This window comes from Halalkalibacter suaedae (assembly GCF_017939705.1).
Classification (GTDB): domain Bacteria; phylum Bacillota; class Bacilli; order Bacillales; family Bacillaceae_D; genus Halalkalibacter; species Halalkalibacter suaedae.
In genome coordinates this window covers 56,084-171,426 of the sequence record NZ_JAGKSQ010000006.1, presented here as the reverse complement: position 1 = coordinate 171,426, position 115,343 = coordinate 56,084, and the positions used below count along the sequence as shown (strand labels likewise).

Below are 115,343 nucleotides of genomic sequence, written 5' to 3'. Positions count from 1 at the left end.
ATGGTTTGTTCTATGAAGATATCAATAATGCAGCAGACGGTGGTATTTATGCAGAGCTTGTTCAGAACCGTTCGTTCGAATCATTCACATTCGATACGTACTCACATACATCAGGTGAGTGTGGTTGCTCGACAGGGAGAAACCATGAACCACTGCATGCTTGGTACGGAGATGTTGATCAAGTAACAGTCAAGAGTACCGGAGGATTGGACGAGTATTTTGGAATAACAGATAAAGAGGTTAATTCTCATTATATTACTGTTACATCAGGGAGCACGATTATAAACAAAGGCTTTACGGATTCTAACAGTGGATGTGCGATGTTTATTAAAGAAGGCGATCAATATGATTTCACGATCTGGGCGAAAGCTGAATCTGCAGGGAGTATTACATTGCAACTACAAGATGAGAATGGTGAACCGATCAGTGATCAAGTCACAGTTCAAGTAGAGGAAGGCAACACATGGAAAAAATACGGTGTTGATTCTAAGATTGAATTAACTGGTACGAAATCGGTACTTGGTCAGCTTGCGTTAACCTTTGATGGTGAGCTATCAATTGATATGGTTTCCTTAATGCCTCGTGATGTCTGGGGTGCTTCAGAAGAAGAGCAATCAGAAACTGCACATGTCAATTATAAAGGGAATCCAAACTACCGCTTGAGAAAAGATTTGGTGAATGCATTGGTTGATTTACATCCGACTTTCCTGCGCTTCCCTGGGGGATGTATTTCAGAAGGTTCATATATTTGGGAGAACGTCTATGAATGGAAAGACTCTGTAGGTGCGATCGAGCTCCGTAAAGAAAACTTTAATGTATGGGGATATATGATGACAATGGGGTTAGGTTATATGGAATATTTTCAACTAGCCGAGGACTTAAATGCCACTCCACTCCCAGTTATGGCTTGCGGGGTACTCTGCCAAGCTCGATCTGATTATGTCAATCCAGCAGGTGGAGAGCTTAGAGAACGTTTCGTTAAGAGCTTTACAGATTTAATTGATTTTGCAATCAGCACGGATTTTGAGACGAATGAGTGGGCTATTTTACGAAAAGCGATGGGACATGAAGCTCCATTTGATCTTCGTTATTTAGGTGTTGGTAACGAAAATTGGGGCACAGAGTTTTTTGCGAACTTTGAGTACTTTAAGGCAGCCATCGATGAATACATGGAAAATCAGTATCCTGGTTATGAATTGCATATTCTCTCAACGGTCGGTGCCCAAGCAGATGATGATGCGTATCAGGAGGGGTGGAAATTCTTAAGTGGTAATCTCACAGGATCAGCCACTGTTCATTTCACAGACGGTAAGACTGTCACCGAAGAAACGGTCACTTGGTATGAGAAGCAACCGAACTATATGGATACAATTGCTGATGAGCATTATTACCGCTCAAACGAGTATTTGTTGAATAATGCTGACAGGTATAACTATTATTACAGAGCATATCAAGAGGACGGTAGCCAAAATGAGGCAGAGACGTCGAAGGTATTTGTTGGTGAGTTTGCTTCAACCGATAAGAATACACTCGCTGGTTCTATTGCTGAAGCTGCGATCATGACAAGCTATGAGAAGAATTCGGATGTTGTCAGATTAGCCGCATATGCACCGTTATTTAATAAAGTATTGACTGATGGAACGTACCGCTGGACACCTGATTTAATTTGGTTTGACGATGAAACGGTCTGGTTCACGCCAAATTACTATGTACAGCATTTATTTGCTAAATACCTTGGCACGAAATTGTTAGGAACTTCCTTCTCGACCTATCGCAACGGACAGCTAACAGAGCTCGCACCAGTGGGTGGAATTGAAATAGCTACGGGTAATGCAGAGATTCATGTGAAGCATGTAAAGGTCACTGATAATATCGATGGCACTGTACTATTAGAACAGGACTTCACGAAGGAACTAGATTCGAGATGGAATCTGATCCCTGGTGCAAAGGGCTATACAATTGACTCGGAAAAGGGTCTTGTGTTGCAAGCGCAAAATGGTGGATTGAATGGGATCTATCTCAATGAAAGCTGGTCTAACTATAAGGTTGAGGTAAATGCAACAAAAGGCGAGGGCAGCGATGGTTTTTATGTCGGTGTAGGCCTAACGGATATTTCACCTGAGAAAAAGGATGTGCTTGAATACGCTGTTGGATATAACGGAAATGCCACTGGTGTGAAAGTTTACAAGCAAGGCATTCAAGGATATACACTAGGTGATTATTCATCAAGTACGGCAGCTGGTAATCTACGCTCGAGCTGCTATGAAGAGCTAGCAAACCACACTCCGTATACGATTTCGGTGAATTACGGTGGAGGTACAGGAGATCGACTGATTTGCTCGTACACAGATGGTACGTTCACAAGTAAGGTGTTAGATTACAAGTTAGAAGCGTATAATCATGACTTGTTCCACTCGGTTACGAAGGATGAGCAGCATGTCTATGCTAAACTTGTTAATGCCGATCCTTTTGAGAAAACAACACAAATTTCATTAAAGGATCTGAATATAGCCGATAAGGCAAAATGGGTGACTGTAACCGGGGATGCCTCCCTTGTTCACACGCCAAATGTTAACAAGAAAGACGCTGAACAGATTGTCCCATCCGAAACGGAAATCAAGCTAGCCGGCAATTCTGCAACCATCACATTACCAGCAAACTCAGTGAATATTCTCGTTTTAGATAGAAAGTAAATGGGGGAAATAGAGCCGCAACATTTTTTCACGGCACTTACGCTGAGTCAAAACGAGGCTGGGACAAAAGTGATTTAACTAATAGAAATTCCGAAAACAATGGTGGTTGGCGGACGTAAACCGCTCCTGAAATATACTTCGCTTTCCGCGGGAAGCCGGTGAGCCTCCTCGTGCTTTGCACTGTGGGGTCTCACCTTTGGCTTTAGGTCCCGCAGGAGTCTACGTATATTTCATCCGCTTCGTGATTGCATTATTCGGTATTTCAGTTAGGCACTTTAGTTATGTCCCAACCTCGTTTCTACGTTATTCCGTCTGTTTTTTTGTTGGTGCCACTGGAGGATGCGTGTTTATCCAGTGGCAGTTGGCTTTTTAGGTTCATGGCACCCAAAAAAGCATCGTCGTATTAAATTTTTTTCCAACTATTTCAGGTTGGTCCAACGCAAACCATGCTTTTGTTTCAGATCTGCAAAGACACGTGCAATCGTTTCTTTACGTTTTGCGTAAATCTCTTTGATAAAAAGTAGACATCTGTCTCTGGTTTGAGGAGAAGCAAATTTCCTTTTTTCACTAGAAAAAGCGGACGGGATGGGAGGGCCGACTCCAGCAGGAGGAAAGGGCAGGTTGAAATCCACCGGCAAAGCCGGTTAGTTCCACGCCCGCCGGCGGGTGCGTGTCCCCCATCCCGGTAGCGGAGCCGAAGCATTTTTTCATGGTACTTAAGCTGAGACATGTTTGTAAAAGCAAACATGTCTCTTTTTTGTGTGTCCAAGAACCAAAGCAGAGCATATAGTGAATCGAGTGATGTTACATATTTTGTAAATGGAAGGTATACTAAACTCATATAATACTATTTAGTAAAACAACATAGATGATAAACGAAGATTCAGGGATACCGTACAAATCAATTTTGGGGTGAGTGAGATGAGCGAAGAACAAGATATTATTACTGTCAAAAATTTGCGGAAGGCCTATGGTCAAGTTGAGGCTGTTAAAGGGATATCCTTTGCTGTAAAAAAAGGAGAGCTTTTTGCATTTCTTGGTACAAACGGTGCTGGTAAGTCTACAACGATTGACATTCTATGTACATTAATCAAAAAGACGTCGGGTGATGTAGTGATTGATGGGTTCAAGCTCGGAGAAGGAAAAGAGAATGATCAAATCCGCAAGAAAATTGGAGTCGTCTTTCAAGATAGCATTCTAGATGAGCGTTTGACAGTGTATGAGAACATCATGAACAGAGGGCAATATTATCGATTAGGTAAGACAACACTTCAAGAAAACTATAACTTTGTCTCAGAGTATTTAAAATTGGACGATATTAAAAATAAGAAATACGATGCTCTGTCTGGTGGTCAGAGAAGAAGAGCGGATATTGCTCGAGCACTTATCCATAAACCAACAATTCTTTTTTTAGATGAACCAACAACAGGTCTTGACCCGCAAACTAGGGTATTTGTTTGGAGTGCAATTAAGAGATTGCAAGAAGAAACGAATATGACGATCTTTCTAACGACGCATTATATGGAGGAGGCTGCGGTAGCTAACCAAGTGGTTGTCATCAAGGAAGGACAGTTGATAGCCTCAGGTACACCTAATCAACTTAAGGAACGTTATGCTTTTGATAGCTTACACTTAGTATTTAGTGAGACCTTTGATCCAGAGGAGTGGTTTGAGAAGGAAGAGCTATCCTTCACACTAAAAAACTCAATGTATTCCCTTCGTTTACATTCAACTCTTGATGCAATTGAAACCTTGAAAAAGCTAGAGGGGCAAATAGAATCTTTTGAAGTCATCAAAGGGAGTATGGATGATGTGTTCATTAATATTAATGAAGAAGGGAAGAAGATAACATCATGAACCCTTTATTTAGTTTGATTAGCCGAAATACGAGAATTTTTTTCCGTGATCGTACCTTAGTGCTACTATCTCTATTGTCTGTTTTTATCGTTATTTTATTATACGGTATATTTCTACAGCAAACACAGCTTGATGCTATTGAACAATTCATGGGCGTGACTGAGGGTGCCAAAGTAATGGTCAATGAATGGATGGTTGCAGGGTTACTAACGATTACTGGAATGACGACGACATTAGGTGCATTTGGTATTATGGTTAAAGACAAAGAGAGTCACAAAACAAATGATTTTTTAACGGCTCCATTATCGCGGGCAACGATACAATTAAGTTATGTTTTGAATTCATTTATTATTGGTCTGTTATTCTCGTTACTTGCATTTATAGCTTGCGAAGCTTTTCTTGTCTTAACAGGCAGTGAAATACTAAGCGGTACTGAGCTTCTTGAAGTGATAGGAATTATGATTCTTTCAGTTGCTCTAGCCAGTTCGATTAATCTTTTTTTAGTCCTTTTTATTAACACTCAAACTGCCTTTTCAACGCTTAGCACGATTATTGGAACAGTCATTGGCTTTTTGTGTGGGGTGTATGTGCCACTTGGTGCGGTCCCTGCTTTTGTGCAATATATCATTATGTATTTCCCTATTAGCCATATTGCTGTACTGTTAAGACAGACATTTATGGCAGATTCTCTTGAAGCTGTATTTGAAGGGGTTCCAGCAGAGCATATTCAAGAATATCAATTAAATTACGGGGTTATCTTTGAGTTGAATGGCAACTTAATTAGTACAACATTTAGTCTGTGGATGATTGTGATAACGACTCTTGCTTTTACACTCATATCTATTTTCATCTTTAAAAGGCAAAACATTTAATAGCGGGGCTAACAATTTCATCGGTGCTAGATCTATTAGCACTATTTATAGAGGAGAAACACATGAACCGAATATCAGCTAATCACATGATCCACACCTATTTAGGTATAACAATAAACTTCTCCATCGTATATAAAAAGTCAAAAGCAATAGGGATCTCGATTGATGGTTACGGGAATATTGAAGTTAGTGTTCCTAAAGGGACATCTGACGAACAGATTATTCGTATAATCGAACAGAACTGGGTGATGCTTCAGCAAAAATTAAATGAAATGAAGGATCGGATGTCAGGGCCAAAGGAGAAGATGTATCAACCTGGTGAGGGCTTTCTTTACTTAGGAATGGAGTATCCGATCAACATTTCTCAGGATCCTAGCGTTGAAAAAGACCGTGTATTATTTGAAGAGGATATCTTACATATATATGTTAGAGAACTAGATGATACGAAGGTACAACAGGCGTTAAAACGATTTTATTATAGGCAGTGTAAGACGTTGGTTGAGAAGAGAGTCAGGTTCTATCAAGATTATTTCAAAATGAAGCCGCGTTCCATTACGATATCAGATAGCAAAACGACGTGGGGAACCTGTGATTCAAAGATGCAGCTAACATTTAATTGGAGGCTGGCTATGGCTCCTTTGCATGTTATTGATTATGTCGTCGTTCATGAAATGTGTCATATGGTTCATCTTAATCATGATCGTTCATTTTGGCGGCTTGTTGGTAAGATAATGCCTAATTATAAGGAAATGGAACAATGGTTAGCATCGTCTAGTTGGAAAATGACAGTTTAGGTGGATTTTTGGAACGATTAGTTAGAGTATAATAACTATGACCTAGTGCGATGCTTCGGCTCCGCTACCGGGATGGGGGGCGCGCTTTCCGCAGGAGGGCGTTGAACTAACCGGCTGTGCCGGTGGATTTCAACCTGCCCTTTCCATCCTGCAGGAGTCGGCCCTCCCATCCCGTCCGCTTTGTTAGAGGGAAGAGGAGATTTTACTTTCTTTTCGTATAGACCTCTTTATTTCAGCGGTGTGTCAAAAGTGCTGGGTTCTTATTAAATCTTTAGAATGAAATCAAATATTCGTGATCATTTTAGGCTTAAAACCCCAAAGTATATTGAATAAGCTAATTTGGAATACAGTGTTGTTTACGCTGTATTTTTTTGTTGTTATTTGTATTTAAGTTTAGTAAGCGGTATACTTAATTAACTTAGTAGTAAGATACTTATTTGTTAACTAAATAGATTGAGGTGGGGAATGATGAATCAAACGGTATTACTTACTGGAGCAAGTAGTGGTATTGGTTATGAGCTTGCGAAGATTTTTGCTGAAAATCGGTATGATCTGATTCTTGTCGCGAGAAGTCAGGAAAAGCTGGAACAGATAAAAGTAGAGCTCAGTAAGCCGGGAATTGAGATAATCACGATCGTTAAGGATCTTTCCATATCAGAGACGCCCTTTGAGGTATATGAGGAATTAAAAGAGCGTGGAACAAAGGTTGATATATTAATTAATAATGCCGGGTATGGGATGTCTGGCCAGTTTGTAGATTTAGCACTTGATGATCAGCTTAATATGATGCAGTTAAATATGATTTCTCTAACAACGCTTACCCATCTTTTTGTTCAGGATATGGTGAAGAACAAATTTGGTCGGATTATGAATGTCGGCTCAGTTGCCTCATTCTTCTCTGTACCGAATATGAGTGTTTATGGAGCAAGTAAGGCATTTGTTCTTTCTTTTTCAGAGTCCCTAAATACTGAATTAAAGCATAAAGGAGATATTAAAGTAACGGCTCTTTGCCCAGGACCGACAAAGACCAATTTTGCTGAGGTTGCAAAAGTGAAGTCTGTCGAGCAATTTAATCGTTCTGGTATGACAGCAAAAGACGTCGCTTTAAGCGGATATAAAGCAATGCTTAAAGGGGAGCCGGTCGTTGTCCCTGGATTTACATTTAAGGTGGCCGCACGCTCGATGCAATTACTGCCAAGAAAATGGTTACAATCCCTGATTGGAAGAGTCAATCACTAAGGGGGAGATGTAATGGTTTCATCAAAGGATGAAGAAATGTTCGAGCTATATGAGGCGTTTATCCTCGCTGCAAGAAATTGGTCAAATGAGTGGAATGTTCATAACGAAATTAGTCTCTCTCCGACCCATGTCCTTATTCTTGAGTTATTAGAGCTAGATAAGGTGAAACGGCCATCAAAGTTAGCAGCAGAGCTTCATATCACAACTGGTGGTGTTACTGCATTAACGAACAAACTTGTGAGGGATGGCTTTATCAAAAGAAGTCATCTGGAGGATGACCGTAGAGCGATTGCCTTAGAAATAACGGATGAGGGAAGGGCATTACTAGAGGATGCTAGAAAACAAAAAATGATGATCATGAAGAAGATGTTTGGAATGCTTTCTAGCACGGAGCTAAACCAGCTCAAAGCAGCGTTCAATAAGATGAATCATGGTGCTTCTAAGGAGGGTGAATAATGACTAGGAAAACAGCCTTACTTATAGGAGCGACAGGTTTAATAGGTAATGAGCTATTAAAGATCCTGCTTAAAAATGACGCCTATCAAAAGATCACTGTAATTGTTCGAAATCCTTTAGGGATGACAGATCCGAAGCTAGAAGAAATAGTAACTGATTTTGATGAGCTTGATGAAGCACTAATCAATTTTCACGTAGATGATGTGTTTAGCTGTCTCGGAACGACAATCAAAAAGGCAAAATCCCAAGAAGTCATGTACAAAATAGATGTAACGTATCCACTCAAGATTGCACAGCTCACTAGAAAAGTCGGAGCAAGACAATTTCTTTTTGTCAGTTCTCCATATGCAAACGCTAAATCAAGAACCTTTTACACGAGAATAAAAGGGGAATTAGAAGATGAAGTCATGAAAATTGATTTTAACTCGATTACGATTTTTCGTCCGTCTCTTTTACTTGGAAAGCGTCAAGAATTTCGCTTAGGTGAACATACAGCGGGAGTCTTATTTACAGCCCTTTCATTCCTGTTCGTCGGTCCACTAAAAAAATTCAGCGGCATTCAAGGGAAAACAGTTGCAAAAGCAATGGATAAGGCGGCACAGATGAATCAAGAAGGTGTTACTATTTATGAGCTAGATCAGATTGAAGAGCTTGGTTCCTAAAGGTACTACGAGATCTAGATTAAGTAATAGACAGGAAGAGCCTTTCCATTCGGAAAGGCTCTTCCTGTTTTTTTACTATTTTTTGACTATATAACTTGAACTAGGAGTTGACTCTAATGAAAAAAAGGATAAACTAGTGATAATGATTATCATTTAATGAATGAGAAAGGATAGTAGCAAGTATATGAATGAAAGGTGCGAATAGGTACATATTAGCGAAGCTTTGAAAAAGGCTCTCTATTGGATATGGAGGATAAGAATGAATCAAATTATAATTGATACAGAGAATAGTAAACTACTTTTAGAACAATTTAAATTAGCAGGAACATCTCAGTTCAATATGGTCTCGAAGAAAGATATCGAATATAGAGTTTTCATCTCTGTACCTACTATAGAACCCCCTTCAGAAGGATTTCCAGTGATCTATTTATTAGATGGTAATGCGGTTTTTGGTACGGTGGTTGAAGCGATTCGAATTCAATCAAGAAAACCAGAGAAAACAGGGATTAGTCCGGCGATAATCGTAGGGATCGGTTATCCGGTAGATGAGCCATTTTTTGAACAACGCTTCTTTGACTATACGCTAGGTCCAGCTGAAATTGATATTCTATTAAAAAATGAGCAGACATCCATCCCTGCTCACGGAGGGGCTAAGCAATTTTTGGATTTTATTGAACAGGAATTAAAGCCTATCATTAAGCAGAACTACCCGATCAATTTAAATAAACAAACTCTATTCGGACATTCGCTTGGAGGCCTTTTTGTTTTATATACAATGTTTTCAAGAAGTAGTTCATTTCAAACGTATATTTCTGGAAGTCCTTCACTACATTGGAATAAAACCTTGCTCTTAGAGGTTGAAAAATCTTTTGTGATTAGTGTTCAGCAACAAAAGATAGATCAAGAATTATTAATTGGGGTTGGAGAATTAGAAAGATGGAAAAATCAAGAAATGGGAGTGTATTCAAAAGAGTTGGTAAATAGACTTAATGAATTTCAAAATGATGGACTACATGTTAAGTATTTGACGTTCCCGGGAGAGGGTCATGTTTCTGTTTTGCTACCACTTATTAATGAATTGTTACGATTCTCGTTAAAAGTATAAGGAATCAAAAGACGGCTACCAAGTTTGAAGGAGGTTGTCTTTTTACTTTGTATAATAGTATTGGTTGGAAAGTTTGGTTGGAAAATAAGTTCAATCCCTTGACCGAATCTTTAATTTAAAGGATATTCTACAATATAAAGGAAAAAGCTAGAAACAAAAAGCCAAAAGCTGAAGGAGATATTATGACAGCCGAAAAACAAGCAATGGACGCAGGTTGGAATTTAGATAATAGCTACTCTCGTTTACCAGGTACATTTTTTAAGGACCATCAGCCATCTCCTGTCACGTTACCAAAATTAGTCATTTTAAACGAAGGATTGGCATCATCGTTAGGATTGAATAGTGAGAAGTTACGTGATGAGCAAAGTATCGCGATTTTCGCTGGTAATCAGATCCCGGATGGTGTACGGCCGCTTGCTCAAGCTTATGCAGGGCATCAATTTGGGCATTTTAATATGCTTGGAGACGGTAGAGCGATTCTTTTAGGTGAACAGATTACACCACAAGATGAGCGTTTTGATATCCAGCTCAAGGGTTCTGGTAGAACACCTTATTCTCGTGGCGGTGACGGTAGAGCGACACTTGGCCCAATGCTTAGAGAATATATTATTAGTGAAGCGATGCGTGGACTGGGGATACCGACGACTCTTAGTCTGGCAGTTGTTACGACAGGGGAAGAGGTTATCCGTGAAACTGATTTGCCTGGTGCTGTTCTTGTACGGGTTGCTAGTAGTCATATTCGAGTCGGTACTTTTCAGTATGCAGCTGAGTGGGGAACAGTAGAAGATCTTAAAGCCTTAGCTGACTATACAATAAAAAGACATTTTCCTGAAATAGAGGGTGAACAGCATTGCTATCTATCGCTTTTACAAGAAGTGATTAAGCGTCAGGCAGAACTGATTGCGAAATGGCTGCAAGTTGGCTTCATCCATGGCGTGATGAATACAGATAATATGGCGATTAGTGGAGAAACCATTGACTATGGACCGTGTGCGTTCATGAATGAATATGACCCAGCAACGGTATTTAGTTCAATTGATAGACAGGGACGTTATGCCTATGGCAATCAACGGTTTATCGGCGGTTGGAATCTGGCCCGTTTTGCAGAATCACTATTACGACTATTGCATGAAGATCAGGATGAGGCAGTGAAACTTGCACAGGAGGAGATTTCAAATTACACACCGTTATTTCATAGCTATTGGTTAACAGGGATGAGAGCAAAATTAGGACTATTTAATGAAGAGGACGAAGATGAAGCATTAATTGAAGATCTGCTTAGCATTATGCATAATCAAAAGGCTGACTATACGAACACCTTTCGAGATTTGACAATCGATCAAGGAGAGAACCAGCCTCTATTCAAAACCGCTGAGGGGAAGCAATGGTATGAAAGATGGCAGCAGAGAGTAAGTGGACAGCATGAGCCGAAAGATGCCTCAATTCGGCTAATGAAGGAAAGTAATCCCGCCATTATACCAAGAAATCATCGAGTCGAAGAGGCCCTACAAGCAGCTGTCGATAATAACGACTATAGTGTAATGGAACGACTGCTTGAAGCTCTGGCAAACCCTTACGAATATTCCACTCTTCAGGAGGAGTATTCCACATTACCACCACAATCAACACGCCCATATCAAACGTTCTGCGGAACATAATATAGCACAAATAATAAAAGCCTTTGAGAAACTTCTCAAAGGCTTTTCCTCCATAAATCTACAAATCATTAAATAAATTCACAGAATTATATATAAAATGTAATATAATGGTATTAGTTCTATGTGTTTACTAATAAGTAATACTATAATAATTTAGTCCATTTGATGTAGGGAGAAGATGTCTTATGTTTTCGTATAGTGCGAGAATAGTACTGCTCTTGTGTATTGCATTTGTAGTCTTTCAACCAGATGCTGCTGGGAAGGATGCAAGGATCGTAATAGATGAATCGATTAATACACTTAATTTAGATCAAAAAATCGAAATATTTGAAGATACAGAGAGTAAGTGGACGATTGAAGACATCCAATCATCAGAAATGGATAAACATTTTAAACAGTATCAAACTGGGGTCCCTAGTTTCGGCTATGCAGGCTCTGTTTACTGGGCTAAGCTTCAGCTTGACAATCAATCACTCGAACATGATTGGCTGCTAGAAATTAGAAACTCTACCCTAGATCATATCACACTCTATTCAGAAGCTGGTGATGAGTTTAAAGCTCAAAAAACAGGAGACCTTTTGCCATTTTCCGAGCGTGACATGAACCATCGGAACTATGTTTTTGAAATTGAGTTGCAAACGAATGAAGCAAAAACGATGTATCTTCGTTTTGAAACAGAAGGAGCTATGCAATTTCCACTTACGCTCTATAATCACAAAACTTTTCTAGAGAAAACATTGTATGAATATGGTGTATTAGGTCTGTTTATCGGAATAGCCGTTGTCATGGCTTTTTATAATTTGTTTTTGTATTTTTCGTTACGAAATAAGAGCTATTTGTTCTATGTCTTATTCATTTTGGTTAATTTAATTACTCATTTGGCCTTTACTGGATTGGCCTATCAGTTTATATGGCCAGAAAGTGTTTGGTGGAATAATCGGTCGATTGTCTTTTTCATGTGTCTAACAAATATTGTTGCAGTTCTATTTGCAAAATCCTTTCTGGATGCGAATACATACATTCCTAGAATAAACATACTTTTCAACTATCTGATGCTATTTAATCTAGCGACAATGGTTCTACTCTTCTTCTCGTATCCAGCAGCTTTGAACATAAGTGTTGCGAGTATTGCTTGTATGAGCATTGTCATTATGATAGGAGCCTTTATCTCTCTTAGAAGAGGATTCAGACCTGCACGGTTTTTCTTACTTTCTTGGTATGTATTCTTAACTGGAGTCATCATCTCTATTTTGGCTGATGCGGGTATGATCCCACTTAATTTCTTTACAAAATATGCATGGCAAATGTCAACGGCATTTGAGCTCATCTTAATATCCTTTGCTCTTGCAGACAAAATTAATATGTTGCGATTAGAAAAGGAGCAGGCGGAGCAGGAGGCAATCAAAAGTCAAAAGGAAAAGCTAGAAAGCTTGAAACAAAATGATAAATTAAAGGATGAATTTTTGGCAATAACCTCGCATGAGCTACGTACCCCCTTAAATGGAATTATTGGTCTTGCCGACTCGTTGTACGATGGTGCGGGTGGGGAAATTAATAATACCGTTAAAGACAATCTTAAGATGATTAAAATTAGCGGGATCCGACTTGCTCATTTAATTGACGACATACTAGATTTTTCTAAGCTCAAGCATAATGACATTCAATTACATCTGAAGAAGGTCCGTCTGAAGGAAGTGTCAGATGTAGTTGTCACAATATGTGAGACATTACTAAAACAAAAAGACATCAAATTAATAAATAGAATTAGTCCGGATTTAACTGTCTTAGCAGATGAAAATCGTCTCCAACAAATTCTTTTTAATTTAATTGGAAATGGAATTAAATACACAGAGAAAGGTGAGGTGGTTATTTCTGCTCGAGAGATTAAAGATAAGGTGATTATTGAGGTAAAGGATACTGGTATAGGGATCCCAGAAGAGGAGCATCAATCGATCTTCTTACCATTTAACCGAGGAAATCAATTTAGTGCTAGCACAAGTAGGGGGAGCGGAATTGGACTAAATATAACGAAGCGCTTGATTGAACTCCAGCAAGGGGAAATTACACTGCAATCCACTGTCGGTGAGGGGACGTCTTTTTATTTTACATTACCTCTTTATCAAGAAGCTGAAAGAGCAGAACCTGAAATTGCATCAACGGTAAGTGTGGTTTCGAGAGAGTATCATGAGCAAACGTCCTTAAGTCTGGAAATGCCTTCAACGGACGTCGCTGTAAATGGTGGAAGTAGAATTTTAGTTGCGGATGACGATCCGGTGAATATTCAAGTATTAATTAATTACTTATCAATGGCTGGATACACGATTGAAACAGCTTCAGACGGTGAGGAAGTACTGAGTAAAATTTCTCAAAATGATTCCTTTTCATTATTAATTCTAGATATAATGATGCCTAAAATGTCTGGCTATGAAGTATGTCAGACATTGCGAGAGACAATCACTTTGACAGAACTCCCGATTTTAATGCTGACTGCAAAAAATCAAATAGAGGATCGAATCACAGCCTTTGAAGTGGGTGCAAATGATTATTTGATGAAACCAGTTGATAAGCGTGAGTTATTGTCACGAACGAAAACACTAATTAATCTAAAGGAATCTACACTTAAAGTTCAAAGGCATGCTGAGGAAGTAGCTCGAATCAATCAGCAACTGCTAGAAATGAATGATCTTTTAGAAGAGAAGGTTACCTCACGAACAAAGCAACTGGAGTGGAAAAATCAGGAGCTAGATAAGATTAATTTGGAGCTAAGACAAATAGAGCAATCGAGGATTGATCTATTGTCGAATATTTCTCATGAACTAGGAACACCCTTGACCTTTCTACAAGGATATATTCAAACCGTTCAGGAAGGGTTTATTGAGGCGAGTAACCCGAAGTATCTTGAATTAGCTCAAGAGAAGATTACTTTATTAGATCGTCTAATTTCAGATTTATATGACCTTATTAAATTCGAATCAGGGAAAATGCAGTTAAAGATTAGAACGATCCCATTTACAAGCTGGTTTAATCATCTGTTTGAGAAGTTTGAATTCGAAGTTAATCGTAATGGATGTCTTATACATAAGCCAGTCTTCAAGAATGTGTTAGACAATGATGGAGAGTTACTAATTGATGTTGACCGAATCGATCAGGTAATGACTAATATAATTTATAATGCACTAAAGCACCTATCGAAAGAAGGGGAAATTTTCATATTTGGAGAACTAGTACATCATCAAGAGGATGAAAACGGTTTTGAAACAAAAGTGAAAATTGAAGTGCGAGACAACGGCACAGGAATAGCAGAGGAAGAGATTCCATTTCTATTTAATCGGTTTTATAGAGGCTCTGATCAAAATAGCGATGAGATAAAAGGCTCGGGTTTAGGGCTTGCTATCACAAAAGAAATCATTGAATATCATAAGGGACATATTTGGATAGAAAGTAAGAAGGGCGAGGGAACATCTGTGTTTTTCACTTTACCAATTATCCTATAGGAAGTTGCCACCTATTTTCTGAAACTAATCCAGGAGGGTAAAATAGAATGAGGAAGAAAGTTCTGATTGTTGAGGATGATAAGGATATAAGGGAATTAACAACTTTATATTTGCAGAAAAAAGGCTATGAGGTGGTAACTGCTGACACAGGGAATCTTGCTCTTACATTAGTACAGATAGAAAAACCTAATTTAGTTTTGCTAGATATTTTATTACCGGGAATTAATGGTTTGGACGTCTGCAAACATATGCGGGAGATGACAACTGTACCGATTCTATTTATGAGCTGTAAGCGAGACTCTGTTGATAAGGTACAGGGATTTGATGCTGGGGCTGATGACTATATTACTAAACCATTTGACATGGCGGAGCTTGAGGCTAGAATGAAAGCGATCCTCCGCAGAAGTAGTCAGACAGCACAGCATGAAAAAGGACAACGATTATCGTTTGGAGATCTTTCTGTTGATTTGAGAACATTAAATGTTTATGTCCGTGAAGAACTTGTCTCTCTCTATGCGAAGGAAAAACAATTACTAATTACTCTATTACAACATCCTAACCAAGTGTTTAGTGCAGAGCAATTATACCAGCAAATCTGGGGTGTTTACTGTTCAGGGGATTTGAAGACGGTGATGGTCCACATTAGTAATCTTAGAAAAAAAGTTGAACAAGACCCTACCAAACCAAAGTATATTCAAACAGTAAGAGGCTTCGGCTATAAATTCACGACAGAGTAAATCAAACGAACAATCACCTTGAAAAGGTGGTTTTTTTTTACAAAAAAACAAATAATTATTTTTTGTTTAACCTTATTTTAACCTTGGTCATTTATAGTAATGTACAGATGGCTTTTTAATGTACGTGACTAAAGTATTGAAAATCGAACGATAGCGATAAGTTTCAGAAATTGGCGGACCTATGTATAAATTAGGAGTGATGGAGATGAAGGATAACAAACTAATTACTTTGGACACGGAGTACTCTGAGTGGATTTGCTTGATGATTGAAGCAAAGGAAATTGGTCTTCAGCCTGAGGAGATTAGTGAATATTTACTTGCACAGAAAGAAATGCGGGCGGCTCGTTGAACGGAAATAAATAAATAGCTCCATTTTCTAGTCAGATAAATCAGATCGCTCCTAGTAAATCTATTTGAAATACACTTTAACCCTCATATATCTTCGTAAATCCCAAGTTCTCCTCCATTCTGCCTTCCTTTTTTAGTCTAATGTGATACGCCTCTAATCAATCAAAGATGAGTCCATTTACGTGGGCTCTTTTAGCTATGTCTAAGAGAAGCCTCCTTAAATTAATGGTAAGATAACAGCAAGACATTAGTAGTTAGGAAGGGAAATCAACATTGCTAACATCTACTAGAAATGAATTGATTCCAAATTAGCTAAGAGTCCTTTATACTAGTATTTCAGTGAAGTAGATAACGGTATACTAAAGTGAGTGAAAGATACAAGGAGGAATATAAATTGGTTATGACTAAGGGAGAAAAGATGGTTGCAGAGATTAACCATCTTGATGATAGAGGATCAGGAAGGGCAGTTATCTGGCGTGAAAATGAGTTAGGGAATTTAAAGAAGTTAAAATTAACCATTCCTCAGACGCTTCCTGGAGAGAAAGTTCGTGTCACTGTTGATCAGCCTGAGCGGAAAAGACGAAAAGCGATGCCAGATGAAATAATTGAAAGTCACGCGGAAAGAACTGAAGCATCCTGTCAGCATTTTGAAAAATGTGGGGGCTGTGTGTGGCAGCACTGGCATTATAATGGTCAGCTACAACAGAAGACAGACCATGTCAAACATGCAATTGAAGCACAAGGCTTCGATTCAAGTCTTGTATTAGACACAATTGGTATGGACGAGCCCTGGCATTATCGCAATAAGATGGAGTTTACATTTGCTACAGATGGTTCACTTGGATTACATGAGCAAGGGAATTTCAGAAAGATCATTTCACTTGAAACCTGTTTGATCGCAGGGAAGGAGATGGTTGAAGCGGCAATGACAGTTGCTGAGTGGGTAAATGACTACAATCTTAAGGGCTATGATAAAGATCTACATGAAGGCTTGCTTAGACATTTAATGGTGAGACAATCCTTTGCTACTGGGGAAATGATGCTAGGCCTATTTGCGACGGAAGCACCAGATGGTCCTTTGCAAGAGGCAACTAATGAGTTAGTTAAACGTATCGAAGAAAAGTTTCCACAAGTTAAGAGTGTACTATGGTTAGAAAATACAGCATGGGCCGATCGTACGCAATCTGAGAAAACTCATTTACTTGCTGGTCGAGATTTCATTTATGATGAAATGGCAGGCTATCGCTTCCGCCTGTGGTTTGATACATTTTTCCAAACAAATCCGACCCAAGCTGAGAAGCTGGTAGAAATCGCAATTGATCTAGGAAAACCAATGAAAACAGAGAAGATGATTGATCTTTTCTGTGGTGTTGGCACATTTTCTCTACCTTTTGCCAGCAAGGTTGGGAAGCTTGTTGGAATTGAAATTGTTGAAAGCTCAATTGAATCAGCCAAACGTAATGCGAAAGACAACGGTCTTTCCAATACAGATTTTCTTGCTAAGGATGCTAGGAATGGAATTGATCAAGTGCTAGAGAGCTTTGGAAACCCAGAACTACTTCTGCTTGATCCGCCACGTTCTGGTGCTGGTGGGAAAGTAATGAGACGAATTGGACGTGCTAAACCAGAGCGAATCGTTTATGTATCCTGTAATCCAGATACCTTCGCAACTGATATTAAAGAGCTTGAAGCATTTGGTTATACACTAAATGTTGTCCAGCCAGTTGACTTATTTCCTCATACAGTTCATGTGGAATGTGTTGCATTGTTAACCTATGTCGGGTTCCCTTCATAAGGTTCGAGCTCGTTCTTAACAAAAATCGAGGTTGTCGATAAGGTTAAAGATTAACCTTTGGACAACCCTTTTTTTGTCTATTTCTATATGTAACAAGCAATTGAGGGACGTTTATTGAAATGCTGATAAGGGTAAAGGAAGTACAAAATCTTTAGTAGGGGGGGTTGTATGACTAAAATACCAAAAGTGAGAAATGGAGAAGAGTATATTGATGTCAAGGCAGGGAAGTTTCGTCTCTATTTTGATAAAAGATATAGAGTTTTCTCTACGCTCAATGACATCTTAATTGGGGTTCTTTTCGTACTAGGGAGTATATTTAATTTTTTTACTAATATGCAGCTTGTTGGGAGCATTCTGTATTTATTAGGTAGTGCGTTCCTAGTCGTACGTCCGATCCTTAGGCTGATGCATAGTGCTTCGCTTAGAAGAGAAATCAAGGATAAAGAGACATATAAGGCTTGAAGCTATTCTCGGTTTTCTTTTTAATTTGTATAAATGAGTTGATATTAATGTTCTGATTTTTATAGCGTTGATTACGTCATTAGAAAATTAGTCAAATTCCAACCATTGTTTACATGGTTGTTTTTTTTCTTTTGTTCATGAAATGATCAAACTTTTGTAACTAATTCGTTCAAATTGTGATATATTTCACATACTCGTTGCGTTTATAATGAGTATAACTTCATTAGAGAAGAGGAGGAGAATTGATGGAGTCTGTTGAATTAAGCCGCTACTTAACGATGCTAACATTATCTGTTCATGTTATTTATGCAACTCTTGGTGTTGGTGTACCGATTATGATAACTCTTGCTCATTGGCTTGGACTAAAGAGAAATGATGAGCAGTATTTACTGCTTGCAAGGCGTTGGGCCCGTGGGTATGTGATAACTGTTGCTGTGGGTGTCGTTACTGGAACTGCGATTGCATTGCAATTAGCTTTATTATGGCCGAAATTTATGGAATTCGCTGGTCAGCTTGTTGCCCTCCCATTATTTATGGAAACTTTTGCGTTTTTCTTTGAAGCTATTTTTCTAGGTATTTATTTATATACATCTGACCGCTTTAAAAATCCCAAGCATCATTTTTATCTATTAATTCCTGTTGTACTTGGTGCGGCTATGTCAGCACTGTTCATTACATCAGTGAACGCTTTTATGAATGCACCACAGGGATTTGCTCTAGTTGATGGACAATTAACTAATATACAACCACTCTTAGCAATGTTTAATCCAGCAATGCCAACAAAGGTTGCGCATGTCGTCGCGTCAGCTTATATGACAACGGCCTTTATTCTAGCATCTATTGCTGCGTTTCATATGTTAAGAGGTAATCGTCATGAGTATCACCGTAAAGCATTAGCGTTAACAATGAAGGTAGCATTGATCTTCTCGATTGCGACAGCTCTTGTAGGTGATTTATCTGGTAAGTATTTAGCTGAATACCAGCCAGAGAAGCTAGCTGCTGCAGAATGGCATTTTGAGACAGAGGGAGAAGCACCACTTGTGCTCTATGGTGTCTTAACTGAAACAAATGAAGTGAAATATGCTATTAAAATACCTTATGCCCTAAGCTTCCTTGTCCACAGTAATTTTAGTGGTGTCGTAACGGGATTAAATGATATTCCAGAGGAGTATCATCCACCGTATGAAATTCACTATCTGTTTGACACGATGGTTACGATAGGAATCTGGCTAACAACGCTTTCCTTCGCTTATTGTGTTGCACTATGGCGAGGATGGAAAATCATTCAATCAAAGGTATTCAGAATCTTACTTGTTGCCTCAGGACCATTAGCAATGGTTGCAATCGAAGCAGGATGGTGGTTCACAGAGGTTGGTAGACAGCCTTGGATTATGAGAGGGTTTATGAAGACAGCAGAAGGAGCGACTGACTCACCTGATGTTGGTTTAATGCTTATTGCATTTGCAATTCTATACGCGATTTTGTTAGTTGGAACAGCGGTCGTATTGATTCGAATGTTTAAAAATAACCCTGTTGAAAAAGAGCTTGAAATGGCAACTGATGAACAAAGGAGTGAAGCGAAATGACGATTGAAATAGTAGGAATATCAGTATTGTGGCTGTTCCTATTCGGCTATGTCATTGTAGCTTCAATTGATTTTGGAGCAGGATTTTTCAATGCTTCAACAATTGTGACTAAGAAGAACCATATTGTTAACTCAGTTATTCAACGATATCTTTCTCCAGTATGGGAGATTACGAATGTTTTCCTTGTATTCTTTTTTATTGGGATGATTGGTTTTTTCCCAAGTACGGCCTATTATTTCGGGACGGTGCTGTTGATCCCGATTAGTATCTCAATCATCCTTTTAGCATTACGAGGAAGCTACTACGCTTTTGGAACATATGGTACAAAGGGACATAAAGGCTACACTCTGATGTACGGTGTGACAGGTGTTCTTATTCCAGCTTCATTATCAACGGCTTTAATTGTTTCGCAAGGTGGGTTCATTCGTGAAACAGCGACAGGTAGTATTGCATTAGACTATCTAGCCCTATTTACTAGTCCGTTTGCTTGGTCAATTGTATTACTAAGTCTTGTTAGTGTGTTATTTATTTCGGCTAGCTTTCTAGCATACTATTCAAACGTCGCTCAGGATTATGAAGCACTCAAACTATTTAGACGTTACACATGGCTTTGGAGCTTTCCGACGATGGTGACTGCCCTTGGAATAATTATTGAGATGCGTTGGCATAATCCGGCTCATTTTGAAGGACTAATCTCTTTATGGTGGGTGTTTCTCTTGTCCTTTATCTGTTTCCTTGAGAGTCTATGGCTCTTAAAGAAAGGGAAATATGGTAAATCGTTCATCTTTGTCGTATTGCAGTTTGCTTTTGCCTTCTACGGATACGGTGTTTCACGTTACCCGTATATTCTCTATCCATATATCACGATATATGATGGCTTCACAAATGAAACGATGGCCTATGCATTAATAACAGTGTTTATCTTTGGTTTAATGCTTTTACTCCCGTCACTCTATCTTGTATTCAAGCTATTTATTATGAATAAGCCTTATATTCGAAAAGGCAAAGCGTAAGGGGGAAACTAGAATGCATAACTTCTTAATATTTTATGCTCCACTTTTAGTCGTTGTATTCGCTGTTGCCTTATCCTTATTTGTAGCTGCAAAAAGCACAAAGTATGAGGATTAACAGATGAAAACACTGCAAAAGCTTGCAAAGCAACAAAAGGGACGGTACTATTCACTGTTTTTCATCGCACTGGCTTTAAGTGTTGTCATCATTTTGCAAGCCTATTTAATTGTTTCCATTATTAATGATTTATTTATAAATAAAGAAACATTTTCCCATGTAATCTTCCCATTAATCGTTCTAATAGGTGTCCTAGTTGTTAGGGCATCTTTATCCTATTTTAGTGGGAAGATTGGTTTGAAAATGGCCGCTCTAGTTAAGGCCAACTACCGTAAAAGATTAATTGAGAAATATGCACGGAATTCATTGACGGCTTCTTATACCGGACAATCAGGACATAAACTAAGTGTCCTGCTCGACACAGTAGACGAGCTAGATAGCTTCTTTAGTCAGTATATTCCGCAACGAATCGTCACAACAGTTGTGCCACTCGTTGTTCTCATTGTTATTTTTAGCCAGAATGTCTACTCTGGCTTAATTATTTTAGTGACAGCTCCATTTATACCGCTATTTATGATTATTATTGGTGGAGCCACGCAACGGAAATCAGAGGAGAAGCTTGAGAGCTTGGCTGCATTCTCAGGTCGATTTTTAGATACGCTTCAAGGGCTACTAAGTTTGAAGCTATATGGCCGCTCTAAACAGTACAAAGATGTCATCGAAAAAAGTAGTCTCGGCTTTCGAGATGCAACGATGAATATACTCAAAGTGGCTTTCATGTCATCGTTGATGCTGGAATTTATCTCAATGCTTAGCATCGGTCTTGTTGCATTAGAATTAAGTTTGAGATTAGTCGTTTTTCAATCAATGGATTTCTTCACGGCTTTTCTAATTCTGTTGCTTGTCCCAGAATTCTTTACTTCCCTTAAAGAGCTAGGAAGTGCATTCCATGCCGGCAGAAGTAGTACTGGAGCCGCAGCCAAAGTAGAACAGGAATTAGAGACAATTGAAGACTCAATTGAGTGGGGAAATGAAAGAATGACTGCTGAGCCTAAAACAATTGAATTACAGGATCTTCACTTTCAATATGGTGCAGAAGGCTTTGCTCTGAGTCAGATTGACGCAACAATCAAGCCAAATCAGCAAATAGCGATTGTCGGAAAAAGTGGGTCAGGTAAGACGACATTGCTTAACCTCATAGCGGGTCTTGTGAAACCATCAGGCGGAAATATCCGAGTAAATGGTCGCGATCGGTCAGATTACCATGAACAGGAATGGTTTGGACAGATTGGCTATATTACACAGCATCCTTATTTGTTTTCAGGAACCATTGCTGAAAATATTGCACTAGGAATCAAGGCTTCAAGAGAAGAAGTTGAACTAGCCGCAAAAAAGGCTGGTATCGCAGATTTAATCGAATCGCTACGAGATGGATATGATACAGAAATCGGTGAAGGTGGAAGGGGTCTATCAGGTGGAGAAAAGCAACGGGTTACATTAGCACGTGCCTTTTTGAAAAAACCATCGATTATCCTATTTGATGAACCGACAACTGGATTAGATTTAGTTACGGAGAAGATCCTTCAACAATCAATGAAGGAACTAGCCGAAACAGCCACTGTGATTACTGTCGCACACCGTCTACAAACGATCAAGAAGGCTGATCTGATTCTTTTTATGGAGCAAGGCTCAATTATAGCGAGAGGTAAGCATGATGACTTACAAAAAGATGTAGCTGCATATCGTGACATTTTTGCTCCACAAGAAAAGAAGGTGTAGAGATGACAGACCTCATTCATATCACGAAACTAATGATGAAAAAAAAGAAGGATGTTCTTCTCTCAATCCTTTTTGGTTATATAGCAGGAATTACAGCTGTTGGCCTATTTGCAGCAAATGGTTTTCTGATTTCTCGTGCGGCAATTGAAACTTCGCTATCTGTGTTAATGACAATGATTGCGATCGTGAAGATTGGTAGCTTTCTTCGTGCAGGAAGCCGGTATGCAGAGAGATATTATTCACATAGAGCGACATTCACAATGCTTAGTGATTTGCGTGTTCATTTTTATGAAAAAGTAGAGGGGCTTTCAGCGAGTGTCTTTCAAAAATACCGTGGTGGAGATTTATTGTCCCGTATTGTTGGCGATGTCGAAAGCCTACAGAACTTTTTTCTTCGCGTGCTCTATCCACCGATTATAATGATTTTGGTTTTTCTTAGTACGATTTTATTTTTATCCTTTTACTCAGTTGCTGTTGTTATCCTTTTAGCAATTGGTTTAGTTATAACAGGATTTATCATCCCAGCATATTTTGCGAATAAACAAAAAAGGATCAGCAATGAGATTCGTGAAGATCGAGCACATCTTTCAACGGAAATAGCTGAGTGGTTTCAAGGGTTTCGAGAGTTGAAAATTCATCAAAAGCTTGAGAACAAGGAACAGCTACTATTAGATGCATCTGATAGCTATATTCGAGATCAACAACAAGAAGGGATACAATCGATCTATAATCAAAGCATCAATACGATCGTTTCCTTGCTTATTTCGTGGATGGTTTTGGCTGTAGGTGCGTATTTAGTAGCGACAGGAAGCTTAGATGGTGTATTCTTGGCGATGCTTGTTATGGTCAGTTTGACAGTGTTCGAACACTCAACACCAATGGCCGCGTTTCCTGTCCATTACGAAGATAGTAAAAAGGCAACGGAGCGGCTATATTCTGTAGTTGAAACGAATCAAAAAACGGAGCCGCAGTCTAAGGAAATCCTCCACTATTGGCAAACGGCACCTTCTGTTCATTTGGATAATGTTAGCTTCACCTTCCCAGATGAACAGCGTAGCACGTTAAATAACATCACTTTGACATTGCCAGCTGGTTCAAAAACAGCCATTGTTGGGCCAAGTGGTTCAGGGAAATCAACACTCCTCCAGCTTCTCTTAAGGATTGTTGAAGCAAATGAAGGTGAGATCTATTTAAATAGTGAAAGGATCATGGAAATGGACCAGGAGGAATTGTGGAAGAGAATTAATGTGATTCTACAGGAAAACCACTTCTTCTACGGCACGATAAAGGAAAACCTGCTATTAACAAATAATCAGTTCTCAGATGAACAGCTTCAACAAGTTCTAGACGATGTAGATTTACCTCATTTTAATCTAGAGGATCAAGTGTTAGAGAAAGGTCAGAATCTTTCTGGCGGTGAAAAGCAAAGATTAGCAATGGCTCGAGCTGTGCTAAAAGAAAGTTCATTTTGGTTACTGGATGAACCGACTTCTTCACTAGATTCTTGGACAGAACAAAGGCTTTACCAGCTTCTGTTTAAGCAAGCGAAGGAAGATACGGTTGTCATAGTGAGTCATCGACTTGCAGGGCTAGAACGAATGGATCAAATTGTTGTAATGGACCAAGGTAGAATTGTTGAGGTTGGGACATTTAATGAATTAATTGAGGCAAAGGGCTATTTCTACCAGCTGAAGCAAATTGAGAAAAGCGTTGTGCTATCGTAATGGGAAATTGATATTTGATATATCAACTACAAAAGCTCAGAGATTTGTCTCTGGGCTTTTGCTTGTTGACAAAGAGGCGGGGCGAAAGTGTCTGAACTATTTTAAACCTGAACAAAGATAGAAATGCAAAATTTACTCGGCATGCGGTGGTGGGGCTCCAGTGTGCCTAATCGTGCTAGAGGATTTAAAGTTTGATATTATCTAACTTTTCACTGCCAAAAAGTCTCTCCTAGTAAATTTAGGAATAACATTGACCTCAAATGTTGCAGAGATTTTCTTAATGCGATTTGTAGAACCTTTACGGACATTTGATCCCTTAAATTCGAATAATATCCCCTTTTTATCAGTGTTAAGGACATATGTTCCTTTATTTCATATAATTCTCTAAATAATGACAGTCATGACACTAAATAACGGAACAAATGTCCGCTCCCATATGATTTTTCGCTTTTTTCTCTTAATTAGCGGAACAAATGTCCGTAAGTAATCTTTAGGAGAAAAACCGTGCACTTTTTCTATCCGGTAGGCGTAACGCAGGCCACTATCACTACTTACCTCTAATTACTCTGATATGTGTTTTTTACCGGTATTCAAACCGACTAACTCCTCACTAACACTCCATAATCTCTTTGCCAGGGCTTCGTCATGTGTTTGTGCATTTGTTTTTACTTGTTTTTTGTTAATGAAGTAGGTTCCGGAGATCGTAGCTATTTCATCGGCTGTGGCTAAGTAAATAGCTGTGCTTGCTCCTTCAGCAGGTGTTTGGAAAAAGGGCTTTAGCATCTTTACAATCGTTTTTCCGAAGCCTGTTTGCCGGTCGATTCCTAAGTTCGTTGAGACAGCACCAGGATGAAGGGTGTTAGCAGTTACTTCACTTCCTTCTAATCGACGAGCCAGCTCATAAGTGAATAGGATATTTGCTAGTTTGGATTGACCATAAGCTTTGAACGTTCGGTAGCCCTTTGTTGATTGGAGATCGTTAAAAGAGATCTTTCCAAATTTATAAGCTCCAGATGATACATTGATAATTCGTGAAGGAGCACTTTCCTTTAATTTATCGAGTAATAGGTTTGTGAGTAGAAAGGGAGCAAGATGATTTACTCCAAATTGTAATTCAAAGCCATCAACTGTTTCCTGACGCTTAGTGGAAATGATAGCAGCATTGTTTACTAGTACATCTAGGCGGGTATAATGCTGATTAATATGTGCTGCAGTTTGACGAACATCTTCTAGTTTGGAGAAATCGCAGAGGAGAAGATCGACTTTAGTGTTACCACTTTCTTGTATCACTTCTTGCTGTGCCTCTATTCCTTTAGCTTCATTTCTACAAATCATAATGACATGAGCATCTAGCCTGGCAAAAGCAAGAGCTGTCGCCTTTCCCATTCCAGAATTTGCACCTGTTACAACCATAGTGGGTTGATCTGACTTCATGATATCCCTCCAGTCATTCATTCTCAGTGCCTCTAGTATAACGGATTTAGGGGATACGTGCTCAACTTGCTTCATATCTATTCTTGGTTGAATAATTTTGTTTTATAGAAGAAATCATATGAATGTGGAATTATTTGTGACCGAAGTTAGCATATGACACTTGTCATATAACTTACTGACGTTCATGACTACATAGTTAGTATTGCTTTTTTTATAATAGGGTTAATTAAGTCTCTAATAAAATTCAAATAATAGAACCTTCAAGGGGGCAATTATGAGTAAACAAAAATTAGCACAACTGAAAAAAAGTGTTGCACCATATGAGAATTCCGATGCTAAATCAAGTGTTAGACAGATATTTAACACAATTCCACCGTTTATTCTATTATGGTTCCTAGCCTATCAGAGCTTATCTGTTTCAATCTGGTTGACACTTGCACTATCGATTGTAGCAGCAGGGTTCGTTGTCCGAATCTTTATCATTTTCCATGATTGTTGTCATGGCTCATTTTTCAAAAATAAAAAAATCAATAATATCTTAGGTACGATCACTGGCGTTATTACGATGTTCCCTTATGAAAAGTGGAAGCGAGAGCATTCAATTCACCACGCAACAAGTAGTAATCTAGATAAGCGTGGAACAGGTGATGTTTGGATCATGACGGTTGATGAGTACGTTGAAGCACCATTGAAGGAAAGATTAGCTTATCGTCTTTACCGTAATCCACTTGTTATGTTTGGACTTGGACCGATTTACTTGTTTTTCGTAACGAACAGAATGAATCGAAAAGACGCTAGAAAAAAAGAACGAATGAACACTTATCTGATCAATGCATCAATTGTTGCTGTCTATTCAGCAATGATCTGGTTAGTCGGCTGGCAGGCATTTCTAATCGTTCAAGCACCAATTCTATTTGTTGCTGGTTCGCTTGGCATTTGGTTATTCTATGTTCAACATCAGTTTGAAGATTCTTATTTTGAAGATGAATCAGAGTGGGATTATGTGAAGGCTGCAGTTGATGGAAGTTCGTATTATAAGCTACCTAAAGTATTACAATGGGTGACTGGTAATATTGGCTACCACCATGTTCATCACTTGAGCCCAAGAGTTCCAAATTACAATCTTGAAAAGGCACATGAATCAACGCCACCATTACAAAAGGCTACGACAATAACGGTTAGCTCAAGTTTAGAGTCAATTCGCTTCCGTCTATATGATGAGAACAAGAAGACGTTTGTTAGCTTTAAAGAAGTGAAGCCATTACTTGAAAAAGCTAAAGCGGGCATGAAGCTTAAAAGTAACCGAGTAAACCCAACAAGATAAGGGAGTATCAACGGTTATAATCATTGCTTAAGGCCACTGAAAACATCGGTTTTTCAGTGGCCTTTAAGATAATAAGGATGTATCAGAAAAACCGTTCAACTACGATGTACATAAAAAGGCGATAAGAAACCTTTACTAGTACATCTGAATTTTGAAGGGTTTTTCGTTTCATTTATGTAAAAATTTAGGTGGGTCATATATAATAAAGAGAATAGGAGGGACCTATGCAGAGCTGGTATAATATTTTTCCCAAAAACACAGGTCTTAGTATCTATGTTTGGATCATCTTTTGTTTATTGCCATTCTATTTTATTTTTAAAACATCTTCTATGTTAGAAATTGTCTTTGGAATAATTATGATTTTATTATTTTTTGGTTCCTATCGTCTATCTTTTATTTCTAACGGTCGCTTTGTCTACCTTTGGATTGGAATCGAAATGGCGATTAGTATTGGCATGACTTTATTTTATGGCTATGTTTATTTCGCGCTATTCTTAGCGTTTTTTATTGGGAATATCCAAAGTAGAGTTGGCTTTTTTGTTTTGTATACTGTTCATTTACTTACGACGATCATTGCTGTAACAATTAGCTTTTTCACTAAGAATGAACTGTTTTTCTCGCAATTTCCTTTTATCGCTCTTTCTATTATCGGAGTAATTCTGATGCCATTTAATACGTATAATCGCAACAAGCACGAAAGGCTTGAACATCAATTAGAGGATGCAAATAAGACGATTTCGAAATTAATGGTGATTGAGGAACGACAACGAATTGCGAGAGATTTGCACGATACACTTGGACAGAAACTATCATTAATTGGGCTGAAAAGTGATTTAGCTCGTAAATTAATAGATGTTAATGTGGACGGGGCAAAGGCAGAGATTATGGACATTAACCAAACAGCTAGAACGGCCCTTAAAGAAGTTCGTGAAATGGTCTCAGATATGCGTGGAATCAAACTAGAAGATGAAATCATTCATATCAAACAAATTCTTAAAGCTGCGGAAATGGACTTTATCTTTGAGGGAGATGCCAAGCTTAATGGAACGCCATTATTAATTGAAAATGTTGCTAGTATGTGTTTAAAGGAAGCTGTGACTAATGTTGTTAAGCATAGTAAGGCAACAATGTGTAAAGTAAGCATTCAAGAATTATCGGGTGAACTGCGAATCGTCATAGAGGATGATGGGATTGGAATTTCAAATCGTAATGATCTTCAAAAAGGACACGGCATACAAGGAATTAAAGAACGGCTAGAATTTGTCAACGGAACGTTAGACTTCATCCAATCAAAGGGAACGACATTGGAGATAAACGTACCTAATGTCATTAAACAAACGAAGTAGGGGGGGACTTTTTTTGATTCGAATAGTCATTGCGGAAGATCAACGGATGCTACTTGGAGCTTTAGGTTCTTTACTCGATTTAGAAGAAGACATGGAAGTTGTCGGTAAAGCCCGGAACGGACAAGAAGCATTAGAACTAGTAAAACAGCTGAGTCCTGATATTTGTATTATGGACATTGAGATGCCTGTCAAAACAGGGTTGGATGCAGCAGAGGAATTAAAAGGTCAAGAATGTAAGGTGATCATCCTAACTACGTTTGCAAGGGCTGGTTATTTTGAACGTGCTAGAAAAGCGGGAGTGAGTGGTTATTTGCTTAAGGATAGTCCTAGTGAAGAGCTAGCCAATTCAATTAGAATCATTATGGACGGACGCCGAATCTATGCACCAGAGCTAGTTGATCTTGCTTATGAGAATGAAAACCCATTAACTGAACGTGAAGTGCAAGTAATCGAATTAATCGCTGACGGGAAAAGTACAAAGGAGATAGCCGATCAGTTATACTTAACAAATGGGACTGTTCGCAACTATATCTCAGTCATACTAGATAAGCTCGATGTTGGAAACCGAATTGAGGCAATAGCTCGCTTCAAGGAAAAAGGCTGGTTTAAATGAATTAGTAAGATTCTTGTTATGAAGAAGGCATCCTTATAGATGTCTTTTATTTTTAATTGATTAAGTCTTTTCTTCTATCAATATAGATAGTCCCTTGTTCATCTATTTGTGCAAAGAAAACTTCTTTTATGTTTGCGATGTTGTTTAAATGGAGAACGTCTCGTACCCAGGTCATATCCTTATTTAATAATGATAAGCTCTCGGTTAATACTTGACCATCTACAATAAAAGCCTGTGCATTACCACGACTTGAATGAACGTTAAAGACATCTTGTTGTGTTGCGTTTAAATAAGCTGGTTTAGCCAGTGCTGTGATTGTTCCATCTGTTTCCATCAAGGCAGTCTCAACTTGATCAAGATAAAAAAATCCCTTTTTTCTTAATCCAGCTAAAAGTCCATCCATTGTTAGCCTGACTACTTTAAGTCCCTCTTCAAGGACTTGTCCATTTTTGATTAAATAAGTGGGTTCGTCTTCTAAAATTTTCCGACCCCATATACTTTTCATTGCTCCAATGCTTGATAGGAAAGTATAAACGCAAAATAGAATCAATCCAACCATACCAATCATCACAGGGATATCCTTCATTAACATGGAACTGGCAACAATGGATCCAATTGTGATACCTGCGACAAAATCAAAAAAGGTCATTTGTGCAATTAGCTTTTTGTTTAGAAAACGACATAAACTATACAGTACAACAAATCCAACAGTTGTTCGAATAATCATTTCAATCATACTCATCGTTTAAACCACTTCCCTTATGTACATACATAGTTGAAAATAGTATGCTTGCGAATATAGGTTTTTATGTGTTTTACGGCAGTATAATAAAAAGCTTAACATGTTAATTTAAGGAGTTCATTATGCAAGAGAATTATTACGATGGTGTATTTAATATTAAAACGAAGAATGACCAAAAAGGGTTCCCTGACTCAGCTCACTATCATCGGTATGAGGCAACGCCTTACCTTGCTTTAGACCGCTTATTCGACAAGTATACGATCACAAAGACAGACAAAGTCATTGATTTTGGATGTGGAAAAGGAAGGTTAAACTTTTATATTAACCATTTTTTTGAAGCAAATGTTGTAGGGATTGAAATGAATGAGAAATTATATATCGAAGCATTAAAAAATCTAGACCGTTATCAAAAGAAAAATAAAAAGACAGATCAAATCGAATTCGAGTGCTGTTTAGCAGAGGAGTATGAAATTACTTCAGCTGATAACAGGTTCTACTTCTTTAATCCATTTTCAGTACAAATCTTTATGAAAGTTATTAATAACATTCTACGCTCTGTCACAAATGCTAAGAGGGAAGTGGATATCATCTTATATTATCCGGCTAAAGAGTATATTTATTACCTAGAGCATCAAACTTCATTTACGTTAAAAGAGGAAATTGCCTTGAATGATATATATGGAAATAATATTAATGAAAGGTTTTTGATCTATAGACTCTGCTAACACGCTTATCAATCTTGCTATTTCAATATACGGAAGAGGTATGGTGAAATTGTGATTCATGGTACTGTAGAATAAACAAATTACTCGGATCGAAACAATCTGTGGTTAGAAAAATATTGTTTTGTGAAATAGAAGTTATAGCGAAAGTTTAGAGTTGGAAAATAACAATTGACAGACTATTATTTGTGACTTATGATTACGTTAATCAATTGAATATCTTCTTTTAAGGGGAGTAGCTTTTATAATAAAGTCGTCATTCCAGAGCAATGCTCTCGGCTTTATTGGCAACTAACGTTGTTAGCCAGACCTTACCTGTAGGTAAAGGTCTTTATTTTATTTGTAATGACCTTTACCGACATCGGTAAAGGTTTTTTTAATGCCGTTAATGCAGGTTAGTGTAGTCAAATTGGCCAAATTATAAATGAGGTGACGGCATGACATATTTATTGTTATTAGTAGGATTTGTGCTTTTAATTAAAGGGGCAGATTATTTTGTTGATGGTGCTTCGAAAATAGCAACTATCTTAAGAATTTCACCAATGTTAATTGGGTTGACCATTGTTGCCTTTGGTACAAGTGCACCCGAAGCTTCAGTCAGTTTTATTGCTGCCTTGGAAGGAAACAGTAACGTAGCTATTGGAAATGTCGTTGGGAGTAATATCTTTAATGTGACCTTCATTTTAGGAGTGACGGCAATTGTTTTTCCTTTAGCAGTTAAAAATATGACAATTAGAAAAGATATACCGTTTGCTTTGTTAGCTGCTGTTGCTTTACTAATTCTGATTAGTGATGTTCAACTTCAATATTCTGAAATGAATTTGATTACAAGAACGGAAGGGTTCATTCTACTTTTATTCTTTGCTGTTTTTCTTTACTACGTATTTGAGATGGCAAGGAATGATCGCAGTCAAATACAAGTGACTCCTAATGATGATATTAAGAATACTTCGTGGGTGAAAAACCTTGTTTTAACAATTGGAGGCCTTGCTGCTATTATATTTGGGGGAAGTCTTGTAGTTGAAAATAGTACAAAAATTGCAATGTCACTCGGGATGAGCGAAACGCTTGTCGGTTTGACGATTGTTGCAATAGGTACTTCGCTTCCTGAACTTGTTACTTCCATTATGGCAGCCCTTAAGAAGCAAAGTGAGATTGCTTTAGGAAATATTGTAGGTAGTAATATATTCAACGTCTTTTTCATCTTGGGAACTTCAGCCGTCATCCATCCGTTAGCGGTTGATTCGAAAATCTTTCTAGATATGTGGATAATGGTCTTTGTTACTCTACTATTACTAGTTATCTCTAGAACAAATTACAAGATTTCTAAGAAGGAAGGGATCATGTTAGCAAGCATCTATATTGTGTATCTTGCTTATATTATTATCAGAAATTAACTGTTAAATTTGATGCTTGACTCTCCTGTACTATAGCATTGAGGGTCAAGTGAAAACTTACATTTTATACTCATTAAGGCAATTAAACAAACCATCCCTGAGTTGTTAAATACACATAAAAGATTATGGGAAAAGCTAGGCATGAAAGAAAATGCTAAGTGGGTCAATGATATTTTTGCGATGGTTGTCAACGTGCAAGCACTCATTTATGGGTGCTTTTTTATTTGTATACTATTGAAAGGGGCATGAACTTAGGAAAGATACTGAAGCAGGATTAATACCTTTTCTTATCGAATTAACGGGTCAGACTTCTAGAAGAAAAGGGGATGGGTTAAGTGAGAAATAAACTAATATTTTTGGTCTTGTTCATTATTCTACTATTCCTGTTTTCGAAAGTTTACGGCTTAATTTATTATTATATGGTGCCGTGGAAGGCGAATGGATTTACTTCAATTATTACTGTTTTACTCTACCTGATTGGTGTTGTTCCACTAACAGCATTAGTATCAGAGAAAATACTAAAAAGCTATTTAAACCAAGGTTGAAGATAAAAATAGTAGAACGGTGTTAGTGGTGTTAAGAATTTGATATTCTTGTTTAGTAAATAAGTACCATTATTCAATAAGTTTCCGTTTAGGATATTATTGAAATAATGAAGCTGTATCTAGAATACTAACTTTGTTTATCTTATTACGTTTACTGTGTTATCACTTGTGACTAGTAACTGGTGGCTTCTTATTATTAGTATTCCACCAAGTGTTTATGGGCTAATTTTGGCAATGACTCCTGAGAAAAACGTTGAGGAGTAAGCTTATTGTTAACAAGCAAATGATACTAAGATATAACTAATGTCTCACTGAAATAACGAACAAGGCAATCCCATAGCGAAGTATATTTCAGAATCGGTTGATCTCCGCTGTCTATCATCGTTCGGATTTTCTATTAGTTAAATCACGTTTGTCTTAGTCTCATACACCCATTTGGACCAATTATTGTTGTGATCTTTTGATCAGGAATGTGTAAACTGAGTTCCTTTACAATTAACTGCTCACATATAGCCAACCGATAACTCTTCTGTATATAGGCGAACCATTGTTTACCTCTTTGCCTATGTTTATATTCATTCGGAAGATATAGGTGATAATGTTATCATTTATATAAGTGAATCGTAGTCTTGTTTTGAATAAAAGCCAATAATAACTTCGTTTCCTATTGTAATGATGACGAATTCAATGTATATTTGATTGAGAATGATAATCAGTAACGGTTGATTACTAAGGAGTGAGCGAAATGGGCGATCAGGATCTATTTGATGTCACGATTATTGGCGGTGGACCAGCGGGGCTTTACTCAGCATTTTATAGCGGACTAAGAGAAATGAAGACGAAGATTATCGAATTTCAACCACAATTAGGTGGAAAAATACATGTGTATCCAGAGAAGATGATTTGGGATGTAGGCGGATTGACTCCTACTTCAGGTGAGCAGCTGATCAAACAGCTTGTTAAACAAGGCTTAACATTTAATCCAGAGGTTGTTCTTGATGAAAAAGTAGAGTCGATAACACGAAATGAGGAAGGGATTTTTGTATTGCAAGCTGCATCGGGTCAAACACATTACTCGAAAACAGTGATTATTGCAGTAGGAAGTGGCATTCTTAACCCTCAGAAGCTAGAAATCGAAGGAGCTGAGAGGTTCGAGATTTCAAACTTGAATTATACAGTCAAATCATTAAAGCGTTTTAAAGATAAGACGGTTGTTATTTCCGGTGGAGGTAATTCAGCAATCGATTGGGCTAATGAACTTGAGCCAATCGCTAAACAGGTGTATTTGACTTACCGCAAAGGGTCATTAAATGGTCATGAGGCACAGGTTACACAATTAAAGAATAGTTCGGTGACATGCTTCTTCCACACGTCGATTACGAAATTGATTGCTGGTGATAACCATGAGTTAATCGAACGTGTTGAGCTAACGAACCATGAAACTGGTGAAGTAACATATGTAGCAATAGATGAAGTGATTATTAATCATGGTTATGAAAGAGATGCGGCATTACTGGAGAATAGCGATCTAGTTGTTGACATGATTGATGATTATTATGTGGCTGGAAATGTTAATAGTGAATCATCCATTGAGGGCCTTTACGCAGCAGGAGATATCTTGAAGCATGATGGGAAACTTAACCTAATTGCTGGAGCCTTTCAGGATGCGGCCAATGCCGTGAACAAAGCAAAGCAGTTTATTGAGCCGAATGCCCATGGGTACGCAATGGTGTCGTCACATAATGAATTATTTAAAGAGAAAAATAAAGAATTAGTTAAACAATTGATTAGATAGGAAAAGAATCTCAAGTGATCATCACTTGAGATTTTTTTTTCGGAAGAGATTTATTGAAGTGCAGGTAATTTAATTTTGACGGAAAACTCTTCTTTTTTGTAGGTGAAATCTAAATACCCATTATTCTTCTCCACAATATTGTTAATCATTTTAGTTCCAATTCCATGGTGCTCACCTGTTTTTGTCGTTCTTCCATATGTATGAAACAGTTTGTCTAGAATATTGGTTGGAATTGCAAGACTATGGTTTTTGGCGAGTAAGATATATAATCCACTTCGCTTATAAAATTGTAATGTAATTAGTCCTTGTTCTTTGTATTTGTCCTGCCATTCGATTGTTGCATCAATACTGTTTGAGAGTAGATTTCCAAGCAATGTGACAAGATCGTGATCAGAGATGGGTAGAGTAGATAGCGGGACGTCTAAGTCGTATACGATGCTAACACCAGATGAGCTTGCCCGGCGATACATTTGATGTAGGACGCCTGCAACGGATCCGCGTTCTCCTTTGATCGCTAGATTCGTTCGTTCATACCCGTCAACTAGGTCATCTAAATAAGCTTTTGCTTTCGGTGTTTCATCATTTTCGAGCATAAAGTGAATGGCGGAAACATGTTTAAGAAAATCGTGACGTTCCCCTCTTACGACAAGAAAGGTTTCATTTATTTGTTCATGTTGTTGAGCAAGTTGATGTAATTCTCTTTTCATCCCGGTCAGTTTTTTCGAATAAAAAAATGACGTTAGTCCAATAGCGGCTAGTAGTAATATAGTGAATATAACCAAATAAATAACTAACTCCAATCGATTTCCTCCTTTTAAAAATAGTGATTTTGAAGGAAGGTTACCTTATCCTTTGTAATCATTGCTTGTTCCTCGATCCCATCAAATGTCACAATATATGAATTCTTAGCATAGAGCGAAAAGTTCATGACAAAATGAATATTAATGATAAAGGACCTGTGTGAACGGATAAAGTCTCTTTCTCTTAATTCCCCTTCTAGCTGATTGAGAGTTTGATAGGTTTTAATTGGTCCAGACCTTGTATAGATTGTTGTCGCACGGCCTGAGCGCTCGATAAAAATTATATCCTTCTTTTGAATAATATGAATGTCATTTTTTTGTTTTAGGTAAAGACGTCCGACAATGTCAGCTGACTGTGATTTCTCTTTCAGCCGTTCAATCGATTTAATTAACCGTTCGCGTGTATATGGTTTCATAATATAATCATGTACATTCAGTTCGAATGCATGGACGGCGTACCCACTAGTTGCTGTTACAAAAATGACTGCGATATTAAGGGCATGGGAATGGATAATATCTGCAAGCTCATAACCTGACAGATTAGGCATTTCAATATCGGCGATTAATAAATCAATATCCACTCGCTTAATATGCTCGTAAGCCTCTTCCGCTGACAATGTGGAAAAGACGATATCAATATCTGGAAGTTGGGAAACGATGCCTATTAATTTATCTAAATCTAACTGCCGATCGTCCACAAGTCCTATCCTCATGCTTATTCCGCCTCACTATTGATCTCTCTTCTGAAAATAATCATTCCAATTAAATGACTTTATCTGTATTTTACCATCATAATCCAAAAAATGAACCAATTCACGACAACAAATGGATCATTCGCGACATAACTAATGATTCTCCAAGATGACGAATGTATGATGATGGTAACGAAAACGAAGAGGTGAAGAAAATTGATTATGATAAATGAAGTCACGAAAACATTTCAAGATAAAAAACAATTTGTCACAGCACTTAAGCACGTAACGTTCTCTGTTAAAAAGGGAGAAACAGTTGGCTTGCTCGGTGAAAATGGAGCAGGGAAAACAACATTGCTTCGAACAATCGCAACTCTTCTTGCACCATCTGAAGGAACGGTGACGGTAGCTGGCTTTAACACAATAGCAGATCCTAATGAAATTAAGAAGCGAATTGGCGTTTTATTTGGTGGAGAGACAGGTCTATACGATCGTTTAACAGCTCGCGAGAATTTAGAATACTTCGCGATGCTATACGGATTAAGTAAGCATGAAACGAAGGTCCGTATTAATGATTTAGCAAAAATGTTTGGAATGAAGGATTATTTAGACCGGAAAGTAGGAAAGTTCTCAAAAGGGATGAGACAGAAAGTAGCAATTGCAAGAACACTTATCCATGATCCAGAGATTATCTTGTTTGATGAACCAACAACAGGACTTGATATTACATCATCAAATGTGTTCAGGCAGCTCGTCCATCAGCTGAAAAGTGAAGGTAAAACGATTGTTTTTTCAAGCCATATTATGGAGGAAGTTGCTTTGCTGTGTGACAATGTTGCGATGATGCATAAAGGAGAGCTCGTCCACCATGGTAATCTAGAAAAATTATATCAATCTGAATCAACGCGTGATTTAAATTATATTTTTATGAGTAAACTCGTCAGAAGGGATGAGAACTATGCTTCGTAATATCTATTTCAAGGAAATGAAGGACAGCTTTCGTGATCGCCGTACATTATTATTAACAGTTTTTTTACCAATCATCATGATGACAGGGCTCACTTTGTTTTATGAGAACATGCTCTCAGATGGTGACGGGGAAAGGTATACTCTTGCTGTTCAAGAATCGTTTGGTACCGAGGAAGAAAAAATCTTTTCAAGTGATGAGACAATTGAGTATATCAAGTCTCAGGATCCTCAAGCAACGGTCGAAAACGGTGAGGCACAAGCGGCTCTCATTACAGATGAAGATTTCATTACGCAAATAGAGAATGGAGAGAAGACGTCTGTCGTCATAATCGGAGACTCTTTTAGCCAAAATTCCTCTTATCTCATGTCAGTTGTCACAAATGCATTAGCAGTCTATGAGCAATCAATTATTACAGAACGCTTGCAAGCTGAGGGAGCGAATCTTGAATTGATTCAGCCATTTTCAATTAGTCAAAAAGAAGTTTCTGAGGAAGACCCAAGTATCAACTTAATCGCAATGTTAATCCCGTTAGTATTAGCAATTGCAATTGGAGTTGGAGCGGCCCCATCTGCTTCCGATCTATTTGCTGGTGAAAAGGAAAAGAAGACGATGGAAGCCCTTCTGATGACACCAGTTAATCGTTCGACGTTGCTCGTGGCTAAGTGGTTAACAATTACATCTATTGGTGCGATAACCGGGATTATCACACTCATCGTCGTTGCACTTGAGATTACCTTTTTGACCGAGAACTTAAAGCAGGCTGTCACATTTAACAATCAAGCTGCTCTCATTATTGGATGTGCCGTATTGGCTTCAATTGTCTATGCAGCGTTAATGTCTTCGCTTCTAATGCTAACAAGTATTATTGGAAAAACAGTAAAAGAAGCACAGAGCTATAGTTCACCTATTATGATGCTCTCAATGTTTCCAGTGATGATCTTAACAAGCTATGGTGTCAATGAACTTACTTTCACCCATTTTGCCATTCCGGTGATGAATCTATTTAGCATTTTGAAAGAATTGAGCTTTGGAATCATTGATTATCAACATCTAATGGTGATGCTAGGTAGTAACCTGCTTGCCATTATCATAATCTTTATTGCTGGGCGAATTCTATTTATGAAAGACAAATGGGTAATGAATTAAGTAGTGGCTGTGTAAAAGGTTGATTCCTTTTGCACAGCCTTTTTCAGATATATGATACGATAAAGGAACTAATCTTACTAAGGAGAGGTCTCTAAATGTTTCATCCAACTCACTTTGAGAATTTAAAAGTCGCGTTTGAAAATACTCTATATGATTTAGATAATTTGGACGAGGAAATAACGGTCATTAATCGTTTAGATCAATTGGATATGGCAGCAATGTCGAGGGAATTCTCGCTCCAGTTCGTTCATAACAAAAAGAGTGAAGTTATTGCGGAATTATGGTTAGGGGCTTCACTTAAAGATCTCGCCGGAGAGTTGCTAGAATTGGAGGACGAAAAGCCTGGATGCACCTTATTGGTACGTTTCTATATTGAGATTCCAGAAGTGTCAATTTGTGAGGATATTGCAGAAACCTTAAACGACATTTGGAATCCTGAAATACCAATCACTCAAACATTATCTTTTCATTATCAGCAAGAAGAAAAAATAAACTTCACGAATAAAATAGAGATTGGATTTGATCATAAGCTAACTGAAGATCATATGGAAGATCTTCCGGAGCTTGTTGAGGTGATGATCCGATCAATTAATGCGTTAGAAGCTGAAAAGGGTTATTGATAGGGGTATAACTATACGGTCTAAATCTACTTCTCCTTAGTGGATTTAGGCCGTTTTTCTACTTTATTGGTAGGTTAATTGTAAATGTCGTCCCGACGCCGACCGTACTTTCAACGGTAATTTCACCATCATGTTCTTGCACAGTTGTGAAAACTTGAGTCAAGCCCATTCCTGTTCCATCCGATTTAGTTGAATAAAAAGGAGTTCCAATCATCTTCAAGTTCTCTTGAGAAATCCCTTTTCCTGTGTCGGCTATCTTCAGGCAAATATTGTCTTTTGTATAGAAAAGATCGATCACAATTTTACCAGTACCTTCAATTGCTTCAATTGCATTTTTAATTAAATTAAAAAAAGCTTTGAGTAAAATATTTCTTTTTCCTTGAATAATAATATCGCGATCTTCAAAGTGCTTTTCTAGTTCAATCTCATATAACTGTTCTTGAAACAAAAAAATAACCGCGTCTAGTTCTTCCTTCATATTAAATGAAGATAAAGGTTCATCAGCTAGATCTGGTTTCGAAACTTGCAAGAGATTATTTAATGTATTTATAGCTTTCTGTAGTTCAGTCTCAATAATTTGGTAATAGGGGTGTTGATGCTCTTCCTGTAGTAATTGAACAAAGCCCTTAACTGAAGTTAACGGATTCCTAACTTCATGGGCAATTCCAGCTGAGATTTGACCGATCGATGATAGCTTCTCTGAATGAGTTAAGAGTCGTTCGGCCTTTTTCTGCTTCGTTATATCTCTAAAATAAACAAGGGCTACTGATTGGTTTTTGTATGTATACGGTAGCCCCTTCACTTCAACATCAAGCTGCTCACCTAAAAATGTATTTAATTTCTGCTCTGACGACTCAGCTATCTGTCCTTCGTTAACAATTGCTTTGATCCGTGTTCGACATAATTCATGATAATCCTTATGTAAAAACAAATAAAAATCATTACCTAATAGTTGACTCGATTGACAATTTAATAATGATAAAATTGTTTGATTATGATAATGAATTTTTCCATTTTTCCCGATAATGAGAACCCCGTTAAGGCTATTTTCAACAATTTGTTGAAAGTTGATATCATTTGTAACTGTCTGATCCATGATGTTGCTCCTTAAAGGAATAATATAAATCTATCTTAAGTTTACCTTATTTTATGAAATCAGTCGATGTAAATAGTAGTATTTTACTTGTCAGATCATCTGACATAAAAAAGAGAAAATAAGGAATAGGAAATGATAATATAAATCAAGTTAAGATAGATGAGTTACTGTTACCAGCCAAAGAGTAAAATTAGATTTTCTACAATATCTTTTTTAGGGGTTCACCCTCCTATTATGCAAGTCCCTTAAACGATAAAATGTACGATTTGCCTCCTCCCTTCGTTTGAATTTACCCTCACTAGGCATTTGCTAAGATCTTTTCCGGGAGTTATGTAATATAGATAATCAATGAATAGTCTTGTCTAAGGGGGATGCTTGTGGAAAAGCAACATGATACAGGAGATGAGTTGGATAGTTTAACTGAGGATCGTTTAAACGGTAATGATCGAGACCTTGTTCTAAGGAAATACTTTAAATCAAAGCGTGGACTACAGGTAGAAATTCTATTATATACTGGCTCAATTCGAAAGCATCAGGGAGAAGTGGATAGTGTTGGACGAGATTTTGTTTGTTTAGTAAATGGGAGTAAACGTAAGTGGATTCCATATTCAACTATTTCTGGAGTGAAGCCGAAGAAAATTTCTGGTGGTATTGATGCTAAAAAAAGACTAAGGGAAAGTCGGATCAATCGCTTAAAAAGCCTTACTCAATTTACAAATGTGAATCAGGATAATGAATTATTTAGTCAAACGGTTGCTTTAGAAAGATTAGAATCCAATTTACACTCTTTTAAGAATACTAGAATAATTGTAGAAGGAGATGGTGTAACCTCTCGTGGAAAGATTGCTAGCTGTGAAAATGGTCAGTTACATTTAAAAAGCTTCAAATCAGAGACCACTATTCCACTAAAAGAGATTAGATTAATTAAAAGTAATCCATTGTCAGAACTTCTATTATAGTTCGTAGGTCTTGAAATTCCGAAAATAGAGTAGCTAATGGTTCAGGTCGAGCTATGCCTTGAAAGGGAAAAGTCGTTTCTCTCTCAAGACTTGTAGAAAGATGTAGAGACTACTCTATTTACTTATAGGGCTGTCCTAAAAGGTTAAGAGTATACCTTTTTAGACAGCCTATTTCGTTTTAGTATGAAATGGAAATAGTAGGTCAAGGATAAGTATAGCCAGTGCTAGATGTTTTTTCTGAAAGTAGTACAGCAGTACATATGATATGTGAAGAGGTGATGTCATGAACCTAGAAAGAAATCGTGAGAGACAAGGTCTATACAATCGTGATTATGAACATGAGGCTTGTGGTATAGGGATGGTTGCCAATATTAATGGAAAAAAGTCACATGACATTGTTGAGAATGCCATTACGATTCTATGTAATTTAGAACATCGAGGTGGGCAATCAGCTGATATACATACGGGGGATGGAGCTGGAATCTTAACTCAAATTCCACATGGTTTCTTTGAAAAGCAATGTGACAAGGAGAATATTGAACTTCCTCAAGAAGGAAAGTATGGCATTGGAATGGTCTTCCTTCCTCAAGACCCTGATCGCCGGAAGCAGACCCAGCAAGAGATCAAAGCTGTTGTTGAAGAGGAGGGTCAGGTTTTTTTAGGGTGGAGAACTGTCCCGACTAATGATTCCTTTGTTGGAGATATGGCAAAGAAAACGAAGCCGTTTATTCGACAAATGTTTATAGAGTCTGCCCCGGCAATTAAAGACCAGGATGCATTTGAACGAAAGCTATTTGTCATTCGTAAGCGACTTGAGAAGGAGCTACTAGCAGCAGATCAAGACCATAGAGAAGGCTTTTATATTTGCAGTTTGTCGACTAGAACAATCGTCTATAAAGGGATGCTTATTCCCGAACAACTCGATTCGTTCTATATCGATTTAAATCACCGTGATTTTAAGTCAGCTCTTGCTCTTGTGCATTCACGGTTCAGTACAAATACGTTTCCGACCTGGGAGCGGGCACATCCAAACCGTTTAACGATTCATAATGGTGAATTTAACACGATTAGAGGGAACGTTAAGTGGATGCAGGCGAGGGAAGCTGAAAGTCATTCGGAGTTGTATCAGGAACAGGATTACCGAAAGATCCTTCCTGTTATTGATACAAAGGGCAGTGACTCCTCAATGTTTGATAATGCCTTTGAGTTTCTTCATCGTTCAGGACGCTCACTCACCCACACTGCAATGATGATGATTCCGGAGCCATGGATTCACGATTCTCGAATGGATCCTAAGGAACGTGCCTTTTATGAGTATCATAGCTGCTTAATGGAGCCGTGGGATGGACCAGCTGCTGTTGTATTTACCGACGGCAAACAGGTCGGTGCCTGTCTTGATCGAAATGGCTTACGACCTGCACGTTATTATGTGACGAAGGATGGGATGATTGTACTAGGTTCAGAGGTTGGGGCCTTAGATATTTTCGCTGAGGATATTGAATATAAGGACCGACTTCACCCAGGTAAAATGCTTCTAGTTGATTTAGAGAAAGGTAAAATGATTCCTGATGAAGAGATCAAGCAAGGACATGCTCAGGCTGAGCCTTACCAGAAATGGCTAAAGAAACATTTAGTTTCATTAGATGAACTTCCAGATCAAAAGAGTATAGAATCTCCATTTGAAGAGGAGGAGCTTACGAGACAACAGCTTGCATTTGGCTATACGAATGAGGAATTAAACAAAATGATCAAGCCAATGGTTACCGATGGTAAGGATCCTGATGGGTCTATGGGCTATGATTCACCATTAGCTGTTTTATCGAAAAGACCCTCGCTTTTATATAATTATTTCAAACAGAAATTTGCCCAAGTGACGAACCCGCCGATTGATGCGATTCGTGAGCAGATTATTACGTCTGTGGTGACGACAATTGGACCGCAAAGAAATTTGGTTCAACCAGAACCTGACAGCTGCGATCAGATTCAACTGAATATTCCTGTATTGACAAATGAGGAACTAGCTAAACTTAAAAAATGTAAATTTAAGCTTGAAACGTTATCGATTGTCTTCCCGAGTGAAGCGAAACCGAATTTTAAAAAATTGATAGAACGACTGTTTGAAGAAGCAGATCAAGCGATCAGCCAGGGTGCTTCGTTACTTCTTTTATCTGATCGGGGTGTAGATGCTGACCATGCTTCACTGCCAGCCCTTTTAGCGGTTTCAGGTCTCCACCAGCATCTAATTCGCAGTGGGACACGTTCGAAAGTAAGTCTATTGATTGAATCAGCTGAACCGAGAGAAGTGCATCATTTTGCGGCGTTGCTTGGATTTGGAGCAGAAGCAATCAACCCTTATTTAACCTATGATTCGATTCGTACACTTATTAAAAATGATGATTTACGAGAGATCTCGTTTGAGCAGGCGCGTAGTAAATACTTAAAGGCAGTGACAAATGGAATTGTAAGAGTTCTATCAAAAATGGGCATATCAACAATTCAGAGTTATAGAGGTGCACAAATTTTTGAGGCTGTTGGCATTGATCAACAGGTGATTAATCAGTACTTTAGTGATACGACCTCGACAATAGGTGGAATTGGCTTAGAAGTAATCGCAGAAGAAGTGATGCTAAAGCATCAAAGAGCATTTCTAGTAACAGCAGGTTTTGAGCCGACTTTAGAGGCTGGAGATGAATTTCAGTGGCGTCAGGATGGGGAGGACCATCAATACAATCCACAAACAATTCACATGCTACAACAAGCATGTCGAACAAATAATTATCGTCTCTTCAAGCAATATTCAGCACTACTAACAGATACGGATCGTAATCTTCAGTCGATTCGTGGACTTCTTGCTTTTAAAGAACGCCAATCAATTCCGATAGAGGAAGTTGAATCAGTTGAGGATATTGTCAAGCGTTTTAAGACAGGGGCAATGTCATATGGTTCGATTAGTGAGGAAGCTCACGAAGCACTTGCGATTGCGATGAATCGAATTGGTGGAAGAAGTAATTCAGGTGAGGGTGGGGAATCCCCTGATCGCTTTACCGTTGATCCGAATGGTGACCTGCGAAGGAGTGCAATCAAACAAGTTGCTTCAGGGCGCTTTGGAGTCAATAGTAACTACTTAACAAATGCAGACGAAATACAAATTAAGGTTGCTCAAGGTGCGAAGCCAGGAGAAGGCGGACATTTACCTGGTAAGAAGGTATACCCGTGGATTGCTGAGGTAAGGGGATCAACCCCTGGTGTTGGCTTGATTTCACCACCGCCCCATCATGATATCTATTCAATTGAGGACTTAGCTGAGCTCATTCACAACTTAAAAAATGCTAATCCAAGTGCCCGAATTAGTGTCAAGCTTGTTTCAGGTGGTGGTGTTGGAACCATTGCAGCAGGTGTAGCGAAGGGACGAGCAGATCTTGTCTTAATAAGTGGATATGACGGTGGAACTGGGGCTGCACCGAGAACGAGCTTGAAGCATTCCGGGTTGCCATGGGAGATAGGCTTAGCGGAAACACATCAAACATTGTTATTAAACCGCTTGCGTGATCGGATTATCGTTGAAACTGACGGGAAAATGATGACTGGTAGAGATGTAGTGATCGCGACATTACTTGGAGCGGAAGAATATGGATTCTCGACTGCACCCCTCGTTGTATTGGGCTGTATCTTAGTAAGAGTCTGCCATTTGAATACTTGTCCAGTTGGTGTTGCAACGCAAGATCCAGAATTAAGAAAGAAATTCATTGGTGAACCTGAGCATGTTGTCAATTTCATGAGATTTATTGCAGAAGAGGTTCGTGAATTGATGGCCAAGCTCGGTTTTCGCACAATTAACGAGATGGTTGGTAGAACCGATGTCCTTGAACAGAACCGAGCATTATCACACTGGAAAGCGAGTGGAATTGATTTATCGCCACTACTCTATCAGCCAGATATTGAAGGTGTCTCTCGTTATGCGACAGTTGAACAGGTACATGCCTTAGATAAGACCCTTGATAAGCAGGAGCTCATCCCTTTATGCAAGGAGGCACTTGAATCAAAGGAACCTGTTGAGGCGACGTTATCAATTCGTAATATTAACCGGGTAACAGGAACGATGTTAGGAAGTGAAATTACGAAGAAATACGGGGCGAAGGGATTACCTGAAGATACAATACAGCTAACGTTTAAGGGCTCTGCTGGGCAAAGCTTTGGTGCTTTCATTCCTCCTGGTTTGACGATGAAATTAATTGGTGATGCAAATGACTTCACAGGGAAAGGCCTATCAGGAGGAAAGCTCATTTTTCACCCTTCGAAGAAAGGAACATTTATTGCAGAGGAAAGCATTATTGTCGGGAATGTTGCCTTTTATGGGGCGACTTCTGGGGAAGCTTATGTAAACGGGATTGCTGGTGAACGGTTTTGCGTCCGTAATAGTGGGGCAAACGTTGTTGTCGAAGGTGTTGGTGACCACGGCTGTGAATACATGACCGGTGGTAAGGTTGTTGTTCTCGGTTCAACAGGGAAGAATTTCGCCGCTGGAATGTCAGGTGGGGTAGCATACGTGCTCGATGAAGCAAAGGATTTTGAACAAAAATGCAATATGGAGCTTGTTTTACTTGATCAGCAGATTGATGCAGATGAACTTGAACAAGTGCGTCAAATGATTGAGAAGCATGTTGCGTACACAAATAGTGGAAAAGGACAGAGGATTCTTGATCATTGGAAGAGTAAGGGTCGGATGATAATTAAGGTAATTCCAAAGGATTATTTGGAGATGCAGCAGAGAATTTCTCGGTTTGAACAATCAGGCTTAGACAAACACAAAGCGGCACTCGCTGCCTTTGAAGAAAGTAAAATAGTCGTCAATTCACATAAGGATAGGGGGTAAACGATGGGTAAACCAACGGGCTTTATCGACTATCAGCGTCAAACAAGACCAGAACGTGACCCAGTTGAAAGAACAAAAGACTGGAATGATTACACATTAAGATTAGAGGACGAAGAATTACAGCAGCAGGGAGCTCGCTGTATGGATTGCGGGGTTCCAACCTGTCATACAGGAACAATGATCAACGGAATGACATCAGGCTGTCCGGTTCATCACCTTATTCCTGAGTGGAATGACCTCGTCTATCAAGGGCAATGGAAGGCTGCTCTAGAACGTGAACATAAGATGAATAATTTCCCTGAATTCACTGGGATGGCTTGTCCCGCCCCTTGTGAAGGAGCTTGTGTTCTAGGGATAAGTGAACCACCTGTCGCCATTCGCTCAATTGAGCTTGAAATTATCGAAAAGGGCTTTAAAGAAGGCTGGGTTAAGGCAGCTCCCCCTTCTAATAGAACAGGTAAGAAGGTAGCGGTTGTTGGTTCAGGTCCGGCTGGCCTTGCTGCTGCGGCTCAGTTAAATAAAGCAGGTCACCATGTCACTGTTTTTGAAAAGAGTGATCGTGTCGGTGGCTTACTGACATATGGGATACCAGAAATGAAGCTACCATATGCGATTGTTGAACGTCGTGTAAATCTACTAAGAGAAGAAGAAATTGAATTCAAAACAAATACCGAAATCGGCAAAGACTATTCAATGGAAGCATTGCAGGCGGATCATGATGCAGTCGTGCTTTGTGGTGGTGCGGCTAAGCATCGCGATCTTGAAGTGGAAGGGCGAAATTTACAAGGAATCCATTTTGCAATGGACTTTCTCCATTCAAATACGAAAAGCCTGCTTGATTCAAATCATCAAGACGGTAAGTATTTATCTGCAGAGGGAAAGGACGTCATTGTTATTGGTGGTGGCGACACAGGAACGGATTGCTTGGCAACGTCAATAAGACATGGCTGTAAGAGTCTGACTCAGTTCGATATTTATCCTAAAAAGGGAGATGAGCGTGAGCCAGATAATCCGTGGCCACAGTGGCCTGTTATCCATCGAGTAGAATATGGCCACAAGGAAGCAGCGGCTGTACTTGGTGAGGACCCGCGTGCTTATACTGTAATGACAAAGAGATTTATCGGTGATGATAATGGTCATATCAAAGCGGTAGAAACAATTAATGTAGAGACAAAGATTGATGAGAATGGCAAGAAAGTTAGAAATGAGATTCCAGGCACAGAAAAAGAGTGGCCAGCACAGCTTGTTTTACTCGCGATTGGTTTTAGTGGACCGGAAACGAATTTCTTAGAAAAAACAAATATTGAAACTGATGAGCGATCTAATGTGAAAGCGGAATATGGCAAATATAAAACGAGCGTTGAAGGAGTATTCGCTGCTGGTGATATGAGGCGTGGACAAAGTTTAATCGTCTGGGCGATTAATGAAGGAAGAGAAGCAGCCAGAGAATGTGATCGTTATTTGATGGGGCATACGAGTTTGCCTTAAGTGAATTTATGAGCGAACATACGGTAACATTGAGCTCATACCTCCTTTTTACTATAAAATAACTGGAAGAGGCTGGGATGAAAGTGATTTAACTAATAGAAAATCCGAACAATGATCATTGGCGGATGTGAACCGCTCCTGAAATATACTTCGCTTTCCGCGGGAAGCCGGTGAGCCTCCTCGGCTTCGCCTGTGGGGTCTCACCCTTGGCTTTAGATGAGGCCACTGAAAAAGGTGTGATTTTCACCTTTTTTAGTGGCCTTAAAGCAATGAGCGAAACCGTTGCATTGTCTTAAGCGTTGCTATGAGTGGGTTTATCATAGCAGGCGTGCAACGAGTGGAGCCATTGCTGCTTCCTCGAACCTGCTCAAAGGGACTTTTTCAGTGGCTTCGCTTTAGATCCCGCAGGAGTCTACGTATATTTCATCCGCTACGTGATTGCTTTATTCGTATTTCAGTTAGACATTTTGGTATAAAATCTAAAAGGACGTATATTCCCAATCGACCTCTTTCAAAGCGGACGGGATGGGAGGCCGACTCCTGCAGGATAGAAAGGGCAAGGTGGAAATCCACCGGCACAGCCGGTTAGTTCCACGCCCTCCGGCGGTGCTGCCCCCCATCCCGGTAGCGGAGTCCAAGCATCTCATCAATGGACTCACAAGGTATAAGCGTCCAATTGAACTGGTACAATATCTTATTTTATAACGGAAAAATCATGTGAGTAGGGTGTCTTTCCAAGTGTTGGATACCCTTTTTCTCTAGGTGAATGTTAATTGTTTCCTATTCAATAAAATGTGTACAAGCTATTCATTATTAGGTATAATGACCTCGACATAACAAATATTTAGAAAAACAGGTGCTAGTTTTTAAGTACTAGCTTAATAGGGAAGTTGGTTTGATGCCAACGCGGTCCCGCCACTGTAAATGAGAGCAACCTACAAAGGTCACTGTCCGTTGGATGGGAAGGCGTAGGAAGCAGAGACTCATGAGCCAGGAAACCTGCCTGTTTTTGTACACCAAGTTCTACGCGGATAGGAGAGGTGTTAAGTAAAACGTTGGATATTTGTCTACGTGCATGCTTAACAATTTTGTCTCCTGTTTTAGGGGTTTTTTTTATGCATTCATTTAATAAAAAGTGGGGGAGACAAAGACAAATGAAAAGAAATATCAATGCATTACTGAGTATATTGTTAGTGTTTACACTGTTCTTTGGTGGCGTCCAAACATCTGCTTTTGCTGCAGACGTGTCAGAGCAAGCAGTAGTAGATACAACTGAAGTTATCATTACCTTAAGTGAGCTTACATTAGAAGAGGGAGCGACAGCATTTGATGCGTTAGTAGCTTCAGTTGGGACGGAAAATGTTCAATATGAGGAAACAGACTGGGGTAAATACATTAAGACAATTAATGGAAAGACCGCTGAAGATCCTTATTTTTGGGCTTTTTATGTGAATGATACTTCAGCAGAAGTAGGAGCAGATAGCTATGTGCTCGCACCTGAAGATCAAACAATCGCGTTTAAGTATGAGTCTTGGGAAACGGAAGAAGTAGTCACAGAACCATCTGACGTCGTTTCGATTGAATTAAAGGACCTTGTTCTTGAAGAGGGAGCGACAGCATTCGATGCGTTAGTAGCTTCAGTTGGGACGGAAAATGTTCAATATGAGGAAACAGACTGGGGTAAATACATTAAGACAATTAATGGAAAGACCGCTGAAGATCCTTATTTTTGGGCTTTTTATGTAAATGATACTTCAGCAGAAGTAGGAGCAGATAGCTATGTACTCACACCTGAAGATCAAACCATCACATTTAAGTATGAGTCTTGGGAAACGGAAGAAGTAGTCACAGAACCATCTGACGTTGTTTCGATTGAATTAAAGGACCTTGTTCTTGAAGAGGGAGCGACAGCATTTGATGCGTTAGTAGCTTCAGTTGGGACGGAAAATGTTCAATATGAGGAAACAGACTGGGGTAAATACATTAAGACAATTAATGGAAAGACCGCTGAAGATCCTTATTTTTGGGCTTTTTATGTGAATGATACTTCAGCAGAAGTAGGAGCAGATAGCTATGTACTCACACCTGAAGATCAAACCATCACGTTTAAGTATGAATCATGGGAAACGGAAGTTCCTGCTGATGATCCCGTTAAAGAAACTCCAGACAATGAAGGTTCTACTCAACCATTCGATGCTGAACAGATTAAATCTTCAATCAATTCAGCTGCAGACTATGTATTAGCTGGGACTGTTGGCGAATGGCAAGCTGTTGCCTTAAATAAGGCTGGCAAACAAGTGCCTGAAAGCTACCTAGCTGCTGTGAAAGCAACGTTTAATGAAGTTAACGGTGAATTTAGAAATATCACTGATTATGAACGTTACACTTTAGGTATTTTAGCAGCTGGTGGCAATCCTACTGATTTTGAAGGCTATAATCTAGTTGAAAAGATTTATAATGGAACGATTGAAAAACAAGGACTAAATGGTGTAATTTATGCACTTATTGCTTTAGATAGCTATGGTTTTGAGGTTCCGGCGGATGCAACGTGGACAAGAGAATCGATCATCAATCGTCTTGTTGAAAAGCAAAATTCTGATGGTGGATGGTCTTGGTCTGACGGCGGTGCCGCTGATATTGATACAACGGCAGCTGTTCTAACTGCATTAGCACCTTATAAGAATGATGCGAATGTAGCTTCTAGCGTTGAAGCTGGGTTAGACTACCTACAAAATAATGTAAATAACATCGATAATAGTTCAACAGCTTCACAAGTAGTAATTGCTCTTTCTGCATTAGGAATTGACGCGAATGGTACGAGTTATACAAAGGATGACGGGCAAAGTATTATTGAATACCTACTTACCTTCCAAAATGAAGATGGTGGATTCTATTATATGACAGCTACGGAAAGTGATAGTTTTTCAACAGATCAAGCGTTTAGAGGAGTAGTCGCATATCAACTCTTCCTAAATGGACAAGGATCACTATATAATTTAAAGTCTGTAGGTGTTGAAACAGCACCGAATGAAGATACTCAAGAAGAAGTAGTCGATAATAGCGATCAAAAATCCTCTAATGAACAAGGGGAACGCCTACCAGATACGGCAACAACTGACTACACAATGCTTCTAACAGGATTTGTTCTTTTGATCATGGGTACCTTCCTTATCAGAAGAAAGAAGCAGTTTCAGTAAGACGTTAAGATCTTATATTGACTGAACTTTGATTGATTGAATGAAGCCTACTATGAGATTGGACTCATAGTAGGCTTTCATACGATGTAAGGGTACCTCTAAGATTATCATCTGTTTTTAATCGAAGTTAAAGGAGGATCATTTTGAAAACAAACAAGAAAGCCTTACTTACCTTTTGCTTAAGTATAATATTTATTTTATCCTTATTAGGATGTGGAGCTAATGATAAGATCGTTGAGTCAACTCCGTCTGTTGATAATGTAAGTGGAGTAGAGGAGAATGAAGAAGAGGTTGTATTAGACGAAGAGGACCCGAATACAGATGTTGAAGTTGAGCAGGAAACGAAGGAAGTAGAGGCAGAAGAAACAGAGACAAATGCTTCTGAAGCAGAAGTCGAAAAAGAGAGTTCATCCTCTACTGCAAAGACCGAAGAAACTCCACCTACTAAGACGGTCAAGGAAAAAGAAAAGGCTAGTGATTCAACGAACCAAAAGACGAAACAGGAAAATGATGCGAGTAAGCCGGCACAGTCAAATACAAAAGAAGAAAAAACGAAGGTTAGCCCGAAGCCTAGTCAAACTGAAACACCCAAAAAGGAAGAAGTGGCTAAGGAGACCGTAAGTATTGTCATTAACGGTCCAAAGAGTGTTGGTACAATTAGTGGCAAAACGACTGTTGTTTATCAAGAAGGAGACACTGCTTTATCTATTTTACTGAGACATGCAAAGAATAGTAACATTGTTGTTGATGCAAGTGGCTCAGGGCCTACTGCCTATGTACATGGTATCGCAAATTATTATGAATTTGATTTTGGGAGTACAAGTGGCTGGATTGCTAAGATCAATGGTGCTGGACTTACGAAGGGTGCTGGGGTGTCGACGGTTAAGGCCGGAGACCAAATTGAGTGGTTATATACTGAGTAGTATCGGAGGAAGACAATGATTCATCGTTTTCATGAGTTTCACCCGTTTGTGACATTTTTTTATTATGTTGGTGCGATTTCCTTATTGATGATCATGCTCCATCCTGTCTTCCTGGTTGCTGCGTTTTTGATCATTCTTGGTATTAATTATCAGCAAGATCGGTGTAAAGGGATAAAAAGATGGCGCTATTTTATCCTTTTCAGCGGTCTTTTCATTGTCGTGCTAAATCCGCTCTTTAATGAACGTGGTCTTCATCTGTTGTTTATCATTTTTGAGCATCGCGTGACATTAGAGGCTGTTCTGTACGGGGGAATTACTGCATTATCTCTAATTGGTATTGTTTCATTGTTTGTTTCCTACAATGAAGTGATGACACCAAATAAATTATTATTTTTATTTGCGAGAGTGTTACCTCAGTTTGCTGTTCTGCTCATGTTAACGCTGCGTTTTATTCCTTTAATGAAACGGAGATTAGATGACATCTCTGCTGTACAACAAAGCAAAGCGATTACTGTGACAACAGGATCCTTGAGGGACAAGGCTAAGAATGGACTCCTATTTGTTCAAGTTCTGCTTACGTATTCATTAGAAGAGGCTATTCAAACAGCTGATTCGATGAAAGCTCGTGGTTATGGAAGTGGAAAACGCAGTGCCTATGAGCATTATCGCTGGCATAGAGGCGATGTTTGGGCTATTTCGTTCTTATTTTTATTGCTTGTTGGTTCTCTGATTGGTCGCATGTTGCAGTATGGTCATTTAACAATTTATCCTGTAATGGAATCGATCCAACTCACGCAACTAGAACCCCTGATTTTACTAGTATTTGTTCTATACCTATCATTTCCACTTTTAGTCGAGGGAGGGAGCTATCTTAAATGGCGTATATTCAATTAAAAAATATTAAATTTACATATCCTGATATGCTAACTCCTGCACTAAAAGATGTATCGTTAGACATTGAGAGGGGACAATTCGTTGTCTTATTTGGTCCATCTGGTTGTGGAAAAAGCACGCTATTAAAGCTATTAAAAAAGGATATTCAACCACATGGTATTTTTGAAGGTGAGTGTTCATTTAACGGAGTTTCTGTTAAGGATCGCAATGATTCAAATGGTGAAATTGGATTTGTGTTTCAAGATCCTGAAAATCAAGTTGTTGCAGATGAAGTTCTACACGAGCTTGTTTTTGGCTTGGAAAACATTGGACTACCGACAAGTGAAATGCGAAATCGTGTGGCAGAAATGGTGCATTTTATTGGGGCAGAATCATTGCTAACACGTAAAACGCATGAGCTTTCCGGTGGACAAAAGCAGCAATTAAATCTAGCATCGATCCTGTTAATGCAACCGAATGTTTTGTTATTAGATGAACCAACTGCACAGCTTGATCCTGTCAGCGCGAGAGAGTTTTTGGATATGCTTGTGCGACTAAATGAGGAATTTGGAATGACGATCATCATGGCAGAGCATCGTCTAGAAGAGGTTATGACAGTTGCTGATAAGGTGGTCATGATGGAAAAGGGTTCGATCCTGGCTGCTGGTAAGCCTGAAGATGTCATCAGGGAACTTTGGGGAACAAAGCAACAACCATTTATTCCTTCGATTCCTTCCTTCGTTCTGTCTCTTGCAGGGAAACAAACTGGTTTCCTGCCGTTAAGTGTAAAAAAAGGCCGCAAGTGGCTAGAGGGTCAAACGCTTCGTCTACCACAACAAGCTGAACTGAAGGGGCAAAACAAAGACGCAGAGATCGTTGTTGAAATGAAAAATGTCTTCTATCAGTATAATGAAAAGAATACCGTCTTAACCAAAGTGGACTTCACACTTAAAAGAGGCGAAATGTATGCATTACTAGGAGGAAATGGTTCAGGTAAAACGACGTTGTTGAAAATCATGAACGGTATCTTGAAGCCCCAAAAGGGTAAAGTCTTCCTATTTGATAAGCAACTAAAGTCGTGGAAAAATCGAGACATTGTACAAAGAATCGGCTATCTCCCTCAAAATCCTAAATTATTTTTCATTCAAGATACGGTTGCTAAGGAGATTAAGCAAACAATGCAAGAGTGGGCGATCACGAGTAAGCAAGAAGTGACTTTCTTGATCGACTCATTAGGTTTGACCGACTTACTAGACAAGCATCCATATGATTTAAGTGGTGGAGAGCTTCAAAAAGCAGCATTAGCCTGTTTATTGCTTAGAAAGCCAGACATTCTACTTCTTGATGAACCGACAAAAGGACTTGATCCGATATCCAAACAACAGCTTATACAAATCTTATTATCGCTTCAATCTGAAGGGATGACGATGATGATGACGACACATGATGTTGAATTCGCTGCTAAATATGCGACAACATGTGGAATGATGTTTCAAGGGCATATTACTACTGAAAGTCAGCCGCAGCAATTTTTTAAAGGGAATTTCTTTTATACAACGATGATTCAAAGGCTCTTCCGCGGCGTGTCAGATGAAATCGTAACGTTAGGTGATGTCCATCATGAATCTCAGGATCATTAAGACGCTTTTATTATTTGTTCTAATTAGCCTGGTCATTTCGTCAGTGATTTGGATCAACCATTACTTATGGTTGAGTTTTGGAATTGTCATTATAGCGATCCTTATTTTACTTGTGCATTTTGAGCGTCGGGTCATTGAAGCTCGTGAAATTGTTCTACTCGCTATTCTTGCAGCAATTGCCGCAGTTAGTCGTATTCCATTTGCAAGTCTTCCAAGCGTGCAGCCAACGACATTTGTCATCATGATGGCCGGACTCGTATTTGGAGCTGAAAGTGGGTTAATTATTGGAGTTGTTGCAGCACTTGCTTCAAATATGATTCTAGGTCAAGGACCATGGACACCATGGCAAATGGTTGCATGGGGCCTAGTCGGCTTCACCGCAGGAATGCTCCGGAATCGTTCATTCATGCAATATAAATGGGGAAAAGTAATGTTTGCCCTCATATGGGGTTTTCTATTTGGCTGGATCATGAATCTCTGGGGTGTGTTTGCTTTAATTAATGGTGTTGATGGACAGTTTAGCTGGGCAATCTTCCTATCATATTTCCTCGGCAGTGCATTCTTTGACTTCATGCATGCCATCTCAAATGTGTTCTTCTTCCTTGTCTTTGGTAAGTCATGGCTGAAAATATTAACTAGGTTTAAAAAGAAGTATGGGTTACTTGAATAGGTAGATCATTCAGAAGATAAATAGAGAGGTTGGTAATGGTGCAGTTCGCAAAATTTTTTAAAAGATTTTGCGACTTCACTCTTGCTTTGGAGGCTGGGACATAACTAAAGTGTCTAACTGAAATACCGAACAAAGCAATTACCTAGCGTAGTATATTTCAGGAGCGGTTTACGTCCGCCAACTATCATTGTTCGGAATTTCTGTTAGTAAAATCACTTTTGTCCCATCCTCTTTTCTATCGTATTGATCCATGTGGTAAAATCGCGTGTACTCCTTTTGCTCCATTTACGATCTGAGTAATCCTTAAGTCCACTGCAACACTGGCTAAGGCTGTTGCTTCTACCTTACTCACGTTGTGAAACTGTTGAATCAGTTCGACCATTTCGCTTAGAGCTGTTGCTGTTGCTTCATTCAAATCTTCATTGAAACCAAAGGTAATCCAGCCAGATGGTGTATTGGCCCTTGGCATTTGTAGTGATTTTTCCTTGTGTAAAATTAAAGTAATATCGACAAAGTCCATTGGACACTCAATAGCTGTACCTGAAACTTCTCCGTCTCCTTGTAGAGCATGTCCATCACCAATTGAGAATAAGCCCCCGTCAACTGCTATAGGTAGAAAGAGACTACTCCCCCTAACTAATTCTTTGCAGTCAATGTTCCCACCGCAATAACGTGGTGGTGGAGTTGTATGCAAGCCTGGCTCTGCAGGAGCAACACCCATAAGACCCATAAATGGCTGAAGACCAACGTGAAACGTTTGTTCACCCAATTTGCATGTTCCGGTCATCGTGAGAGGATTGAGCTCCCAGTTCACTTGGATTCTCTCACTTTTGATTAAATCTAATTTTTCATTTTGCCAATTCTGTACGCCGCCTGCCCAGTTTTCACCATACCACCCAGGTACAAGCTCGTTCACCCTGATCTCTAGAACCATTCCAGCCTTTGCGTCAGCTACCTCAAATGGACCAACAATCGGGTGTGCTGGCTTTGCCTCTTGCTCTCTTGATGTGAAGAAGGTTTTAGCCTCTCCCTTTGATGTCGAATAGCCCCATTGAATGTCAGGTGTCGTGAGTTGAATAGAATCACCAGAATGAACGGTTAAGATCGGTTTATACTCATGATTGAAAGAGCCATGTAGATGTTCTGATTGTAATTTCACCTTATGTATCAAAGATTTCACCTCATTTTATGTTTCTTATTAATTCGCCAAAGGATGGGAGAAGTCCTATAGAGGCAAAAAAATAAGATATACATGGATCTTGATGGAGTTGAGATACTAAGCATATGAGAGATAAAAACAGAGGTTGGGGTGAATCGAGTGCCTGAGTTACCTGAAATGGAGAATTACAAGATCCTATTAAGTGAACGATTAGTAGGGAATACAATTACTGAGGTTGTTGTAACGAGAGAGAAGTCAATCAATATGGCTGTCGAGCAGTTTGTCAAAAAAGTAAAAGGTCGAACCATTATCGGAATTGAACGGAGAGCGAAGCATCTATTATTTAAATTAGATTCTGGCCAAACATTAATTGTTCATCTTATGCTTGGTGGTTTAATGTATGTCGGTTCTGAAACGGATAGTCCAGACCGAACGAAGCAAGTGATTCTCTCATTTGGTGAAACGAAGCTATTTTTCATCGGACTTCGCTTAGGGTATCTTCATTTATTAACAGAAAATGAATTATCTGTTGAGTTTAGTGAGCTTGGTCCAGAGCCATTAGATCCATCCTTTACAATGGAGCGATTTCATCAGCTAATCGATAAAAAGAGAGGAGTGATGAAATCAACACTCGTTAATCAAAAATTCATTGCTGGAATCGGGAACCATTATTCAGATGAAATATGCTTCGATGCACAAATTTTACCATCTAGGCAGGCGAATGAGCTGACTGACGAAGAGATGAACAATCTCTATAATAGTATCAAGTCGATATTGAAACGAGGAATAGATTTCGGTGGCTATATTGAACTTCCCGTTTACAAAGACGATAAAAAAACTGGATCATATAATCATCATGCTTTTGTATATGATCGTGAAGGTGAACCATGTCCGCGTTGTGCTAATCCAATTATTAGAGCCGAAATCTCGTCACGAAAGAGTTTTTACTGTGAACAGTGTCAGCATTAAAAATAGGTTTGTCCTAAAAGGAGTCCATACCTTTTGGAGACAAACCCTCATTGTTTTAACTAGCGTCTAGCCAGAGTGTACAGGTGTCTGAGACTTTCTTAAAACGGATTCGTCCTCGTGTAACCAAATTTAGTTTTGCTTCCTCATATTGTCCTTCTAGCATTAATCGCTGATTAATTTGCGTAATCTCCTGAAAATCCTCCCATGCCTTCTTGAAACTATCTAAGAAATGTTCATCATGCTTAGATGTAATAAAGGCTTCTAATTGGTTTAGTTCTCTTGCTAATATCGCCTCAGCTTGCTCTTTGTTCAACTGCCATGATGCAATTTTTTCGGTGTCGGTTGAATTGATCATATTGACCATAATTCCCCGAACTGTTAATGCGTGCTTGAACAGGGCCTCGACTTTTTCATGTAACGGATTTTCTGGATTACGATTAGGTAATTTAAATTGTGAGACAACTGCTGACAATGTGAACATATCTTGAATCGTTTCGTGAATGGTTGTGCTAAGCGACTCGATTAATAGCTTTTGTTCTAAGGTTGAGGCGAGGATTCGCTCGCTTCCTCTAGAGAGCTGTTCAATAATAGTAGATGTGTGCTGGAGAGCTTCTTTTGACACAGAATTACTTTCGACGATGATCATTCCTTCATCGGAAATCACATCTAAACGAGGCTTGATAAGTAGAATTTCTTCTTCAATTTTATTTAAAGCATGTTTTGATTCGGAAATGCTTTGGACGCCTTCATTGACTAAGGATAAGACTGTCGATGTACGATTAGCAGAATCAGCTATCTTCGCTTGCACCTTCGATATCAACGATTGTATTTCGTCTGTTGCCTGTTGCGACTGGCGAGAAAGAAGTCCGATTTCCATCGCCACGGTTGTAAATTCCTGCTTAGTCCCCTCAGATCTTGCGGCTTCAATATTTGCATTCAACGTTAATAGATTAATACGCTCTGCCATATTTTTAACCATTTCATTAATCACTGAAATTTTCTTTGAGGCACCTAACAGGTCCAATGTAGCAGCAGAATGACGCTCACCTTCATGGTCGAGCTTCTTAATAATCTCGAGCGAATGAGTCGAGCTTGAGCGACCTTCTCCTAAATAATCTTCCATTAGCTTTATTGAATGTTGATTCTGTTTGTTTTTATCGATAATCGTTTCCGAAGATGTCTTCACATCATTCAGTTCATCTGTTAGTTTTCTCGTTTTATTTTCTGTTTGCTGAATGTCTTTTGCAAGTTCCTGCAATGTTGTAGCGACATAATCGACTTCATTTTCCAAATGCAAAGAAGTGTCAGATAGCGTAGTTACCTTAGAATAGATCTGATTAGTTGACCGATCAACAATTCGGACTAAACGACTAAACATTAAGACCGTCTTCCGTAAAACTCCGTTTGTTGGGTTTGATTCATAGATCCTCCCTACCTTAGATATTTCAGTACTTAAATCGCCCTCAGAAACTAATTGTAAAACGGTGTTCGCTTTAGTAAGTTTTCGTTTTCGCTTAAACATTTTTTCCCTCCATATCTTCAGTATCGTCTGTCACTATTAATTATCATGAATAATGGTTAAATAATCAATGAATTCGTGAGGTATTATGACGATGATTTATCAATTTCTGTACTATTATTTTAAATTTTTAAAAAAGTTGTAAAATCGTTAATGTTATATTGCGAAGAATGGCTCTATCATGCGGTTTTTAACAGAAAAAAAGTTGAGGGTATTTGTGAGAAAATGAAACGTTTTCAAGGAAAATCTCTGGAATATTATCTACCGAATCCTAAGACAGCAGGTGAATGATTATGCATTAATAGCCTTAAGCGAACAACAAAAATCAAAGGGGGATTCACAATGACGGTTTCGGATATTTTCAAATTCAAGGATGAACGAACAAGAATATTGCATTTTACATGGTTTGCATTTTTCATTTCATTTTTCACTTGGTACAATATGGCACCGCTAGCAACAACAATGCTTGCGGATATGGAGTGGTTAACAACACAGCATATCGCAGCACTGGGAATAATGAATGTGGCTCTGACCATTCCTGCAAGAATTATCATTGGTTCATTGCTTGATAAGTTTGGCCCACGTATTGTGTACTCAGGCTTGTTAGTCATTATGTCGATTCCAGCGTTAGTGTTTGCCTTTGGTGATAGCTGGATTCAATTAGCAATTGCTCGTCTTGTTCTTGGTAGCATTGGGGCTAGCTTTGTTATTGGAATACGTATGGTTGCTGAATGGTATCCACCTAAGGATGTTGGATTTGCTGAAGGTATTTATGGTGGCTGGGGGAACTTTGGTTCAGCAGCAGCAGCGATGATTCTACCATGGATTGGATTAACTCTTTTCGGTGGTGACGATGGCTGGAGATATGCTCTTGCTTTAACAGGTGTTGTTTGTTTTATCTACGGAATTATTTACTATTTCTCTGTAAGGGATACGCCTGATGGGAAAGTAATGTTGAAGCCAAAACGTACAGGAGCTATGGAAGTAAGTAGCTGGGGCGATATGGTTCAATTAATTCTTTGGACGATTCCACTAGGCGGTGCGTTGGCAATTAGTGCATGGAGAATTGAGGGTCTTGGTTTTATATCTGAAACGATTTTATACACGATTTGGACGGTCATTGCTGTTGTATTCGTTTATCAAGTATTCAAAATCCTTCAAGTAAACATCCCGATTTTAAAAGAAGGGGTACCAGAGGATGATAAATATAAATTTAAAAATGTTGGTGCGTTAAATAGTACGTATTTTGCCAACTTCGGGGCAGAATTAGCAATCATTTCAATGCTGCCGATGTTCTTTCAGTTAACCTTTTCATTAACACCAGCCTCTGCTGGACTTATTGCTTCAACATTTGCATTTATTAACTTAATTGCCCGACCATTAGGTGGTGTGTTATCAGATAGAATGGGTAGTCGCAGAAATGTGATGCTTGTGTATATGTTTGGGATTTCTATTGGATTGGTTGGTATGGGCTTTATTGATTCATCATGGCCAATTGTCGTTGCAGTTGCAGTTGTGATGTTAACGTCAATGTTTATCCAAGGGGCTGAGGGGGCGACATTCGCAGTAATCCCGATGATTAAGAAACGGATCACAGGTCAGGTTGCTGGTATGTCTGGAGCATACGGGAATGTTGGAGCAACCGTTTATCTTACTTTGTTTACATTTGTTTCACCACAGCATTTCTTTTTCATTCTCGCAGGAGGAGCCTTTATCAGCTTTGTTATCTGCTACTTCACATTAGAAGAGCCACGAAACTCATTTTCCGATGAATACTATGTCTCTTCTGAGGACGGAGTAAATCAAGAAGCGGTGACTGAAGCGATTGGTGGAAAGTCAAAGAAAGCATTATAAGAGTTTGGTCTAAAAGATTGTTTTTTCCTTTTTGAACATGCCCTATAAAGTTATTTTGAGGCTGGGACATAACTAAAGTGGCTGATGAAATTCCGAACAAAGCATTTATTTAGCGGATGAAATATACGTAGACTCCTGCGGGATCAAAAGCCAAAGGTGAGACCCCACAGTGCAAGGCACGAGGAGGCTCAGCGGCTTCCCGCGGAAAGCGTAGTATATTTCAGGAGCGGTATCCTGACTCCATCCCTCTTTGTTCGGTTTTCAGTTAGTTTAAACACACTTTTGTTCCATCCTCTTTTTTCTGTTATCCAATTAAGGAAATATATGTTAGGGTAATAGTATCTTATTTAGGTAGAGGGTGCTATGTAATGGAAACCAATCATCCAGTCATTTCAATAAGAGATTTAATGATGAGGTATGATACGGATTTGATATTAAGAGGAATAGATTTAGATGTCTATCAAGGTCAAATTATTGGTTATATTGGGCCAAATGGTGCTGGAAAAAGCACAACAGTGAAAATTATGTTAGGACTTGTCCAAGGATTTACTGGATCCGTATCGGTCTTAGGACAAGATGTCTCAAATGGAGATATTAAGTACAAACGGCGGATCGGTTATGTACCAGAAGTTGCCGAGCTATATGATAACTTAACAGCACATGAATACTTAACATTTGTAGGTGAATTATATGGGCTAGATCGAGATCAAGCTGATCGTAAAGCGAAGAAATTGATGAAGCAGTTTTCTTTGGAGGATGTATATTATTCTCGTATTTCCTCATTTTCAAAAGGGATGAGACAGAAGGTTCTACTAATCTCTAGTTTGTTACATAATCCTGATTTACTTTTTCTTGATGAGCCATTAAGTGGGCTAGATGCAAATAGTGTCATGGTGGTTAAAGAAATCCTGGCTCAATTAGCGGAACAAGGGAAAACCATTTTCTATTCTTCTCATATTATGGATGTTGTTGAAAAGATCAGCAATCGAATTATTTTATTAGCTGAAGGTAAGATTGTCGCTGATGGAAGCTTTGATCAACTAAAAGAAAAGAATAAGGAAGGGTCTCTTGAAGAAATCTTTAATCAATTAACCGGATTTAATGAACATCGTCAAATTGCAGAGGACTTTGTTTCGATTGTTCAAGAGGTGTAGTCGATGAATAACTTTAAGACATTAGACATACTTGATCGTTTTCAATGGTTATTTAGTAGAGTTGGAATTAATTACCCAATTATGAGGCTCATATTAGAAACGAAATTAACAATGGATCAGCGGAGGGTGCCGACTGTGTTTAGTCAGTCACAGCCCAAAAAGAAGGACGGAAATCAATATTTGAAATCGTTATGGCTATATGCCTTCTTTGGGTTATTTCTCATCCCGTTTATCTTATTAGGTAGCAATTATATTTTCCAGATGACCATTGCTTTCGCTGGCTTTATGTTTATTGTCATGACATCAATGATTTCAGATTTTTCTTCTGTTTTGCTTGATATCAGAGATAAGACGATCCTAGCGACGAAGCCGATTGAGCAAAGGACATTAAGTGCAGCTAAGCTCATGCATGTATGCATCTATCTATTCTTTTTATCTGCAGCCATTACAACGATCCCTTTCATAGTTGCCTTGTTCACACAGGGAATATGGTTTGCGTTTCTGTTTTTTCTAAGTGTTATTCTTACAAACCTCCTTATTGTTGTAATGACCGGCTTATTATATATTTTTATTTTGAGGTATTTTGATGGGGAATTATTAAAGGATATTATTAACTATGTTCAAATCACCCTGTCTATTGCAATTGTTGTAGGATATCAAATTGTGATTCGTTCATTCGAATTCGTAGATTTAACGATTGTATTTGAAGCAGAATGGTGGCAACTGTTCTTTCCGCCAATGTGGTATGGAGCTATTTTTGAGGTGTTTCTAAATGGTAGAACTAGTCCTGTTTTAATGAGTGCAACAGGTCTGGCTTTGATTGTTCCCATAATAGCCATCTTGATTTATATAAAGCAAATGCCAATGTTTGAAAGGAATTTGCAGAAATTATCTACTGAACGTTCAAAAGTGGAAAAAAGAGAAGGTTTTCTCAGCAAAGCTATTACGAAATTAGTTTGTTCAAATAAGGAAGAGCGAGCGTTCTTTACATTTGCTAGTCGAATGATGAAACATGAACGAGATTTCAAATTAAAGGTCTATCCATCACTAGGCTTTTCTCTTATTCTTCCATTTATCTTTTTTTACAATGAGTTAAGGGAGCAATCACTAGAACAGTTAGCTGATAGTAGATGGTATCTTTCCATCTATTTCTGTATGATCATGATTCCAACAATTGTCATGATGCTCAAATATTCTGGTAAATACAAAGGGGCATGGTTATTCAAAACAGTTCCACTGAAGGAATTAGGTACAATGACTAGCGGGACGCTTAAGGCGTTTCTGGTCAAGCTTTTTCTACCAATTTATCTAGTTCTTTCAATCATCTTTCTGTTTGTCTTTTCATATCGTATTCTTCCAGATTTACTAATTGTTTTTCTGAGTTCTTGTTTGTTCACGGTTGTTTGTCAATTGTTTATGGACAAAACAGTTCTTCCATTCACGCAATCATTTGAAATGGCACAGCAAACTGATGGCTGGAAAGTATTTGTGTTGATGTTGATAGGTTCATTGTTTTTTGTAGCTCATCTTATTAGTTTAATGTGGTCGTTTGGTGTTTATGTCTATATCGTGATTCTACTTATTAGTAACTATGTGGTATGGAAAAGAGCATTAAGGGTAGCCCTTTAAATAGTAAAATGGATCAAAACTCTGTTATACTCCTAGTGAAAAGGTTTTCAACTAAGGAGGAATTTCAGATGAAAAAGGTTGTTATAACTGGTGGAAGTGGGTTACTAGGTCGCTGTATTGTTAAAGAATTTGTTGAGCGAGGGTATGACGTTGTAAATTGTGATGTGAAAAAGGTGGATGACCTCCCTTGTAGAACAGTCATCATAAACTTGAAGAATTTAGGGGAAGTTTATGGAGTGCTCCAAGGAGCAGATGCGGTTGTCCACTTGGCTGCTATCCCACAAGCTTATACCCATTCTAATGAAGTTACATATGAAAACAATGTGATGTCTACGTACAATATTCTTGAGGCTGCCGCGGGACTTGGGATCAATAAGGTTGTGTTAGCTTCAAGTGAGTCATCCTACGGTGTATGCTTTTCACAAAAACAACTCGAGCCACTATATGTTCCGATTGATGAGGATCATCCGCAGCTTCCAGATGATAGCTATGGGATGTCCAAAATTGTTAATGAAAAAACGGCTGAGATGATGAACCGAAGAACGGGCATGCAGGTTGTTTCACTAAGACTTGGCAATGTCATTACACCAGACATGTATCAGCAATTTCCTTCCTTTATCAATGATCCATTTCAAAGAGATGTGATCTTATGGAGCTATATTGATGCTCGTGATGCGGCTACTGCATGTATCCAAGCAATCGAGAAGGATGGACTTGGTGCAGTTGCCTTAAATATCGGAGCAAATGAAACAAGTATGAACATTGAGAGTCGTGAGTTAATGGCCAAGCGTTTTCCGAATGTTGAAATTCGTGGCGATGTTGAAGGATTTGAACCATTACTAAATAATAAAAAGGCAAAAGAGCTATTAGATTGGAATCCAGTCCATCACTGGAGAGATTATGTTGAAGGACAATAACCAAAAAAAGTGTGAGAAAAGGGTAATACCTTTCTTGCACTTTCTTTATTTGAAAAGGGAGCAAGAAGACCATAATTTAAGTGTACTCATTCACAATACTTATAAATCAATTGCACCACTCGATAACCAAAAAGGACTGCTCATTGCAGCCCGTCTTTACAAGTTTTAATTACTATTTTATTAAAAGTTCTATTTTAGTTCGAACGCTATTTAATACTTCTATTTTCACCTTACCAAATCTTTTTCTGATGATTCTTTTTGAAAGTGTATAAACTTTATCTGCTCTCACTGCCGATGTAACTTTTAGAGCACCTTCATCTAAGTCTTCTAGTTCAATCACGACTGAATAGTCAAGGTCTTTTAATTGTGATGTAATAGCCACAACAAGAACATCATCCGTCATTTGATTATAATCATCGTTTGAAATAATAAGAACAGGGCGTTGTTTTCTATTTGATAAATCACTGAATGGTACTGGAACTAAAACAATGTCCCCTTGTTTATGCGTCATTCCAAACCTCATCATCTATATCATTATCCCAAAAATCAGTGCTACTTTCGCTCGCTTTTGTTAAATCTTCTGATAGACTTTTTTCTCTTTTTACCTTTAAATATTCAGCAAAGTCCAAAATTTTATCGACTTCTTGCTCTGGAATTTCATCAATAATCTTGAGTAATCGTTCTTTAGCAGTATTCATGATACACATCACCTCTTTCATGAATATTTTATTTAATTATATCATTTTGGATTACTTCAAACCATTGGTGTTTTAGTAAAGCTCCCCTGTTAATGCAATAACGTCTCCTTATTTTCTTCCAATAACCCTTTAGCAGTAGCCAAATCTTTTTCGTGTACCGTTAACTTTAGAATAGAATCCTCGGTATTAGTTTCAACTTATTGAAATATCCTGCCACGTTTACTTTAAGTCCAACATATCACAAATATTTCTTATGCAGCTTCAGAAGAACGGAAATTACTTCATCTTTTTCAGTGGCCTCATAATTAGTGTGCTAGATTTTCTGACAAAATTTACTGAAATTTTAGTTAAATCATACAAAATAGAGAAAAGGTCTTGAGGGGCGAGAGCAAATGATTAAATTGTTAATTAAAAATGGCTCGATTTATATAGGAAATCAATTTGTAGCAGCACAGCTTCTTATTATTGACGAACGGATTAGTCAAATTATCTCAGTTGATGAAACGATAAGTAATGAAGAGGAATTTATGGTTATTGATGCTTCTGAACAATTGATTGTTCCTGGCTTTATTGATGCACATGTTCATTTCAATGATCCTGGGCGTGCCGATTGGGAGGGATTCCGAACAGGAAGCCAAGCGGCAGCCGCAGGTGGAATTACAACTGTTTTTGATATGCCATTAAATAGCAGTCCATCAGCTGTTGATGAGGAAATAATCGAACGTAAAAGAAAGCATATCTACACGCAATCCCATATTGATTTTGGCTTATGGGGTGGAATAACCTCCGAGAATGTTTCAGATTTTGATTGTCTAACAAAAATGAAAGAAAAAGGCATTGTTGGCTTTAAGGCATTTCTTTCTGAGAGTGGAATTAACGATTTTCCTCATTTAAAGAAAGAACAAATCATTGAAGCAATGAAAATAGCAAAAGAGCTTAATATGCTTCTAGCCTTCCATGCTGAGGACAATGAATTTATTGAGGAACGAATGCAAGTATTATTAGCTGATAAAAGGAAAGATCGTAAAGCATTTCTAGAAAGTCGCCCATTAGAAGCAGAGTTTCGATCAATTGAGCATGCATTACACTGTGCACTCGAAACAGGAGCAACTATTCATTTTGTTCATGTTAGCTCACCGGAAGCAATTCGGCTGATCAACCAATTTAAAAGGAAGGGGGCGGATGTATCTGTTGAGGTTTGTCCACATTACTTATTATTTAATGAAACGGATTTCTTGGAAAAGGGGTCAATTCTCAAATGTGCCCCGCCCTTACGTGATCAAGGAACAGTCGAACAGCTATGGAGCTGTATTAAGGAAGGATTAGTTGACATGATTGGGACCGATCACTCGCCCTGCCTACTATCAATGAAGGATGAAGGTCAGCAATCGATATGGCAGACATGGGGGGGAATTCAAGGAGTTCAGTTTGGGTTTCCTTTCTTTATAAGTGAAGCAAGGAAAAGAGGACTTGAATGGAGTGAGATCCTTCCATTATTAACTAGCAATGTTACTGATCGCTTTAGGCTTAAAGCGAAGAACTCCATGGTTGCAGTGGGGCAATTGGCTGATTTGACTATATTAGACACCTCGAAAAAATTAACAGTAAATAAATCTAACATTTTAATGAAAAACAATTATTCTCCATATGAAGGACTAGAGGCAGCTTGTGTTGTTACGAATACGATCGTACGAGGAACGGTTGTCTATCAAGAGGGAAAAGTGAAGGGGAGGCAAGGGTTTGGAAAAGATCTATTTGATTATTAGAGGAACTAACTAGAAACAGAATGATTGTTTGTTTAGTTTAACTAATGTCTTTTGGTGGGGGCTTCCGTAAAATAATTGAAAACGAAAGGGTTGAGAGGGTGTCGACAATGCAAACGATCTGGAGACCGAAAGATATATCAGAGGCTTGGAGCATCCAAAACAACCTCGCTGAGGAATACACCTATGTCTCAGGTGGAACATGGCTACGGACACAATGGGAAGCAGATCTATTACCGATGTCGCCGCATTTGATCAGTCTTGAAAGTCTGAATGAAACGAAAGGGATCAATGAGACATCTCTAAATGGAGAAACAATGGTTTTTATCGGGGCATCAACGACATTAGCAAGCTGTATCACTGATCCAGTAGTAAATACTAAAGTGCCACTGCTTGCGAAGGCATGCAAAAATATTGCCGCTCCATCCATTCGTAATCAAGCAACACTAGGTGGAAATATTTCAATTGCGACAGGAGATACACTTCCAGCCCTGCTGGTATATGATTCCTATTTAAAATGGTTTAACGGCACAAACTATGAATATGAAAGGCTAGAGGATTGGTTAGTGAGTCCACTTCAAAATCATCGCCGGATATTAGTCGCTATAATGATTCCCGTCACTCAAACGACACAAGAGGGAGACTTCTGTTTTTACACTAAAATAGGTAGACGAGAAACGTTTACTGCTTCTGTAGTCACCGTGGCTGGAGTAGGTGAAAGAACGAAAGACGGAATCTTTCAACATATTAAACTCGCTGCAGGTGGAGGGGCTTCACGAACGATGAAGCTAGCCCTTGCAGCAGCGAAAATAGAAAATCAACCTTATTCACAACAGCTACTTGAACAAGTAAATCAAACGATTGCTGAGGAAGTAATTGTAAAATCGGATCCTTTTGCATCGTCAGCATATAAAAAGGGAGTCATAGCTAACTTAATTTCAAGTGAATTCTATCATTTAGCTCAGAGTAAAGGTGGTGATCCGCTTGCTCCTAGACAAGAATCATAAAAATTGGAGAGTCCGAAGAGATGGTGCTGAAAAAGTGACTGGAGAGCTTCGATATTTGACAGACCTATCGGATTCAACCATGTTGATTGGGAAAATCGTCAGAGCCGGAATCCCGCATGCGAAGATAAAAGCAATTGACGTTTCAAAAGCAGAGGCGTTAGAAGGAGTGAAAGCAATCCTAACGTTTAGGGATGTACCGGGGTTAAATGGCTATGGAATCAATCAGCCAGATCAGCCAGTCTTCTGTCATGATGTTGTGCGATATGAAGGCGATGCGATTGCTGCGATTGCAGCAATAGACGAAAAGGTCGCAGAAGCAGCAGCGGCTCTTATTGAAGTAACCTATGACATGCTAGCAATTATAGATAGTCCTGAAGCGGCACTAGAGCCGGACTCACCGAAGCTTCATCCAGGGGGCAATATCCTTCATCAAACCGACTATACCAAAGGTGATGTTGAGACAATGTTTGCAGGCTGTGCCTACATTGTTGAAGAGGTGTATATGACGCCCCGGCAAATGCACGCCTATATGGAAACGGAGGGAGGATTATTCATCCCAGAGGAAAATGGCTATCTAACCGTTTATGCACCGACACAGCATGGCTATAAGGATCGAATGCAGCTTTCCCGAATTTTAGGATGTGAAGAAGAAAAAATCAGGATTATCTCAAGTCCAATTGGGGGCTCATTTGGTGGGAAAGATGAATTAAATGTGCAGCCATATGGTGCCCTGCTTGCACTACGCTGCGGTGTCCCGGTTAAGGTACATCAATCTCGGCAAGATTCAGTAAAGGCAGGCTTAAAAAGACATCCGATGAAGATCAAAATGAAAACAGGAATGGATTCAAACGGAAAGTTGGTTGCACATTCTGTTGATATTCTTTCTGATACAGGTGCCTATTCAACAATGGGCGCACCTGTTTTAAATTTTGCTACAGAGCACGCGATTGGTCCATATTCGATTCCAAATGTGAAAGTAAATGGCACGGTTGTGTATACGAATAATGGGCTTTCAGGAGAGTTCAGAGGGTTTGGTGGTAACCAAGTTATCTTCGCCTTAGAAGGTCAAATGGATCGACTGGCTGAGATGATAAGTATTGATGCATGGGAACTAAGAGGAAGGAACTTAAGGGCATCTGATGATCTAGGGCCACTTGGACAAAAGGTCATTCCAACTATCGGACCAGATCAAGTCTGGGAAGCAGCAATGCAATCCAAGCTTTGGAATAAGACAGTCTCATCTGAATGGAATGCTACAACACCTTGGATAAAAAGAGGGGTTGGTGCTGCCATTGCAATGCACGGGTCAGGTCTTGGATACGGGATTCCAGATCATGCAGGAGGTTTGATTCGTCTGAATAATCAAGGTCAAATTGAGGTTGCATTTGGGCATGAGGAATTCGGTCAAGGCTTAATTCCAACATTAGAGATCATGTTACTCGATCATTTTAACTGTGAGCCAGAGGACCTTAGCATTATGATCGGTGATACGGATCTAGTTCCCCAGAGCGGATCCTCTACTGCATCTAGAACGACAAATATGGTATGGCAATCATTGAATCGCTTAAAGGGACCGTTTTTAGAAGCGATGTATGAGTATGTTGGTAAGGTTTGTGCTGTACCTTTGGACCAGTTGGAGATTGGCCGAAAAGGGGTTTGGATCAAGGATTCAGACAGGGTTATTTCTTTTGCTGAGATGGTACAAAATGGTCAGACATTTGAATTCAACACACAGTTCCACTATCCGGTAACTCCTGATCCGATAATAGGGGCTCATTATCTTTATTCAAGCATCGCAGCAATCGTAGAAGTGGAAGTGAATGAACTGACAGGAATGGTGCGAGTGATAGCAATTGATCATGCTGTGGCTGCTGGACCAGTTATGAATCCAATGGGATATGTTGGCCAGATTGAAGGTGGAAGCATTATGGCAATGGGCTTCACCTTAACAGAGGATGCCATTATCAATGACGGAAGCTATGTAACGAAGAATTTTGATACGTATCTTATCCCCTCGATCTATGATGTACCTGAGGATCAGCATGTTGAAGCAATTGAAGAATTACCTGATGGTGATGTTTTCGGGCCGCGTGGGGTTGGTGAGATTGGCTCTGTTGCTCTTGCTCCAGCAATCGTTTCTGCTGTTCATAAGGCGACAGGGAAATGGGTGAAGAAGCTACCAATTTCACCAGAAGAACTAATTGAGTCACCTTTTTCAGTTAAAAAGAGACGGGAGGAGAAAGTATGAATGAGTATCTATTAAACTTTGAACTAAATGAAAAGCAGATTGTTCTTCGTACTTCTCCTTCAAGTAGACTAGTTGATCTGTTGAGAAACGATCTTAATCTAACAGGAACAAAGGTTTCGTGTGAGGTTGGTCGATGTGGTGCCTGTATGGTCATGGTTGATGGAAAACAAATGAACGCCTGCCTAACGATGGCTTATCAGTGCGAAGGCAAGAAAGTCACAACAATTGAAGGTGTAAGTGAGCAAAAGATCGATCCAATTCAGCAAGCCTTTCTTGAGGAGGGTGGCTTTCAATGTGGTTATTGCACTCCGGGTATGGTGATGTCGATCAAAGCGAAGTTGCTAGAGCATCCAAAAGCGACATTTGCAGAGTTGAAAGAAGCTTTGTCAGGGAATCTTTGTCGCTGCACAGGCTACGGGGGAATCTATCGTGCGCTTGAACGAATTGTCAACGAACAGTCTAGTCAGCTTTTGAGGAGGTAGAACAATGAATGAGTTTTATTGCTTTTTGCAGCAGCTTAAGATGAACCCAACTAGCGTGTTCGCATTAGCGACAGTAACTCAGGTGGATGGTTCTGCTTATCGACATGTTGGAGCGAAAATGTTGTTTGCGGCGAATGGAGAGCGGTATGGTCTAATTAGTGGCGGATGTTTAGAGGATGACTTAGCTCATCATGCAACAGAGGTTATTGCTAGTTTTATTACAAAAAGCGTTTCCTATGACTTACGATCAGAGGATGACCTTGGATGGGGACAGGGTGCGGGATGTAACGGTAAAATTAAGGTTTATGTTGAGCCTCTGCAATGGAACGATGAATGGTCTGTTGTTATGGACTTACTTGATCAAACGAAAAAAGTGCTTATGGTCAATGGAATAGAAGGGGAACATAGTGGGGCTCGTCTATTTTTAGGAGAAGATGGTTCGGTTTTTGGAAATGTTAGTAAGGAGAGTCTAGTCAGTTTAGGTTATCAATATCAAAGTCAGCTAACATCCTTTCAATATTTAGAGTCTGAAACAATTAAGACAAATTTTACGATAGAGTGGTTAGAGCCAGATGATATACTTTACATTTTTGGTGGTGGACCAGATGTAGAACCTATTGTTGCTAGAACAGCAGAGTTTGGTTTTAAGCCAGTTGTCATTGATCCAAGAGAAGATCGCTGTCAAACAAACTATTTTCCAAAAGCGAGCCTGCTTGTCTCAGAACATCCTGAACGTTTTTTAGAGGGGAATAACATGAAAGCAAATAGTTATGTGTTAATTATGACTCATAGCTTCATGAAGGATCAAAAAATTCTTGAGTACTTTCTAGAAAATCAACCTAAGTATTTAGGAATTCTAGGACCGAGACGTAGAACGGAGAGACTAATTGATTCGGCTCCTATTCCGAGTTGGGTTCACTCGCCGATCGGATTAGATATTCACGCTGAAGGAGCCGAGGAGATTAGTATTAGTGTATTAGCCGAATTGATCAAAGTACGACATGAAAGCAGACAACAGCAAAGGGGCAGAAACCCAATTCAAATCATTACTAACATTAACCCGACATGAGGAGGGGTTGAATGAGCGATCATTCTACTTATGCAGTGATCCTTGCTGCTGGCTTGTCTACTCGAATGGGGAGGACGAAACAGCTATTAGAGATAAAGGAACATCCTCTTCTTGAATTGGTGATGCGGAAGGTTGCAGCTGTTCCGTTTGAACAGATTCTTGTTGTTGTTGGGCATAAGGCAGATTTGATTCGAGAGCAGATTAGTCTGCCTGATTCGAGATTCAAATGGGTAGTTAATAGCAGCTATCAACTTGGCCAGCATACTTCGTTTTTGAAGGGGATTCAGCTTGTTCCAAGCGAGTCGTCTGTAATGTTCTTTTTAGCTGATCAACCATTTATTGAAGATAAGATGATACGTAACATTCTTGAAAAAGGCTGTCAAATAGCAAAAGAAAGAAAGATGGCGATTGCAGTAAGACCATACTATGAGAATCAGCCTGGTCATCCTGTGTTTTTAGCTCACTTTCAGGAATTGAGGTTAGTTGAAGAGGGAAGTGAAGCTGGTGGTAAATCATTCATTAAACAAGCGGAGATGTTTAGGTTAGAAGTGGATGAGTCTTCTGTTCTCTTTGATATTGATACACCAGATGATTATGAAGAAGCATTAAGGGTTGAGAGGTACATCGGGAAAAGGGTGTCTGACTGAATAAAATGATTCAGAACGAGACTGCTGCAAAAGTCCTTTTTAGCAGTTTCAAGGAAGTAGCAATGGCTCCACACGTTGCACGCCTTCTATGAGAAACACACTCATAGCAGGACTTAAGACACCGCAACGGTTTCGCTCATTGCTTAAAGGCCGCTGAAAAAGGTGAAAATCATACCTTTTTCATGTTACAATATTAAGTTGTCGAAGCAACCCCTAGTTGGACAGGAAACAAACTTCCGATAAAGAGAGCGATTCTCAGACGAAGTGTCTCATCCTCCCCCTTTAGATCAATACCAAGGATGTCCTCGCATTTCTTGACTCGATAGATAACCGTATTTCTGTGAACAAATAACTTTTTTGATGTTTCTGAAATCTGACAATTATTATTCAAGTAGACCGTTAATGTTTGAATGAGGTCTTCCTTTTCCTTATCAGCAGGGTAAGCCAAGTCCTTAAGAGACGTTTTGTAAAATTCCTTTAGCTTTTGCGATGGAATGGTTTTGAAGATCTCCGTCAGTTCCTTGATTCGATAGGTTTTGATAAATCTCCTCTTGTTCTCTCGATATCCACTACGAAGGGCATCGACGGCTTCCTGAAAAGTAGTTGGTATATCTTTAAGCCGTTCGGTATAATTACTAATTCCAAATGACAAAGAAGTGGCATTGCCTTCGAATAGGTCATGTTGAACATCCGTTATAGCTTCAAAGACTGTCTTCTCAATTAGATCATCGTAAAAATCAAATCCTAATAAAATAATGAAAAGGTCACCTTTCGTAAACAAAATGACATTATCAAATTGTTTCGACAGCATCGATTCAATCACCTCGTAAATCCGGTCACGCAGATTTCCTATTTCCTTCTCGGATTTTAACGGATATTTTTCAACATAAAGCTCTGAAATCTCATCTATTTTTGAAGTAATACAAATGTATTGATGTGATTTATCGAGATGATATGTTTTTCCGCGGTTGATGATTTCCTCCTCTGAGGCAATTGATCCTTCGACTAAGTCTGTAAAAAACTCATTTTTTAATCTTCTTGAATGTTGTTCAATTGCATGAAGTTTCATAAATTCAAATGAAATTACGTTGGCTGCTTGTTCAACAGCTAATGTAAATGGGTATTCATTCGATAGAGCAGATCCAAAAATGATGATATAGCCCTTTTGCTGGTTCGTTGTAATAATAGGATAAATGGAAAACTCGTTATATTCGGTATCGGAATCCTGTCGTGGGAGGGTCAATACTTTGTATGTGTCTAAATCCTCATGATGTACTTTCTCATGGATATGCCAATACACATCAAAGAACGCTTCTTTATCGATATCATTTGAGTAGGCCATAACATCAAGACGGTAGTTTAAAAGAATGACAGGGACTTTAATGATGGATGCCAAGCTTTCAATAATATTCAAAAACCCCCCACCCGAAATCACAATATCAGTGAACTCGCGATGAACCGATAATGCGTAATCTAACTCGTGGGTTCTTCTTTTTAAAATACAGCCTAATGCTTCATTAAGCATCTCACCTAAGGAGTAATTAAGGGGAATCTCAATAATTGGAAAGTTAAGTTGATTAGCCAATTTGATAACTTCTTCAGGAATTTCATCAATATATCTCTTTGTCTTTAGTCCAAGTCCTGCACAGCCTTGCCTAGCCATTTGTTCAACAAGCTTGATCAGGGCATTTGGGCTGTTCTTAATCGAATAGGCAGTTGTTAATAACAGCTGTTCTTTATTTAAATAATGAATGATATCTGGAGCATCCATAAGATTGACCGATTGTACACTATTCTCAATTCCTTTATTGCCTGCAACAATCATAGCTTCTTTAAATGTTGGGAGATTTAATATGTCTACTAACTTCATTTCCAACCAACTCCTTTAATAGAAAAACCTATTGTCAATAATGTACAAGAAAATAGCGGTCACTCAAACTTTTTTGTTAGAATATATCACAACTTTTATCCAATTGTTGGTTGAATCATCCAAAATAAAAGAAAGATCATTGTTGAAAAGAGTGATCGAAAATCTAACAGTGCCTTCGTTGATTATGACCGGAATGAATGTCTGGTAAATAAAATTGTCGCTATTGCTTAGTTGATTACACTAATAATCGGACATGATTTTGGTTGTATTGTACAATGACGGATTTATTCCTTTTAATTAAGATGAGGGTAATCAAAACAGGGTTAGGGGTTGGGATGAAGATGATATCAATGGCTGAAGTAAATGAGATGTCAAAAGAAGAGTTTGTAAAGACGGTTGGAGTTGTATTTGAGCATTCGCCTTGGGTAGCAGAGCGGACCTGGAAGCATCACCCTTTCGATAATGCCAATACAATGTATATGTTGTTAATTGAGGAAATGAACAAGGCAGAAGAAGATCGTCAATTGTCATTACTACGTTCACATCCCGACCTTGGTACAAGATTAGAAATTTCGGAAGCCTCGACGAGTGAACAAAAAGGGGCTGGCTTGAATGAACTGACGGAAGAAGAATTTAAGAAGTTTTCTCGTCTAAATCATGTATATGTAGATACATTTGGGTTTCCTTTTATCTTGGCAGTACGCGGACATACAAAGGAGTCGATCCAAATGGCAATGGAGCAACGAATTGCTAACACTGTTCAAGAGGAACGAAAAACGGCTCTAACTGAAGTAAGTAAAATAGCCAAGTTTCGTCTTGATGATATGATTGAACAATCTTTTGTAGCAGAAAGCTAGAAGGAGACAAGATAATGGATGAACAGCAAGCAATTGGTAAGCTAACAACGCATGTTTTAGATATTAGTACAGGAAAACCAGGTAAAGGGATTTTGGTCGAACTATGGGATTACGAGGAGCCAACAAAGCCAAGAAAATTAGTTGAAGCGAGAACAAATGATGATGGCAGGTTAAATAAACCATTATTAGAGGGAGATTCATTCAAGACAGGGACCTACCAATTGATTTTTAATGTCGGAGAGTATTATGCAAACAAGGGAATGTCACAGGATGAAGAAGTCCCATTTCTGGATAGTATTCCGATTCGTTTTACTATTGTTTCGAAAGAGCATTATCATGTGCCGCTCTTAATCGCACCGGGTGGCTACAGCACATATCGAGGAAGTTAAGGGGGAGAAAGAATGACTTCTACTAGTAACAATGCCATTGTCACTTTTGAACATGTCAATAAGGTCTATGGGAACGGTACGATTGCCTTAAGTGATTTCAACCTTGAGGTTAATGAAGGTGACTTTGTCAGTTTTCTTGGCCCGTCTGGCTGCGGCAAATCAACAGCTCTTCGAATGGTTGCTGGCTTAGGTGAAGCAACAAGAGGAGAAGTGAAGGTTTTTGGACAATCTCCGAAACAATTAATTAAGGAATCAAACGATATCGCATTCGTTTTCCAGGAGGCCAATCTACTTCCGTGGAGAAGAGTGATTGATAATGTTATTTTACCATTAGAGCTTCGGGGAATGAGTAAGCGTCAAAGCAAGGAAGAAGCCATTAGGGTGCTAGAAATGGTTGGATTAAAGGATTATGCATCTGCTTACCCTCGGGAGTTATCTGGTGGAATGAAAATGCGGGTCTCGATTGCACGTGCTTTGGCTGCAAAACCAAAGTTATTGTTAATGGATGAACCTTTTGCAGCATTGGATGAAATGACAAGGCAGAATTTACAGCTGGAGCTCTTACAAATTTGGGAGAAGGCGAACACAACGATTCTATTTGTCACCCATAATGTCTTTGAAGCAGCTTTCTTATCATCAAAAATTGCCGTTATGTCAGCTAGACCTGGGCGATTATCTGCTACGATTGATGTAGACCTACCTTACCCAAGAACATTGGAGATGCGGACAGATCGTCAGTTTGCAAATCTTGTTAAATTTGCTTCAGAAAAGCTAGAGAGAAGTTCCGAACAAAAGGAGTTGGTGTAAATGTCGACACCCGTTGCTAATGTGACGAAGAAGATAACGATAACTGACAAAATGAAGCTTGTGAATAGTAAAAGTAAATGGCTGAAATTCCAACAGCTCTATCTGGGGCCAATTGTTGCATTTGTTGTGTTTATCGCCCTGTGGCAGCTTGTACCGATTCTACTCAGCATGCCACATTATATTTTCCCGAAGCCGACTGACGTGATAGCAGCGACCATTAAAAGTTGGGATTTATTATTGGTAGCCGTTCGTGTAACAGTAATGGAATCGATGATTGGTTTCTTTTTAAGTGCTGTGATCGGGATAGGTGTATCGATTCTACTTGCTAGTTCAAAAATTCTCGAAAGAAGTATTTATCCATATGCGATCATTTTACAGACGATACCTGTTGTTGCTGTTGCCCCAATTATCGTTATATGGTTTGGTTCTGGTTTCAATTCTATTGTTGTTATTTCATTTCTAATCGGGTTTTTCCCAATCATTTCTAATACCTTAATGGGACTCAATTCAGTTGATAAAAATATGGATGAATTATTTTCGCTGTATAATGCTTCGAATTGGCAGAAGATGTGGAAGCTTCGTATTCCAGCTGCAATGCCATTTATTATGGCTGGGTTGAAGGTTTCCTGCACTCTTTCGATCGTAGGAGCGATTGTCGGTGAATATGTTGCCGGAGTTGGTGGTGGTAAAGGTGGTTTGGGCTATGCGATAACTGTTTCGGCAATACAGGTAAACACATCATTCTTATTTGCTTGCGGAATTGCCGCAGCGGTTTTAGGAATTGGCTTTTACCTTCTGATTAGCTTACTTGCTAAGTATGTCCTTGGATCTTGGCATGAGTCTGCAATGAAGGTTGATAAATAATAATTATATAAAGAGAGGGGTCATTTTAAAATGAGAATTCATAATATTCAGAGAAAATGGTTAGCCGTTATGCTAAGTTTCATGTTCATTTGCATCCTTGCTGCGTGTGGTGGACAAGAGCCAGCTGCTACCGATGACACTACAGAAAATAATGAAGAGGGCTCGGGAGCAAATGGAGGTGGGGAAGCTTCAGAGACGACAGCGGTAAAATTAGTCTTAAACTGGTTCCCTAAAAGTCAACAGGGTGGCTTCTTCGCTGCTGATTCAAAAGGTTACTTCGAGGAGAATGGTCTTGAAGTTGAAATAGAACCAGGTGGGCCTCAAGTATCATCTATTCAGATTGTAGCCTCCGGGCAAGCACAGTTCGGTTTAGCACATGCCGATCAGCTAGTCATCGCTCGTAATCAAGGAATTGAACTCGTTGCAATAGCTGCCTCTTTACAGAATAGTCCTGCAGCTATGATGTTTCATGAAGGTGCAGGAATTGAGGATTTTGAAGATATGAACGGACGTACAGCTTATATTCAACCAGGTATACCTTATTGGGCATACCTACAAGCTAAATATGACCTAAGTGGGGTAACTGAATTAGGCTACACTGGACAACATGTTAATTTCATTGATGATCCAAACTCTGTAAGTCAAAGCTTTGTTACATCTGAACCGTTCTTCCTTGAACGAGAGGGTGTTGCAACAGAAACAATACTTGTTTCAGAGTCAGGTTTTGATCCTTACAATGTCGTACTTTTTGTAACTAAGGACTATTTAGAAGGAAACAAGGGTACTGTTCAACAATTTATGAATGCCTTCACTCAAGGCTGGGATTACTATGAGAACAATTCTGAAGAGATCAATGAAGTGATTCAAGTGGCAAACCCTAATATTGAGTTAGAAGAATTGGCATTTGAAACAGAGGCACAAAAAGAATTTGTATACGGTAATGATGCAGCAGAGCATGGTGTGGGATATATGACAGAAGAAAGATGGAGTACATTAATTAGTCAGTTGCTAGAGCTTGAATTGCTTGATGATGAAGTAGAAGCAACAGAGATCTTCACAACTGAATTTCTAGAATAACGTAGGAAATGACTCACTAGGCCTCAAAGGGTAGATGCATAACCTTTTGAGGCCTTTAGTATCTGAAATTCACTGAATTACTTGGCACATTTTGTTACAGAAACGAGTAAAGGAGTTCGTGCTACATCTTTAGAGGTTGCGAGATTTTAGCATTTGATTTAGTTAGATTGAACAAATAATTCTGAGTTTATTAGCTTAATTGAATAATGACTAACTCAAGTGGCTTTTCTAAACTGAGTATAATGAAACATCTTGAGAGGAGTGATTGACTTGGTTGTAGCATATCGAATTGATCAACAGAGACTATGGGATTCTTTAATGAAATTAGCTGAGATTGGTTCTAGTTCACCAATTGACCAAGAAGGCATAACAAGACTGTCGTTAACTAAGTCTGATCTACAAGCAAGAGGGGCATTAGTTGACTTAATGGAAGAGGTCGGTCTAGATGTACGAATTGATACAGTAGGAAATATTATTGGAAGATGGGAAGGTACTGACAGCACTGCACCGGCTGTCTTAACTGGCTCTCATATAGATACAGTCCAGCAAGGAGGCATTTTTGATGGGGCACTTGGTGTGCTTGGGGCAATTGAAGCAATTAGAACCTTGATGGAGGCTGGAGTGCAATTGAAGCACTCGATCGAAGTCGTTTCCTTTTTGGATGAAGAAGGCACAAGGTTTGGAACAGGGTATATCGGAAGTAAAGCAATGGCTGGAGAGTTAAAGGAAAATGTTTTTGACTTAATTGATGATGATGGGATCACTTATCGTGAAGCATTTCTCCAAGCAAATCTTGATCCGGCTTTATACAAAGATGCGACGCGAAATAAAGGAGAGATCAAGGCATATATAGAAATGCATATAGAGCAGGGCAAAGTATTGGAGGAGCAGGGTCTCTCTGTTGGAATCGTTACAGATATACAAGGACCATTGTGGCTAGATATTACGATTACTGGGAGTGCTGACCATGCTGGTGCGACTCCGATGAATATGAGAAAAGACGCATCACTTACAATGGCTGAAATAATATTAAACATTGAAACCATTGCCAAAAAATATGATGGGGTTGGAACAGTCGGGAAAATGACTATTGAACCAGGTGGAGTAAATATTATTCCTGGCAAAGCCTCATTTTCGGTTGATCTACGTCATGTTGATAAAGTAAAAAGGGCTGAGATGGTTGATGCCGTCTATGAATCTGTTGAAAGAGCTTGTCAAAAAAGAAATGCACAGTACTTGATCGACATAAAAAAGGATGTCGACCCTACCTCTTGCTCTGAGGAGATTATTCAAGTGTTAGAGGGAGCTTGCCAGGACCTAACAATTCCAACAATGAAACTCCAGTGCGGGGCAGGACATGATTCGTTAATTATGTCGAAAATGACGAAAATGGGAATGATCTTTATTCGCTCAAAAGACGGGATTAGTCATAATCCTAAAGAGTGGTCGAGCAAAGAAGATTGTGCAACCGGTACACAGGTTTTACTTAATACATTAGTTCAGCTTGCAAGTAAATAGAGTGGAGGATTACACATGAATACACCTTTACAAATTCCTGCGAGAACGATTATGACTCCTGGTCCAGTTGAAGTTGATCCAAGGGTTTTAAAAGCGATGTCCTCATCAATATTAGGGCAATTCGATCCTAGTTTTACCTCATTAATGAACGAAACGATGGAGATGCTGAGAGAGGTTCTTCAGACGAGTAATCATTGGGCATTTCCAGTTGACGGTACATCACGAGCAGGCATTGAAGCAATGCTTTGCAGTGTAATTGAAGAAGGAGATAAAGTATTAATTCCTTCCTTTGGTCGTTTTGGCGGATTATTAACAGAGATTGCCGAGCGTTGTGGTGCCGACGTTCATCTAATTCACTGTGAGTGGGGCAAGGTTTTTGAACCTAATGATGTTATTAAAGAAATGAAAAGAGTCAACCCAAAAGTTGTTGCAATGGTTCATGGTGATACGTCAACAGGGCGAGTTCAACCACTAAAGGAGATAGGGTATGCATGCCGTGAAATGGGCGTTCTTCTCCTAGTTGATGCAGTTGCAACCGTTGCCGGAACAGAGGTGAAAACCGATGAATGGATGATTGATGGACTAATCACTGGTACACAGAAATGTATCTCTGTCCCCGCGGGGATGGCACCGTTAACCTATAACGACCGAATTGAGAAAATACTGCTTGAACGTAAATCAATTGAGAAAGGACTTGTTTCCTCTGAGCAGCAAAGACTTGCCCAGAAGGATCGAAGAATTCAAAGTAATTATCTTGATTTAAGCCAATTACAGGATTATTGGAGTCCAGCACGACTGAATCACCACACTGAGGCGACAACAATGCTCTACGGATTACATGAGGGACTTCGAATCATCTTAGAAGAAGGCTTGGCTAATAGATATGACCGTCATCAAAAAAATGAGCAGGCATTAGTCGCTGGTCTAGAGGCAATGGGCCTTTCTCTTTTTGGAGACAAGGCTAGTAAGCTACCAACCGTAACATGTGTCACTATTCCTGAAGGGATTAATGGAGACTCAGTCCGATCGATGCTCTTAGATGATTTTGGAATTGAAATTGCCAGTTCATTTGGGCCACTTCACGGGAAAATTTGGAGAATTGGTACGATGGGATACAGCTGCCAGCAACGTAATGTCTTACTAACTCTTGCAGCTTTAGAAGCCGTGCTACTTAGACATAAAGCAAAGCTACATGTCGGTGAAGGGGTTCAAGCGGCATTGGATATATATAAGCAGTCTGAAAAAGTAGAGGCATAGGCTAAGGAGGCAGCAAAATGAATAATGGATTTGTTGATCAACAAGTCGTTGTCAAACCTACGGGAGATGGCAAGCTATCAGGACTAACTTTTGCAGTTAAGGATATCTTTGACATAAAAGGAGTAACCGCTAGTGCGGGCAATCCAGATTGGCTTCGCACACACGAAGCAGCAGTTGGGAACGCACCTGTCATAGATGCATTACTTGCAGAGGGGGCTACTCTATCAGGTACAACAATAACAGATGAACTTATGTTCAGTTTAAATGGTGAAAATATCCATTATGGTACACCGACTAACCCAAAAGATTCTAGACGTATTCCAGGTGGTTCATCGAGTGGTTCGGCAGTAGTGGTAGCCTCAGGTGTAGCTGATTTCGCTCTAGGGACTGATACAGGCGGATCGGTTCGAGTACCTTCTTCTTATTGTGGACTATTTGGTATTCGTCCAACCCACGGAGCGATTTCTACTAAAGGGGTTATCCCACTCGCCGAGAGCTTTGACACGGTTGGATGGATGGCAAGAGATACAGAAACTCTACTAAACGTTGGGAACGTGTTGTTTACAGATCAGGCGGATACCGAATTAGCTTTCTCAAAGCTGATTATTCCAACTGATGCATGGGCAGTAACAGATGCAGCTAGTCAAGAACTACTATCTCCATTTCGAAGTGCGATTCAAGAAAGGTTTTCGACAGTTACATCACCAAAGCTAGCTACAAATGGGCTATCAGAATGGATGACGTTATTTCGTTTGATCCAAGGAATTGAAATATGGGAAACGCATCAACAATGGATTAAAGAAACGAATCCGACATTTGCTCCTGATATTGCAGATCGTTTCAAATGGGCTAGTACGCTTGATCGTGATAAATATGAGCCTAAAACAATTGAAAGAAATAAAGTTCGCAGTCGAGTCAATGAATTAGTTGGGAACGATGGAGTCCTGGTTATTCCAACAACACCTGGAGTCGCTCCCCTAATTGGCATGAGTGGCAAGGAACTTGAGAAAAAACGTTCAAGTACAATGGAGCTATGTGCAATTGCTGGTCTTACTGGATTGCCACAAGTGACGATCCCAGTAGGAGACGTCGATGGTGCACCAGTTGGTTTGTCATTTATTGCTGGTGCTAATCAAGACCTAAGGTTACTAAAGTGGATTGAAGCAAATAAAGAGTTATGGTTAGAGAGTAGGGAGTAATTATGAAGCTTGCGACAATTAGACTTGGCCGAGAAGAGGTTTGTTGTTTACTGACAGAAGCGGGGGCACTTCCGCTTGAGCAAGTAAATAAGGAGTGGGACAAATCTTTGCTTGATCTAATTACTGACGAAAGGCTTGCTGTCATTCAAGCATGGTCTACATCTGGTTACCAAGCTGAAAGATATGAACTCATTCCTTTCCCAGAAATAAGCTATGCCCCCCTTTATCGTAATCCAGGTGCAATATGGGGAATTGGAATGAATTACGTGGCAATGCGAAAAGAGCTTGGTGGAAAGCTAGAATCAGATCCTATCTTCTTTATGAAGCCTAGATCCAGCATGATTGGACCTGATGAAACGATCGCGATTCCTCCTCAATCTAAGAAAACAACAGGGGAAGCTGAACTGGCGATCATCATTGGCAAAAAGGGTAAAAACATTTCAGTGGAGGAGAGTCAATTATATATTGCAGGCTACACGCAAGCTTTAGATATGACTGCTGCCGATATCCATGCCGAAAACCCACGTTTTATGCAAAGGGCAAAAAGCTTTGATACATTTTTTAGCTTTGGTCCAGAACTAATTACCGTCAATGATCTTTCTCAAATGGAAGACTATAGTGTAGCAACGGTCGTCAATGGTGTCGAACAACATAAGAATACTGTGAAAAATATGATTCTATCACCGGCCGAAATCATTTCTTATTTGTCCAAGATTACCACCTTACTACCTGGTGATATTATTATGACTGGAACACCAGGTGCTGCTGTACTTAGTGAAGCGAAGTTAATTGAATGTAGAATTGATGGATTTAGACCGTTAGTTAATGGTGTATCTAGGTCATAGGAAGCAACCTTTTTGCTGCTTTCTATGGCTATTTCTTTTGCTCTTTGTATTATTTTAGTATACTTCTACTGTAGAAAAAGAAGGAGAGGGATGTATATGACGGTCATTCGTGTAGGAATCGTTGGCTTAGGGGTTGTTGGTCAACGGTTAGTGAAAGCCTTTACTGAAGACGATAAATTTGAAATTGAAGCGGTTTGTGATGTTAACGCGGCATTGCTGGAGGAGACCTCAGCAGCCTGTAATGCAAGAGGATATACAAACTATCAGGAACTAATAGCAGATGCTGCAGTTGATCTTGTCTATGTTGCTGTCCCACCTGCTTATCATCATCCAGTCGTTATTGAAACGATCAAACAGAAGAAGCATCTCCTATGTGAGAAGCCTTTAGCCAATTCTGTTGAAGAAGCTAAAGACATGTATGAGAAGGCGAAAGAGGCTGGAATTGTTCATGCTATCCATTTCCCTTTACCATATCAAGCAGAATTCGAGCAAATCAAAGAGTGGGTCAATGTCGGTGCATTTGGAGAGATACGTCGTATTGAATTAAGTATGCAATTTGACCAATGGCCACGGCCATGGCAGCAAACACCTTGGATCGGCACTCGCAAGCAAGGTGGATTCATTCGAGAAATTATGCCGCATTACATACAGATGCTGATCCATCTTTTCGGTGAAGTGGATGAAACGGTTATGGATGTTGAGTTTCCTCAAGCAGACGAGGATAGTGAAATTGGATTAATGGCTAGATTGAAGCTTAAAAACGGGATAAATGTGCTAGTTGATGGTCTTGTCGGTCAAGCAGAACAAGAGCATATTGCTTTTACGATCCACGGAACGGAGCAATCCATCTCCCTTGAAAACTGGAGAGTTCTGAAAAAAGCGGAGAGAGGCCAAGCCTTAAATGAACTAGAACCAAAACAAGCGACTACCTCATTATTGAATGAACTTCATAAAGCAATCAACGGTGAAGAAGCCTTTATCATTGATTTCCATGAAGGTCTACTCGTTCAAGAACTAATTGATGAAGCACACAAGTAGAAGCTGGATATAAAGGGGGGAAATCAATAGAGGATTTCCCCCTTTAAATAATCACAATTGACCATTGGTTTTTAGTAGAACTAGCAAGGCTCAGGGCATACTAGATTTTTTGCGGACATTGGTTCCGCTAATCAGTGTAAAAAACGAAAATACACGGCGTAACGGACATTGAATCCGTTATTACGTACGATACCTCTCATTTTTATAAGATTAGTATGAAATAGCGGATCATATGTCCTTTAAGGATGCTAGGATAGAGGATTAAGTGAAATTAAGGGATCAAATGTCCGTATAGTTTCGGAAGGTGCTATATGCTTATCGATTCTTAGTGAATTAATTACAATCATTTCAATTAATTGGTTCAATGATGAAATAATGGTAGAATTAAATTAGCAATACGTAAAGTCCAATGAAATACTTACTTTTTGAAGGAGGAAAAGCTCTTGAAGTATCGTAAGCTTGGCAGGGCGGAATTAGATGTTTCTGTGATTGGGGTAGGGACTTGGCAATTTGGAGGAGAGTGGGGAAAAGAATTCACTCAAAAAGAGGTTGATGCGGTTTTACATAAAGCAAAAGAAGTTGGCATTAATCTGATTGATACAGCTGAATGCTACGGTGATCACCTTTCTGAAAAATTCATCGGACAATATCTACAAAATGACATTAGAGAAGATTGGATTGTGGCGACAAAGTTTGGGCATCACTTTCATGGTGAATTCAATCGAACGAATCACTGGGGGGCTGAGGAGGTTATTCAGCAGTTAGATGATTCTTTGAAAGCGCTTAAAACTGATTATATTGACTTATATCAATTCCATTCAGGAAGTGATGAAGTCTTTAATAATGATGATCTCTGGACAACATTAGACAAACAAATACAACAAGGGAAAATCAAGCATTTAGGAATTTCAATTGGAAGTAATCAAAATATCTATCAAACGGATCGAGCGACGGAGGTTAATGCTAGTGCGATTCAAGTCGTCTATAATCGTTTAGAACGCGAGCCAGAGGAAGCAGTCTTCCCTTCATGCCAGCGGCAAAACCTAGGTGTTCTTGCCAGAGTACCATTAGCGAGTGGATTTTTAAGTGGGAAATACAAGCCTGGTTCGACTTTTGATGCAAATGATGTTCGCTCACGACAAGATCAGTTAGATGTAGAGAGGAAGCTCAAGCTTATTGAGGAAATTAAACGAAATGAAGTTCCCGAGGGTGTGAGTATGGCTCAATGGGCTCTAGCTTGGTGCTTACAGCATGATGCTGTAACTAGCGTAATACCAGGTTGCAAGAATGTTGAACAAGTAGAAGCCAATGCCGCTGCAGCGTCGTTAGATATGATTAAACCGACGCATCCTCAAGCGGTAAAAAAATAACTTTAATTTGAAGAGGAGAAAATAGAGATGACTTATTTAGCAAGCCCAACTCGTTATGATAGTATGAAATACAATCGGACAGGCAATTCAGGCTTGCTCCTTCCCGCCATTTCATTAGGTCTATGGCATAATTTTGGTGGTGTAGATACGTTTGAAAATGGACGGGCAATGCTCCGTCGAGCGTTTGATCTTGGCATTACCCATTTTGACTTGGCAAACAATTACGGTCCACCACCTGGTTCTGCTGAAGAAATGTTTGGAACAATTTTAAAAACAGATTTTAAACCATACCGGGATGAATTAGTTATTTCTTCGAAGGCAGGCTATCATATGTGGGATGGTCCTTATGGTGAATGGGGGTCAAAGAAATACTTAATTGCCAGTCTTGATCAGAGCCTGAAACGAATGGGTCTTGATTATGTTGACATTTTCTATTCTCATCGTCCGGATCCAAACACACCTCTTGAAGAAACGATGAGAGCACTTGATCAAATTGTTCGACAAGGAAAAGCATTATATGTTGGGATTTCTAGTTATAACGCTGAACAGACTGCCAAAGCAATTGAGATTTTAGAAGAGCTAGGAACGCCGATGCTAATTCATCAACCAAGCTATTCAATGCTGAATCGTTGGATCGAAGAAGATGGTTTGCAGGATGTGCTTGAGGAAAACAAGATTGGATCGATTGCGTTTTGTCCATTACAACAAGGACTTTTGACAAATAAATATTTAGGTGGAGTGCCAAAAGACTCTCGTGCAGCGAAATCAACTGGAGCACTTGGAGAAGATCAAGTAACAGAAGAAGTAATTACGAAAATTCAAAAGTTAAATAGAATAGCAGAAGATAGGCAACAAAGCCTTGCTCAAATGGCATTAGCTTGGGTTTTAAGAGATGGAAAGGTGACCTCTGCTCTAATTGGGGCAAGTAGGGTGAGTCAAATAGAGGATAATGTGGCCGCTCTAAACAATCTATCCTTCACAACGGAAGAGCTCACTCAAATTGATCAGATTTTAAATAGCTAATGTTTATTTACAGATGAAAACATTGAATTGACTAGATGTTTATGCTAAAATCATATTAATTCGTACAAAATAACAAGTAAATATACCTATGGTAAATGGAAGAATAATATACATATGTATAGATGTCTTATTCATGGCCTAACTTCACCTCTTGTTGAAGTTAGGCCATTTTTTGTCGCTTTGCTACAAGGAGGATTTAGGATTAATGATAAAGTCAGAAGATAATAAGCAAGAGTTGCTATTAATAAGTAGTTATATTAGTAAGCAGTTGAAACAAAAGTTTGGAAAAGGTCCAGAAACCTGTTACTCGATCATTAAAGAGAATGTGATGGCTGTTCGTGTACAGCAATTTCGAACACCAGCAGAGGATGTTCTTTTACATAAGAATGAATTAGGTCTTGCTCTCAAGTTTCGGTCTGTGATTATGAAAGCAATCTTTGAAGAGTTGAAGCAAGAAATTTACAGAATAACTGGTTTCAAAGCCGTGACCTTCTTTCATGATTGGAATTATGAATCGAATATAGGACTGATCCTTCTATTTGATGATCCAACACCGGTGATGAATTCCAAGTTTGAATCGAAAGAGGACAGTTTATTATGTGAACAGGTCCAAATTGTTAGTTCGAGAGTCCATAAAACCCCATCTGATGTCAATCTACTCAAGATGAATTCATCTTTATATATATTTGAAAGTAAGGATGTAATGATTAGAACAGAGCATTTACTGCATGAAAAAGGTTTTTCGGATATTCTATTTGAACGTTCTCGTGATATTCAACAACGCTTTAATCACTACAGGGGTGAATTTGAATTGATTATAAATAAATCCATTTCAGACATTTGTATTATGTGGGACTATAAAAATAATAAAAGCTATTCTGTATTTTGGTTGAAATAATGACAGTTGTTCCTGTACGAGTAGATGCTAATTCACCTTTGATTAAAAAGAATTCTCCAATCTAATCTAAGTCAAAATGAAAGGGACACTTTTGTTTTGGCTTATTTCTTTTTGTTTAGATTAATGAGTTATAGGGTATAAATGTATAACTAGTGTGATCTTGCTTAAACTACAAATTAATTACATTCCTTGTAAATAAAAAGAAATTAAATAAACGGGCTAAGTATGATAAAATGAGAGTGGTCGATGTTTTTAAGGCATTGATTTTCGTCTCAGTAAGAAGGGACATAGATATTCTTTGAACATACAAGAGAGTCTTACTCAAATTAGCAGTTTTACTAGCAAATTACTAAGAAAGAAATTTGGGAGAGGTCCTGAGACATGTTCAGCAACTCTTTCAAAGAACTATCTGATTTTACATATACGTGGATTCATCTCCCCGATGGAAGAAATTCTAATTACACAAGGGAAACCAGAATATGTAGAAAAAGCTCGTGGATGTGTTATTCTGACGGTACTTGAAGAAGTAGCGGGTTATACTCAAAGTGTTCTTAATGTAGAAATCGATCAATTCCATGATGATTGGAATTTCTCTAATAACTCAGGAATTATGATCCTAGATTTGTTAGACACAAATCATATTGCAATAGAGGATTTGTCAGTAGACTACCTAAGTGAATTTGAAGAAGAAATTAGTAGGATCAGTGCTATGTTACAGAAAGTACCTGAACAAATCGTAACAACCGTTCCTTCTGAGTCCTTCATATTAGTGAAGCGCTTCGGTATTCTAATTGAGATAGAAAAAGCTTTAATTAAAAAGGGTTTTTCAGATGAATTATTACTGACCAAAAGTGAATTAGAGAAAAAGTATTTTCATCTAGAGGGTCATTTTGAAAAAATAGTTGGAAGAAAAATACGTGATATTTTTATTAGTTGGAATTTTAAACAAGACGAATCACTCATGTGTTTTGTTTTGAAATAAAGGGTAAATGCAGAGAATAAAAGTCTCTCATGGCCTAACTTTCCTACCGCGGAGGGTTAGGTCTTTTTTCTATTTGAAAGGGGTTCGACATGTTTAGGAAGTATAAAGACAAATGGCCGTTAGTACTCATTTTGTTTCTTACCGTCTCTCTTTTATTCACTTTTATATTTGCTCAGTTATTGAAGTATAGTGTGATACCTTTTATCGTTCTTGTTGGGATCGTCATTGGTGCTAGTGGGTGGTTATATAACAGTTTCAAAAGTAAGCACCAAACAAAGAATGCGAGTGCTAATAATATTATACAGATATTGCCACAGGCTGCTATGTTAGTCAAAGAATCTCGCATTTTCAACTATAACCGACCTCTTCAAGAGTTGTTAAAGGTTGATGAAGAAGGATTACGTAACAAAGCTCTTTCTGAGGTATTTCCAAGTTTCCCAAATCAGTTGAATGAGCATGAAGATATCAGACTTTCTATTAACGGCGGTGCATTAATCGAAGTAAGTCATACATCTTGGCAAGAAGATGGGGAGACCATTAGACTGTTTTTGTTTAAGGGTAACGAATTTGCAACAGCCTCGAACGAAAAGAGATTTCACGTTGAGCAATTATCAGTTCTAGGCGAGCTTGCAGCAGGAATCGCCCATGAGATTAGAAATCCTTTAACAAGTCTAAAAGGATTTTTGCAATTAATGAAGAACAACGATGCTAGTAATGTAACATATACGAATATCATGCTGTCAGAAATTGAACGGATTAATTCAATTGTCGGGGAGTTGCTGCTGTTAGCTAAGCCAAAGAAATTTAATATGAAAAGAAATAATGTCATACCTATTCTCGATTCAGTACTAACGATTTTAGATACGCAAGCATCTTTACATAATGTCCAGATCAAATTGAGTTTTGATCATCATAAGGAACCGCTGTACCTTTTATCAGATGAGAATAAACTGAAACAAGTGTTTATAAATATCCTTAAGAATTCAATCGAAGCAATGCCGCATGGCGGAATAATTGAAATAAAACTAAAAAAAGAACATTCCTTTGCCTGCTTTTCCTTTATTGACCAAGGGAGTGGAATGTCCTCTGAGAAGCTAGCCCATTTAGGGAATAGCTTTTATACTACGAAAAGCGAAGGTACAGGGCTTGGACTAATGATGTGCAAGCATATTATCTCAGAACATCAAGGGGAATTAATGATTGAAAGCGAAGAAGACCGCGGAACAAACGTAAGCATCACATTCCCTTATCATAAAAAGGCATGAGGTCGGACAATTAGGTTAAGACTATATAAAAGCCAGATAATTATAGGTAGAGTAGAAACACCGCTCCTGAAATATACTACGCTTTCCGCGGGAAGCCGCTGAGCCTCCTCGAGCTTCGCTCTGCGGGGTCTCAGCCTTGGCTTTAGATCCCGCAGGAGTCTACGTATATTTCATCAGCTACATGATTGCTTTGTTCGCTATTTTAGTTAGAAGCTTCAGTTATGTCCCAGCCTCTTCTCAAACCACCAACATAAGTTTCCATAACACAGGTTTCAAAAGTTTGACGGACGATGATTTCAACTTCATTGTCCGTTATCTTTTTTCGGTCAAACTTCGAGTCCGATCCATTCCAACATTTACAAGTATTTTCATTAGCGATCCTTAATACTGATCTCAAAATACCTTTTCGGAGTGATTTGATGTCTTAAGATCGGTTTTAAAAAGTAAGTAATATTCAGGATTTCCTCTATCAAAGCGGACGGGATGGGAGGGCCGACTCCTGCAGGATGGAAAGGGCAGGTGGAAATCCACCGGCAGAGCCGGTTAGTTCCACGCCCTCCTGCGGAAAGCGTGCCCCCCATCCCGGTAGCGGAGTCGAAGCAATTTATTAGGCCTGCCACCTATCACTCATAAAAAAACTTGTACGAAAAATGCAAACATAGCACACTTAAGACAACGTAATGGTGCCACTCATCGCATAAAGACTACTAAAGGAAAGGTAAATACCATATCTTTCTTTTAGTAGCCTTTTTTTGTCTTTTGTTAGTAAACTAGTTATGATCATTAAAGTAGGATTTCTACTATGTTATATAGTATTCTTCTTTGTACTAAGCTATTATTGAAGTTAATATATTTCGTTATACGAATGATTTGAGCAAGATGGAGGATTTTAAATGTTAAAACTTTTTCCGTTTTTAAAACCGTATCGCTTACCTATCTGGATTGCATTAAGTTTAATGCTTGTTGAATTAATGGTTGAGCTATTTCATCCCTTGTTACTCGCTAAGATTATTGATGAAGGTGTATTACGAAATGATCTTAATCTTGTCATCCGTTGGGGAGTCATTATGATTATTATGTCTCTCTTAGCTTTTGCTTCAGGAGTTATTAATTCCTTTTATGCGGCACATGTTAGTCAGAGCACCGGTTTTGATCTTAGAAGTAGATTATATGAAAAGATCCAAACCTTTTCATTTGAAGCCCTACAGAAATTTCAAACGTCCTCATTAATTACGAGATTAACGAATGATGTAACGTTAATCCAAAATACGATTTTTATGAGCCTTCGAATTATGCTAAGAGCCCCTTTACTTATTATTGGTGGTATGATTATGGCGTTATTTGTCAATGTTTCCTTAGCTTTAATTCTTGTTGTGACAATTCCGATCATTGTTCTCTTTCTTACTTGGATGATGAAAAGAGGAACAACACTATTTAAATTGGTTCAAAAATGGTTAGATGGAGTGAACCATGTAATACGAGAAAATCTTCTAGCAATGAGAATTATTAAAGTATTTGTAACTAGAAAACATGAACAAAATCGATTCTTAGAACGAAATGATCGGCTTATGAAGGGGACGATCAAGGCGTTGCGTGTGATGGAAATTGCTATGCCTTTGCTACTAGTCGTAATGAATACAGCGATTATTTTGGTTCTTTGGTTTGGGAGTGTAGCGGTATCTGACAATCAAGCACAGGTTGGGGAAGTTGTAGCAATTATTAATTATGCAACGAGAATTACTGGTGCACTAACAATGTTCTCGATGATTGTCATTATTTTCTCAAGAACAAGGGCCTCGGCTGATCGAATTGCTGATGTCTTACATACGTCTGAAACAGAGCAAGCAGAGAAAAACCAACGATTACGTATTGAGAATGGAAATATTGTTTTCAAGGATGTCCAATTTTTCTATCCAAACACAAATGAACTCGTACTAAATAAACTGAGCTTCTCCGTGGCTGCCGGTGAAACGGTTGCGATGATTGGCGAAACAGGCTCAGGAAAAACAAGTCTCTTTCAATTGATCCCGAGATTTTATTATCCATCATCAGGTATGATTTTGATTGATAATGAGCCAATTGAACGATATGAAGCAGATCTCCTTCGTGCCGAGATCGGATATGTTCCTCAGGAGGTCTTGCTGTTTTCTGGAACGATAAAGGAGAATATTTCATGGGGCAAAAAGGATGCTTCAATGGAGGAGATTATCAAAGCAGCACAGGATGCTCAAATTGATGAGACAATTAGAAAGCTCCCAAATGGCTATGATACAAAAATTGGTCAAAAAGGAGTTAATTTATCAGGTGGACAAAAGCAACGAATCTCAATTGCACGTGCGTTGATTCGTAAGCCAAAGATACTATTACTAGACGATAGTACAAGTGCACTCGATGTTAAGACAGAGGAACGATTGCTCAAAGCATTAAAGGAATACAAGTGTACCATTATCGTCATTACACAGAAGGTTTCAACGGCAATGGAGGCTAACAAAATTATTCTAATTGAAGATGGTAAAGTTAGCGATGAAGGTAAGCATTATGATCTATTAAATAGCTCGGCTTTATATCAAAAACTAGTTGATTCACAAGCGAGAAAGGAGGTCCTGACTCATGAGTAATCAATTCACCAAACCGTTTCGCTACAAACGAATCCCAATTACCAATCATGAAAGAAAAGGTAAAAATAAAAAGGTTGAAAATTGGGTTGGTACATTAACACGTGTGTGGAGTTATTTATCAGCACATAGGGGATACTTAAGTCTAGTTGTACTTATGGTGATTATTAGTTCTGTGTTAAGTCTCCTGGGACCTTTCTTAATTGGGGTAGCGATTGATGACTATCTTGTCGCATTTGACCAGAATGGTTTGATTCGATTACTTTTCATGCTCGCGATTATCTATGTGCTCTATTCATTGTCAATGTGGCTGCAAAGCTTCTGGATGATTGGAATTGCACAGCAAACCGTCTTCTCATTAAGAAAGGAATTGTTTGAACAGATTCAATTGCTGCCGATTCCTTATTTCGATAAACGCCAGCACGGTGAACTGATGAGTAAAATGACCAATGATATCGAGAATGTAAGTAATACATTAAATAGTTCAGTTATCCAAATTCTATCGAGTGTTCTTACTTTTTTTGGTATTCTAATTGTGATGCTTTATTTAAGTCCACTTATGACACTAATCACATTGACGGTTGTTCCTTTAATGGTACTGGGAATGAAGTGGATTACACGTCGTACATCTGTCTTCTTTAAGGAACAACAGAGGGAACTAGGGGAAGTAAATGGATTCATTGAAGAAACCATTTCCGGTCAACGAGTGGTTAAGGCATTTTCTCAGGAAGAACAAGTCATTACTCAATTTATGGACAAAAGCGAAAAGCTTAAAAGAGCTAGTTTCTGGGCTCAGGCCTATTCTGGCTTTATCCCTAAATTAATGAATGTGTTAAATAACTTAAGCTTCGCAGTTATTGCTGGGATTGGTGGCTGGCTAGCACTTGGCGAGCAAAGCCCTGTTACAATTGGAATGATTGTCATTTTTGCGGAGTATTCTCGCCAGTTCACACGACCTTTAAATGATCTTGCTAATCAATTTAATACACTTCTATCTGCTGTAGCAGGTGCTGAGCGTGTTTTTGAAGTATTAGATGAAAAAAAGGAGGAAGATCAGGAAGGGAGTATTAATCTAGAAACTGTTAAAGGAAATGTTGAATTTAAAAATGTATCCTTTTCATATGAAAAAGAAAGCAAAACGATTTCAAATGCCAATTTCTCTGTTAAAGCTGGAGAGATGATTGCATTAGTTGGTCCAACTGGAGCAGGGAAGACGACAATCATTAATATGCTATCTCGATTTTATTCACCTAAAAGTGGTGAGATTACAATTGATGGTATTAATATTCTAACGATTAAGCGAGAAAATCTTAGGAAGCATATGGGATTTGTCTTGCAAGATTCGTTCCTTTTTGAAGCAAGTATAATGGAGAATATTCGTTATGGAAGCTTTGATGCAAGTGATGATGAAGTTAGAGAAGCAGCAAAGCAAGCAAATGCTTTTTCATTTATTTCTAAGTTGCCAAATGGATTTGAGACCATTCTTGATCAAGAAGGCAGTGGTATTAGTCAAGGACAAAGGCAGTTGCTGTCAATTGCCAGAGTCATACTCGCCAATCCCTCTATCCTTATTCTTGACGAAGCAACAAGTAGTATTGATACGATAACTGAAATAAAAATTCAAGAGGCTCTGCAAAGATTAATGATTGGAAGAACAAGCTTTGTGATCGCCCATCGCCTTAATACGATTCAGCAAGCAAATCAAATTCTTGTCTTAAATGAAGGAGAAATCGTAGAAAATGGCTCACACACGGAGCTTTTACGTAAAGGCGGGCTATACGCAGAGATGAATCACCAAGGGCAAAAAGATGACTAAGATAAAGGGTTTTGTTTTCGCTTAAAAGAATAGTATAAAGAGTAGCAAATATTTTTGAAACCAATTGAAACTAGAAACGTATGTATAAATATCATCAGCATCAATGGAGGTGAGAGTTTGAGTTTTTTTCAGAAGCTATTCGGTAAGAAAGAAACATCTGCTCCAACAGTAAAGGAACGGACAGTGGAAAATATCCAAGTTGGAGATATTGTTGAATACGATCTAGCAGATTACCATGTTGTCGGTAAGTTAACTTATAATGACCATGGATTTGAATGGACGGCTTATCAGCTTGAAGGTGCCAAAACCATTTGGCTTAGTATGGAAATGGATGATGAGCTTTATGTTGGAATCTATGAAAAGCAGACGGAAAAGCTACAGGAACCATTACCAAAGGAATTAACATATGAGGGTGTAAAGTATCATCTTGATGAATCAGGTACCGCACATGTCAAAGGTGAAGGACGCGGGGCGAATGTCAATAATATTCAATGTCGCTACTTTGACTATTGTGATAAGGATGAGGAGAATTTCCTATCTGTTGAAATTTGGGGCAGTGAGATTGAACTAAGCTATGGATATCCAATTGAGCATTATGAAATAAAAATTATAGCAGGAAGCTAATTAAAACTAGGAGGAATTATTATGTTTAAATTTTTCAAAAGAGTAAAGACGGTCGTTGGTTCGGAATTAAATTCAATGCTTGATAAGGCTGAAGATCCAGTTAAAATGCTTGAACAATTTATGAGAGAAATGAGCGAGGATATTCGTGAATCTGAAACATCTGTCGCAAAGTTAATTACAAATGAAAAGATGCTTCAAAAGAAATATGAAGAAGCCGAAAAGATGGCAGACAAGCGTGAAGAACAAGCGATGAAGGCTCTCGAATCTGGAAATGAGGATCTAGCTCGTCGTGCTTTAGAGGATAAAAGAAAGCAGAGCGATCTTGCTGAGTCATTAAAAGAATCATACTTGCGTGCGAAGCAGGATGCTGATGCACTTAGAACAAAGCTTGATGAAATGAAAGAAGAATACAATGAAATGAAGCTGAAGAAAGATTCATTAAAGGCAAGAGCTGAATCAGCAAAAACAAGAACAAAAATGAATCGCTCAATGTCTAGTATCGGTAGTGATCATTCAAGACAGGGCTTTGACCGCATGGAAGAGAAGGTCATGCAGATGGAATCTGAGGCGGAAACGAGTGACGATTTAAGTCAAGCTAGTCGCAGTCTTGATGATGATCTTGAGGCACTTGATAAGGGTAATGTTGATGATGAGCTTGCAGCACTTAAGAAGCGAATGGGGAAAGAGTAATATTGTTCAAAAACCATAATAAAGGGGGGTGAATAGGTGAAGAATTCACTTCTTACGGGAATCGTATTCGTCGTTTTTTTACTTAGTGCTTGTGGAACATCGACTGGGGGAGGATCCTCTCTTTTTCAAGAGGGGATTGCCGTCTTTATTAACAACAATTATGCGTTCTATGATACGGTAACGAGTGCAACTAACTCTTCAAATTATTCAGAGATCTATCTTGCAAGGGATAAGTCGATTGATGAAGTAACAGCTGAACTACAAGACTTTGAACAGCCCGAGAAGATAGGTGAACGACAAGAAGACAAACAAGTGCTTGTGTACGATGATCAATTCGTGATATTAACAGACGATGAGGAATATGAAGGTAGTACATTAATTGAAGTTGCAAACACAGAGTTTGTTAGAAATAACTATAATCCCAGCTTCTTCCAGGGTATGCTCTTAATGAGCTTCTTGAATAATATGTTTGGTAGTAATGACTGGGACCGGAATCAACAGGCTAAGTGTCAACAAAATCCTAATAATTGCTACGGTGGATTTAGTCGATCTGGTGGAGGCTATAAGGGCTATACAACTCCTCCGTCTGTCCGTGGAGGATCTTCTTCTGTCCGTGGTGGAGGACCTGGTGCTGGAAAATAATTAATAGAAAAGGAGATGCGAAATGGAACCATTTTTACTTACATTGATGTATTTTGCTGTTGCAATTATCATTGTTGTTATTGGATTATTTGTGTTTGAATCGCTAACGCGTCAATATAAGGACTGGGATGAGGTCTTAAAAGGGAATCATGCAGTATCATTATCAATAAGCGGCAAGATTATCGGGATTTGTATCGTCCTAGCTTTTGCGATTTATCATAGCTCGGCGATAGTAGATACATTGATCTGGGGCATTTTTGGTGTTGTTCTACAAATGGTGGCATATGTTATTTTTGAACTATTAACGAGAAATTTCTCGGTAGAAGAGCAACTAAAAAAAGGCAATATTTCAGTTGGTATCATTAGCTTTGCGGTTTCAGTTGGCTTGGCCTTTGTAATTGGTGCTTCAATTACATAATCTCTTCTAGGATTGGAAGTAATCGAGGGTGTCGAAAAAGGTTGAGTCTAGACCTTTTGCGACACCCTCGACCTATCTTAAAGTCCACTATCAAAAGGTGGAAACCAGAGACCGCTGAAAAAGTCCTTTTTAGCAGTTTCAAGGAAGTAGCAATGGCTCCACACGTTGCACGCCTGCTATGAGAAACCCACTCATAGCAGGGCTTAAGACAAAGCAACGGTTACGCTCATTGCTTAAAGGCCACTGAAGAAAGGTGAAAATCACACCTTTTTCAGTGGCCTGGTGGACAAGGTAAAAGGAGATCTAAACTGTGGATAATAAGAATATAAATAAGACAAAAGCAATTTACTGGGCATCTGGAGTTGTCTCCATATGCGGAATTATTTTTGAAGTACTTTTTGGTGCAGCAGGATCGTATATTTTAGGTGATGGCGTTAAGCAATATACGTTAATTATTTCTCTGTTCTTAACTGGGATGGGAATTGGTGCTTCAATTAGTGAGAGAGTAACGGGGAATCTGATCCTATCCTTTGTGTGGATTGAGTACTTAATTGGGCTTATTGGTGGATTATCAACTTTCTTTTTATTTGGAATTACTGCATATCTAGGACAAGGAACCGATGCTTTCTTCTTATACACCGTCACAATTGTTATTGGAACATTAACAGGAGTGGAGCTACCCGTATTAATACGTAAGGCAAATGATATAGGAGAAACACTTAACAAAAGTGCTGCACGTGTCCTTTTTTCTGACTACGCTGGCGGTTTGGCCGGGGGTCTCCTATTTGTCTATTTACTTAGACCTGAATTTGGATTGGTGAAAACGGCCTTTGTTGTAGCGATTATTAATATCGCTGTTGCTTTATGGCTTCTATATTATTTCCGCGACGAGATCCCGTCTTATCGAAAGCACGGTTTTATCGGTATTTTCATTCTCCTTATCTTAGTCGGAGGTGTTTTCGTTGGGGACAAAATTGCTTTCTCTTTTGAACAGCAGCTCTATAGAGATCCGATCATCCATTATGAAAATAGTGACTACCAGCAAATTATCCTAACAAAGGAACAAGGTGACCTAAGACTCTTTCTAGATGGACAGTTACAATTTAGTTCAACCGATGAGTATCGGTATCATGAAACATTAGTTCATCCTGCAATGGCTACTGCTGAAAGAAGAGAAAATGTCTTAATTCTTGGAGGCGGTGATGGCCTGGCAATTAGAGAATTAAGAAAATATGATGAGGTTAAATCGATGACGTTAGTTGATTTGGACCCAGCTGTCATAACATTAGCTGAAACGAATCATGATATCATCGAGTTGAATGAAGAGGCTTTTTCAGATCGGCGAGTGAATGTCGTTAATACAGATGCGTTTTTGTATTTAGAAGATACGAGGCAATTGTATGATGTCATTTTAGTTGATTTGCCCGATCCTAATAATGAAACACTGAGTAAGCTATATACATTAGAGTTTTACCAGCTATTAAGAAATCGTTTGTCACCGGGTGGATCAATTATGATTCAGGCGACGAGTCCAACATTTGCGACAGAGGTCTACTGGACGATCGATAAGACGGTGAAGGAAACAGGAATGCACACTGAAAATCTGCATGTTGATATTCCGAGCTTTGGTGATTGGGGATTTATCCTGGCTAAAAGAGAGCCGTTTGATTTAACTCAAGTAACAATTGATAAGGAAACCGAGTTTTTAACAGCAGAGGTACTAGCGGGTCTAATGATTTTTGGAAAGGATATCGATCAGGAGATTACTGATAAAGATGGAGAAGTGATTGATCTCGAGATAAATACATTAATTCATCCGATTATCCTTGAAAAATACTCAGAGGCTTGGAGAAATTATTGACAAGAGAACAAGTATGTTGAAGTAGAACTGCTCAACATACTTTTTCTTTGTGAGATTATCTGTCAGAAAATTCTGTCAAAATTAGAGGGTAATTTACTGTTCACGGCGAATGAATCATGTAAAGGATAAGGTAGGTGTATTCGTTGATTAAAGACTATAGGCCGTCAAGTTATTTTTTCGATGAGATGTTTGGTGAGGATAAACAGCCTTTTTTACACTACAAATCTCTTTATAATAATTATGCAAGTATTAACAGTCAGCTTATGGATTCACGTTACCAATTAGCACAGCAAAATTTTATTAGACAGGGTATTACGTTTACAGTCTACAACAATGATTCAGAGGGAACTGAGAGAACGATGCCATTTGATCCTATTCCAAGAATTATACCTAAAGAGGAATGGGTTGTTCTTGAAAAGGGATTGAAGCAGCGGGTCAAAGCATTGAATGCGTTCTTGGATGATATCTATAAGGATCAACATATATTGAAAGATAATATTATTCCAAGGGACCTCATCGTAACCTCACCACATTTTTACCATCAGGTCGTTGGAATAGATGTACCGAAGCAGAATCATATTTTTATTGCGGGGATTGATTTGATTCGTAATGACAAGGGCGAATACCTAGTTCTTGAAGATAATATACGTAACCCTTCAGGATTGTCTTACGTGTTTCAAAATCGATTTGTCATGCGAAAGCTATTCCCTGATTTGTTTAATAATTATCTAATTCATTCACTAGAAAATCAATTACATGAAATGCATGCAGCACTTAAATACATTTCTCCTAATGAAAAAAGACATCCGACGATTGTGTTACTGACACCGGGTGTATATAACTCAGCTTATTATGACCATAGTTTTCTGGCGAAAGAGATGGGGATCGAGCTTGTGGAGGCACGAGATCTCCTTGTGAAGGATCGTGTCGTGTATATGAAGACAACAAAAGGTCTTAAGCGAGTCGATGTTATTTATCGTCGCATTGATGATGATTACCTCGATCCACTTGTGTTCAATCCGGACTCGTTACTTGGTGTTCCAGGTTTAGTTGATGCCTACCGTGCTGGTCATGTCTCGCTCGCTAATGGAATTGGAAATGGTGTAGCAGATGATAAGGCAACATATGCTTATGTACCAGAGATGATTAGATATTACTTGGATGAAGAACCGTTGTTACAAAACGTCAAAACGTATTTGCTCTCAAAAAAAGAGGATTATGATTATGCTCTTGCACACCTAGATGAATTAGTGTTCAAAGAAAGGAATTCATCAGGTGGGTATAATATGTTAATTGGTACACAGGCGAGCGAGCAGGAAAAAGAGCTCTTTCGTCAAAGGATCATTGAAAGCCCAGACTCATTTATTGCTCAACCGACGATTTCTCTTTCACAATCTCCAACATTTACTGATGAAGGTATATGTGGGAGACATGTTGATTTGCGAGCCTTTGTTGTTCTAAATGAGGATGCCCATGTTGTACCAGGTGGATTAACTAGAGTTGCCTTAAAAAAGGGATCACTTGTCGTCAACTCATCACAGGGTGGTGGTGGGAAAGACACGTGGATTTTAGAATAGAGAAAGGAGGGGATCATCTTGTTAAGTCGCGTAGCAGATTCCCTGTATTGGCTATCACTGAATTTGGAGAGAGCAGATAATATGACGAAATTATTATCTGTACGTCTTGTGAGTCTATTAGAAAATAATGATCCAACAATAAGCGATGCGGATGATTGGAAAGAGATTATTGCGATTTCTGCGAATGAAGAGGATTTCAATGCAACATACGATATATGTAATCGAAGCTCTGTTATTGATTATATTGCTTTTTCAAAAGAAAACGCTAATTCTATTCGTTCATGTGTGGCAATCGCAAGGGAAAACGCAAAAGGGATCAGGGAGATGATTCCGCTTGAACTTTGGGAAGTAATCAATGATTTGTATATCAAAATCAAAGCATTTCCAACAAAGAATGTATCCAATGAGCAATTAAATGACTTCTTTCAAATGATTCTAGGCAAATCATTTCTAATCCAAGGAATTATTTATGACCTTATGCCAAGAGGAGATGGCTATCATTTTCTCATGTTTGGTAAGTATGTCGAACGATTGAGGAAGCTATCACGTACACTTGATGTATACTATCATAAAAAGGTTCAGGGGCGGGATAATAAAGCTAATATCCATTACCATTACTGGATTTCTGTTCTGAACTCTTTGGGAGGGTATGAATCTTATTTACAGAAGTTTCAGGCGTTCATTGAACCAATAACTGTAGCGAATTATCTGATCTTTGATGAATCCTTACCAAGGTCCGCAAAGTATAGTGTTAAGAAGTTAGTTCAGAGTTTTAAGCAGCTTGAAGGTAATAAAGTAAATGAGTATACGAAACATTTAAATGAAAGGCTTGAAGAATTACTACATGAAGTGAGCTATGAGTCCCTAGAAGAAATTGATTGTTCCTTACATGATTATTTTCAAAAGCTTCAGCAGTTATGTGATGAGATTGGGATGACGATTAGAAACACTTATTACTTAGGAGAGATTAATGCGATATGAAATACGAAGTGCTCCAAAGCACTCACTACCAATATAGCCTGCCAGTAAGGGAAAGCATTAACCAATGTATTTTTAAGCCAATAGGGAACGACAATCAGACAATGATTCAATATGAGCAGGCCATTACTCCGAGTGCGGTGGCTTCTGAGCATAGGGACTATTGGGGAAATGAAGTAGTTACTTTTTATATTTGGGAACCGCATAGTGAGCTACAGGTTCGGACTAGAACGATACTAGACTTGCATCATAAGGAACTTGTGCTGAAGATGACCAATGAGATTGAAGCTGAAATGAACAAGGTTTCGTTTAAACAAACGTTTGCTGAATTTTTGATGTCGACAAGATATACACAACTAAATTCAGATATTATCCATTTCATAACAAGTGAACTTAAGCGTGATCAGATTGATCTATTAACATTTGTAGAGAAATTAAATTCGTATATTTATGAACAATTTTCTTATTTACCAGGCTCAACGGATGTAACGACTGTCGCCTCAGATGCCTTTTTCAAGAAAACTGGGGTCTGTCAGGATTTCACTCATATAATGCTTGGTATTTGCCGAAGTCAAGGAATCCCAGCAAGATATGTTAGTGGGTATATTTATTCGGGTGAGGATGTTGCAATGCGAGGAGATTCGGTTACACATGCTTGGGTTGAAGTGTATTTTCCGACATATGGCTGGATTGGTTTCGATCCAACAAATAATATGATAGCTCAAAACCAGCATATATGTGTCGCAACTGGACGTGACTACGCTGATATCACACCATTAAAAGGTGTCCATATTGGAAACGGATATCAGGATTTAAAAGTGTCCATTAGTGTAAAGGCTGCACAATAACCTAATGCTCAAAAGGTCACCGAAAGGGAATTCTCTTTCAGTGACCTTTTTTCGTTATTTAAAAACAAATAGATATTAAAACATTAAATTTTTTTTCGAAAGTTAATAAAAATACTTATTTTAATTAACAAAAGATAATATAATGACCGTGAGAGGGTGAGATTAGTGAAAAATAATCAAAAAGCGTACCGAGCGACAACGATGTCTCCAAATGGAATGGTAACAACACCTCATTATTTAGCTTCTCAAGCCGGCATGAAAGTGCTAGAAAATGGAGGAAATGCAATTGAGGCAGCGATTGCGGCAACATCTACGATTTCTGTCGTATACCCACATATGAATGGTATTGGTGGAGATAATTTTTGGCTTATTTATGATGCTAAGCAAAAGGAAGTTAAGGCCCTTAACGCGAGTGGACGTTCAGGAGAAAATGCGACGATTGGATTTTACCGTGAGCAAGGTGTTTCTAAAATACCAGCAAGAGGTTATCTTTCTGCTAATACAATCCCAGGTGCAGTGGCCGGATGGGAGGAGGCTTTTCAATACAGCAAGCTGAATTTTAGAAGCTCATTAGGGTGGAAGGACTTACTTCAAACTGCAATTGGTTATGCTAAAGACGGTTTTCCTGTTACGAGAAGCCAAGAATTTTGGACAAAAGTAAATATGAATGAAGCAGACAATCAGTTTAGACATCTGCAACGATTTGATGGATTTCGGAGTACATTTCTGAACGTAGATGGTTCTGAGTTCAAAACAGGGGAACGCATGCGTCAACTTGATCTAGCTCAAACATTAGAGCAAATTAGTAATGAGGGTAGCAAGGCATTTTATCAAGGGGAAATTGCTGAGAAAATAACGAGAGAGTTACAAGAAAATGGTGGAGTGTTAACGCTCGAAGACTTTAACAACCACGAATCAGATTGGGTCACACCGCTTTCTGTTGATTACAGAGGGCATCAAGCCTATAATCTCCCTCCAAACACGCAGGGAATGGCTTCTTTGTCAATTTTAAATATACTTAATCATTTCGATCTAACTCAAATCGAAGAAGGTTCAGCAGAGTATTATCATCTCATTATCGAGGCTACCAAACTAGCTTTTAACGATCGAGATCAATGGCTAACGGACCCAGATTTTGTTGATATTCCACTAAACAGATTGTTATCGAAAGAACATGGTGCAAAGCTGGCAAACCAAATCAAGCAAGGAAATAACGCATTACATCTAAATCCCCTTGATCCAAAGGGTGATACAGTTTGGTTAGGCTTTATCGATAAAGAGGGCAATGCAGTTTCGCTGATCCAAAGTATTTATCATGATTTTGGATCAGGAATTATTCCAAAGGGGACCGGGGTTCTACTTCAAAATAGAGGTAGCTTCTTTTCGCTTGATCCACATCATACCAATTGCCTTCAACCAAAGAAGCGAACATTTCATACATTAAATCCGGCAATGCTTCTTAAAGATGAATTACCAGTCCTTATTTATGGAACAATGGGTGGTGAAGGACAGCCTCAGACTCAAGCCGCACTTATAACGAGAATAATAGATTACCAATTTGATATTCAGGCGGCTATTGAAGCACCAAGGTGGCTGTATGGTAGAACATGGGGTGCGGATTCGAATAGTCTGAAGGTAGAATCGCGTATTCCGGAGAAAACAATTGAAGTATTAAAGCAGTTCGGTCATGAGATTGAGGTGTTAGAGGAGTTTACTGATGTCATGGGGCATGCTGGGGCTATTTATATTGACCAAGCGAGCGGTATGAAATTTGGAGGTGCAGACCCTCGCGGGGATGGAATCGCTTTAGGGAATTAACAAATAGTATGATTGTAGATATATTTAATTTATTTTAGGGTGAATTAGGTATATACTAGTATCATATTGTCTTTAAATCATTAATGGAGGTTTACTTTTGAAAACATATTTGAATTTATTTATCGCCTTTTTTAGGTCTGGAATGCTAGGCTTTGGTGGTGGTCCTTCAGCTATTCCACTCGTTCATAAAGAAGTTGTCACAACATTTAAGTGGATGAATGATGAGGAATTTAGTGATGTTCTTGCTTTAGGGAACACATTACCAGGGCCAATTAACACGAAAATGGCTGGATATATTGGCTATAGAGTTGCTGGAATTGGCGGATTGTTAACCGCTGTATTATCATCAATCGTTCCAACAATTATTCTAATGATCGTATTGTTAACGACACTGACCTCATTTAAAGACCAGCCGTGGGTTCAAGGCATGACGAATGGTGTCATCCCTGTTGTTACGGTTATGCTAGGTGTGTTAACTTGGGATTTTTTGAAGAAGTCTAAGCAAAGCTTAGGCTGGAAGCTTGCTCTTTTTCTTTTAGTTATTAGTTTATTGGCAATTGAAGTTCTCGGAATTCACCCAGGTCTTGTCATAGCAATACTACTTGCTTACGCATTACTGCAGCCTAACCGAGCGAAGCAAAGTCAGAAAAAGGAGGGAGAAAATTGATCTATATCGAGATTTTTCTAGCCTTTTTTATACCTGGTATCGTTGGATATGGTGGAGGACCTTCCTCTATCCCACTAGTGCAATATGAGGTAGTCGATCGCTATAATTGGATGACTGTTGAGGAATTTAGTGAAGTCCTGGCATTGGGTAATGCGTTACCAGGACCGATTGCGACAAAAATGTCTGGCTATATTGGTTATGAAGTCGGAGGTGTTTTTGGTGCGTTTGTCGGTGTATTTGCTACTGTCGCCCCGTCTCTTATCTTAATGATTGCTCTACTTGGTCTTCTTTATAAATATAAGGATTCACCAAAAGTTAAAAAAATGACCACTTTAGTCAGACCAACAATTGCTATTTTACTTGGAGTTCTGACTTTCCGTTTCTTTGAAAGTTCGTATGAAGGTGCTGGCATGATACAGACGTTGTTTCTTGTCGTGATTAGCCTCTTCCTTCTAGAAAAGTGGAAGGTTCATCCGGCGTTTGTGATTATTGGAGCGTTAGGTTATGGTGCGATTTTCTTAAGCTGAACATTTAATTTGTAGAAAACAACAAAGACACAGGAAAAGACATTCTTTTTCCTGTGTCTTTTCTATTGGCTTTGTGATCATTTCTTTCGAAGAAAATGATATTTCTTGCACTCAACGACCATATTTTCTGATCTTGTCTCATATAGTGTAGGGACAAGTTGAGAAGGGGAGTTGAAATGACAACTTTTTTTAAAAGTGCATTGTTGTTAACCGCAGCAGCTTTACTCGGTGAATGTATAGAGTTTCTGATTAATATTGTGTTAGCAAGAGAGCTTGGTGAAGAAGGGTTAGGGCTCTACATGGCAATTTTCCCGACGATTCTCTTTATCGTTGTATTAGCTAGCCTCGAATTACCGATCTCTATTTCGAAGTTTGTTGCAGAGAAAGAGGAGATATTCCATCGAAGTATGCTGATGCATGCAATTAGGTTTTCGTTGATCTGTACATTAGTCTTCATTATTATTGGGCTTTGGGTTATTCCGGCGATTCCTGTATTTGATCGCTATCATCCATATGTCCCGTGGTTGTTTATATTACTTATTCCAATTATTACCTTCACCTCTGTTGCTAGAGGCTATTTTATGGGTGCACAGGATATGGGGAGAATTGCCGTTGCGAATTTCTTAAAGCGTGCAGCCCAATTAGTATTACTATTCATCTTATTTAAATGGTTTTCTTTTAATCAGGAAATGGCAATTCTAGTTGCATTATGTACATTGCTCGCAAGTGAATTGATTGTATTTGGTTACTTATTTATAGCTTTTATTCTTAGAATGAGGTTACTTAAGAAAAGACCGAGAGCAGAGTTAAATGGTATTAAGGTGATGAAAACGTTATTGGCAGTATCTATTCCAACAACAGGATTAAGGATTTTTCATTCCGCTACCTTTGCGATTAAACCATTCTTTATTAAAATGACACTTGTGAAGTCGGGGATGATTGATACGGTTGCGATGGTTCAGTATGGAAAGCTTGCCGGAGTTGCTTTCTCAATAGGATTCTTTCCTGCCTTTATTGCTCATTCTCTATTGATTGTTCTAATTCCGACTGTCTCTGAGGCGTACAAACGAAGAGATTTTGATAAGTTGAGTGGTCTATTGCGAAAAGTGATGCTCGTTACAGCAGTATACGGATCTATTGCTGTTTTTATCTTTTATTATTATGCTGAGCCACTTACAAGTCTTTTCTTTGACGATTCACCTGCTGTTCGCTACTTACAATTACTAGTTCCTTATTTTCTGTTTCATTTCTTTGTGATTCCGATGCAGGCTTATTTAATAGGACTAGGGCTTGTCAAGGAAGCATTTATGCATGCACTCTACACGACGATTGTTTCATTTGCCTTGATGTACTTTTTAGGATCGTTGCCTCGTTTCCAAATGGACGGAGTTATTATTGGGATGAATATAGGCACGGTGCTTTTGACATTTATGCATTATATTACTATTTGTGAGCGGATAAACGTTGATTTGTTTTTGCGGAAGAAGTCTAGGTAGGAGCTTAGCCTATTGATCTAGTCTCGTAAAGTGGGACTTGATCAATAGGTTATTGGCATTGGTATTTAAAGAGAGTGGCCGGAAAAGTCGCTTCGACTCCGCTACCGGGATGGGGGGCAGCACCCGCCGGAGGGCGTTGAACTAACCGGCTATGCCGGTGGATTTCAACCTGCCCTTATTTCCTGCAGGAGTCGGCCCGCCCATCCCGTCCGCTTTGATGAAAGGGAAGATAGATTTCTCTGCTCTCCCCAGTAAATATCAAGAGAATATGAAAAATTTCTTGATGAAAATACTTGATGAAAATAGTAGTAAAGTATAAGTCATCACATTATTCTTTATTGAATTGTCATCACAAAACGTCTACTTATTCAGTCATGTTAGAATCATACGATACTTGACTGAGAGGCATTTGATTAACAGTGTCTGTATGCTATCCATATTTGGATCTTGTTTTGGTCGGTTGAGACATTTCTGTCCGGGCCTTTTTGTGTTGGATTTGTATAGTGTGGGTATAGAATTGGAAACGTATGAAGAAGGATTACTATTTTTTCTTTCTTGACTAACTTGTATATACATGAGAATATTGAGACGGAAAATGGTCTGGTACATAATTGAAATGAAGGGGGTAAATAAGATGGGCGAATGGTGGAGAAAGTCAACGGTCTACCAAATTTATCCGAAGAGCTTTAATGATACAACAGGTAACGGAGTAGGCGATATCCAAGGGATTATTGAAAAGCTTGATTATTTAAAGAAACTTGGTGTAGATGTATTATGGCTTACACCTATCTATGGTTCACCACAAAAGGATAATGGATATGATATATCTGATTATTATTCGATACATGATGAGTATGGAACGATGGAGGATTTTGATCAATTACTAGAAGAGGTTCATCGCCGTGACATGAAGTTAATCATGGATCTAGTTGTCAACCATACATCGACAGAGCATTCATGGTTTAAACAATCGAAGCAATCGAAGACAAATGATTTTCGTGACTTTTATATATGGAAGGATCCAATTGAGGAAGCGGAGCCGACAAATTGGCAATCGAAATTTGGAGGGAACGCTTGGAAGTATGATGAGGAAACGGGTCAATATTATCTTCATTTATTTGATGTCACACAAGCCGATTTAAATTGGGAAAATCCAAAGCTTCGCAGGTATGTCTATGATATGATGCATTTTTGGTTTAACAAAGGGATTGATGGCTTCCGTTTAGACGTCATTAATTTAATCTCGAAGAATCAAGCATTTCCAAATGATCCTGTTGGTGATGGCAGGAAATTTTATACGGATGGCCCACGTGTCCATGAATTTCTTCAAGAAATGAACAATGATGTCTTATCAAAATACGATAGCATGACGGTTGGTGAGATGTCTTCAACGTCAATTGAACATTGTATTAAGTATACAAATCCAAGTCGTAATGAATTAAGCATGACTTTCAATTTTCATCATTTAAAAGTTGATTATCCAAACGGTGAAAAATGGGCGAATGCTGAGTTTGACTTTCTTGCACTTAAGGACATCTTAACTAGGTGGCAGGTCGAGATGCATCAAGGTGGTGGCTGGAATGCTCTGTTTTGGTGTAATCATGATCAGCCAAGAGTTGTATCTCGATATGGGAATGATCAACAATTCCATGAGAAATCAGCAAAGATGCTCGCAACAACAATTCATTTAATGCAGGGCACACCTTATATCTATCAAGGTGAGGAGTTCGGTATGACCAATCCTAGCTTTGAGACAATTGATCAATACCGCGACGTTGAAACCTTGAACTATTATCAATTAATGAAAGAACAAGGAATGAAGGAAGACGAGATTATGGCGATCATCAAAACGAAGTCACGTGATAATTCTCGCACACCGGTACAGTGGAATGAAGAAAAAAATGCTGGGTTCACTTCGGGTACACCTTGGATTGGAGTTTCTGAGAACTATCCAGAAATCAATGCGGAGAGAGCGGTAGCTGATCATAATTCAATCTTTTATTATTATCAATCCTTGATTCAATTGCGTAAGGATATGGATATTATTACAAATGGAAGTTATCAATTGCTAGAAAGAGAAAATCCTCAGTTATTTGTTTATGAAAGGGTAGTGGGTGAGGAGAAGCTGCTTGTAATTAACAATTTTTACGGGGAAGAGGCAGTTTTCAATTTGCCCTCTAACTGGATTAAGGATCTCGATAAAAGCGAGTTAGTTTTAACAAATTATGAGGATAACAGAAGACTCGAGAATGTGATGAAGCTAAAGCCATATGAATCACTCGTTTATTATAAACAGTAACTGCATGAGCAGATTATTCGTTTTATCTCCTAACTAACAATATAATAATGGTTGTAGGTAATTATAGGGAGGCGTTAAAAATGAGTGTTCATGAATTCGTCGTTAAAAAGCCATCTGGAGAAGAAATTAACCTAGAAACATATAAGGATCGTGTGTTGTTAATTGTCAACACAGCAACGAAGTGTGGACTAGCACCACAATTTGAAGGCTTAGAGAAGCTCCACCAAAAGTACAAAGATGAAGGTCTCTCTGTTCTAGGTTTTCCGAGTAATCAATTTATGAATCAAGAGCCTGTTGATAATGAAGGAATGGTTGAAGCGTGTCAAATTAATTTCGGTGTAACGTTCCCTTTATTTGCGAAAATTAAAGTCAATGGTTCTGGTGCAGACCCACTCTATAAATTTTTGAAAAAAGAGAAAAAAGGGTTATTGAGCTCGGAAATTAAGTGGAATTTCACTAAATTTCTCGTTGATCAGGATGGTAATGTAGTCAAACGGTATGGTCCCAATGTAGACCCAGCTGATATTGAAGAAGATATTAAATCACTACTTAGCATGTCATAATTTTGACATGCTTTTATTGTTGTTTATTTTGAATTGAGAAGTCTAAACTATGAAGGGAGGGGGCAGTGACAGTTCAGATGGAAGAACTATATCAAGCAGCAGAAGAATTTATCCGACTTTTTTATGATGAAGGAGAAAAAAGTGAAGCAGAATGCAAGAGAAGATTAGCGGAGATTAGCAAAGAGATAAACGAGACTGGTACATATACTCATACATATGAAGAGCTTTCGCACGGGGCTAGAGTGGCGTGGCGAAATAGCAACCGCTGTATTGGGAGACTGTTTTGGGAATCGATGCATGTGCTAGATCAGCGCCAGTTATCATCGGAGGATGAGATTGCAGAGGCAATCTTTGATCATATTGAGTATGCGACGAATAAAGGAAAGGTAATCCCAACGATTTCTATCTTTAAACAAAGAAAAGAGAACGGTGACCCTGTCCGTATCTTAAATCATCAATTAGTTAGATATGCTGGTTATGAAGCTGATGGAGGAGTAGTAGGAGATCCAGATTCGATTCAATTCACAAAGTATTGTCAATCATTAGGCTGGCGGGGAGCTAGAACAAACTATGATATTCTTCCACTAGTCATTCACGTTGATGGGAAGGAGCCGAAATGGTTTTCGATACCAGAACGATGTGTGTTGGAAGTGGAAATCGTTCATCCAACGATTACTAGTTTTGACGACTTGAAAATAAAATGGTACGGGGTTCCTTTCGTTTCAGATATGAAGCTAGAGATTGGTGGGATTACGTACCCAGCAGCCCCTTTTAATGGCTGGTATATGGGCACAGAAATTGGAGCTAGGAATTTAGCTGACGACAATCGCTATGATCTCTTACCAGACATTGCTGATTGTATGAATCTTGAGCGTATGAGAGACTCGACTCTTTGGAAGGACAGGGCATTACTTGAATTAAATCTGGCTGTACTCAGTTCCTTTAAGCAGGCTGGAGTTAGCATTGTTGATCACCATACAGCAGCCAAACAGTTTGAACGGTTTCGTGAAAAAGAGGAAATTGCTGGACGTGAAGTGAATGGGAAGTGGTCTTGGCTTATTCCACCGCTCGCACCTGCGACGACTAAGATCTTTCATTCTCACTTTAACGATCAAGTCTTAAAACCGAATTACTTTTATCAGGAACGATTATATTAATTAATCCTTTCAACTGTATACGTGCAGTGTTGCTTAAGATCGTATAAGATAGAGATAAGAAAAAGAAAAAAAGGACGAGTGTCAAATGAGCATTTTACAGATTGAAGGGTTAACAAAAACATACGGTGATAAGACATTATTCCAAGATATTTCTTTTGCAATTGAAGAAAAGCAAAGAATTGGACTAATTGGTGTAAATGGAACGGGGAAATCGACATTTCTAAAAATTTTAGCGGGAATTGAAGGAGCGGATGCAGGTGAGTTTCATCATGCAAATGACTTCAAAATTGAATACTTACCGCAACAGCCCGATCTTAATGAAGAGGGCACAGTCATTGATGAAATTTACTTTGGTGACTCAATTGTCATGAAGACAATAAGAGGTTATGAGCAAAGTCTCCAAGAGTTTGAAAGTGATCCAAATAATGCGACGTTTCAGAACGAGTTTATGAAGTGGCAGCAGAAGATGGATGAGGTTGACGCGTGGGAAGCGAATACAGTTGCGAAAATGATTTTGACAAAGCTTGGTGTAAAGGATTTCTCTGCACAGATCGGACAATTATCCGGAGGACAGAAAAAACGTGTAGCTATTGCTAAAGCATTGATTCAACCAGCACATCTCTTGCTATTAGATGAACCGACAAACCATCTTGACCATAAGACAATTGAATGGTTAGAAGGTTATTTATCTACATATAAGGGTGCAATTATCTTGATAACTCATGATCGTTACTTCTTAAATCGTGTGACAAATCAGATGTATGAGTTGGACCACGGTCGGTTATTTAAATATGAAGGTAATTATGAATCGTTTCTAGAGAAGAAAGCGGAACGAGAGCTGCAAGAGGCACAGCGTGATCAAAAGCGACAGAATATACTGCGAAGAGAGTTGGCTTGGTTACGTAGAGGTGCAAAGGCAAGATCAACGAAACAAAAGGCGAGAATTGGCCGCGTTGAGGAATTGCAGGAAGAGAAAGGAGCTGCGAAACGAGAAGACTTCGATTTCTCTATCGGCTCAAAGAGACTTGGTACACAGGTGATTGAGTTGAAGAAAGTTGGAAAACAGTACGATCACCAAACATTAGTAAAGGATTTAGATTATTTACTTGTTCGCGGTGAGCGGCTCGGTATCGTCGGACCAAATGGCAGTGGGAAAACAACACTGCTCAATATGCTTGCAGGACGAATCTCACCAGATGAGGGTGAAATTATTACGGGTGAGACGGTTCATATTGGGTACTATACTCAAGAGGACAAAGAAATAAATGGCGAATTAAAGGTAATTGATTACATAAAAGAAGTTGCTGAAATCGTCTATACTGTTGATGGATCCGTCATAACAGCAGAGCAGATGCTAGAACGATTTTTGTTCCAACGTTCTGCTCAGCATACGTATATTAGACGTTTGTCCGGCGGAGAGCGTCGTCGACTCTATTTGCTACGGGTGCTAATGTCGGAACCGAATGTCTTGTTTTTAGATGAGCCAACTAATGATCTTGATACAGAAACGCTTTCTGTACTAGAAGATTATTTAGACCAGTTTCCTGGAGTTGTTATTACCGTTTCCCATGATCGTTATTTCTTGGATCGTGTTGTCGATCACTTACTTGTATTTGAAGGTAATGGGGTTGTATCGAGATTCCAAGGTCATTATTCAGATTATCTAAGTGAGCAAGAAATGATTAATGATCAGTTGAAGGAAGCTGAAAAAACAATAGCTAAGCCAGTCGATAAGAAAGGCCCAAAGAAAAAGCTTTCCTATAAGGATCAGCTTGAATGGAATGGGATTGAAAACAAAATTACTGATCTAGAGGAAAAAATAACTGAGCTTGATGAACAGATTTCAAAAGCAGGTAGTGATTATTCGATTATTCAGCAGTGTATGAGTGAAAAAGAAGCAATTGAGAAACAACTCGAAGAAACAATGGAACGCTGGGAAGAACTTTCCATCTTAGTTGAAGAATTGGAATAATAAAGAAAGGTGATGACCGTTTTTGAGTGGTTGTCACTTTTTTTGAAAAATATTGATCGTTTTTGATTGAAAATAGTTGAAATTGATTGTTTTTCAAAGTATACTACATTCATAGAAGAGGTGATTGTTATGTTGGATCTTGAACGTCAACAAAAAATCCTAGCCTTACTAATTGCAAGAAATACAATAAAAATGCAAGACATAATTGATGAGACTGGGGCTTCCGAGTCAACGATTCGTAGAGATTTGCAAAAGCTTGAACGTGCAGGTAAATTAAAGCGTTTACACGGCGGGGCTACAATATTGCAAAAGAAATTAGATGAACCAACAATAGCAGAGAAAACAACCAAAAACAGTCATGAAAAACATCAAATTGCCAAAAAGGCCGCAGAGTTTGTTGAGGATGGTGACTGTATCTTTTTAGACGCTGGTACTAGTACCATTGAAATAATTCCTTATCTAAAAGGGAAAGATGTGGTTGTAGTAACAAACGGATTAATGAATATTCCGCTATTGATGGAGCTAGAAGTCGAGACACATGTCATTGGTGGTTATGTGAAATCTGGAACAGGGGCATTTATTGGTCGCAGTGCAATTAAGACATTGGAGACATTTCGATTTGATAAAGCGTTTCTAGGTGTAAATGGAATTAGTATTAATGGTGATTGCACGACACCGGATCCACAAGAGGCCTTCATTAAAGAATATACAATTGAAAGATCAAAGCAAAGTTTTCTGCTAGCCGATCACTCGAAGTTCGGTGAAGTATCGTTTTCAACCTTTGCCAAAGTAGAAGACGTAACAGTGATCACTAGTTCATTAATTGAGAAGGAATATAGTCAGGAATTAATAAAGCATACCAACTTAGAGGTGGTTACATTATGATTTTTACCGTTACACTAAATCCCGCCATTGATCACTTTGTTCGTCTTGACAGAGTCGAACTAGGAACTGTTAACCGTGCAAGTAGTGATCAAAAGGTAGCTGGGGGGAAAGGAATTAATGTTTCTAAGGTGTTGAAAAGACTTGGACATCCAAGTGAGACAATGGGATTCATTGGTGGTTTTACTGGACGCTTCATCAAGGAAACACTTGAGCAGGAAGGCATTACAGCTAATTTTACTGAGATTGCTAGTGATACAAGAATTAATATCAAAATTCAGGCTGACCAAGAAACTGAAATAAATGGTGCTTCTCCAAGAATTCTGGAGGAAGATCTGAAGAATTTGATTACACAGCTTGAGCGATTAAAAGCTGGTGATCAACTCGTTTTAGCTGGAAGTGTTCCCGAAACGATCAAAGATACGATTTATATGACATTGACAGAGGAAGCAAGAAAGCGGAAGGCTGATGTTTTTATTGATTCAAGTGGTCGTGCTTTCGAATACGCAATCAAAGCAGCCCCAACCTTTATCAAGCCAAATCATCATGAGCTGGCGGAGTTATTCGAGACAGGACCACTTACACCAAAAGAATCTCTCCCATATGTAAAAGAACTCCTAAAAAAAGATATTAAGTATGTGCTAGTGTCGTTTGCAGGAGAAGGGGCAGTTTTAGGAACAAGGGAAGGTATTTACTTTGCTAACACACCAAAGGGAGAGTTGAAAAATTCAGTTGGGGCTGGTGATTCCGTTGTAGCTGGGTTTTTAGCGGCACTATCGGAAAATAAGTCAACCGTAGATGCCTTTAAGTTTTCAGTTGCCGCCGGAAGTGCAACCGCCTTTTCGGAAGGTTTTTGTCAAAGAGAAGATGTAGAAGAATTAATGAAAGAAATCAATATTATCAACTTAGAAGAGGGTGTGTAAAATGAGAATTTCTGATCTATTGAAAAAAGATACGATCGTATTAAATATGAAAGCAACATCCAAGTCATCGGCTATTGATGAGCTTGTTAGACAATTAGATTCAGCAGGAAAGTTAAAGGATCCTGTAGAATATAAAAAAGCAATTTGGAAGCGTGAAGAACAAACGACAACTGGACTTGGTGATGGGATTGCGATTCCACATGCAAAGACAGCTGCTGTTAAGACGCCAGCCATTGCATTTGGACGTTCAACTGAAGGTCTAGATTATGAATCATTAGATGGTCAGCCAACTCATTTGTTCTTCATGATTGCAGCATCAGAAGGAGCGAATGAAGCACATTTAGAAACACTTTCGAGATTATCAACATTTTTAATGGATGATGCATTTAGAAAAGTGCTACTAGAAGCGACAACTGAAGCTGAAATTGTGAAAGCAATTGATATAAAAGAGGAAGAACAAGTAGCGAAAGAAAAGGCAGAGCAAGGAGAAAAGCAAGACGGTTTCACATTGTTAGCCGTTACTGGATGTCCAACAGGGATTGCTCATACGTATATGGCAGCAGATGCGTTGAAGGATGAGGCAAAGAATCAAGGTGTTACAATTAAGGTTGAAACAAATGGTTCTGGTGGCGTGAAAAATCGCTTAACAGATGCTGAAATTGAAAATGCCTCTGCAATTATTGTCGCAGCAGATACAAAAATTGAAATGGACCGCTTCAGTGGAAAGAAAGTGATTCAGACAGGTGTCACTGACGGAATTCGAAGACCGAAAGAGTTAATCTCTCAAGCGATCTCAGGAGAGGTACCAGTATATAGTGGTTCTGGTTCTGGGAGAAGAGAAGAAGCTGGATCTGGTGGGAAAAGCGGATTTTACAAGCATTTAATGAATGGTGTTTCAAACATGCTCCCATTCGTTGTCGGTGGTGGTATCTTAATCGCAATTTCATTCATCTTCGGAATTAATTCAGCTAAACCAGGTCATCCAGAATATAATGAATTTGCGGCAATGCTGAATACAATTGGTGGCGGAAATGCGTTTAATCTGATGATTCCTGTATTAGCTGCATTCATTGCAATGAGTATTGCCGACCGTCCTGGTTTTGCAGCAGGTATGGTTGGTGGACTAATTGCATTCACAGGTGGAGCTGGTTTCTTAGGTGGTTTAATTGCTGGTTTCTTAGCTGGTTATCTTGCATTACTTGTTAAGTATGTCTTACAAGGATTACCTGACTTCCTTGAAGGAATTAAGACAGTGTTACTTTATCCAGTTTTTAATATTTTCCTTACAGGTATTATTATGTTACTTATGGTTCAACCACTTTCGACATTTAATTCAGGTCTTGAAACTTGGTTAGCAGGTATGGGTACTGCAAACATGGTCATACTCGGTATTATCCTAGGTGGAATGATGGCAATTGATATGGGTGGGCCGATTAATAAGGCTGCCTTCACATTCGGAATCGCCATGATTGATGCAGGAAACTTCGGTCCGCATGCTGCTGTTATGGCAGGCGGGATGGCTCCTCCTTTAGGAATTGCCTTAGCCACAACATTCTTTAAAAATAAATTCACAAAGCAAGAGCGTGAAGGAGGAAAGACAAACTATGTTCTAGGTCTTTCGTTCATCACAGAAGGTGCAATTCCTTTTGCTGCAGCAGATCCAGGACGAGTGATTCCATCCGTTGTAGTTGGTTCAGTGATTGCCGGTGGATTAACAGCATTATTTGGTGTAGGATTACCTGCTCCACACGGCGGAGCATTTGTTATTCCATTAGTATATGGAAGTGCATTCCTATATATTGTCGCAATATTAGCTGGGTCAATTGTAACGGCGTTGATGTTAGGTTTTTGGAAAAAGAAAGTAGACTAATGAACGAGGGGCTTCTCATTGTTATGAGGAGCCCCTTAGTTTTTTGGTAATGACTGCTTATATTGCTATTGGTAAGATGCTTTGACTCCGCTACCGGGATGGGGGGCACGCTTTCCGCAGGAGGGCATGGAACTAACCGGCTTTGCCGGTGGATTTCCATTTGCCCTTATGTCCTGCAGGAGTCGGCCCGCCCATCCCGTCCGCTTTGAAAGAGGAAGAATTGTAGTTTACTTCCTTTTTAACATCTTCTTACTCAGGTGACTGAATACTGCTGGAGTTTGGGGGATTAGTGGATGCTGTATTATAAATACCGGAGTATCTGACTTTTTGATACAATTAAATAAATTAATATATATACAGAGGTGAGAAGATGAAGGTTGTAATGTATCAGATGGATATTATTCCTGGGAAGCCAGAGGAAAATTGTAAGAAGGTAGAGAACTGGGCGGAGGAGGTCTGTAATAGTGTAAATCCAGATATACTTGTCTTACCTGAAATGTGGACGACGGCTTATACTCTTACTGAGTTAGAA

95 protein-coding genes, 1 pseudogene and 1 riboswitch (2 of these 97 running past the window's edge) are annotated in these 115,343 nt (G+C 38.9%); of the genes and pseudogenes, 85 read left to right on the top strand and 11 right to left on the bottom strand.

The window, feature by feature from the left end; all coding sequences use genetic code 11:
• The 19 genes from J7W16_RS15380 to cydC all read left to right on the top strand — a co-directional run.
• Positions 1 to 2,693, top strand: the 3' portion of a protein-coding gene (locus J7W16_RS15380; RefSeq protein ID WP_210598270.1) for an alpha-L-arabinofuranosidase C-terminal domain-containing protein. Its footprint begins 1,060 nt before the window's first position; only the last 2,693 of its 3,753 coding nucleotides appear in the window; the start codon falls outside the window, past its left edge; its stop codon occupies positions 2,691 to 2,693.
• A 921-nt stretch (positions 2,694 to 3,614) separates the two neighbouring features.
• The gene (locus J7W16_RS15375; protein ID WP_210598268.1) at positions 3,615 to 4,550 is read left to right on the top strand and encodes an ABC transporter ATP-binding protein; all 936 of its coding nucleotides are present in this window, start codon (positions 3,615 to 3,617) and stop codon (positions 4,548 to 4,550) included.
• Positions 4,547 to 5,422, top strand: coding sequence for an ABC transporter permease (locus J7W16_RS15370; protein ID WP_210598266.1), 876 nt, complete (start codon positions 4,547 to 4,549; stop codon positions 5,420 to 5,422). The genes J7W16_RS15375 and J7W16_RS15370 overlap by 4 nt, the downstream gene beginning before the upstream one ends.
• 86 nt (positions 5,423 to 5,508) lie before the next feature.
• Positions 5,509 to 6,216 (top strand): M48 family metallopeptidase, encoded by a 708-nt coding sequence (locus tag J7W16_RS15365; protein ID WP_210598438.1) that lies wholly within the window; start codon positions 5,509 to 5,511, stop codon positions 6,214 to 6,216.
• Positions 6,217 to 6,684: 468 nt separating this feature from the next.
• Positions 6,685 to 7,455, top strand: coding sequence for an SDR family NAD(P)-dependent oxidoreductase (locus J7W16_RS15360; RefSeq protein WP_210598264.1), 771 nt, complete (start codon positions 6,685 to 6,687; stop codon positions 7,453 to 7,455).
• 12 nt (positions 7,456 to 7,467) lie between these two features.
• Positions 7,468 to 7,911 carry a MarR family winged helix-turn-helix transcriptional regulator gene (locus J7W16_RS15355; RefSeq protein ID WP_246880040.1) on the top strand — a complete coding sequence of 148 codons (444 nt, stop codon included), beginning with the start codon at positions 7,468 to 7,470 and terminating at the stop codon, positions 7,909 to 7,911.
• A complete protein-coding gene (locus J7W16_RS15350) occupies positions 7,911 to 8,573 on the top strand; it encodes an oxidoreductase (RefSeq protein WP_210598262.1) in 663 nt (220 codons plus the stop codon). Before J7W16_RS15355 ends, J7W16_RS15350 begins: the two co-directional genes overlap by 1 nt.
• A 259-nt stretch (positions 8,574 to 8,832) precedes the next feature.
• Positions 8,833 to 9,678 (top strand): alpha/beta hydrolase, encoded by an 846-nt coding sequence (locus tag J7W16_RS15345; protein WP_210598260.1) that lies wholly within the window; start codon positions 8,833 to 8,835, stop codon positions 9,676 to 9,678.
• A 182-nt stretch (positions 9,679 to 9,860) separates the two neighbouring features.
• Positions 9,861 to 11,336 carry a protein adenylyltransferase SelO gene (locus tag J7W16_RS15340; protein ID WP_210598259.1) on the top strand — a complete coding sequence of 492 codons (1,476 nt, stop codon included), beginning with the start codon at positions 9,861 to 9,863 and terminating at the stop codon, positions 11,334 to 11,336.
• A gap of 185 nt (positions 11,337 to 11,521) precedes the next feature.
• A complete protein-coding gene (locus J7W16_RS15335; protein ID WP_210598257.1) occupies positions 11,522 to 14,830 on the top strand; it encodes an ATP-binding protein in 3,309 nt (1,102 codons plus the stop codon).
• A gap of 47 nt (positions 14,831 to 14,877) precedes the next feature.
• Positions 14,878 to 15,567: a response regulator transcription factor gene (locus J7W16_RS15330; RefSeq protein ID WP_210598255.1), complete on the top strand. Its 690-nt coding sequence runs from the start codon at positions 14,878 to 14,880 to the stop codon at positions 15,565 to 15,567.
• Positions 15,568 to 15,772: 205 nt separating this feature from the next.
• The gene (gene sinI / locus J7W16_RS15325) at positions 15,773 to 15,916 is read left to right on the top strand and encodes a DNA-binding anti-repressor SinI (RefSeq protein ID WP_210598253.1); all 144 of its coding nucleotides are present in this window, start codon (positions 15,773 to 15,775) and stop codon (positions 15,914 to 15,916) included.
• A 399-nt stretch (positions 15,917 to 16,315) separates the two neighbouring features.
• Positions 16,316 to 17,710: a 23S rRNA (uracil(1939)-C(5))-methyltransferase RlmD gene (gene rlmD, locus J7W16_RS15320; RefSeq protein WP_419095848.1), complete on the top strand. Its 1,395-nt coding sequence runs from the start codon at positions 16,316 to 16,318 to the stop codon at positions 17,708 to 17,710.
• 168 nt (positions 17,711 to 17,878) lie between these two features.
• Complete coding sequence (locus J7W16_RS15315) at positions 17,879 to 18,172, top strand: YrhK family protein (RefSeq protein WP_210598250.1); 294 nt, start codon at positions 17,879 to 17,881, stop codon at positions 18,170 to 18,172.
• 245 nt (positions 18,173 to 18,417) lie between these two features.
• On the top strand, positions 18,418 to 19,758 hold the full coding sequence (locus J7W16_RS15310) for a cytochrome ubiquinol oxidase subunit I (protein WP_210598248.1): 1,341 nt from the start codon (positions 18,418 to 18,420) through the stop codon (positions 19,756 to 19,758).
• A complete protein-coding gene (locus J7W16_RS15305) occupies positions 19,755 to 20,771 on the top strand; it encodes a cytochrome d ubiquinol oxidase subunit II (protein ID WP_210598245.1) in 1,017 nt (338 codons plus the stop codon). Before J7W16_RS15310 ends, J7W16_RS15305 begins: the two co-directional genes overlap by 4 nt.
• Before the next feature lie 13 nt (positions 20,772 to 20,784).
• Positions 20,785 to 20,886, top strand: a complete 102-nt coding sequence (cydS, locus tag J7W16_RS22480) for a cytochrome bd oxidase small subunit CydS family protein (RefSeq protein ID WP_419095846.1) — start codon at positions 20,785 to 20,787, stop codon at positions 20,884 to 20,886.
• A gap of 3 nt (positions 20,887 to 20,889) precedes the next feature.
• Complete coding sequence (gene cydD / locus J7W16_RS15300) at positions 20,890 to 22,605, top strand: thiol reductant ABC exporter subunit CydD (RefSeq protein ID WP_210598243.1); 1,716 nt, start codon at positions 20,890 to 20,892, stop codon at positions 22,603 to 22,605.
• A gap of 2 nt (positions 22,606 to 22,607) precedes the next feature.
• Complete coding sequence (gene cydC, locus J7W16_RS15295) at positions 22,608 to 24,329, top strand: thiol reductant ABC exporter subunit CydC (RefSeq protein ID WP_210598241.1); 1,722 nt, start codon at positions 22,608 to 22,610, stop codon at positions 24,327 to 24,329.
• Between the two features lie 561 nt (positions 24,330 to 24,890).
• Here cydC and J7W16_RS15290 read toward each other — a convergent pair.
• Positions 24,891 to 25,763, bottom strand: a complete 873-nt coding sequence (locus J7W16_RS15290) for an SDR family oxidoreductase (RefSeq protein WP_246880039.1) — start codon at positions 25,761 to 25,763, stop codon at positions 24,891 to 24,893.
• 274 nt (positions 25,764 to 26,037) lie between these two features.
• Between J7W16_RS15290 and desA the strand changes: the two genes are divergently transcribed.
• The 3 genes from desA to J7W16_RS15275 all read left to right on the top strand — a co-directional run bounded on the left by desA (position 26,038) and on the right by J7W16_RS15275 (position 29,046).
• Entirely contained in the window at positions 26,038 to 27,087 is a 1,050-nt protein-coding gene (gene desA / locus J7W16_RS15285) for a Delta(5) desaturase DesA (RefSeq protein ID WP_210598239.1), read from the top strand.
• Positions 27,088 to 27,311: 224 nt separating this feature from the next.
• Positions 27,312 to 28,433: a sensor histidine kinase gene (locus J7W16_RS15280; RefSeq protein WP_210598237.1), complete on the top strand. Its 1,122-nt coding sequence runs from the start codon at positions 27,312 to 27,314 to the stop codon at positions 28,431 to 28,433.
• Positions 28,434 to 28,446: 13 nt separating this feature from the next.
• On the top strand, positions 28,447 to 29,046 hold the full coding sequence (locus J7W16_RS15275) for a response regulator transcription factor (protein ID WP_210598235.1): 600 nt from the start codon (positions 28,447 to 28,449) through the stop codon (positions 29,044 to 29,046).
• Between the two features lie 52 nt (positions 29,047 to 29,098).
• On the opposite strand, the gene J7W16_RS15270 is transcribed toward J7W16_RS15275, so the two are convergent.
• A complete protein-coding gene (locus J7W16_RS15270; protein ID WP_210598233.1) occupies positions 29,099 to 29,788 on the bottom strand; it encodes a DUF421 domain-containing protein in 690 nt (229 codons plus the stop codon).
• 122 nt (positions 29,789 to 29,910) lie between these two features.
• Between J7W16_RS15270 and J7W16_RS15265 the strand changes: the two genes are divergently transcribed.
• From J7W16_RS15265 to J7W16_RS15255, 3 genes are all read left to right on the top strand, one after another.
• Positions 29,911 to 30,513, top strand: a complete 603-nt coding sequence (locus tag J7W16_RS15265; protein WP_210598231.1) for a methyltransferase domain-containing protein — start codon at positions 29,911 to 29,913, stop codon at positions 30,511 to 30,513.
• Between the two features lie 434 nt (positions 30,514 to 30,947).
• The gene (locus J7W16_RS15260; RefSeq protein WP_210598229.1) at positions 30,948 to 31,907 is read left to right on the top strand and encodes a calcium/sodium antiporter; all 960 of its coding nucleotides are present in this window, start codon (positions 30,948 to 30,950) and stop codon (positions 31,905 to 31,907) included.
• 335 nt (positions 31,908 to 32,242) lie between these two features.
• Positions 32,243 to 32,452 (top strand): hypothetical protein, encoded by a 210-nt coding sequence (locus J7W16_RS15255; protein WP_210598227.1) that lies wholly within the window; start codon positions 32,243 to 32,245, stop codon positions 32,450 to 32,452.
• Positions 32,453 to 32,879: 427 nt separating this feature from the next.
• Here J7W16_RS15255 and J7W16_RS21975 read toward each other — a convergent pair.
• Positions 32,880 to 33,000 (bottom strand): annotated as a pseudogene (locus J7W16_RS21975) (iron-enterobactin transporter ATP-binding protein); the annotation flags it as partial.
• Between the two features lie 197 nt (positions 33,001 to 33,197).
• Here J7W16_RS21975 and J7W16_RS15250 point away from each other — a divergent pair.
• Positions 33,198 to 34,247: an NAD(P)/FAD-dependent oxidoreductase gene (locus J7W16_RS15250; RefSeq protein WP_210598225.1), complete on the top strand. Its 1,050-nt coding sequence runs from the start codon at positions 33,198 to 33,200 to the stop codon at positions 34,245 to 34,247.
• 50 nt (positions 34,248 to 34,297) lie between these two features.
• Here J7W16_RS15250 and J7W16_RS15245 read toward each other — a convergent pair whose 3' ends face one another.
• Positions 34,298 to 35,047 (bottom strand): sensor histidine kinase, encoded by a 750-nt coding sequence (locus J7W16_RS15245; protein ID WP_246880038.1) that lies wholly within the window; start codon positions 35,045 to 35,047, stop codon positions 34,298 to 34,300.
• A gap of 14 nt (positions 35,048 to 35,061) precedes the next feature.
• On the bottom strand, positions 35,062 to 35,760 hold the full coding sequence (locus J7W16_RS15240) for a LytR/AlgR family response regulator transcription factor (protein WP_210598223.1): 699 nt from the start codon (positions 35,758 to 35,760) through the stop codon (positions 35,062 to 35,064).
• Positions 35,761 to 35,955: 195 nt separating this feature from the next.
• On the opposite strand from J7W16_RS15240, the gene J7W16_RS15235 reads away from it, so the two are divergent.
• The 3 genes from J7W16_RS15235 to J7W16_RS15225 all read left to right on the top strand — a co-directional run bounded on the left by J7W16_RS15235 (position 35,956) and on the right by J7W16_RS15225 (position 38,475).
• Complete coding sequence (locus tag J7W16_RS15235; protein WP_210598221.1) at positions 35,956 to 36,708, top strand: ATP-binding cassette domain-containing protein; 753 nt, start codon at positions 35,956 to 35,958, stop codon at positions 36,706 to 36,708.
• Complete coding sequence (locus J7W16_RS15230) at positions 36,698 to 37,855, top strand: ABC transporter permease (protein WP_210598219.1); 1,158 nt, start codon at positions 36,698 to 36,700, stop codon at positions 37,853 to 37,855. Before J7W16_RS15235 ends, J7W16_RS15230 begins: the two co-directional genes overlap by 11 nt.
• Before the next feature lie 95 nt (positions 37,856 to 37,950).
• Positions 37,951 to 38,475 (top strand): hypothetical protein, encoded by a 525-nt coding sequence (locus tag J7W16_RS15225; RefSeq protein WP_210598217.1) that lies wholly within the window; start codon positions 37,951 to 37,953, stop codon positions 38,473 to 38,475.
• 58 nt (positions 38,476 to 38,533) lie between these two features.
• On the opposite strand, the gene J7W16_RS15220 is transcribed toward J7W16_RS15225, so the two are convergent.
• Complete coding sequence (locus J7W16_RS15220; protein WP_210598215.1) at positions 38,534 to 39,571, bottom strand: two-component system sensor histidine kinase NtrB; 1,038 nt, start codon at positions 39,569 to 39,571, stop codon at positions 38,534 to 38,536.
• 377 nt (positions 39,572 to 39,948) lie between these two features.
• Here J7W16_RS15220 and J7W16_RS15215 point away from each other — a divergent pair, with 377 nt between their 5' ends.
• From J7W16_RS15215 to J7W16_RS15180, 8 genes are all read left to right on the top strand, one after another.
• Positions 39,949 to 40,530 carry a hypothetical protein gene (locus J7W16_RS15215; RefSeq protein ID WP_210598213.1) on the top strand — a complete coding sequence of 194 codons (582 nt, stop codon included), beginning with the start codon at positions 39,949 to 39,951 and terminating at the stop codon, positions 40,528 to 40,530.
• A gap of 283 nt (positions 40,531 to 40,813) precedes the next feature.
• Positions 40,814 to 45,403 (top strand): glutamate synthase large subunit, encoded by a 4,590-nt coding sequence (gene gltB / locus J7W16_RS15210; RefSeq protein WP_210598211.1) that lies wholly within the window; start codon positions 40,814 to 40,816, stop codon positions 45,401 to 45,403.
• Between the two features lie 3 nt (positions 45,404 to 45,406).
• On the top strand, positions 45,407 to 46,891 hold the full coding sequence (locus J7W16_RS15205) for a glutamate synthase subunit beta (protein ID WP_210598209.1): 1,485 nt from the start codon (positions 45,407 to 45,409) through the stop codon (positions 46,889 to 46,891).
• Between the two features lie 837 nt (positions 46,892 to 47,728).
• Positions 47,729 to 47,912: riboswitch (cobalamin riboswitch) on the top strand.
• A gap of 133 nt (positions 47,913 to 48,045) precedes the next feature.
• Positions 48,046 to 50,088 carry a DUF4430 domain-containing protein gene (locus tag J7W16_RS15200; protein ID WP_210598207.1) on the top strand — a complete coding sequence of 681 codons (2,043 nt, stop codon included), beginning with the start codon at positions 48,046 to 48,048 and terminating at the stop codon, positions 50,086 to 50,088.
• Between the two features lie 143 nt (positions 50,089 to 50,231).
• A complete protein-coding gene (locus J7W16_RS15195) occupies positions 50,232 to 51,011 on the top strand; it encodes a DUF4430 domain-containing protein (RefSeq protein ID WP_210598205.1) in 780 nt (259 codons plus the stop codon).
• 15 nt (positions 51,012 to 51,026) lie between these two features.
• Positions 51,027 to 51,905 (top strand): energy-coupling factor transporter transmembrane component T, encoded by an 879-nt coding sequence (locus J7W16_RS15190; RefSeq protein ID WP_210598203.1) that lies wholly within the window; start codon positions 51,027 to 51,029, stop codon positions 51,903 to 51,905.
• Entirely contained in the window at positions 51,887 to 53,524 is a 1,638-nt protein-coding gene (locus J7W16_RS15185; protein ID WP_210598201.1) for an ABC transporter ATP-binding protein, read from the top strand. Before J7W16_RS15190 ends, J7W16_RS15185 begins: the two co-directional genes overlap by 19 nt.
• Positions 53,505 to 54,194 (top strand): ECF transporter S component, encoded by a 690-nt coding sequence (locus tag J7W16_RS15180; protein ID WP_210598200.1) that lies wholly within the window; start codon positions 53,505 to 53,507, stop codon positions 54,192 to 54,194. Before J7W16_RS15185 ends, J7W16_RS15180 begins: the two co-directional genes overlap by 20 nt.
• A gap of 235 nt (positions 54,195 to 54,429) precedes the next feature.
• Here the strand turns inward: J7W16_RS15180 and J7W16_RS15175 are convergent, their stop codons facing one another.
• Complete coding sequence (locus J7W16_RS15175; protein ID WP_346726938.1) at positions 54,430 to 55,374, bottom strand: acetamidase/formamidase family protein; 945 nt, start codon at positions 55,372 to 55,374, stop codon at positions 54,430 to 54,432.
• A gap of 138 nt (positions 55,375 to 55,512) precedes the next feature.
• On the opposite strand from J7W16_RS15175, the gene mutM reads away from it, so the two are divergent.
• On the top strand, positions 55,513 to 56,322 hold the full coding sequence (gene mutM / locus J7W16_RS15170; RefSeq protein ID WP_210598197.1) for a bifunctional DNA-formamidopyrimidine glycosylase/DNA-(apurinic or apyrimidinic site) lyase: 810 nt from the start codon (positions 55,513 to 55,515) through the stop codon (positions 56,320 to 56,322).
• A gap of 55 nt (positions 56,323 to 56,377) precedes the next feature.
• Here the strand turns inward: mutM and J7W16_RS15165 are convergent, their stop codons facing one another.
• Positions 56,378 to 57,844 carry a methyl-accepting chemotaxis protein gene (locus tag J7W16_RS15165; RefSeq protein WP_210598195.1) on the bottom strand — a complete coding sequence of 489 codons (1,467 nt, stop codon included), beginning with the start codon at positions 57,842 to 57,844 and terminating at the stop codon, positions 56,378 to 56,380.
• A gap of 339 nt (positions 57,845 to 58,183) precedes the next feature.
• On the opposite strand from J7W16_RS15165, the gene J7W16_RS15160 reads away from it, so the two are divergent.
• The 4 genes from J7W16_RS15160 to J7W16_RS15145 all read left to right on the top strand — a co-directional run bounded on the left by J7W16_RS15160 (position 58,184) and on the right by J7W16_RS15145 (position 63,395).
• Complete coding sequence (locus tag J7W16_RS15160) at positions 58,184 to 59,695, top strand: NarK family nitrate/nitrite MFS transporter (RefSeq protein WP_210598193.1); 1,512 nt, start codon at positions 58,184 to 58,186, stop codon at positions 59,693 to 59,695.
• 368 nt (positions 59,696 to 60,063) lie between these two features.
• The gene (locus J7W16_RS15155) at positions 60,064 to 60,849 is read left to right on the top strand and encodes an ABC transporter ATP-binding protein (RefSeq protein WP_210598191.1); all 786 of its coding nucleotides are present in this window, start codon (positions 60,064 to 60,066) and stop codon (positions 60,847 to 60,849) included.
• Positions 60,850 to 60,852: 3 nt separating this feature from the next.
• On the top strand, positions 60,853 to 62,478 hold the full coding sequence (locus J7W16_RS15150) for a hypothetical protein (RefSeq protein WP_210598189.1): 1,626 nt from the start codon (positions 60,853 to 60,855) through the stop codon (positions 62,476 to 62,478).
• Positions 62,479 to 62,546: 68 nt separating this feature from the next.
• Entirely contained in the window at positions 62,547 to 63,395 is an 849-nt protein-coding gene (locus J7W16_RS15145; RefSeq protein WP_210598187.1) for an NAD-dependent epimerase/dehydratase family protein, read from the top strand.
• A 172-nt stretch (positions 63,396 to 63,567) separates the two neighbouring features.
• Here the strand turns inward: J7W16_RS15145 and J7W16_RS15140 are convergent, their stop codons facing one another.
• Both J7W16_RS15140 and J7W16_RS15135 read right to left on the bottom strand, forming a co-directional pair.
• Positions 63,568 to 63,906: a type II toxin-antitoxin system PemK/MazF family toxin gene (locus J7W16_RS15140; RefSeq protein WP_210598185.1), complete on the bottom strand. Its 339-nt coding sequence runs from the start codon at positions 63,904 to 63,906 to the stop codon at positions 63,568 to 63,570.
• Positions 63,896 to 64,093: a DUF2281 domain-containing protein gene (locus J7W16_RS15135; protein ID WP_210598183.1), complete on the bottom strand. Its 198-nt coding sequence runs from the start codon at positions 64,091 to 64,093 to the stop codon at positions 63,896 to 63,898. The genes J7W16_RS15140 and J7W16_RS15135 overlap by 11 nt, the downstream gene beginning before the upstream one ends.
• A gap of 392 nt (positions 64,094 to 64,485) precedes the next feature.
• On the opposite strand from J7W16_RS15135, the gene allB reads away from it, so the two are divergent.
• From allB to J7W16_RS15105, 6 genes are all read left to right on the top strand, one after another.
• Positions 64,486 to 65,859, top strand: a complete 1,374-nt coding sequence (gene allB, locus J7W16_RS15130; protein WP_210598182.1) for an allantoinase AllB — start codon at positions 64,486 to 64,488, stop codon at positions 65,857 to 65,859.
• A 107-nt stretch (positions 65,860 to 65,966) separates the two neighbouring features.
• Positions 65,967 to 66,863, top strand: a complete 897-nt coding sequence (locus tag J7W16_RS15125; RefSeq protein WP_210598180.1) for an FAD binding domain-containing protein — start codon at positions 65,967 to 65,969, stop codon at positions 66,861 to 66,863.
• Entirely contained in the window at positions 66,841 to 69,111 is a 2,271-nt protein-coding gene (pucD, locus tag J7W16_RS15120) for a xanthine dehydrogenase subunit D (protein WP_210598178.1), read from the top strand. Before J7W16_RS15125 ends, pucD begins: the two co-directional genes overlap by 23 nt.
• Positions 69,108 to 69,593, top strand: a complete 486-nt coding sequence (locus J7W16_RS15115; RefSeq protein ID WP_210598176.1) for a 2Fe-2S iron-sulfur cluster-binding protein — start codon at positions 69,108 to 69,110, stop codon at positions 69,591 to 69,593. The genes pucD and J7W16_RS15115 overlap by 4 nt, the downstream gene beginning before the upstream one ends.
• 4 nt (positions 69,594 to 69,597) lie before the next feature.
• Positions 69,598 to 70,662, top strand: coding sequence for an XdhC family protein (locus J7W16_RS15110; protein ID WP_210598175.1), 1,065 nt, complete (start codon positions 69,598 to 69,600; stop codon positions 70,660 to 70,662).
• 11 nt (positions 70,663 to 70,673) lie between these two features.
• Positions 70,674 to 71,309, top strand: a complete 636-nt coding sequence (locus tag J7W16_RS15105; RefSeq protein ID WP_210598173.1) for a nucleotidyltransferase family protein — start codon at positions 70,674 to 70,676, stop codon at positions 71,307 to 71,309.
• A gap of 193 nt (positions 71,310 to 71,502) precedes the next feature.
• Here the strand turns inward: J7W16_RS15105 and J7W16_RS15100 are convergent, their stop codons facing one another.
• Complete coding sequence (locus J7W16_RS15100; RefSeq protein WP_210598172.1) at positions 71,503 to 73,179, bottom strand: PucR family transcriptional regulator; 1,677 nt, start codon at positions 73,177 to 73,179, stop codon at positions 71,503 to 71,505.
• A 335-nt stretch (positions 73,180 to 73,514) separates the two neighbouring features.
• Between J7W16_RS15100 and uraD the strand changes: the two genes are divergently transcribed.
• The 37 genes from uraD to J7W16_RS14915 all read left to right on the top strand — a co-directional run.
• Positions 73,515 to 74,036, top strand: a complete 522-nt coding sequence (gene uraD, locus J7W16_RS15095; protein ID WP_246880037.1) for a 2-oxo-4-hydroxy-4-carboxy-5-ureidoimidazoline decarboxylase — start codon at positions 73,515 to 73,517, stop codon at positions 74,034 to 74,036.
• Positions 74,037 to 74,050: 14 nt separating this feature from the next.
• Positions 74,051 to 74,425 (top strand): hydroxyisourate hydrolase, encoded by a 375-nt coding sequence (gene uraH / locus J7W16_RS15090; protein ID WP_210598170.1) that lies wholly within the window; start codon positions 74,051 to 74,053, stop codon positions 74,423 to 74,425.
• A 12-nt stretch (positions 74,426 to 74,437) separates the two neighbouring features.
• Entirely contained in the window at positions 74,438 to 75,232 is a 795-nt protein-coding gene (locus J7W16_RS15085) for an ABC transporter ATP-binding protein (RefSeq protein ID WP_210598168.1), read from the top strand.
• Complete coding sequence (locus tag J7W16_RS15080) at positions 75,233 to 76,096, top strand: ABC transporter permease (protein WP_210598166.1); 864 nt, start codon at positions 75,233 to 75,235, stop codon at positions 76,094 to 76,096.
• A 30-nt stretch (positions 76,097 to 76,126) separates the two neighbouring features.
• Positions 76,127 to 77,173, top strand: a complete 1,047-nt coding sequence (locus tag J7W16_RS15075; RefSeq protein WP_210598164.1) for an ABC transporter substrate-binding protein — start codon at positions 76,127 to 76,129, stop codon at positions 77,171 to 77,173.
• Positions 77,174 to 77,443: 270 nt separating this feature from the next.
• Positions 77,444 to 78,691: a Zn-dependent hydrolase gene (locus J7W16_RS15070; RefSeq protein ID WP_210598163.1), complete on the top strand. Its 1,248-nt coding sequence runs from the start codon at positions 77,444 to 77,446 to the stop codon at positions 78,689 to 78,691.
• A 15-nt stretch (positions 78,692 to 78,706) separates the two neighbouring features.
• Positions 78,707 to 79,948 (top strand): pyridoxal-phosphate-dependent aminotransferase family protein, encoded by a 1,242-nt coding sequence (locus J7W16_RS15065; RefSeq protein ID WP_210598161.1) that lies wholly within the window; start codon positions 78,707 to 78,709, stop codon positions 79,946 to 79,948.
• A 17-nt stretch (positions 79,949 to 79,965) separates the two neighbouring features.
• Entirely contained in the window at positions 79,966 to 81,147 is a 1,182-nt protein-coding gene (locus tag J7W16_RS15060) for an amidase (protein WP_210598159.1), read from the top strand.
• 2 nt (positions 81,148 to 81,149) lie between these two features.
• The gene (locus J7W16_RS15055; protein WP_210598158.1) at positions 81,150 to 81,992 is read left to right on the top strand and encodes a fumarylacetoacetate hydrolase family protein; all 843 of its coding nucleotides are present in this window, start codon (positions 81,150 to 81,152) and stop codon (positions 81,990 to 81,992) included.
• 96 nt (positions 81,993 to 82,088) lie between these two features.
• A complete protein-coding gene (locus tag J7W16_RS15050) occupies positions 82,089 to 83,030 on the top strand; it encodes a Gfo/Idh/MocA family protein (protein WP_210598156.1) in 942 nt (313 codons plus the stop codon).
• 443 nt (positions 83,031 to 83,473) lie between these two features.
• Entirely contained in the window at positions 83,474 to 84,400 is a 927-nt protein-coding gene (locus J7W16_RS15045) for an aldo/keto reductase (protein ID WP_210598154.1), read from the top strand.
• A 27-nt stretch (positions 84,401 to 84,427) separates the two neighbouring features.
• Positions 84,428 to 85,423, top strand: a complete 996-nt coding sequence (gene mgrA / locus J7W16_RS15040) for an L-glyceraldehyde 3-phosphate reductase (RefSeq protein WP_210598153.1) — start codon at positions 84,428 to 84,430, stop codon at positions 85,421 to 85,423.
• Positions 85,424 to 85,628: 205 nt separating this feature from the next.
• Entirely contained in the window at positions 85,629 to 86,321 is a 693-nt protein-coding gene (locus J7W16_RS15035) for a Na-translocating system protein MpsC family protein (RefSeq protein WP_210598151.1), read from the top strand.
• Positions 86,322 to 86,619: 298 nt separating this feature from the next.
• On the top strand, positions 86,620 to 87,303 hold the full coding sequence (locus tag J7W16_RS15030) for a Na-translocating system protein MpsC family protein (RefSeq protein WP_246880036.1): 684 nt from the start codon (positions 86,620 to 86,622) through the stop codon (positions 87,301 to 87,303).
• An 89-nt stretch (positions 87,304 to 87,392) separates the two neighbouring features.
• The gene (locus J7W16_RS15025; RefSeq protein ID WP_210598149.1) at positions 87,393 to 88,568 is read left to right on the top strand and encodes an ATP-binding protein; all 1,176 of its coding nucleotides are present in this window, start codon (positions 87,393 to 87,395) and stop codon (positions 88,566 to 88,568) included.
• Between the two features lie 893 nt (positions 88,569 to 89,461).
• A complete protein-coding gene (locus J7W16_RS15020; protein ID WP_210598147.1) occupies positions 89,462 to 91,186 on the top strand; it encodes an ABC transporter ATP-binding protein in 1,725 nt (574 codons plus the stop codon).
• On the top strand, positions 91,179 to 92,999 hold the full coding sequence (locus J7W16_RS15015) for an ABC transporter ATP-binding protein (protein WP_210598146.1): 1,821 nt from the start codon (positions 91,179 to 91,181) through the stop codon (positions 92,997 to 92,999). Before J7W16_RS15020 ends, J7W16_RS15015 begins: the two co-directional genes overlap by 8 nt.
• A 117-nt stretch (positions 93,000 to 93,116) precedes the next feature.
• Complete coding sequence (locus J7W16_RS15010; RefSeq protein ID WP_210598145.1) at positions 93,117 to 93,623, top strand: DUF4178 domain-containing protein; 507 nt, start codon at positions 93,117 to 93,119, stop codon at positions 93,621 to 93,623.
• A gap of 21 nt (positions 93,624 to 93,644) precedes the next feature.
• On the top strand, positions 93,645 to 94,313 hold the full coding sequence (locus tag J7W16_RS15005) for a PspA/IM30 family protein (RefSeq protein WP_210598144.1): 669 nt from the start codon (positions 93,645 to 93,647) through the stop codon (positions 94,311 to 94,313).
• Positions 94,314 to 94,349: 36 nt separating this feature from the next.
• Positions 94,350 to 94,955 (top strand): DUF4247 domain-containing protein, encoded by a 606-nt coding sequence (locus J7W16_RS15000; protein ID WP_210598142.1) that lies wholly within the window; start codon positions 94,350 to 94,352, stop codon positions 94,953 to 94,955.
• A 22-nt stretch (positions 94,956 to 94,977) separates the two neighbouring features.
• Positions 94,978 to 95,373, top strand: coding sequence for a DUF350 domain-containing protein (locus tag J7W16_RS14995; RefSeq protein WP_210598141.1), 396 nt, complete (start codon positions 94,978 to 94,980; stop codon positions 95,371 to 95,373).
• 310 nt (positions 95,374 to 95,683) lie between these two features.
• Entirely contained in the window at positions 95,684 to 97,234 is a 1,551-nt protein-coding gene (locus J7W16_RS14990) for a polyamine aminopropyltransferase (RefSeq protein ID WP_210598138.1), read from the top strand.
• Positions 97,235 to 97,368: 134 nt separating this feature from the next.
• Positions 97,369 to 98,811: a circularly permuted type 2 ATP-grasp protein gene (locus J7W16_RS14985; RefSeq protein ID WP_346726937.1), complete on the top strand. Its 1,443-nt coding sequence runs from the start codon at positions 97,369 to 97,371 to the stop codon at positions 98,809 to 98,811.
• A gap of 18 nt (positions 98,812 to 98,829) precedes the next feature.
• Positions 98,830 to 99,792, top strand: coding sequence for an alpha-E domain-containing protein (locus J7W16_RS14980; protein ID WP_210598136.1), 963 nt, complete (start codon positions 98,830 to 98,832; stop codon positions 99,790 to 99,792).
• Positions 99,789 to 100,637: a transglutaminase family protein gene (locus tag J7W16_RS14975; protein WP_210598135.1), complete on the top strand. Its 849-nt coding sequence runs from the start codon at positions 99,789 to 99,791 to the stop codon at positions 100,635 to 100,637. The genes J7W16_RS14980 and J7W16_RS14975 overlap by 4 nt, the downstream gene beginning before the upstream one ends.
• 201 nt (positions 100,638 to 100,838) lie before the next feature.
• The gene (ggt, locus tag J7W16_RS14970; protein ID WP_210598424.1) at positions 100,839 to 102,455 is read left to right on the top strand and encodes a gamma-glutamyltransferase; all 1,617 of its coding nucleotides are present in this window, start codon (positions 100,839 to 100,841) and stop codon (positions 102,453 to 102,455) included.
• Positions 102,456 to 102,552: 97 nt separating this feature from the next.
• Entirely contained in the window at positions 102,553 to 103,122 is a 570-nt protein-coding gene (locus tag J7W16_RS14965) for a chromate transporter (RefSeq protein ID WP_210598133.1), read from the top strand.
• Positions 103,119 to 103,649 carry a chromate transporter gene (locus J7W16_RS14960; protein WP_210598132.1) on the top strand — a complete coding sequence of 177 codons (531 nt, stop codon included), beginning with the start codon at positions 103,119 to 103,121 and terminating at the stop codon, positions 103,647 to 103,649. The genes J7W16_RS14965 and J7W16_RS14960 overlap by 4 nt, the downstream gene beginning before the upstream one ends.
• Positions 103,650 to 103,825: 176 nt before the next feature.
• Positions 103,826 to 105,145: a polysaccharide biosynthesis protein gene (locus J7W16_RS14955; RefSeq protein ID WP_210598130.1), complete on the top strand. Its 1,320-nt coding sequence runs from the start codon at positions 103,826 to 103,828 to the stop codon at positions 105,143 to 105,145.
• A 634-nt stretch (positions 105,146 to 105,779) separates the two neighbouring features.
• Positions 105,780 to 107,444 carry an alpha,alpha-phosphotrehalase gene (gene treC, locus J7W16_RS14950; protein ID WP_210598129.1) on the top strand — a complete coding sequence of 555 codons (1,665 nt, stop codon included), beginning with the start codon at positions 105,780 to 105,782 and terminating at the stop codon, positions 107,442 to 107,444.
• Positions 107,445 to 107,524: 80 nt separating this feature from the next.
• Positions 107,525 to 108,007 (top strand): glutathione peroxidase, encoded by a 483-nt coding sequence (locus J7W16_RS14945; protein ID WP_210598127.1) that lies wholly within the window; start codon positions 107,525 to 107,527, stop codon positions 108,005 to 108,007.
• A 77-nt stretch (positions 108,008 to 108,084) separates the two neighbouring features.
• The gene (locus tag J7W16_RS14940; protein ID WP_210598422.1) at positions 108,085 to 109,164 is read left to right on the top strand and encodes a nitric oxide synthase oxygenase; all 1,080 of its coding nucleotides are present in this window, start codon (positions 108,085 to 108,087) and stop codon (positions 109,162 to 109,164) included.
• A gap of 85 nt (positions 109,165 to 109,249) precedes the next feature.
• A complete protein-coding gene (locus J7W16_RS14935; protein ID WP_210598125.1) occupies positions 109,250 to 111,136 on the top strand; it encodes an ABC-F family ATP-binding cassette domain-containing protein in 1,887 nt (628 codons plus the stop codon).
• Between the two features lie 129 nt (positions 111,137 to 111,265).
• On the top strand, positions 111,266 to 112,021 hold the full coding sequence (locus J7W16_RS14930; protein WP_210598124.1) for a DeoR/GlpR family DNA-binding transcription regulator: 756 nt from the start codon (positions 111,266 to 111,268) through the stop codon (positions 112,019 to 112,021).
• On the top strand, positions 112,018 to 112,941 hold the full coding sequence (gene pfkB / locus J7W16_RS14925) for a 1-phosphofructokinase (protein WP_210598122.1): 924 nt from the start codon (positions 112,018 to 112,020) through the stop codon (positions 112,939 to 112,941). The genes J7W16_RS14930 and pfkB overlap by 4 nt, the downstream gene beginning before the upstream one ends.
• A gap of 1 nt (position 112,942) precedes the next feature.
• Entirely contained in the window at positions 112,943 to 114,811 is a 1,869-nt protein-coding gene (locus J7W16_RS14920) for a PTS fructose transporter subunit IIABC (protein ID WP_210598121.1), read from the top strand.
• A gap of 370 nt (positions 114,812 to 115,181) precedes the next feature.
• On the top strand, positions 115,182 to 115,343 hold the start of the coding sequence (locus J7W16_RS14915) for a carbon-nitrogen family hydrolase (RefSeq protein WP_210598119.1). The gene runs 633 nt beyond the window's last position; only the first 162 of its 795 coding nucleotides appear in the window; its start codon is at positions 115,182 to 115,184; the stop codon falls past the right edge of the window.

What these genes read in the sequence shown, in the direction of transcription:
- J7W16_RS15375 (WP_210598268.1), top strand. Translation starts at nt 3,615, where the DNA reads ATGAGCGAAGAACAAGATATTATTACTGTCAAAAATTTGCGGAAGGCC.
- J7W16_RS15370 (WP_210598266.1), top strand. Translation starts at nt 4,547, where the DNA reads ATGAACCCTTTATTTAGTTTGATTAGCCGAAATACGAGAATTTTTTTC.
- J7W16_RS15365 (WP_210598438.1), top strand. Translation starts at nt 5,509, where the DNA reads ATGATCCACACCTATTTAGGTATAACAATAAACTTCTCCATCGTATAT.
- J7W16_RS15360 (WP_210598264.1), top strand. Translation starts at nt 6,685, where the DNA reads ATGAATCAAACGGTATTACTTACTGGAGCAAGTAGTGGTATTGGTTAT.
- J7W16_RS15355 (WP_246880040.1), top strand. Translation starts at nt 7,468, where the DNA reads ATGGTTTCATCAAAGGATGAAGAAATGTTCGAGCTATATGAGGCGTTT.
- J7W16_RS15350 (WP_210598262.1), top strand. Translation starts at nt 7,911, where the DNA reads ATGACTAGGAAAACAGCCTTACTTATAGGAGCGACAGGTTTAATAGGT.
- J7W16_RS15345 (WP_210598260.1), top strand. Translation starts at nt 8,833, where the DNA reads ATGAATCAAATTATAATTGATACAGAGAATAGTAAACTACTTTTAGAA.
- J7W16_RS15340 (WP_210598259.1), top strand. Translation starts at nt 9,861, where the DNA reads ATGACAGCCGAAAAACAAGCAATGGACGCAGGTTGGAATTTAGATAAT.
- J7W16_RS15335 (WP_210598257.1), top strand. Translation starts at nt 11,522, where the DNA reads ATGTTTTCGTATAGTGCGAGAATAGTACTGCTCTTGTGTATTGCATTT.
- J7W16_RS15330 (WP_210598255.1), top strand. Translation starts at nt 14,878, where the DNA reads ATGAGGAAGAAAGTTCTGATTGTTGAGGATGATAAGGATATAAGGGAA.
- sinI (WP_210598253.1), top strand. Translation starts at nt 15,773, where the DNA reads ATGAAGGATAACAAACTAATTACTTTGGACACGGAGTACTCTGAGTGG.
- rlmD (WP_419095848.1), top strand. Translation starts at nt 16,316, where the DNA reads ATGACTAAGGGAGAAAAGATGGTTGCAGAGATTAACCATCTTGATGAT.
- J7W16_RS15315 (WP_210598250.1), top strand. Translation starts at nt 17,879, where the DNA reads ATGACTAAAATACCAAAAGTGAGAAATGGAGAAGAGTATATTGATGTC.
- J7W16_RS15310 (WP_210598248.1), top strand. Translation starts at nt 18,418, where the DNA reads ATGGAGTCTGTTGAATTAAGCCGCTACTTAACGATGCTAACATTATCT.
- J7W16_RS15305 (WP_210598245.1), top strand. Translation starts at nt 19,755, where the DNA reads ATGACGATTGAAATAGTAGGAATATCAGTATTGTGGCTGTTCCTATTC.
- cydS (WP_419095846.1), top strand. Translation starts at nt 20,785, where the DNA reads ATGCATAACTTCTTAATATTTTATGCTCCACTTTTAGTCGTTGTATTC.
- cydD (WP_210598243.1), top strand. Translation starts at nt 20,890, where the DNA reads ATGAAAACACTGCAAAAGCTTGCAAAGCAACAAAAGGGACGGTACTAT.
- cydC (WP_210598241.1), top strand. Translation starts at nt 22,608, where the DNA reads ATGACAGACCTCATTCATATCACGAAACTAATGATGAAAAAAAAGAAG.
- J7W16_RS15290 (WP_246880039.1), bottom strand. Translation starts at nt 25,763, where the DNA reads ATGAAGTCAGATCAACCCACTATGGTTGTAACAGGTGCAAATTCTGGA.
- desA (WP_210598239.1), top strand. Translation starts at nt 26,038, where the DNA reads ATGAGTAAACAAAAATTAGCACAACTGAAAAAAAGTGTTGCACCATAT.
- J7W16_RS15280 (WP_210598237.1), top strand. Translation starts at nt 27,312, where the DNA reads ATGCAGAGCTGGTATAATATTTTTCCCAAAAACACAGGTCTTAGTATC.
- J7W16_RS15270 (WP_210598233.1), bottom strand. Translation starts at nt 29,788, where the DNA reads ATGAGTATGATTGAAATGATTATTCGAACAACTGTTGGATTTGTTGTA.
- J7W16_RS15265 (WP_210598231.1), top strand. Translation starts at nt 29,911, where the DNA reads ATGCAAGAGAATTATTACGATGGTGTATTTAATATTAAAACGAAGAAT.
- J7W16_RS15260 (WP_210598229.1), top strand. Translation starts at nt 30,948, where the DNA reads ATGACATATTTATTGTTATTAGTAGGATTTGTGCTTTTAATTAAAGGG.
- J7W16_RS15250 (WP_210598225.1), top strand. Translation starts at nt 33,198, where the DNA reads ATGGGCGATCAGGATCTATTTGATGTCACGATTATTGGCGGTGGACCA.
- J7W16_RS15240 (WP_210598223.1), bottom strand. Translation starts at nt 35,760, where the DNA reads ATGAGGATAGGACTTGTGGACGATCGGCAGTTAGATTTAGATAAATTA.
- J7W16_RS15230 (WP_210598219.1), top strand. Translation starts at nt 36,698, where the DNA reads ATGCTTCGTAATATCTATTTCAAGGAAATGAAGGACAGCTTTCGTGAT.
- J7W16_RS15225 (WP_210598217.1), top strand. Translation starts at nt 37,951, where the DNA reads ATGTTTCATCCAACTCACTTTGAGAATTTAAAAGTCGCGTTTGAAAAT.
- J7W16_RS15220 (WP_210598215.1), bottom strand. Translation starts at nt 39,571, where the DNA reads ATGGATCAGACAGTTACAAATGATATCAACTTTCAACAAATTGTTGAA.
- gltB (WP_210598211.1), top strand. Translation starts at nt 40,814, where the DNA reads ATGAACCTAGAAAGAAATCGTGAGAGACAAGGTCTATACAATCGTGAT.
- J7W16_RS15205 (WP_210598209.1), top strand. Translation starts at nt 45,407, where the DNA reads ATGGGTAAACCAACGGGCTTTATCGACTATCAGCGTCAAACAAGACCA.
- J7W16_RS15200 (WP_210598207.1), top strand. Translation starts at nt 48,046, where the DNA reads ATGAAAAGAAATATCAATGCATTACTGAGTATATTGTTAGTGTTTACA.
- J7W16_RS15190 (WP_210598203.1), top strand. Translation starts at nt 51,027, where the DNA reads ATGATTCATCGTTTTCATGAGTTTCACCCGTTTGTGACATTTTTTTAT.
- J7W16_RS15185 (WP_210598201.1), top strand. Translation starts at nt 51,887, where the DNA reads ATGGCGTATATTCAATTAAAAAATATTAAATTTACATATCCTGATATG.
- J7W16_RS15180 (WP_210598200.1), top strand. Translation starts at nt 53,505, where the DNA reads ATGAATCTCAGGATCATTAAGACGCTTTTATTATTTGTTCTAATTAGC.
- J7W16_RS15165 (WP_210598195.1), bottom strand. Translation starts at nt 57,844, where the DNA reads ATGTTTAAGCGAAAACGAAAACTTACTAAAGCGAACACCGTTTTACAA.
- J7W16_RS15160 (WP_210598193.1), top strand. Translation starts at nt 58,184, where the DNA reads ATGACGGTTTCGGATATTTTCAAATTCAAGGATGAACGAACAAGAATA.
- J7W16_RS15155 (WP_210598191.1), top strand. Translation starts at nt 60,064, where the DNA reads ATGGAAACCAATCATCCAGTCATTTCAATAAGAGATTTAATGATGAGG.
- J7W16_RS15150 (WP_210598189.1), top strand. Translation starts at nt 60,853, where the DNA reads ATGAATAACTTTAAGACATTAGACATACTTGATCGTTTTCAATGGTTA.
- J7W16_RS15145 (WP_210598187.1), top strand. Translation starts at nt 62,547, where the DNA reads ATGAAAAAGGTTGTTATAACTGGTGGAAGTGGGTTACTAGGTCGCTGT.
- J7W16_RS15140 (WP_210598185.1), bottom strand. Translation starts at nt 63,906, where the DNA reads ATGACGCATAAACAAGGGGACATTGTTTTAGTTCCAGTACCATTCAGT.
- J7W16_RS15135 (WP_210598183.1), bottom strand. Translation starts at nt 64,093, where the DNA reads ATGAATACTGCTAAAGAACGATTACTCAAGATTATTGATGAAATTCCA.
- allB (WP_210598182.1), top strand. Translation starts at nt 64,486, where the DNA reads ATGATTAAATTGTTAATTAAAAATGGCTCGATTTATATAGGAAATCAA.
- J7W16_RS15125 (WP_210598180.1), top strand. Translation starts at nt 65,967, where the DNA reads ATGCAAACGATCTGGAGACCGAAAGATATATCAGAGGCTTGGAGCATC.
- J7W16_RS15115 (WP_210598176.1), top strand. Translation starts at nt 69,108, where the DNA reads ATGAATGAGTATCTATTAAACTTTGAACTAAATGAAAAGCAGATTGTT.
- J7W16_RS15110 (WP_210598175.1), top strand. Translation starts at nt 69,598, where the DNA reads ATGAATGAGTTTTATTGCTTTTTGCAGCAGCTTAAGATGAACCCAACT.
- J7W16_RS15105 (WP_210598173.1), top strand. Translation starts at nt 70,674, where the DNA reads ATGAGCGATCATTCTACTTATGCAGTGATCCTTGCTGCTGGCTTGTCT.
- J7W16_RS15100 (WP_210598172.1), bottom strand. Translation starts at nt 73,179, where the DNA reads ATGAAGTTAGTAGACATATTAAATCTCCCAACATTTAAAGAAGCTATG.
- uraD (WP_246880037.1), top strand. Translation starts at nt 73,515, where the DNA reads ATGAAGATGATATCAATGGCTGAAGTAAATGAGATGTCAAAAGAAGAG.
- uraH (WP_210598170.1), top strand. Translation starts at nt 74,051, where the DNA reads ATGGATGAACAGCAAGCAATTGGTAAGCTAACAACGCATGTTTTAGAT.
- J7W16_RS15085 (WP_210598168.1), top strand. Translation starts at nt 74,438, where the DNA reads ATGACTTCTACTAGTAACAATGCCATTGTCACTTTTGAACATGTCAAT.
- J7W16_RS15080 (WP_210598166.1), top strand. Translation starts at nt 75,233, where the DNA reads ATGTCGACACCCGTTGCTAATGTGACGAAGAAGATAACGATAACTGAC.
- J7W16_RS15075 (WP_210598164.1), top strand. Translation starts at nt 76,127, where the DNA reads ATGAGAATTCATAATATTCAGAGAAAATGGTTAGCCGTTATGCTAAGT.
- J7W16_RS15065 (WP_210598161.1), top strand. Translation starts at nt 78,707, where the DNA reads ATGAATACACCTTTACAAATTCCTGCGAGAACGATTATGACTCCTGGT.
- J7W16_RS15060 (WP_210598159.1), top strand. Translation starts at nt 79,966, where the DNA reads ATGAATAATGGATTTGTTGATCAACAAGTCGTTGTCAAACCTACGGGA.
- J7W16_RS15055 (WP_210598158.1), top strand. Translation starts at nt 81,150, where the DNA reads ATGAAGCTTGCGACAATTAGACTTGGCCGAGAAGAGGTTTGTTGTTTA.
- J7W16_RS15050 (WP_210598156.1), top strand. Translation starts at nt 82,089, where the DNA reads ATGACGGTCATTCGTGTAGGAATCGTTGGCTTAGGGGTTGTTGGTCAA.
- mgrA (WP_210598153.1), top strand. Translation starts at nt 84,428, where the DNA reads ATGACTTATTTAGCAAGCCCAACTCGTTATGATAGTATGAAATACAAT.
- J7W16_RS15035 (WP_210598151.1), top strand. Translation starts at nt 85,629, where the DNA reads ATGATAAAGTCAGAAGATAATAAGCAAGAGTTGCTATTAATAAGTAGT.
- J7W16_RS15025 (WP_210598149.1), top strand. Translation starts at nt 87,393, where the DNA reads ATGTTTAGGAAGTATAAAGACAAATGGCCGTTAGTACTCATTTTGTTT.
- J7W16_RS15020 (WP_210598147.1), top strand. Translation starts at nt 89,462, where the DNA reads ATGTTAAAACTTTTTCCGTTTTTAAAACCGTATCGCTTACCTATCTGG.
- J7W16_RS15015 (WP_210598146.1), top strand. Translation starts at nt 91,179, where the DNA reads ATGAGTAATCAATTCACCAAACCGTTTCGCTACAAACGAATCCCAATT.
- J7W16_RS15005 (WP_210598144.1), top strand. Translation starts at nt 93,645, where the DNA reads ATGTTTAAATTTTTCAAAAGAGTAAAGACGGTCGTTGGTTCGGAATTA.
- J7W16_RS14995 (WP_210598141.1), top strand. Translation starts at nt 94,978, where the DNA reads ATGGAACCATTTTTACTTACATTGATGTATTTTGCTGTTGCAATTATC.
- J7W16_RS14975 (WP_210598135.1), top strand. Translation starts at nt 99,789, where the DNA reads ATGAAATACGAAGTGCTCCAAAGCACTCACTACCAATATAGCCTGCCA.
- ggt (WP_210598424.1), top strand. Translation starts at nt 100,839, where the DNA reads ATGTCTCCAAATGGAATGGTAACAACACCTCATTATTTAGCTTCTCAA.
- J7W16_RS14955 (WP_210598130.1), top strand. Translation starts at nt 103,826, where the DNA reads ATGACAACTTTTTTTAAAAGTGCATTGTTGTTAACCGCAGCAGCTTTA.
- treC (WP_210598129.1), top strand. Translation starts at nt 105,780, where the DNA reads ATGGGCGAATGGTGGAGAAAGTCAACGGTCTACCAAATTTATCCGAAG.
- J7W16_RS14945 (WP_210598127.1), top strand. Translation starts at nt 107,525, where the DNA reads ATGAGTGTTCATGAATTCGTCGTTAAAAAGCCATCTGGAGAAGAAATT.
- J7W16_RS14940 (WP_210598422.1), top strand. Translation starts at nt 108,085, where the DNA reads ATGGAAGAACTATATCAAGCAGCAGAAGAATTTATCCGACTTTTTTAT.
- J7W16_RS14935 (WP_210598125.1), top strand. Translation starts at nt 109,250, where the DNA reads ATGAGCATTTTACAGATTGAAGGGTTAACAAAAACATACGGTGATAAG.
- J7W16_RS14930 (WP_210598124.1), top strand. Translation starts at nt 111,266, where the DNA reads ATGTTGGATCTTGAACGTCAACAAAAAATCCTAGCCTTACTAATTGCA.
- pfkB (WP_210598122.1), top strand. Translation starts at nt 112,018, where the DNA reads ATGATTTTTACCGTTACACTAAATCCCGCCATTGATCACTTTGTTCGT.
- J7W16_RS14920 (WP_210598121.1), top strand. Translation starts at nt 112,943, where the DNA reads ATGAGAATTTCTGATCTATTGAAAAAAGATACGATCGTATTAAATATG.